Below are 112739 nucleotides of genomic sequence, written 5' to 3' on the forward strand. Positions count from 1 at the left end.
ATGGTGCCAGCACTGGGCACGGGACTCCTCCAGACCTGGAACCAGCGGCGCCGCGCACGCCGGTATGCCGGACCCTACGTCCTGCTGGAGCGGCTGGGGTCGGGCGCCGCGGCCACCGTCTGGCGAGCCCGGGGGCCTCACGGCGAAGCAGCCCTCAAGCTGTTCGACGCCGAGGCCATGAGCTACCCCGAGGTGCGCGACCGCTTCTTCCGCGAGGCACGTGCCGGCATGCAGATGGCCCACCCGAACCTGGTGCACATCCTGGAGGCAGGCACCCTCGAGGACGGCCGGGGTTTCCTCGCCATGCAGCTCGTGGACGGCCCTTCCCTGCGCTCGCACCTCGGAGCGCGTGGCACGCTCACGGCGGACGAGGTGCGCACCCTCGCGCGCGATGTGGCCTCCGCGCTCGCCGCCCTGCACGGCGCGGGCGTGGTGCACCGTGACGTGAAACCCGAGAACATCCTCCTCGGCTCGCGGGGGGCGGTGCTCACGGACCTCGGACTGGTGCGCAGCATCGTCTTCAAGACCGTCACCCGCCATGGGGCCGCGGTGGGGACGCTCGCGTACATGAGCCCCGAGCAGTGCGTGGGCCGGCCGGTGGATGGACGCAGTGACCTGTGGAGCCTCGGCGTGGTGCTCTACGAGCTGCTGTCCGGCCACAGGCCCTTCCTCGGCACACACGAGCTGGAGCTCGTCTACCGCATCCACAACACGACGCCCGCTCCCCTGCCCTCCAGCGTGCCCGAGGATCTGCGCACCCTCATCGGCCGCTGCCTGTCACGAGACATGGAGGAGCGCATCCAGCGCGCCGAGGAGCTGCTCGAGGCGCTGAACCGGAAGGAGGCGGCATGAGTGCCCCACCCCTCGTCGAGCAGGTGCGTGAAGCGCTGCGGGCCTTCGTGGAGCTCGAGTCCCTCACCAGCGCGGAAGCGGTGGACCGGGAGCGCCTGCGGGCCTGGGCCCTCAAGCACTTCGGAGCCCTGGTGCGAATCGAACAGGAGGCCTCGCGGCTGGCCGCGGCCCCACCGCCCCGGCCTCCACCACCGCCGGAGGAGTCGAGGAGCCCGGTGCTGCGCTCGCTGGAGCGCGTGTCGGCCGCGCCGCTGGGCACCTCGCTGGAGGTGGCGCTGGGCGCGCTGATGGAGCTCACCGGAGCGCGGCGGGGCTTCGTGGGCCTGCGCGGCAGAGGCGGAGCGCTGCGCTTCGCGGCCCACCAGGGCTTCACGGAGCTGCACCCCAGCGGTCCGGAAGGGCAGCTGTCCCGCACCATCCTCGACGCCGCCCTCGAGACGGGCAGTCCCCTGCTGCTCGAGGACGCCCGGGCCGATGCCCGCTTCGCCGAGGCCCCCAGCGTGATGGCGCTCGCCCTGCGCGCGGTGCTGGTGGTGCCGCTGGCGGGCCGCGCCGGACCTTTCGGAGTGCTGTACCTGGATCACCCGAGCACCGCGGGAGCCTTCGGCCCGGACGCCCGCGAGCGCGCCGAGGCCTTCGCGAGAGCCCTGGGCCCCCTGCTGGAGCGCGACGTAGCGCTCGCCCGTGCGCGAGAGAAGCGACGGGAACGCGGCGCGCGACTGCGTACGGGCCGCAAGCTCGAGGCGCTGGTGGGCGAGAGCGACGCGATGCTGGAGTTGCTGGAGCTGCTGGTGAAAGTGGCCCCCACCCACTCGCCCGTGCTCATCCTGGGCGAGACGGGAACGGGCAAGGAGCTGGTGGCGCGGGCACTGCATGAGCACTCGCGCCGGGCCTCCGGTCCCTTCGTGGCCATCAACTGCGGAGCCATCTCGCCGGGGCTGGTGGAGAGCGAGCTGTTCGGTCACGAGCGGGGAGCCTTCACCGGGGCCGAGCGGGCGCGACCCGGCAGCTTCGAGGCCGCGGACGGAGGCACCTTCTTCCTCGATGAAGTGGGCGAGCTGCCATTGCCCGTCCAGGTGAAGCTCCTGCGCCTGCTCGAGGGAGGCACCTTCATGCGGGTGGGCTCCACCGAGTCGCGCCGTGCCGACGTGCGACTCGTGGCCGCGACGCACAGGGATCTCCACGCCGAGGTACGTGCCGGGCGCTTCCGCGAGGATCTCCTCTTCCGCCTGGACGTGGTGAGGCTGGAGGTGCCACCGCTGCGAGAGCGCGAGGAGGACATCGGGCTCATCGCCGAGGCACTCATCCCCCACCTGGTCGCCGAGCAGGGCCTGCCCGTGCGAAGGCTGCACCCGGCCGCACTGGCCGCGCTGGAGTCCTGGTCCTGGCCGGGCAACGTGCGCGAGCTGCGCAACGTGCTCGAGCGCGCGGTGGTGCTGAGCGACTCGGAGCGCATTGGACTGGACGCGCTGCCTCCGGAGCTCGCCGGAACCCTGCGTCCGGCCTCCGCGCCCCGGGGCATCAAGGAGGCGGTCCGCGTCTATCGCCAGCGGCTGGTCCAACAGGCGCTCGACACCAGCGGCAGCCATGCCGAGGCGGCCCGCCGGCTGGGCGTCAACCCCAAGTACCTCTACAAGCTCATCAAGGACATCGAGTCCGAGGCCGCCGAGGACGAGGGTTGAATCCCCTCGAAAGAAGAGGCCCCGGGCGTGGCGGAGCATCCACCACCAGCCCGGGGCCCCGGCTCCAACAAACAGCGACTACTTGCCGCCGATGCTGAACAGCTCGGCGGAGGACTGGTTGGTGTTGCTGACGCCGGCGGTGGCCAGCACGCGGCCATCCTCGAGCAGCGTGGCCGTCTGACCGTAGCGATCCACGTTCAGGCTGCCCGCGGGGCACCAGGTCCCGGTCGCCGGGTCATACAGCTCGGCGGCCTTCAGGATGCCGGTGGCCTCGTGGTAACCGGCGGCCGCCAGCACGCGGCCGTTGGGCAGCAACGTGGCCGTGTGGTAGCGGCGCGGCGTGCCCATGCTGCCGGTGGCCTTCCAGGTGCCCGTGGCCGGGTCATACAGCTCCGCCGAGGAGCTGCTGGCGATATCCCAGCTCCCACCGCCCGCGACCAGCACCTTGCCATTGGGCAGCAGCGTGGCCGTGTGGAAGCGGCGCGGCGTGCCCAGACCGCCCACCGACGTCCAGGTGTTGCCCGCCGGGTCATACAGCTCCGCCGTGCTCAGGGTGTAGCTGGCGTCATCACTGCCACCCGCGACCAGCACCTTGCCGTTGGGCAGCAGCGTGGCCGTGTGGTCACGGCGGGCCGAGCCCATGTTGCCGATGAGCGAGAAGGTGCCCGTGGCCGGGTCGTACAGCTCCACCGAGGACAGCGCGACGCCAGAGGTGTCCTCGCCGCCCGTGATGAGCACCTTGCCGTTGGGCAGCAGCGTGGCCGCGTGGTGCGTGCGGAACACCACGAGGCTGCCAGTGGCCCTCCAGCTGCCCAGGGACGGGTAGTACAGCTCGGCGGTGGCGAGCGTGATGGGGCACTGCCCACCGCCCGTGATGAGCACTCGCCCGTCGGGCAACAGCGTCATCGTGTGGTAGCGGTGCGAGGCCAGCGTGTCACCGGTGCGAGTCCAGGTGCCCGTGGAGGCGTCATACAGCTCGGAAGTGGTGTTGAAGCCGCCGGCCACCAGCACGCGGCCGTCCTGCAGCAGCGCGGCCGTGTGCAGCATGCGAGGCAGCGCCAGGCTGCCGGTGTTCTCCCAGGTGCCCTTCACGCGGCAGACAGGAGCGCGGACGCCCGGAGCGTTGGAGCGGAAGTTGTTGAGCCCCGGAGTGAGCCAGTTGGTCGCCGGGTGCGCGGGGATGGTGCCGTCGTCGTTGACGTTGGTGATGGAGTAGGCGTGCTGGTTCCAGATGCCACGCGTGCCCACCCACTCGCCGGTGCTGTCGCCGAACACGCGGATGCCGTTGAAGCCCGGGGCCGAGTGGTTGTTCTCCACCACGATGATCTCCGCGCTGCCATCGGCGTCCACGTCCACGACGAGCGGCATCTCGTGCGTGGTGCCCGAGCTGTGACGGGTCTGCCAGAGCACCGCGCCCGAGACCCCATCGAGCACGCGCAGCCAGAGCTCGTCGGCGTAGATGACCTCGGGCCTGCCATCGCCCTCGAAGTCGAAGGTGGTGGAGGTCGTCTTGCCGGAGCTGTACTCCTGGATGGAGGTGGTCCACTTCACGGAGCCGTCGGCGGCGTAGACGGTGTAGTTCCAATCACCGGCGAGGCCGATCTCCAGCTGCCCATCGCCATCGAAGTCCGCGATGTTCGGCGGACCCCCATGGCCCCGCTGCGTGGGGAAGGGCTGCCCGGGGTCGGTGTAGTGGACGTCGCGGGTCCACAGCAGCTGGCAGTTGTCGTCGAGCAGGCTCACCTTGCCATAGCCCGCCACGACGATCTCGCCGGCCGCATCCTCATCGAAGTTGGCCACGCCCGCGAAGCCCTGGGGAATCTCCGTGTTGGCGCACTTGAGAGTGCCATCAGCTTTGTAGACGGAGCGGCCGTTGATGACCTCGAGCGTGCCGTCCTGGTCGATGTCCGCCGCGAACGAGATGGGGCCGGTGTACTGGGCCCCACCCATGCCATCCGAGCCCACCCACTTCAGCGCGCCGGTGTTGCTGTAGACGCGGTTGCCGTCGAGGATCTCCACCGTCCCGTCGCCCTCCAGGTCCGCCAGCGAGGGGCCACCCCACTCGTTGTAGTCATACGCGGCCGGAGCCGAGCGGAACTTGAAGGTGCCGTCGTTCTCGAAGCAGATGATGCCGCGGCCGTTCTCGGGGATGCCGCAGATCTCCACCTTGCCATCGCCATCGATGTCACCGGCGGCGATGCTGGCCGCGGGCTTCACCCGGTACGCTGGGTCCGCCACGGCCCACAGCTCGTGCCCATCCTTGCCGCTGACGGCCCGCAGCACGCCATTGCTGTTGCCGTCACCACCGTTGTTGTAGGTCTCGTTGTAGAAGTCGCCGTCGAAGGTGCTGAAGACGATGTCCGGGATGCGGTCCCCGTTCACGTCCACCACCACCGGCGTCATCATCACCTGCTTGTACGTCGGCAACACCGAGCTGCCCGTCCACGCCCACTTCAGCTCCGCCTTGAGACTGGTGCTCGCGGTGGGCGTCACCACCTGCTCGGACGTCTCGCGGATGGGCTCCTCGGCTCGCGGCGCCTGTGCTGCCGGCTCCTCGTTGCGCACGTCGCCGGACGTCTCGCGGATGGGCGCCGCGGCTCGCGGCGCCTGTGCTGCCGGATCCTCGGTGCGCACCTCACTGCAGGCCGCGAGCGCCAGCAGCGCCAGCGACACTCCCGTGCGACTCGAGCTCCAGCCCTTCACTCTCGTCTTCATGCGTGGTCCTCTCTCTTCGCCGGCCGCTCCTCGCCCCCCTCCGGACAGGCAGCCGGCCAATCCCATTAAAAAACGAGATGTATGCCTTTCCAAGCCAAAATATGGAAACAGCGCAAAAACACCGTGACGCCACACGGCACCAGACGCGGAGCGGAATCCGTGGGGCCGCGTGTGAGCCGCTTCACAGCGATGCACGACCGAGCGCCGTATAAGCCATGAGGTACGGCTGAATGTGTGTGCTGTTGTCATTCATGTCGCTCGCGCGGGGGTCGTCATGGAGAGCCAGGCATCAACGTGGAGTGCGGTGTCGTACGACTGGAAACACGATTGTGAGATGAGGTTGGTCCATGTCGGACCCCAGGACACGGCTCGCGGGTCTCTCTTGAACGGGACGCTGGAGGCCATCCGCTCGCTGGGTGGCGAGGACGTGGCGAGGCATTGCCGCGAGGCCAGCGGGCAGGAGCGGTTCGTGGACGTCTTCAGCTACTCCATCAGCATGCAGCTGCGGATGGTCTCCACGGCGATGCCGCTGCTGCTGACGCGGTGCGGCAGCTCCGAGCAGGTGCTGCGGCATTTCGGCCGGCACGCGGGCATGGACTTCCTGGCGTCGCCGGCGGGCAAGATGATGCTGACGCTGGCGCGGAAGGATCCGAAGCGGCTGATGAACAGCCTGCCGGCGGCCTACAAATCGTGGGTGAACTACGGAACGCAGTCGGTCGAGTGGACGGGACCGACGAGTGGCCGGCTCCTCCTCAAGCGCGAGTTCATGCCTCACGCGTTCCACTCGGGGCTGGTGGAACTGCTGCTCGAGATGGCGGGCGCGAACCGGGTGAGGGTGAACGGCCGGCAGACGGGGCGGCTCGACAGCCAGTGCGAGTTCTCCTGGGCGTGAGGCCGTGAAGGCGGAGCGCGTCCGGATGAACCGTGACAGACTCGAGGGATGAGTCTCATCACGCTGTCCATCCCCCTCTTCTTCCTGCTGATGGGAGTCGAGTGGCTGTGTGGGCGCCTCCAGGGCCGGCGCGTGTTCCGAGGCCCGGATGTCTTCGCGAACCTCGCACTGGGGGCGGCACAGACGGTCTTCGGCACGGTGGCCGTGGGGCTGCTCGCTGGCGCCTATGTGACCCTCTACCAGTACCGGCTGCTCGACATCTCCACCTCCTCGGCGCTGGCCTGGGTGGTGCTGATGCTCGGCGTCGACTTCTGTTACTACTGGTTCCACCGCGCCTCGCACCGCATGAACCTGACGTGGGCGGCACACGCGCCGCACCATCAGAGCGAGGACTACAACCTGGCCGTGGCGCTCCGGCAGGGGCCGGTGCAACCGCTCTTCTCGCGCGTCTTCTACCTGCCGCTCGCCTTCCTGGGCTTTCCGCCGGCCATGTTCGCCACGGCGGCGGCGCTCAACACGCTCTACCAGTTCTGGGTGCACACCGAGCTGATCGGCAGGCTCGGGCCTCTCGAGTGGGTGCTCGTCACGCCCTCGCACCACCGCGTGCACCATGCATGCAACGGCCGCTACCTGGACAAGAACCACGGCGGCATCCTGATCATCTGGGATCGACTGTTCGGCACGTTCGAACCCGAGGCGGAACGAGTCACCTACGGCACGGTCAAGCCGGTGCGCACGTTCAACCCGCTCTCGGCGGCGCTGGCTCCCTTTCGTGAGCTCGCGGCCCTGTCGTGGAAGACCCCGCGGCTGTGGAACAAGCTCGAGCTCTGGTTCAGGCCCCCCGAGTGGTACCCGCCGGGAGTGGACGCGCCGACGGCGGAGGTCGCGCCGGAGCGCCCCAGGTTCGACGTGCGCACCTCGCGCCGGGTGGCACTCTACGTGGGCACGGTGGGCGTGCTGACGTTGCTCGTCACGGTGCTGTTCCTGGTCCGGAGCTCCTCGCTGTCCCAGCCCGTACGGCTCGCGTTCGGGGGCTGGTTCATCCTCTCGATGGGGGGATTGGGCGGAGTGCTGGAAGGTAAACGCTGGGCACCGCTGGTGGAGGCGGTGAGGCTCGCGGCGGCACCGCTCGTCATCGTGGCGCTCTAGATTGACGGCCTGACGGCCCCGTCCATGGAGGGCGGCGTGCACATCATGGCCAGGATAGGAGAGCCCACTGTGGCGTTGAGGACCTACTCAGGAAGCTGTCATTGCGGTGCCGTCCGCTTCCAGGCGGACATCGATCTCAGCGAGGGCACCAACAAGTGCAATTGCTCCCATTGCACCAAGGCACGCACATGGTTCACGTTCGTGAAGCCCGAGCGCTTGCGCCTGATCGCCGGAGCTGATGCGCATACTGACTACCGGTGGACGCCCCCGGGCCGGCCCGGCCCCCTCCTGCACCACCAATTCTGCAAAACGTGCGGCGTCCGCACCTTCGGGTGGGGGGAGCACGAATCCATGGGAGGCAAGTTCTACTTCGTCGCCGTTGCGTCGCTTGACGACGTCGATCCTGACGAGCTCGCGGCGGCACCGATCAAATACGCCGATGGCCGGCATGATCGTTTCGATCAGCCGCCGAAGGACACTCGCCTGCTGTAGGACTTGAAAAGACAACGGCCGAGGCCACCGGAGGAGCGGTGACCTCGGCCAACCTCTCCCCGCCCCACGCGGAGAGAGGGCGCATCCATGAAGCTCAGGTGTGGTGGTGCAGGCTCTCCACCAGGTACGGATCGTGGCGGGGAATCAGCGGCACGGAGTCCATCGTCCGCGTGACCGTGAGTACGAACAGCGCCCCCAGACCCAGCAGTCCCGCCACGTCCCACACGCCGATGCCGGTGTACTCGGGCATGTTGGCCGGGGCGATCATCAGGTGCAGGTCCAGCCACCGGCCCGTCAGCATGATGCCGGCGACGAAGCACAGGTACGACGGGTTGCGCTTGGCCGGCTTCGGCAGCAGCAGCACGAAGGGCAGCGCCCAGTTGAGCACGACGTTGATGAAGAACGGCGCCCTCCAGCCGTGGTGCATCCGGTGGATGAAGTAGACGGTCTCCTCCGGGATGTTGGCGTACCAGATGAGCAGGAATTGCGAGAACCACAGGTAGGCCCACAGCGTGGCGAAGCCAAACATCAGCTTGCCCAGGTCGTGCAGATGGCTGGTGTTGAGCTCCTTCATCCGCCCCGAGCGCTGCATCACGATGACGGCCACGGTGATCGCGGCCACGCTCGACTCCAACATGCCCGCGATGTTGTAGAGCCCATAGATGGTGCTGAACCAGTGCGGCTCCAGGCTCATCAGCCAGTCGAAGCTGGCCAGGCAGAACGACAGCGCGAACAGCACCAGGAAGAGCGCGGAGGTGGCCACGTTGCGCCGCGTGGGCTCGGCCGAAGTCTCCGCGTCCTGGGCGAGCGAGTTCTTCCGCAACCGCCAGGTGAAGAAGATCCAGAGGCCCAGCATCAGCGCCATGCGGATGGCGAAGCCCGGAGCATTGAGGAAGGCGGCCTTCTGGTGCAGCAGGTGGTCCGCCTCCATCACCCCGGGACGGGCCCACAGATACAGCGAGGGCAGACCCGCGAGCACCAGGAGCAGGAACACCGAGCCCACCGGCACGTAGGAGGCGAAGGCCTCTGGGATGCGCTTGAAGACGGTGTACCAGCCCGCGTTGGCCACCGCGTTGAGCGCGAGGAACACCGCGCCGCCCAGCGCAAGTGTGAGGAAGAAGAAGCCGTTGGTCAGCAGACTGGAGAAGCCCCGGGTGGGCGCCAGGACCAGGCCCGAGCCCAACCCGAGCAGGCCGAGCGCCGCCACGGCCAGACTGGCTCGACGGAGTTGGGGACCAACGACGATTCCCGAGGAGCTCATGGCGTACCCTTTTGCGCGGTCCGCGCCGGAGACTGCAGCGACCGGATGTAGTGGACGATCTTCCAGCGGTCCTCCTGGGCCACCTGCGAGCCGTGGGCCGGCATCAGCCCCTGCCCGTGGGTGATGATGTGGAAGAGTTGGCCGTCGGCGAGGCCCTGGGCGTGCTCGGCCAGCAGGGAGGGAGGCCGGGGGAAGCGCGCGGCCACCAGCCCATCCCCGAGCCCGCCCGAGCCATGGCAGTGCGAGCAATAACGATTGAAGGCCACCTTCCCTCGCGCCAGCACCGGCTCGGAGGCCTCGAAGGGGTTCTTCAAATCCACGGCGGCGCGGGAGGCTTCCTGGGGACCCGGGCCGTAGTGCAGCGGCGAGTACCCCCGGGGGATGCTGCCCTGAGCAGGCGCCATCAGCGTCTTGCCGTCGCGCGTGTTGGGATTGGGCGCGAAGCTGTCGTACGGCACGGAACCGTACATGTCCGGCGCGTACTCAAGGTTGGGCTGGGACACGTCCCGCTCGCAGCCCAGCTGCGGGGCCGCGACGAGCACGCCGGTCACGACGAGGAGCCTTTTCACGACGCCACCTCCATCTGCTCCACCTCCAGCGCGCCGTGGCGCTGGAGCAACTCCTTCACCGTCGCATCCGACTCGTCCGCGCGCAGGGCCAGCACGAAGCGGTCATCCGTCGCTCGGGGTAGCGCCTCCCGCTTGCTGCCAGGGAAGCTCTTCGAGCGCACCAGGAAGGCCGCCACGGTGAAGAGGCCCGCGAACAGCACGGTGAGCTCGAAGGCCACGGGGATGAAGGCTGGAAAGGAATTGAAGGGCTTGCCGCCCACGTTGAGCGGCCAGCTCACCACGGATGTGTAGTACTCGAGCGACAGGGCCGACGTGGCACCCAGGAGCCCCGCCGCGAAGCACACCCAGGTGAGGCGCGAGGACTTCAACCCCATGGCCTCGTCCATGCCGTGGATCGCATACGGGGTGTAGACGTCGTGCACCGCGTACCCGGCCTCGCGGGCGGCCCGCGTGGCATCGAGGACGTGCTCCTCGCTGTCGAAATAGCTGAGCAGGACGGACTGGCTCATACGGGCATGTCCTTTCGCACCGCCACGGGCGCCAGGGCCGGAGCGGGCATGGGCACCGGCTCCCCGGCCGGGTGCTCGTGCGAAGTCTCGGAGCCGTGGGCCGGGTGATGGCCATGCGCCGGAGCGTGACTTCCGCGGGCAAAGGCCGCCACGCTCTTCACCTCGCCAATGGAGATGATGGGCAGCACCCGGGTGAACAGCAGGAACAGCGTGAAGAAGAGGCCGAAGGTGCCCACGAAGGTTCCCACCTCGACCACCGTGGGCGTGTACATGGACCAGCTCGAGGGCAGGAAGTCCCGGTGCAGCGACGTCACGATGATGACGAAGCGCTCGAACCACATGCCCACGTTGATGACCAGTGACAGCACGAAGATGGCCGCTGGCGACGTGCGCACCTTCTTGAACCAGAACAGGTGCGGCGACACCACGTTGCACGTCACCATCGTCCAGTACGCCCAGGCGTACGGGCCGAAAGCGCGGTTCATGAACGTGAACTTCTCGTACGGGTTGCCCGAGTACCAGGCGATGAAGAACTCCGTCCCGTAGGCCAGCGACACGATGCCACCCGTGACGATGATGACCTTCGTCATGTTCTCCAGGTGGCGCAGGGTGATCAGGTGCTGGAAGCCCAACACCTCGCGGGTGATGATCATCAGCGTCAGCACCATGGCGAAGCCGCTGAACACCGCGCCCGCGACGAAGTAGGGCGGGAAGATGGTGGTGTGCCAGCCAGGGATGACCGAGGTGGCGAAGTCGAACGACACGATGGTGTGCACGCTGAGCACCAGCGGCGTCGCCAGGCCCGCGAGCAACAGGTACACCGTCTCGTAACGGTGCCAGGTGCGCGAGGAGCCGTTCCACCCGAACGACAGCGCCTTGAAGATGGACTTCTTCAGGCCCTTCGCCCTGTCACGCACGGTGGCCAGATCGGGAATGAGGCCGAAGTACCAGAACACCGCCGAGATCGTGAAGTACGTGCTGATGGCGAACACGTCCCACAAGAGCGGCGAGCGGAAGTTCACCCACAGGGTGCCCCGGCTGTTGGGGTACGGCAGCACCCAGAAGGCGTTCCACGGCCGGCCCATGTGGATGACCGGGAAGATCGCCGCGCACATGACGGCGAAGAGTGTCATCGCCTCGGCGGCGCGGTTGATGCTCGTGCGCCACTTCTGCCGGAAGAGGAAGAGGATGGCCGAGATGAGCGTGCCGGCGTGGCCAATGCCCACCCAGAACACGAAGTTGGTGATGTCGAAGGCCCAGCCAATCGTCTTGTTGAGGCCCCACACGCCAATACCGGTGGCGACCTCGTAGGAGACCATCCCCACGCCCACCGCGAGCGTGGCCACCGCCAGGGCAAAGGCCACCCACCATTTGCCGGAGGGCTTGCGCTCCATGGGAGCGCAGATCTCCTCGGTGAGCTGGCCGAGGGTGCGCTCCTCACTGACGAGCGGCACCCGCAGGGGAGAAGTGTGCTGGTTGCTCATTCCACGCTCCCGTTTCCAGTGTTGCGAATCTTCGCGAGGTACGTCACGGCCGGTCCGATGTTCAGGTCTTCCAGCAGCCGGTAGGCGCGCCCGCTCCGGGCCAGCTTCGCCACGTCGCTGTTCGGGTCGTTCACGTCGCCGAAGTGGATGGCCTGGGCCGGGCAGCTCTGCTGGCAGGCGGTGCGAATGTCACCGTCACGCAGCTCGCGACCCTCGCGCTTCGCCACGGCCTTGCCCTCCTGGATGCGCTGCACGCACAGGGAGCACTTCTCCATCACGCCTCGCGTGCGCACCACCACGTCCGGGTTGAGCACCATGCGCTTGAGCGGCTCGGTGTGCTTGTAGTCGAACCAGTTGAAGCGGCGGACCTTCGTGGGGCAGTTGTTCGCGCAGTACCGCGTGCCCACGCAGCGGTTGTAGACCTGTTGGTTGAGGCCCTCGCTCGAGTGCACCGTGGCGAGCACCGGGCACACCGTCTCGCACGGGGCGTTCTCGCAGTGCTGGCACATCATCGGCTGGTGCACCACCCGGGGCGCGTCCGGCTCGCCCTCGTAGTAGCGGTCGATGCGCATCCAGTGCATCTCCCGCTGCCGGCGCGCCTCGTCCTCCCCCACGATGGGGATGTTGTTCTCCGCCTGGCAGGACACCACGCACGCCGAACAGCCCGTGCATGCGCTGAGGTCCACCGCCAACGCCCACCGGTGGCCCTTGTACTCGTGGCCGGACCAGATGGAGAGCGGGTGGCCACCGCCGTGTCCGCCCTCCTCTTCGTTGCCCGCGCGCGGGTTGGCGAGGAACGCCGCCAGCTCCGCCTCGCGCACGAGCGCGCGGCCCTCCATCGACGCGTGTGTCTGGGATAGGGCGAGCGGCTTGCGCCCGGGCGTCACCTGCAACCGCGCCCCGAGCGCGGAACGGCGCACCCTTCCGTTGGTAAAAGAGGCCAGGCCGAAGGCGTTCTCCCCCACTTCGTTCCCGAGATTCCCCACCTTCGTCCGGCCGTAACCCATCGCGAGGCCGAGCGCCCGCGGGTGCGTGCCCGGCTGTACCAGCGCCGGCACCGCGAGCGTCTTCCCTCCCGCGAGCACCTCCACCACCTGCCCGTCGCTGATGCCCAGCTTCGAGGCCGTGGAAGGCGCCACACAGAGGTAGTTGCCCCAGGTGGCCTTGGAGATCGGATCCGGCATCTCGTGCAGCCAGCCGTTGTTGGCCAGCGCGCCGTCTCTCAGGCCCACCTTTTGATACAAAACCAGTTCGAGCTCACCCGCCGCCGCGGCCGTGCCCGCCAGCACCGCCGCCACGCTCTCGGGGCGAAATGCGGGTGCCTCGGTGGCCGCCGGCTGCGGCAACACCACCACCACGCCCTGGCGCACCGCCTCGTCCCAGAAGGACTGGAAGCCCGTGGCCACGTTCGCTCGAGGGAAGACCTCGGCCTCCCAACGGGCGCGCAGGAAGTCGTAGTGCGACGACAGCTCCACCCCGGCCCACTTCAGCAGGGACTCCACCGCGCCGCGCGTGTCGTGCAGCGGGGACACCACAGGCTGACGCAGGCTCAGCACCCCGCGCCGGGGCTCGGCATCGCCCCAGGACTCCAGCGGGGTGTGGTCCGGCGCGTGGAAGCGCACCAGCGAGGCTGTCTCGTCGAGCCGATCGCTCGTGGCCACCGTCACCGCCACGTCCTTCAGCAGGCCCGCCAGCGCCTCGCCCTTCGGGTGTGCGTAGACCGGGTTGACGCCATGGAAGATGACGGCACCCACCTGCTTCGCCTCCATCTCGGTGAGCAGCTCGCCGACAGTCATCGCCCCCGCGTCCAGGGCAAGTCCTCCGGAGACGGAAACGGTGGTGCCCGCGTTGCCGAGCAGCTCGTTGGCCACGTTGGCCAGCACCTGCGCGGCCGGGTCGTCACCCCCACACACCACCAGGGCCTTCTCCTTCGCCGCCCACAGCTCACCCGCCAGCGTGTCCAGCACCTCGGCGGGCACCCGCGCCAGGGGCACCCCCACGAGTCCGTCCACGGCTCGGCCGGCCTTCTCCGCCAACCGATTCACCAGCCCCGCCAGCGCCGGCACCATGTCCGAGGGCGCCACTGGCACGCGCTTGTCGGCGCTCGCGCCCGTCAGGGACATCAGGGGCTCGAGCTGCCAGTGCCGCGCCATCTCCCGCTTGCCCGCCGCATCGCGGGCCGCGGTGTACTGGCGGGTAAAGGCCACCGGCGACACCCACGTGCCCAGGAAGTCCGCGCCGAAGCTGGCAATGACCTTCGCCTGGTCGAAGCGGTAGTCCGGCACCACGCGAGCGCCATGCGTGAGCCGATGCGCCTCGGCAATGGCCTCCAGCTCACCGGTGGCGTCGAAGCGCACCGTCCGCGCCGAGGGAAAGGCTGCCAGGAAGCGCGCCACGGCGGCCTCGGCGGTGGGCCCCAGCACCCACGGGAGGACGAGCCGGAGGGCCTTCCCCTCTCCCGCCACCTTCCGCAGTCCCTCGGACACCGCCTTGTCCAGGTCCGCCCACGAGGCCCGGGTACCACCGGCGGACGGCCAGCGGGAGCGACTGGCGTCATACAGAGACAGCACGGACGCCTGGCCCACGGCGCACACGCCGCCACGGGACACCGGGTGCTCCTCGTTGCCCTCCACCTTGATGGGGCGGCCGTCGCGCGTCTTCAGCAGCACGCCGCAGTTCGCGCTGCACGCGCCGCAGGTGGATGCGTACCAGAGCGCCAGGCCCGGGGTGAGCTCGTCCGGCTTCACCAGGAAGGGCACCGCCTTCTGCACCGGGGCGCGCTGACAGGCCACCATGGCCGCCGCGGCGCTCAGGCCCATCACCTTGAAGAAGTCACGGCGCGAACTCTGATCCGGCGCCTGGGCCGCCACTCCGACGGGGAGCTCCTCGGCGAACTCATCGCGGGAGCGCTCGAGCAGGGCCGGGTCTCCGGCTCGCGCGGCCAGGCTCTGCCAGTACTTGGGTGTCGTCTCGGACATGGTGCGCGTTCCTCAGCGGTGGCAGCCAGAGCAGTCGGTGGGAGGATTCAGGGTGCGAGGCGCCGGAGTGACGGGCGCGGTCGCCCTGGGCGTTCCCGATGCGGATGCCATCAGCACACCGGATGCCAACGGCGGCACGGGGGCCTGGGGTCGCGACTCCTGCGTCTGGCGGTGGCAGTCCAGACACCAACCCATGGTCATGGGCTCCACCTGCTCCAGCCGCACCATCTCCTGCACCGGGCCGTGGCACTTCTGGCACTCCAGCCCGGAGGTGACATGGCTCGCATGGTTGAAATACGCGTGGTCCGGCAACCGGTGCACCCTCACCCACTCGATGGGCTTGTTTGCCTTCACCGCCTCGGTGAGCTTCTGGATCTCCGGCGAGTCTGTCTTCACCTGGGTGTGGCAATTCATGCACACCCCCGCGTGGGGAATGCTCGCGTGACGGCTCTTCTCCGCGCCCACGTGGCAGTACTGGCAGTCGATCTCATAGTGGCCGGCGTGCACCGCGTGCGAGAACGCGATGGGCTGCTCGGGCATGTAGTTCTGGTTGTTGTTCACCGGCGTGGTGTCACAGCCGCCCATCGCGAGCGCGGCCAGCACACCGGAGAGCAGCGAGGCTCGGGTCGAGATGCTCATGGGGTGACAATCCCGCCTTGGCTGGCGGACTCCTCCCGGGAGGACACGAGGGTGGGCGTGGGCGCCGCCGAGGCCAGCCAGCGGGTGATGGGCCAGGCGAGCAGCAGCGCGAGCACGCCGAAGAGGTGCATGCGCACGGTGAGCGGCAGTTGGGCCACGAGTGTCGCGTCCGGCTGGAGCGTCACCAGCGAGCGCAGGTATGGCACCACCACGCTCACGTACCAGGCGGAGGCCCAGCGGTACGCCACGGCGATGTAGAGGCCGTTGAGCACTTCGGCCAGCAGCAGCACCTGGAAGGGCAGCCACGCGCGAGTGCCGGGCTCGCGGCTCGACAGCCGGCGGGAGATGCTCGCCGCCAGGCCCCAGGCCAGCATCATCCCGCCGATGAGCCCCACCGCCTCCAGGAAGAAGAGGCGCACGGGCGAGCGGATGAAGAGTTGCACCGCGTGCGGCAGGAGGAAACAGGCCGCATGCCAGAGCAGCATGATGAGGGCGCCCACCACCAGGGACACGGCGGCCGAGCCGGTGCCCTCGCGCGCCACCCAGCGCATCACCCAGGCGGAGACCCGCTCACGGTAGCGCAGCCAGGCTGGCACGCCCACGGCGAGGACCAGCACCACGTAGGGAAGGGAATCGTAGAGGAACGTGTCGCTCACGTGTTGCCTCGCTGTCTCAGTCCTTCGCGCGGCCTCGGCCGCCCAGGACGATGCCGATGAACCCCAGCGCGACGCCCAACCCCACGAAGCCCAGGTAGAAGAAGTCCCGGTCCTTGCGCGGCGGCGTGCCATCTCGCGAGACCTGCGCCAGGTACGCCTTGAGCGCGTACTGCTCCGCGTCCACCAGCGGCGCCTTCCCGTAGAGCTCCTTCATCAAGGGAAAGGCCATCTCCTTGAGCGCGGGCGTCATCTTCCGCTCGCCCAGCCGCGCGAAGGAGAAGGTCAGATCTCTCGCCAGCGTGCCGCCACCCACCACGCCGATGTCGCGCACGTTGTGGCAGCCGATGCAGGCCGGGCCGCCGTTGGCCAGCGCCACCCGTCCCTCGAAGAGTTGTCGGCCGAGCTCGATTTCCTCGGGCGAGGCGTCCGAGGCCAGTTTCGGCCCGGTGGCTCCCGGCTGACAGCTCCCCTTGTCGGCGCAATCCCGGAAGAAGGCGAACAGCCCCTTCCGCTCGTCGTCGGAGAGCTGCTGATCCGGCATCCGGACGCCGTTGAACTTCTTCAGGAGCCCGCTGACCACCGGGTCCCCGCTGTCGATCATCGCGCCCGGGCTCTTCAGGAACGTGGTGACCCAGGACTCCTCGCGGCGCGTCAGCACCCCCATCAGGTCCGGGCCCACCCGGTCGCCCTGCCCCACCGTGTGGCAGCTCGCGCAACGCTGGGAGAAGAGCTGCGCGCCCTCGGGCACCCCTTGCGCCGCCACAGGCAGCGAGACGAGCAACGCCAACATCGGCAGCGCGGCGACGGCCAGTGCTCGCATCCGGCGTCGGCCAGGGACGTGTGTACACATCGCGGCGTGCCCCTCCTCTTGGGTGCCCGGGCCCATCGCCCGGCTGGACGCGCCGCACTGCAACCACAAGGCCAGCGGCCGGGCGGGCTCCGCTTCGAGAGACGGAGTCCTCCTCGCGAAGTGTCAGGTGCGCAGCATTTGCGCCTCACGCACTCCAGGCACGCAGCATTTGCCGCGAGCCCCTGAACGGGGCCTCCGCGCGGCTTCTTGATTCAATCAGGCGGGAGCAACGGCCCGCCTGTCCGGCTCGAAGCGGATCGGCAGCCGGGCCGGGCCGAGCACGTGCAATGCCTTGCGCGGCGCCCATGGCTCGCTGCTCGCGAGCTCGAGGCCTTTCACCCGCTCCAGGAGATCCGACAGGGCAATCCGCGCCTCCAGCCGCGAGAGCGCCGCCCCCAGGCAGAAGTGGATGCCGTGTCCGAAGGCGATGTGCGGGTTGGGATCGCGCGCGATGTCGAAGCGCTCGGCGTCGCGGAACTGTCTGGGATCCCGGTTCGCGGAGCCGATCATCGCGAGGATGAAGTTCCTGGCGGGAATGACCTGGCCGTGCATCGAGACGTCGCGCTTCGTCTCACGGAACATCACCTGTCCCGGCGAGCGGTAGCGCAGGACCTCCTCGATCGCCGAAGGCAGGAGGTCCGGCTGCGCCCGAAGCCGTGCGAGCTGCTCCGGGTTCTCGATGAAGCACAGGATCGCGTTGTTGATCAGGTTCGTCGTCGTCTCGGTGGCCGCCGACAGGAGGAGCTGGAAGAAGCCGAGGATCTCCTCCTGGGTCAGCCGCTCGCCGTCCACCTCGGCCTCGACGAGCCGGGTCAGCAGATCATCCCTGGGCGCCGCCCGCCGCTGTTCGATCAACCCCGAGAGGAAGGCGCGCATCTCCTCCTTCACCACGGCGTGCTCCCTCACCGCTCGGGCCGCCGCCTCGCCCCCCGAGATGCTGTAGCTGAGGTTCACGATCACCTCGCTCCAGCGATTGAACCGCGGCCGGTCCTCGACGGGGATGCCGATCATCCCCGCGATCACCATCGTGGGCAGGGGGCCCGCGTAGTCCGCGACCAGGTCCATCTCCCCGCGCTCGAGTGTGGGGGCCAGGAGCTCGCGCGACAGTTCGCGGATGCGCGGCTCGAGGCCCGCGATGGCCCGCGGGGTGAAGGCCCGCATGATGATGGCGCGCAGCTTCGTGTGGCGCGGCGGGTCCAGGAAGACGAGCCAGTCGGGGGCCTTGCCGGTCGGGGGCGTCACGCTGGAGCTGAACGTGTCGTGATCGGTCAGCGCCCGCTTCACGCCCTCGTAGTCGAAGAGCATCCACATCCCGGGCCCCGGCGCCTGGAACACGGGAGCGCTGCTCCGCATGTGCTCGTACACGGGATAGGGATTGCGGCGCGTCTCATCGGAGAGAAAGTCCATCACGGCTCACGGCCTCCATCGTTCGGAATCGCGGGGAGCGGTGCCCTGCTGGGGCAGACCACCACCGCGAACACCGCGTCAACGCGGCTCGAACCAGACGGAGACCGGAGTGTTGGATGTGCGCCACACCGAGCCGCCGCCGATGAACGTCAGCGGCTCCAGGCGTTCGGCCAGCGCGGGCTCAGCCGCCAGCGCCGGTCATGCCCACCACGCTGCGGCTGATGGCCAGGATGCCACCGATGATGAGCAGGAGCGCCCCGCCCACGCCGATGAGCGGCAGCAGGTAGCCGGGGTTCGGCCGCTTCCGGTTCACCACCAGCAGCACGTGGGCCACCACCGCCGCCAGCACCATCATCGTCAGGTGACCCCAGAGCGCCGGGTAGAAGGGCCAACCCGAGCCCAGCAGGACGATCCCCAGGAGCACCTGCGTATCGAGGAGACCGGCGAAGCTGGAGCCGATGATGCGGACCGACTTGTCCACGGGCCGCCTGGTGGCGAGCCCGAAGGCGAAGTACGCGACGGCGATCAGCCCCATCAGGAGCACGAGGTAGCGCAGCCCGGAGTGGGCGTAGAAGAGCATTCTCATGGCCGCGCTTCCTAACGCTCCCCAGGCCGGGAGGCGAGCGTTTACGTCGGATCCGGCTTCGGCGTGGTGCGCGTGCTCGGGGGCAGCTCGGGGGCCGCGAGCAGTTCCGGCCCGGGCAGCTCGCCCGTGAGGCTCTTGAGGAAGGCCACGATGTCGTCCACCTCGGCGTCGGTGAAGCTCGTGCCGAGCTGGTGCTTCGCCATGAGCCGCACCGCCGTGGGCAGTTCCTTCACGGAGCCGTCATGGAACCAGGGGCCCGTCTTCTCCACGTTGCGCAGTGTGGGCACGCGGAACTTGTGCAGATCCTCCTCGTTCTTCGTCACATCGAAGCGGCCCTTGTCCTCGGTGGGGTACTCCTCGATGAGGCCCAGCTTCTGGAAGGACGTGCCGCCCACCGCCGGACCGTTGTGGCAGGTGGTGCAGCCCGCGCCGGCGAAGAGCTCCAGCCCGCGCCGCTCCTGCTCGCTGAGGGCCGACTCGTCGCCCCCGAGGAACTTGTCGAAGCGCGCCGTCGTCATGAGCTTGCGCTCGAACGCGGCGATGGAGCGCGCGGCGTTCGTCACGCTCACGGGCTTCTTCTCGCGGGGGAAGGACGCCTTGAAGGCCTTCACGTACTGCGGGATGGAGTTGAGCGTAGTCAGGACGCGCTTGTCGTCCGGCATGGCCATCTCCACCGGGTTCATCATCGGGCCCGCGGCCTGCTCCTCGAGCGTGGCGGCGCGGCCGTCCCAGAACTGGGCGATGTGGCCCGCGGCGTGGAAGACGGTGGGCGCGTTGCGGGTGCCCTTCTGGCCCTTGTGCCCCTCGGAGGTGGGCTTGTGGTCCACGCCGAAGGTGGCCAGGTCATGGCAGCTGTTGCAGGAGATGTCGTGGTTCTTCGACAGGCGCTTCTCGAAGAAGAGCATGCGCCCGAGCGCGATCCGCGCCGGGGAATCCACCGGCGTCTCGACCGCCTTCGCGGCCGCGGACGGGCGGAAGAAGGAGACGAGCTTCTCGTAGCTCATCCGGGGCTTCGGCGGCTCCGCGGCGGGAGCAGGAGCGGGCGTGGGCGCGGGGGCCGGAGTGGCCACGGCGGCCGGCTTGGGCTCGGGCGGCGGAGACTCCTTGCTGCACGAGGAAGAGAAGGCGCCCAGGGACACCAGTCCCACGCCGAGCCACAACCGATTCCGCATCATCTCTACCAACCTCCCACGAGGAACAGCTGCACTGAAGTGTTCCTACCATCACCGAGCCGCCCTTGGGGATGACTCCCCGCGTTCAGCGACAGGGCCAGGGTGGGGCGCATCCCTCCTGGGAGCCCTGCCCCGCCTTTCTGGGTGACAGGCGGCCGGGCGGCGGCCTCCCGCTGGAAGAAGAGCCGGTCGACGGCCCAGGACAGGCCCAGCCCGGTGGCCGTCCCCAGCACGTCCCAGGTCAGGTCCTTCACGGAGAAGAAGCTCCCACGCGCGGCGTCGTAGAGCTCCTTGGCCACCCCCGCCCCGAGCGCCACCCCCGCGCCCGTCAGCCACCGGGCCTCCGGGGCCTCGAAGAGGAGCGCCCCACCGGCATACCCCGCGCCGGCCAGGCCCGCGCTGACGCTGTAGTGCAGCGCCTTGTCCCGGCCGAACCAGTCGTCCCGGGAAGGAATCTCGGACACCTCGCCCCGGGCGGAGAGTGGCGCGAGCAACGACAGACACAGGGAAGTCAGGAGGCCTTCTCGGGTGGTCATGACGCTCCATGACACCACCGCGCGGGCTCCCCGTCAGCCCTCGTGGGATGTCCCGGGTGGGGCTGGGGAACCTGTCGCGTCGGTTTTCGAGACTCGGGGCCCGCTTGCACGTATGCTCGGGGTCCGTGACCCGACCCGGCGAATCCCTCTTCGACCTCCGCCAGCCCTCGTCCCGCCACCCTGGACTGGACGGGGCACGAGGATTGGCCGTGGTGGCGATGGTGCTGGGACACACGCTGGACGCCCTGCTCTCGCCGGAGCTGCGCGCCCACCCGTGGGTGCAGCGCTACTGGGAGCTGCGCGGCCTCACCGCTCCGCTCTTCCTGTTGGTGGCGGGCTTCGCGGTGGTGGCCGCGCTCGGCACCGCCCCGGGGACCGCGAGCCAGTCCTTCGGCCGCCGGGCGCGGCGGGCCCTGCTGCTCCTCTTCCTCGGCTACCTGTTGCACTGGCCGGGATGGGACACCGTCCACGCGCTCGGCTGGAGCGAGGAATTGCGCTCGCTCGTCTTCGCCTTCGACGCGCTGCAGAGCATCGGGGTGAGCCTGCTGGTGGGCGCGGCGGTGCTGGTGCTGGCGCGCGGCACCTGGACGCGGGCCGTGATGCTCGCCGCGCTGGCCGTGGGCATCCCCCTGGCGAGCACGTGGATGTGGAGCGCCTCCACCGACTGGTCCGTGGAGCTGCGGCAGGCGGTGGGCATGCCGGGCTCGCGCTTCCCGCTCTTCCCCTGGGCGGGTTTCTTCTTCGCCGGAGCGCTCGCGGCACACCTGCTGCGGCTGCTGCGATCCGGCTGGCCTCAGGGCCTGGCACTGGTGGCGCTCGGCTCGGGGCTGATGCTGCTCACGCACCTGCTGCCCGCGGACTGGGGCCCCACCAGCGCGTGGCTCGTGGCCTTCCGCGTGGGTCAGGGGTTCCTGGTGCTGGGCGCCGTCAACCTGGCGCCCCCGGTGTTCTCCCGGCTGCTGGCGCCCCTGGGCCGCACGTCGCTCTGGTTGTATGTGTTGCACCTCCCGGTGGTGTACGGCTGGGCCGGAACGCCGGGCCTCGCCGGGCGCCTGGGCCCCACCCTGGGACTGCTCCCCGCCTTGGGTGTGGGTGTGGCGCTGCTCGCGGTGTGCTACGCGCTCGCCCGCCTGGGAAAGCTGATCCGAGGGCGGCGCCATTCCGCGGATAGCGCGACGTGGCGCGCCCGTCCCGTGCCGATGAACGGCACCCCGATGCGCTCCGGCCAGCGCATCTGACTGACGCACCGCGTTTCCCTCCCTCCCCTTGGGACTGCTACTTTCCTGACAAGCTTCCGGCGCCCCCCCCACCTGGACCCGAAGGGTCTCCCTGCCGCGGAGCTCAGTGAAAGAACAGACTCATGAAACTCAACTCGCTCGTTCGTCCCCTGATCCTGGTCGCCGCCACCACGGGCGCCACGGCCTTCGCCCAGGCCGCGAAGCCCGCCGCTCCGGCCGCGCCGGCCACCGCCGCCCAGAAGGTCGTCATCGATCGCGCCCTGCTCAACGCGTTCAAGGTCCTGCCCACCCGCTTCGAGGACGCGAAGAACCCCATCACCGCCGAGAAGGTGGAGCTGGGACGGATGCTGTACTTCGACACCCGTCTGTCGAAGAACCAGGACGTGTCCTGCAACAGCTGCCATGACCTGAACAAGTATGGCGTGGACGGCAAGCCCACCTCGCCGGGCCACAAGAAGCAGCTCGGCGGCCGCAACTCGCCCACCGTGTACAACGCCGGTGGCCACATCCTTCAGTTCTGGGACGGCCGCGCCCCCAACCTCGAGGAGCAGGCCAAGGGCCCCATCCTCAACCCCGTCGAGATGGCGATGCCCAACGCCGAGCGCGTCGTGGAGACGGTGAAGTCCATCCCCGGCTACGTCACGTCCTTCCAGAAGGCCTTCCCGGGCGAGGCGGATCCGGTGACGTACGACAACCTGGCCAAGGCCATTGGCGCGTTCGAGCGCCAGCTCGTCACGCCCTCGCCCTTCGACAAGTACCTGGCCGGTGACGAGAACGCCCTCACCGAGGCGCAGAAGGCCGGCCTGAAGAAGTTCCTCGATCAGGGCTGCCAGACCTGCCACAACGGCCCCGCCATCGGCGGCTCGCTGCAGAAGCTGGGTCTCGTGGTACCCTTCCAGACGAAGGACCAGGGCCGCTTCGAGGTGACGAAGAACGAGGCGGACCGGATGATCTTCCGCGTCCCCACCCTGCGCAACGTGACGAAGACGGGCCCGTGGTTCCACGATGGCTCGGTGAAGGAGCTGCCCACGGCCGTGAAGCTGATGGCCCAGCACCAGTTCGGCAAGCAGATCAGCGACGACGACGCGAAGTCCATCGTTGTCTTCCTCGATGCGCTCACCGGCGAGCTGCCCAAGAGCTACATCGCCAAGCCGAAGCTGCCCGCCAGCGGCCCGAAGACGCCGAAGCCGGATCCGTCGTGACGTGAAGCACCGGCCCCCGCCCCGCGGCCATGGCTAGGACGCCATGCGCTCCCGGGAAGGGGGCTCGGTGGCCCGGCCCCGCTCATCCAGGGCACGGACCACCGCCTCGAGGGCCGCGATGCGCCGGCCGGCGCGTCCTCGGGCCCATGGTTCGGGAAGCCGAGAGCCCAGCTGCTCCGCCCCCTGCTCCACCCCGCCCGTCTTGTTCTTGAGCGCCCGCGCGCACGCCAGCCGCACGTTCACCGCCTCGGGCACCGGGAAGCCATCGCGCCGCAGCAGGTCCAACGCGAACGTCGTCCACACCGCGAGCTTGTCTCCTGGACGCAGGAAGGCCTGGAAACGCGCGAGGCCCGCCTCCAGCGGCTCACCCGACAGCAGCACCTCCTCGGGCAGCTCCACGTGCAGCGACGTGCTGCGGGCCATCGGCCGCCGGGGAGCGAGGATGGTCTCGAAGCGCTCGCCCGTGCTCGGGCGCATCGCCACCAGGTGCACCAGCTCCGAGGGAATGCCCATCTCCGAGGGATGCGCGTTGGCCTCGGCGTACAGGAGCACGAGGTGCTCGAAGTCCTCGGCGATGGAGCGCAGCTCCAACGGCGGCTGCCACGCGGACTTGTAGATGCGCCGGCGCGGCGGATCCGTCCGCTTCTCCTGACAGTCGAGCTGCGTGTCCACCATGTACTCGAAGGCGCGCAGCATGGTGTCGAAGCGCTCCTGCTCGCCCTCGAGCGCCCCGAGAACCTCCACCACCGCCTCGATGGTGGAGACGCAGTGCTCCTCCGGCTCCGCGCGGATGCGGTAGTTGCTGGGGCGGCGTGGGACGAAGCCGATGCGCGGCAGCCCCGCGAGCAGCGGGTTCGTCTTCACCAGCTTGCGCGCGAGGGGCCAGGTTCCGTCCACCACGATGAGCGTCTCGGGCGGCTGCTTCCTCGCCTCTTCCATGGGGATGGCCTCCTCGCCCGGGAAGAGGACGGCCACGCGCTCGGGACGGGCCGCGAGCTCCTCGAGCCGCGCATGGCCGGAGAAGTCCACGCCCACGTAGAGCTCGGAGTTGGGCAGGGACAGGTGGGCCATGCGGGCCGTACCGATGGCCACCCGCCGCTCACGGGGATGCTGGAGGAAGACGACCCGCGTGCGCGAGTCCACCCGGGGCACGCGCGCGCAGTAGCACGTGGACTCGGGACGCAGGCAGCGGAGACAGAGGGAACGCACCCCGCCGCTTTAGCGGTCTCACTGGGAGCCGGCAAGAACTGGCCGCACCGGGGTGGGAGATGAGGAGCCAAGGTGCCCGCTCGCCTGGGGGAAACCAGGGGAGCAGGGGCCGGTCCCTTCCCCTGGCACACGACCTCTCCCGTGCTAAGCCCACCACCAGCGCGGCCTCCCTCCTCGCCGCGCGCATAGGGAGCTTCATGAGCCAGGCAACCCTCTCTCAACAACCCCTCGCCTTCGACCTTCTCGACCCCCAGGCCGCCCGGAATCCGCATCCGCTCTACCATGCGCTCCGGGAGAAGCAGCCGGTCCACTGGAGCCCCCAGCTCCAGGGCTGGGTGCTCACCCGCCACGCCGACATCTCCCAGGCGCTGAAGGCGCCCCGGCTGGTGGCCGGGCCCATGACGATGCAGTTCGAGCGCATCCCCGAGGAAGAGCGCAAGCAGCTCACGCCGCTGCGCGACTCCGTCGCCATGTGGATGGGGCACACCACCCACGAGGGCCACCTCCGCTTCCAGGCGCTGCTCAAGCGCTACTTCACCCCGCGCACCGTGGAGGATTTCCGGCCGCGCATCCAGGCCCTCACCGACTCGTTGCTCGACGCCGCCGCGGCCAAGGGCACCATCGACCTGGTGCAGGAGCTCGCCATCCCCCTGCCCTCGATGGTCATCGCCGAGATGCTCGGCGTGCCGCTCACCGACGAGCACATGCTCCAGAAATGGTCCCGGGACCTGGCGGCCATCTTCAGCACTGCCGACGTGAAGCAGCTCCACCAGAGCCAGAAGAGCGTCACGGAGATGATGGACTACATGCGCGGGGTGCTCTCCAAGTATCGCCGCTCCCCGGACAGCGGAAACATCCTCGAGGTCTTCCTGCGCGCCCAGGACGAGGGCCTCGTCAGCGAGGAGGAGATCCTCGCCAACTGTGTGCTGCTCCTGTTCGCCGGCCACGAGACCACCGCGCGGCTCATCAGCCGGGGCATGGCGCTCCTGTTCGATCACCCGGAGCAGCTCGCGCTGCTGCGGCAGGATCCCTCGCTCATCCCCCAGGGCGTGGAGGAGATGCTGCGCTACGGTGACATCGCCGCCATGATCACCCGGCTCGCCACCGCGCAGGTGGAGCTCGACGGGAATGAGATCCAGCCCTACCAGATGGTGTACCTGATGCTCGCCGCGGCGAACCGGGATCCCGCGATCTTCCCCGAGCCGGACAAGTTCGACGTCACCCGCAAACCGGGCAAACACGTGGCGTTCGGGTATGGCTCGTTCTACTGCCTGGGCGCGGCGCTGGCCCGCCTGGAAGCCCACGTCTTCTTCGAGACGCTGCTGCGGCGCTTCCCCCAGGTGCGGCCCGCGAAGGGCACCACGGCCACGTGGCAGCAGCGCAGCCTCCTCACCGAGGATCTGATCACACTGCCGGTGGAGCTGTAGCCCACCACCGCCTCTGCCGCCGGGCTCGAACACGGGCCCGGTGCGGAGGTTTCCAGGCCCTCGGTACTGGCGGGAGTCGTGTACGCTCCCGTGTCCCATGGAAGCAGTGAGGGGTGGCATGCGATTGAGGAGTCTGGCGGTGGTGTTGCTCCTGAGCGGCTGTCAGCAGCAGTCCGCCCGGACCGAGCCAGGGAACGAGCAGGAGAGTCCGGCTGGCTCCGAGCAGGCCTCTGGCACGCAGCAGCCCTCCACTCCGGAAGCGCCCGAGGGGCGTCAGCCACCTCCCGCGGTGGAGATTCCCGACCAGAGCTGGTCAGCGCGCTCCGCCGATGGGAATGCGGAGGTCCGGCAGACCGCGTACAGGGACGGGAAGACGCCCCGGTGCACGAGCGTCGCGACGCTCTCGTCGCCGGAGGATGGACCGAGCGTGATGTGGAAGTGGGAGACCTGCATCGCGACGAGGGAGCAGCTCAAGTTCGTCTCTCCGGATGGGAAGCGGGTGCTCGTGATCGACCCGTTCCCGGCGGCCCTGCCGGGCAACTGGAAGGACGTGGAGGTGGCCACGCTCTACGAGCACGGCGTGCGCATGAAGGGCGCGAAGGCGGGAGCCCTCGTCGGCGCGCCGGTCGAGGTGCGGGAGCCCACGCCTCGCATCGCCTGGGTGAAGGGCCAGACAGGCATCGAAGGGGAGCCACCGCACTACACCTCCGACGGGAAGGCGGTCGAGTTCGAGACAGCGGACGGACATGCATTCCGCCTGGGCTTCGAGGGAGAGGGCTTTCCGGCCTCGTCCGAGGAGAAGCACGCCTTCGCCGCGACGGAGGGCATGTACCGGTACAAGGACGAGAAGGGGACGGAGCACTTCGTGGGCTCGCGCGGGGAGATTCCCGCCCGGTATCGCGCCCGGGCCGTGCCCGTGGAGGCCCAGGTGGGCGTGTTCACCATGAAAGGCCCTCTCGCTGGAGAGGAACCACCTCCTTCCGAGTCCAAGCCGGCCGACTCCAAGCCGAAGCCTCCATCTCCACCCGTTGCCGGTAAGGACGGAAAGGACCCGGGTCCCAAGAGCACGCTGGAGAAACCCGAGGTGCCCACGCCCGCCGAGCTCCTCGAGAGGGCCCGCGAGACCGCGAAGAAGGCCGAGGAGTCCCAACACAACAAGGAGAAGGCGTTGGACGAGGCGCAGCAGAACGAGAAGCACTGACTGCTACTCGTTGGACGTTCTGCAATCATCTCAAAGTCACGAGCTAGAAACGCCCGACCATGGACCTGGACGACATTTTCGAAGCCTTTCGCAGGACGGGCCGCAAAGGCGGCGTGGTGGCGTTCCTGCTCGGCGCCATCATCCTAGCCGGTGGCATTTCTCTCGCGCAGGACGCGAAGAAATCGTCGCGCCATTTCGACGGCGAGCTCGAGATCATCGCCGCGTTCTTCATCGTCGGCGGCGTAGCCACCGTGGGAGGACTGAAGCTCATCGTCGAGGGAGACAGCGCCCGGTACGAGCCGCCACCCGAGCGCGCGCAGCCGAGGGATCCACTCGACTCCGTCCCCCTGCCCTATGCGCTGTGCCTCCAGTGTCCACGGGTCGTGAAGAACTGGCACGTCACGACCTGCACCCAATGTGGAAGCGACCTGGTGAACATCCGGAGCGAGGAGGACGAGCAATGGGCCCGCGAGACGCTGGCGGCCCGAAATGGCAGGCCAGTGGCGCGTCCCGCCCCCCGGAAGGCCCCCAGAGCGCCACGGCGCACGAGATGACGGGGGATCCATCGTGAACCTCCTCCTCCTCCAGGACTCCGACTTCCTCCCGGACGGCACCGTCCAGATGACCGGCCGCCGCGCCCAGCACGCCCGCGAGGTGCTCCGCGCCGAGCCGGGAGAAACACTCCGCGTGGGCAGGCTGGGCGGGCTCGTGGGCACCGGCGAGGTACTGGAGAACACCCCGGGCCTCCTCCGCCTGCGCGTCTCCCTCACCGACCCGCCTCCGCCTCGCGCGGGCGTGGACCTGCTGCTCGCCATTCCCCGCCCCAAGGCCCTCAAGCGCGTGCTGCCCGCCGTGGCCCAGCTCGGCGTGGACCGCGTGGTGCTCGTCAACGCCGCCCGCGTGGAGAAGAGCTACTTCGACTCCAAGGTGCTGGCCCCGGACTTCGTCGAGGAGCTCCTCCACCAGGGCCTCGAGCAGGCCCGCGACACCCGGCTCCCCGAGGTGCTCGTCCGCGAGCGCTTCCGCCCCTTCGTCGAGGACGAGCTGGACACCGTCTTCGGCACCGGCGCCCTCCGGCTCCTCCCCCACCCGCCCGCGCAACAGCCGCTCACCCGGACAGGCGTTCATGACGCACCGCGTGTGGTGCTGGCCGTGGGCCCCGACGGTGGCTGGGTGCCCTTCGAGGCGGAGCTGCTGGAGGCCCACGGCTTCCGCCCCTTCTCCCTGGGCCCTCGGATCCTCCGGGTGGAGACGGCCGTCCCCGTCCTCCTCGGCCAGGTGGCATTGCTACGGGAGGACACTGCGCGCACGACCTAGCGCATCGTGCTTGAAGGCGCGCGGGGGGTTGTTCAAGAGTCGTCCCCCATGGCGAAGACGACCAAACCCAGAGCCCAAGCAACCGCCGCAGTGAACACGCCGCCGCAGGACGAGGCGCCCGAGCAGCAGCCCCTGGTGACTCCCGAGTCCGAGGCCAAGGCGAAGCCCGCCAGCCACGACACGGCGCCCCCGCCCGCGCTGCTCGACTTCATGATGACGGGGTGGAAGCCCCAGCTCGGGAAGCTGCCGCCGAAGCTGAAGTACGCGGAGTCCTTCGCGGCCCGCCGCAAGGCGCTCTCGAAGCTCTTCCCGGGCGAGACGCTCGTCATCCCCACCGGCCACGAGAAGGTGCGCGCCAACGACACCTACTACCGCTTCCGGCCGGGCACAGACTTCTACTACCTGACGGGCAACATGGAGCCCGACTGTGTGCTGGTGCTCCAGCCGAATCAGGGCGGTGGCCACACGGACATCCTCTTCGTGGAGCCGAACCCGGGCCGCAGTGACTCCACCTTCTTCACGGATCGCGTGAAGGGCGAGCTGTGGGTGGGCCCGCGGCTGGGCGTGAAGGAGAGCCAGGCGCGCTTCGGCGTGCACGAGGCTCGCGGCCTGCCCGAGCTGCAGACGTTCCTGGAGGGCCTGCGGGGCGCGGTGGTGGTGCCCACGCGCGTGCTGCGCGGCCACTCGGCGAAGGTGGACGGCGCGGTGCCCGAGCACGCCGAGCGCGACAAGCAGCTGGCCACAGCGCTGTCCGAGATGCGGCTGCTCAAGGACAAGCAGGAGGTGCGCGAGCTGGAGGCGGCCATCGACTCCACGCACCGGGGCTTCGAGGACGTCATCCGCCGGCTGAAGGCGGCCCGGAGCGAGCGTGAGGTGGAGGGCGTGTTCAACCTGCGGGCGCGCGTCGAGGGCAATGACGTGGGCTACGGCACCATCGCGGCGGCGGGCCACCACGCGTGCGTGCTGCACTGGACGCGCAATGACGGCGACCTCAAGAAGGGCGAGCTGCTGCTGCTGGACGCGGGCGTGGAGGGCAACAGCCTCTACACGGCGGACATCACGCGCACGCTGCCCATCTCCGGCCGGTTCTCCAAGGAGCAGCGGGAGATCTACGAGCTGGTACTGGAGGCGCAGGATAGAGCCATCGACGCGGTGAAGCCGGGCAACGACTTCATGGAGCCCAACCGGGTGGCGATGCGCGTGCTGGCCGAGGGCCTGTACGAGCTGGGCATCCTCAAGACGAAGCCAGAGGAGGCGCTGAAGGACGAGAACCAGTTCTACAAGCGCTACTCGCTGCACAACGTCAGCCACATGCTGGGCCTGGACGTGCATGACTGCGCGCAGGCGAGGCAGGAGGCGTACAAGTTCGGCAAGCTGAAGGCGGGCATGGTGCTGACGGTGGAGCCGGGCCTGTACTTCCAGAAGGACGATCTGACGGTGCCGGCGAAGTACCGGGGCATCGGCGTGCGCATCGAGGACGACGTCCTGGTGACGAAGACGGGCTGCCGCGTGCTGTCCGAGGACATCCCTCGCCAGACGAAGGACGTCGAGGAGTGGATGAAGCAGATCTGGAGCGAGAAGCGCTAACTCGACTCCGAGGGTGCTCGGGCTCTTCCGAGCACCCTCCCCTACTTCCGAGGCCCGGACGCCCGGTCGTAGCACCCGAGCAGCAGCCGTGCGCGTGAAGGCCCGGGTTGATGGCCCCACTGAACCACGGGCGTGCCCTGGAGATAGGACTGCATCTCCAGGACCTGCGCGCGTGACACGAGCCCCAGCCGCTTCAGGAGCTGGAGCGACTCGCAGTCCGCGCGCTCCTCGTCGGAATCACTCGCGGACATTCCGTGAGCGCACGCGTGGCCGAACCAGAAGAGCTGCACCGGTGAAGGCAGCCGCGCCAACAACGCGGGGTTGTACTCGACATGCGCCGGTACGCCGGGCCACGCGGGGAACCACAGCCCGACATCCGCGAGCGAGGTATTCGGCACGAAGGCCACCGGCACGCCCGAGGTGGACACACAGGACATGGGCACGCCCGCGATCCGGGGATGGTACGGAGTCGAGGGTTGGGCCCGCGCGAGCCCGGGCAGGCCCGCGAGCGCCGTGAGCAACAGCAAGAGGCAACGCGTCCTCATGGCTCCCGAGAGCCTCCGAGCTGATCCAGCTCCACGTTGAGCCGGGCCAACAGACGGGTGAGCTCCGCTCGATCCTGCTCCGGCCACGAGGCGAAGACGCGGCGCAGCGGCTGCATCCGGGCCAGGCGGGCCTTGGCGAGGCACTGCTCCCCTTGGGGCGTGACACGCAGCAGCGCCGAGCGGGCATCGCGCTCGTCCGCGATGGCCTCCACCAGCCCCACCTCCTCGAACCGTGCGAGGTGCCGGCTCGCCGTCGACTTGTCGATTCCGAATCGGCGGGCCACCTCCCCCACCCGCAGCGGCCCGTCATCCGACAGCCGCACGAGCAACGCGTAGGTCCACCGGCCCAGAGTGCCCTCGTCGTCCTCTTCCGTCCAGATTGACCGGAGCGCGCGCCGAACGAACACGCTCATCTCCCGCTCCAGGGCCGTGAGCGTCGTCTGCTCACGTGTCTGTTCCTGCCGCTCCGCTTTCCGATGCTTGTCCATGTCCCCTCTACCTTTTCAATGACGCAAGACGGAGGAGAAGTCCATGACACGGCAAGTCGTTGCACGGCGCAACGATCGGCAGTATGTCCCGCGCAACCAACCCGAGAGCAGCCCGGCACTGCCCCACCCTCTGATGGGAAGGAACCGGACCGCCCTGAGCTGGGACGAACAAGGAGGCGGTGGGCCATGTGTGGAATTGCTGGATGGGTGGACTTCGAGCGGGACCTGACGCAGGAGCGAGGCACGGCGCAAGCGATGACGGACACGATGCGCAACCGGGGACCCGACGCCGAGGGGCTGTGGTTGGCCCGGCACGTGGCGCTGGGCCATCGGCGGCTGTCCATCATCGACCTGGAGGGCGGACGGCAGCCGATGGTGGCCGAGGAGAATGGTGCACCGGTGGCGGTCATCATCTACACCGGCGAGGTCTACAACTTCCGGGAGCTGCGCTCGGAACTCCAGACGCTCGGGCACCGCTTCCGGACCCAGAGCGACACCGAGGTCGTGCTGCATGCCTGGCAGCAGTGGGGCACCGCCTTCACCGAGCGGCTCAATGGCATGTATGCCTTTGCCATCTGGGACGTGCGCAAGCAGGAGTTGTTGCTGGTGCGCGACCGGATGGGCATCAAGCCGCTGTACTACTACCCCACCCCTGCGGGCGTGCTGTTCGGCTCGGAGCCCAAGGCCATCCTGGCCAACCCGCTGGCCCGTGCGGAGATGGATGACGATGGGCTGCGCGAGGTGCTGTCCTTCAGCAAGACGCCGGGGCGAGCCGTCTTCCGTGGCATGAGGGAGCTGCGTCCCGGCCACGTGCTGACGGTGCGGCGCGGGAGCCTGCGGGAGCAGGCCTACTGGAAGCTCGAGTCCCGGCCCCACACGGATGACCTGAAGACCACGGTGCGCACCATCCGCGAGCTGCTCGAGGACATCGTCGCCCGCCAGCTCATCTCCGACGTGCCACTGTGCTCACTGCTGTCGGGCGGACTGGACTCCAGCGTCATCACCGCGCTGGCGCAAAACGCCCTGCGGGCCCAGGGAGCCGGACCCGTGCGCTCGTTCGCCGTGGACTTCGTCGGCAACGCCCAGCACTTCCAGCCCGATGAGATCCGCGGCACGCCCGACGCTCCTTTCGTGGCCGATGTGGCCCGGCACGTCGCCTCGCACCACACGGACATCGTCCTCTCCGCCAACGAGCTGGCGGACCCCACCGCACGCGAGGCCGTGCTGCGCGCCAGGGATCTACCCCAGGGACTCGGAGACATGGACACGTCGATGTACCTGCTCTTCCGCGCCATCCGCCAGCACTCCACGGTGGCGCTCTCCGGCGAGTCGGCGGACGAGGTCTTCGGCGGCTACTCGTGGTTCCACATCCCGGAAATCGTCTCCGCCAACACCTTCCCCTGGATAGCCATGACGCTCATGCGGAGCGGCGCCAGGGCGCGCACCGAGGCGTTCGCCCCGGACCTGCGCCAGCGGCTGGGCCTTGAGGACTACATCGCCTCGCGCTACCAGGAAGCGCTCGCCGAGGTGCCCCACCTGGAGGGCGAGTCGGGCCAGGAGCGGCGCATGCGCGAGATATTCTATCTGCACCTCACGCGCTGGCTGCAGATGCTGCTGGACCGCAAGGATCGCATGAGCATGGCCACCGCCCTGGAGGTGCGGGTGCCGTTCTGCGATCACCGCCTGGTGGAGTACCTGTTCAACACGCCCTGGTCGATGAAGACCTTCGACGGGCACGAGAAGAGCCTGCTGCGCGCGGCCACCGCCGACGTGCTGCCGCGCTCCGTGGTCGAGCGGCGCAAGAGCCCCTACCCCTCCACGCAGGACCCCGAGTACGCGAAGGCCCTGCGCCGCCAGCTCGCCGCGATCCTCGACAACAGCCGGGCCCCGGTGTTGCCCTTGCTCGACCGCACCCAGGTACGCGCGATGGCGGAGGACACCCAGAGCCCATCCACCCAGTTCTCCCGGGCCCCCCTGGAGCAGGTGCTGATCCTCAACGACTGGCTGACCCGGTACGAGGTCCGGCTCGTGAGCTGACGGGCTCCGCCGCGCCTGGGCTACCCCGCGTCCACTTTGAACTCGCGGGGGAGCGTCGAGTCATCGGGCGTCACGGTGAAGGACAGGCGGCCGATCTCCCGCCCGTCCTCGGTCTCCATGGAGACGCGCCAGTCCCCGACCCGGGGGTTCGTCACGTACGCGAACGTCCGGTAGCCCCGCTCCCGCCCGCCCTGCTCCAGGTAGAGGTCGTCGTACGCGTGGTACTCCGTCCAGCCCTTCTCCGGGTCCTCGTAGAACCAGCGGATGACGAGCCGGGTGCCCCGGTCTCCTTCCCGCTGGGGCTTGAAGCTCGCGGGCGCGAAGACACTGGCGAAGAAGTAGACCCTGTCCCCCGGGCGCGCCCGGAAGTCCTGGTCCCCGCGCTCCCACAGCTTCCACTCGGAGCGCTCGTGGAGCAGCCGGTAGTCCCGGCCCCGAGGGCCCTTCACCACCTCCACGCCGTGGTAGATGCCGCTGGACAGCATGGACAGGGGCACCGGGGGAATGGCCTTCAACAGGTACAGCCCGAGCAGCAGCACCTGGACGCCGAGTCCCGGCAGGGCCACGTGCCGCAGCGTGCGCCGCCTGTCTCCACTCCATCTGCGCACCAGCAGGGTGAGGATCAGGGTCGCCACGCAGGACAGACCCGCCGCGGCCATGAACAACGTCCCACTGTAGTAGCCGAGCAGCACCGGCAGCAGGTACGCGAAGTATGAGGTGACGCAGAAGCTGAAGAGCGCCACGCGCACCACCGGCCCCCGGGCGCGGAAGCGCGGCAGCTCGTTGGCCACCAGCAGCCCGAACACCCCGGAGAGGAACAGGAGCGCCGTCAGTCCGGAAGCGCTCTTGAAGTAGAAGAGCGTGTAGGGGCTCAGCAGGCCTCCGAGGAAGAAGTGCAGCGCGTCCTCGCGAAAGCGCCATACGCGGGCCAGCCAGCGCGGCGGCTCCTCGCGCCAGTTCCAGCGCAGCTCCACCCCCAGCAGCAGCGCCAGCACGCCCAGGAACACGCCCTGCTTGGTGAGCGCGAAGCGGTTGTCGATGCGCGGCAGCGTGGCGATGTCGAAGGCGAAGCTCGCGAAGAAGAAGATCGCCAGCTCCCACTTCGCGTGGCGGGAGCGGAAGTCCTTCACCCGCGCCCTCAGCGAGGGAGACTTCTCCGTCGGGACGCCGTCCTCGGGCGGAGGGGTGACGGCGGGCGGAGGAGTGACGGCGGGCGCCTCGGAGACGACGGCGGGCGCCTCGGAGACGACGCCGAGCGGACCCACGGGCTCCAGCGCCGGAGTCTCCAGCTCAGGAGTACCGGTCGTCTCTCCAGGGGTGCGCGGTGTTGCTGTAGCCACTTCGTTCCCAGAAGCCTGGCGAGTCATGCCGGAGGAACTCGATGCGGCGGATCCACTTCGCCCCCTTCCAGGCGTAGAGCTGGGGCGTGATCATCCGCACCGGGCCGCCGTGCTCGCGCGGCAGCTGCTGCCCATTGTACGTGTGCACCAGCAGCACGTCGTCCTTGAGGGCCTCCTCGAGCGCCAGGTTGGTGGTGTAGCCGTCGTAGGCGTGCGCGAGGATGAATCCCGCCTCGGGCAGCGGCCGGGCGAGCGCCGCCAGCGTGGACAGCTGCACCCCCACCCACCGCACATCCATCAGGCTCCAGCCGGTGACGCAGTGGAAGTCGCTGGTGTCCTCGTGCTGAGGCAGCGCCAGGAAGTCCTTCCAGCTCAGCGTGACGGGCTGCTCCACCGCGCCGTTGATGCGCAGCTCCCACTGCTCCAGCGACGGGTGCTCGAACTCCGCGCCCAGGTCCAGCACGGGCCACTTGCGCGTCTGTGTCTGCCCCGGCGGCAGCTTGGGCATGCCGTGCCGGTTGGGAGGACCACTGCCCTGGGGGCGCTCGTCACTCACGCCCGGCGTGCGAGCCATCTTCTCCAGGTAGCGCGCCCGCAGCTTCAGGCGCGCCTCGATGATTCGCTGCTGCTTGTCGTCCAGGGCGGACATGTCCGTCAGGCGGGCGTCTTGCCGGCGACCATGTCCGCCAGCTCGCCGCGCTCTTCCAGCTCCATGAGGATGTCCGAGCCCCCCACGAACTTCCCGTTGATGAACACCTGGGGAATCGTGGGCCAGTTCGTGTACTCCTTGATGCCCTGGCGAACCTCGGGATCGGCCAGCACGTCCACCGTGTGCACCTCGCCGTGCTGCTGCAGGATGTGCAGCGCCCGCGCGGAGAAGCCGCACTGCGGGAACAGCGCGTTGCCCTTCATGAAGAGCACGATCTTGTGGTTGCCCACTTCCTTGTCGAAACGCGACTTCAGCTCTGCATTCATCGTTCCACTACCTCGTCAGCGAGACCCGAGCTTCTTCCACTGCTCGGGCGAATAGGTCTTGAGCGCGAGCGCATGCAGCTCGCCAGTCTTCAGCCAGTCCTGGAGGGGCGCGTACACCATCTGGTGCTGCTCCACCATGGACTTTCCCGCGAAGGTGGGGCTCACCACGCGCGCCTCGAAGTGGTCTCCCGTCCCCGTGGTGTCGCGCACCTCCACCTCCGAGCCGGGCAGTGCGCCGAGAATCCGCTGGCGGATGGCATCCGTTGCGAGCATCAGTTCAGTCCCTTCCCCTTCAGGAGCATGGCCGGGTCCACGCCCATGCTCTTCAATGTGTTGTCCCAGAGCAGACTCGGATCCCCCTCGAGCACCGGCCGGGCGGACGCCTCGGCGTAGAGCCACGAGCCGGAGGACAGCTCACTCTCCAGCTGGTTGGGGCCCCAACCGGCATAGCCCAGACAGAAGCGCAGGTGCACGCCCGGGTCCTTGAGCAGGGGGCCGAGCGTGTCCAGGGTGAGGCTGAGGTAGAGGCCGGGCACCACCTCGTGCTTCTCCGTCGCACGCTCGTCGTCGTGGAGGACGAAGCCCCGGTGGTTCTCCACGGGCCCGCCCATGAAGACGGGCTGGTGGGTCCGCTCGGGGGCGATGGTGAGGGACTGGTTCTTGGCCAGGTCCCCCAGTGTCAAGGAGGCGCCCCGGTTGATGATCAGCCCCATGGAGCCGGACTCCCCATGCTCGAGCATGAGGACGACCGAGCGCCGGAAGTTCGAATCCGTCAGTTGTGGCGTGGCCACGAGGAGGCCGGGAGCGAGTGTCTGCACACTGGGAAGTCTCGGCGCTTCGCCCCTTGCGCGCAACCGATTCGTACCCGTACGGGGCCGGGTGTCGGACTTAGTGCCAGCTCGTGTGCCGGGACTGCAGCGCCTGGGCGAGCTTCTCCGGCGCGAGCGGCTTGCCGATGAACAGATCCGCCCCCAGCCCCTTGCACTTGCGCGCCATGGACGCATCGCTCATGGCGCTCACGCCGATGAGGACGGCCTGGGGGAACTTCTCGCGCAGGCGGGCCATGAGGTTGGTGCCGCTGCGCCCGGGCAGGAAGACGTCCACGATGGCCGCGTCCATGCGCTTGTTGCGCACGGCGAACTCGGCCTCCTCGGCGCTGCCCACGGGCAGTGGCGCGTAGCCCCACTGGGTGAGCAGCTCCACCAGCAGCTCGCGGTGGGCCGGGTCATCCTCGACGATGAGGACCGAGCGCTTGACCTGCTCCAGCTTCAGGTTGTCGTCGGCTCGAGTCCTGGAGCGGGCATGGCCCGTGGCGATGGGAAGCTCCTCGTTGACGATGGACATGGCAACCCTTGGGGTGAGAGGGGGGATTTGTGTGGTGGCAACGAACACACCCCTGCTCGGAATTCCACATTGGCAACGTCCCAGAGGGCGAACCGCCGCCTCCCTCAAGTGCGACGCGTCCCCGCCCCGAGCGCCTGGGAGGCCAGCGAGGCGCCGAGCACCAGCAGCACGAGCAGTCCCCAGGCGGGCAGCACCACGCGGGCCCCGCCCTCGTAGATGAGGGCCGCGTAGCTGGTGCCCAGGTAGCGGCCGAGCGACATGGGCTCCATGCGGGCGATGCCGAAGAAGCTGACGGTGGACTCGGTGAGGATGGCCGTGGGCAGGCGGCTGAGGAAGACGGCGAGCACGAAGGGGCGCAGCGCGGGCCAGAGGTGGACGCGCAGCAGGTGCCAGCGGCTGGCGCCGAGGGCGCGCGAGGCGGCGATGAACTCCTGGCCCTCGAGCGTGGCCAGGCGGTTGCGGAACATGCGCGCCGGGCCCGCCCAGCCCACCAGGGCCAGGGACACCACCATGAGCCCGAAGGGGCCCAGGCCGCCCGCGTGGCCCGCGTCCAGCATGGACTGACCGGCGAGCTGCAACACCATCACCACCAGCACGTCCGGCAGCGCGAAGACGGCGTCCACGGCGCGCAGCAGCCAGTGCTCCACCGCGCCGCCAGCGGCCCGAGCCCCCATGGCCACACCGAGCCCCAGGACGGTGGACAGCGCGCCGGCCGCCAGGCCGATGGCCAGGGAGACCCACAGGCCCCCGAAAGCCAGCTCGCACACCGTGCGATCAGGGTGGGTGGGGTCCATGCCCAGCGGACAGGTGCGGGCGAGCGCCTCGGGGAAGACGCGGCCGGCGAGCCAGCTCGCGAGGCCCAGGCCCACGAGCAGCACGAGCCCCACCCACGCCCGCGTGGGCACGCGGCGCGCGCTCATGTGCGGGCCTCCCGGGCGCGAGGGTCCACGAGGAGCCGCACGAGCTCCACCGCGAGCCCGACGACGACGAGCAGCGAGGCGAAGATGGTGGTGGCCACCACCACCACGGCCACCTGCTTCTGGAGCACGGCGAGGACGTAGAGCTGGCCGAAGTACGGCAGGCCGAAGACGCGCTCGGCGGCGAAGGAGCCGGCGAGCAGCGCGGTGGCCACGGGGCCCACGGCATCCAGGAGCGCGGGCAGCACGTTGGGCAGCACGTGGCGCCACAGGACGGAGCGCGGGGACAGGCCCTTGCCGAGCGCGGTGCGCACATAGTCGCGAGCCAGCTCCGTCTCGAGCGCGTCCGCCACCAGGGTGCCGAGGAAGATGCCAGGCCACACGGAGATGACGAACGCGGCGCACAGCTCGGGCAGCAGGTGCCCGCGCTCCACCACGGAGGGAGCGAGCAGCAGCGCGGGGATGAAGACGGGGGTACCAAAGGCCGCGGCGGGCAGCGCGTCCCCGAGCACGGAGAGGCGGCTGCGGCGCCACCGGGCCCGGAGCAGCGCGAAGGCCAGGGCCCACCCGAGCGCGAGCACCAGGGCCACCAGGCCCACGCCCACGCTGCCGGAGAGCTTCCACAGCAGCTCATCGCCGGTGATGCCCTGGGCGCTGGTGCCCAGCCGCTCGCCGCGGAAGAGCTTCTCCCACGGGCGGAGGAAGCCGAGCGGCTGTCCCAGGCCGAGGTCCCTCCGGTAGGACGCGAGCACCTCTGGAGCCACCTGGCGCTTGGCGTCGTCCGCGGTGGTCAGCGGCAGCGCGGCCATGAGGAAGTAGGAGGCGATGGCGACGATGGGCACGAGCACCAGTTGCCGGCCGATGCGGACGAGTGCGGGAGACATGGCTCAGCGCACCTCCGCCGGAGCCCCGCCCAGCCGCAGCTCGCGCAGGGAGAGGAAGTTGAAGGGGTCCACGTCCACGCCGTGCAGGGAGGCCCGCGCCCGGAAGTAGCGGTCCGGGTGGTACAGCGGCGCGATGACGGCCATCTCGTCGAGGAGCACCGCCTGGGCCTGGCTGTAGAGGGCGCGAGAGCGGGCCTCGTCGGGCTCGGCATCCGCCTCGTCCAGCAGCTTCTCGAAGCGGTCCATGGGCTCACCGCCCTTCTGCGTCTCCCAGCCCGACTGGTGGAGCCCGCTGCGCTCGAAGAGGGTGAAGAAGGTGTTGGGGTGCGCGTAGTCCGCGCCCAGGCGGCGCATGTAGAGGTCGTAGGCGCGCGGGCCCTCGGCGGTGCGGCGGGACAGCTCGGCGGTGAAGTCCGAGCGCGCATCCACCGTCACCTGCACGCCCACCTTGGCGAGCTGCGCGGCCAGGCGCTCGGCGATGGCCACCTCGGGCACGAAGGAGTCCCCCGCCCGGTAGACGAGCCGCAGTGGACGATCGAGGCCAGGGACACCCGCCAGCTCCGCGCGGGCCCGCTCGGGCTCGAAGTGGGGCAGGCGCGCGGCCTCCTCGGGCGTGGCGGCACCGGGCAGTTCGGGAGGGAGCAGGACGTTGCTGGGGCGCACGGCGGGCAGCAGGCCCTTCATCAGGGCCTCGCGATCGATGGCCCGGGCAATGGCTCGGCGCACCTCGGGACGGTCGAGCGGAGGACGCTCGGTGTTGAAGACGAGGAAGTAGGTGGAGAGGAGGGGCTCGCGCTGGAGGTCGTCCGGACGGCGGCCCTGGAGGGCGACGGCGCTGTCCACGAAGACGAAGTCCACCCGGCCGCGCTCGTAGAGGGCGGGGCCGATCTCGGACTTGAGGAGGGTGAGCACGGGCGCGGGATGCTCGCCGGGGCCGAGAGGCGGCGGGAAGGCGGAGTGCGGGTTGTAGACGAGCCGCACGCGCTCTCCGGCACGGTCCCAGCTCTCGACGCGGTACGGGCCGAGCGCCAGGGGATGGCCATCGCGAGGCCGGTCGAAGTAGTCGCGCACCTCTTCCTCGGACTTGCCGGCGAGGACGGCGGAGGGCGTGGGGAAGAACAGGTAGAAGTTGGCGAGGCGCGCGAGGAAGTAACTGCGAGGCCTGGCCAGGGTGACGCGCAGGGTGTGCGAATCGAGGGCCTCGACGCCGACGCGAGCGAGCGCTGCCTGAACCTCCTCGGAGGGCGCGCCCTTCTCCTGGAGGGCAAGCACCTCGTCGGCCCCAGCGAGGTCGGACATCTCCCCGCGCTCGCGGCCCAGGAGGGCACGGTGCCAGCCCATGACGAAGTCCTGGGCGGTGAGCTGGGTCACCCCATCGGACCAGCGCACGTCCTGGCGGAGGTGGAAGGTGTAGACCTCCCGGCCATCGGCGGTGCGGGAACGGTCCCAACGCTCGGCGAGCCCGGGCTGGACGGAGTGATCCGGCGCGAGCGAGGTGAGCCCACGCTGGGTGGCGAGCATGACGGGGTAGTTGGCCCAGCTATTGGGGTCGGAGTAGCTCCAGTCGAGCGTGGTGGGCATCGCGGGGACGATGACCTTGACGCCCGGGTCGGGCTGGAAGCCGCACCGACCACAGCCCCCGGCCACGAGGACCAGGACGAGCATCAAGGCGAGTCGGGACGAGCGCACGAGGGGAGCCACGGGGGCGGGTTGTACCGCGCTGGCGAGGCGGCGTGCGACCACCAGGCAAGGGAACACCCACCCTTCAGCCCACTCCCAGAGCGAAACATCACCTGGAGGTGCCTCCCAAAAACCAAGAATGGCTCACGTTTTGACTATCAATTCCCAGAGAGGAAAGGAGGGCGGCGAGCGTCCTTGAAACCCGGAAATCCCGTCGCTAGGGTGGCGGGCGGCGTGAAACCCCGCTCACGCGGATCGACAAGGAAGCCCCCCGATGAAAACCCGCCGTTCTTCCTCGATGCCACCGGCGCCCAAAAGCAACCCACCGGCGCCCAAGGCACCCCAGCGGAGCAACTCCACTTCCAATGTGAGCACCCCCAAGACCGGCGCGCCGGCGACCTCCAGCCCGCCGACGGTGACGGGGTCCTCGCAGAGCACGGGCAGCACCTCGAGCTTCAGCAGCAAGCCGAGTTCCTCCTCGAGCCACGTTCCCACGAACACCGAGCTCTCGCCGCGCCCCGCCTCGCCCAAGCCCGCGTCCGGCCAGCCGCCGAAGAGTGTTTCGTCGTCGCTGGATGACGAGATCAAGCAGAACCGGGCGAACCTCGCGAAGACCCAGCAGACCGGCGCGTCCCAGGGCGCCCAGGACGCTGGGGTCATCGCGAACGTGCGCCAGCGGATCAGCGAGCAATCGGACAAGTTCGAGCTCAAGTACACCGACAAGGAGCTGGGGGAGATCACGGACCTCGGCAAGAAGCTGGGCATGTCGGATCGTGAGGTCGAGAACCTGATCTACGCGGGCTCTCGCAACGCCAAGCGGATCGATGCCCCCGAGCTGAAGCAGCAGATGGAGAACTACGCCAACATCGTGACCAAGCGTGGTTATCCATATCGCTTCGAAAGCAAGGAGCAGTTCCAGGCGTTCAGCAAGGACCTGCTGCAGGGATTGAAGGCAAAGGGCTTTCCGAACAACGACGTGCGCATCCAGGGCTCGTCGCTGCGCAAGCCCACGGCCGGTGACGTCGATGTGTCCATCCTGGCGAACAAGAATGATTTCGCCAACGCGCTGATCAAGAACTACGACAACAAGCTGACGACGAAGGCGGACGGCAAGAAGATCAGCCTCCAGGGCAAGTCCTTCGACGAGCTGTCCGCGCTCGCTGACGACATCAAGAACAACAAGACGAAGTACAACTCCCAGGCGAGCACCTTCCAGAACGCCATCCACACCGGCATCATGCACTCGACGGGTACGGGCAACCGGGCCATCAAGGACGTGGTGAAGGACATGCAGAAGAACTACCCGGACCTGAACATCGAATCCCTCTCCCTGGTGCTCAAGGGTGGCAAGTTCGACGTTCCTCCCGACATGCACGTGAAGTAAAGGCCCGAGGACAATCGCCATGGACAAGATCGCACTCCACGGAAGTATCGGCTCTGGTGATCCCGAGGTCGTCTCGCGCTTGTTGGCCTCCTGGATGAAGACCGACAAGATGGACGTCCGGTTCCGGCTCCAGGGAGCCGAAATCAAATACCAGGACGACAAGACGGAGCTCTACAGCTACAACGCGGACGAGGATCCGGAGTACCTGCTCGAGGGCTACCTGTCCGGCTCCCTCGACGACGCCAACGCCTCCTTGAAGCGGCTGCTGCAGCTCTGCCAGAAGCAGGGCTTGGACTGCCGGTTCGAGTACGTCCAGGAGAACGAGGACGGCGAGGAGACGAGCGAGCAGTTCTTCGTCGAGTAGGCCGCACTCCCCCGCCCGGGCTCCCCTACGGGCCTGGGCGGGTTCATGGAAGCGCTCAGGGCTTCGGCGTCCCCTTCGAGAGCCGCGCGAGCAGGGCCGCCTTGAAGTCGTCCGGAACGCACTCCTCGGTTCGCACGTCGTGCAGCAGGGTCACGGTCTCATCCATCTGCTGGACGTACGCCCGGCAGCCAGCGCACCGCGCGAGGTGGGCGCGGTAGCCCAGTTGGTCCAGGACCGAGAGCGCCCCTTCCCGCGCATCCGTCACCGCTTCGACGAGTTGCCGACAGGTGATGATCATCCGCCACCTCGAGCCATTTCACGCTCCAGCGCCGCGCGGATGCGAGATCTACCGCGGTGCAGGAGCACGCGTTGATTGCCCTCGGAGATACCGAGCACGGCGCGCACCTCCTCGGAGCTCAGCCCCTCGACGTCGCGGAGCCCGACCACCGTCCGCTGACCGGCCGGCAGGGTCTCGAGCTCGCGCAGCACGAGCGCCCGAAGCTGCTTGCGCATCAAGTCACCTTCGGGGCCTTCGCCGCCCCAGGCCCGCGGAGGGTCGCTCCACCAGCCGAGGGCCGCGAAGCGTTGGGGCGGCACGGCCGGCTCGGGCGCGTCCGGCTCGGCGTCCAGCCAGGCCACCAGCTCGGTGCGTCCGCGCCGGACCATCTCCGTGCGGGTCCGATTGACGAGGATGCGCAGGATCCACGTCTTGAGCGAGGAGCGTGCCTCGAACTGAGCGAGCCCCGCCATGACCGCCACCCACGTCTCCTGGACGACGTCCTGCGCCTGCGCGGCGTCACCGAGCATCGAACGCGCCAGGCGGATCATGGACGGGTAGAGCTGCTCCACGAGCGAGCCCAACGCCTCGGCATCTCCGGCCTTGAGGCGCTCGACCCATGCCAGCTCGGGCTGGTTCATGGCCACGGCCTCAGGTGAGGAAGGGGCGTCCCGGTTGTGCAGGCTGCTCGTCATGAAGGGGGAAGACCTGGCGAACGATTTTCGTAAGCACCCGTGTAACGCCCGGGCACCTGCCGAGACTATTCGGCATGAAAAACCTACTCCAGACGGTTTCGCTCGCAGTGATGTTCTCCCTGGTGGGCTGCGCCTCGCTTCCGAATGTGCCAGCCCAGGAGGGCAGTGCCCAGACATCCGCCACCACGGGCCACGAGCTCGTCGCCGGAGCCCGGGGCACCCGACTCTTCCAACAATGGTGGCGGCCGGAGGGCCAGCCCCCTCGCGCGGTCGTGGTGGTGGTGCACGGCCTGAAGGATCATGGCAGCCGTTACGAGGAGCTGGCCCGACGGCTGGTGGCGAGGAACTTCGCCGTCTACGCCATGGATCTCCGAGGGCACGCTCACTCCGAAGGGCCCCGCGTCGACGTGGGAACATTCAACGATTACATCGAGGACCTCGACGCGGTGATCAAACGTGTCCGAGAGCGGGAGCCGGGCCTTCCCGTGTTCCTCTTCGGCCACAGCATGGGCGGGATGATCGTGACACGCTACACGCTGGAGCACCCCTCGGAGCTCGCGGGGCTCATCACCCACGCGCCGGCGTTGAAGGTCGACGTTCCCGGGATCCAGGTCGCCAGCATCAAGTTCGTGTCGGCGCTCAACCCGAACGCGGGCCTCTTCCAGCTCGACCTCGACGACTACTCGAGAGATCCCCAGGTGGTGAGCGCCGCCAAGGCGGATCCGCTCATCCACCAGCCCGCGGCCCCCGTCCACACGGCGCGCGAGCTGCTCCGGGCCATCGAGCGCACCAACGCGCAGATGGAAGACATCACCCTGCCCGTGCTCATGCTCCACGGCACCGCTGACAAGCTCACGTCCGCGGAGGGCTCGAAGGAGCTGTACCGCCGGGCCCGCTCCACCGACAAGACGCTGAAGCTCTACCCGGGGCTGTACCACGACCTCGTGCACGAGCCCGAGAAGGAGACGGTGCTCAACGACATCACGGCCTGGCTCGAGGCCCGGGCGCCCGGCGCGGCCGCCCTGGCGAAGTGAAGAAGGCAACGCCCTTATGGGAGCGCGTGGAGCTTGAACCAGCGCTCACCCTTCCACTTTCCGGTGCAGCGTCCGCCGGTCAATGCCCAGGACGCGCGCTGCGGCAGCCTTGTTTCCTCCGTGCGCCTCGATCACCCTCCGGATGTAGGCCCGCTCTATCTCCTCGAGAGGGACGCCCTTCTCCGCCCCAGTCATCAAGAGCGCCGCCACCTCGTCGTCCTTCTGAGGAAAGTCCAGGTCCTCGGGAAGCAGGGTGTCGTGCTCGCTCAGAGCGACAGCCCGCTCGATGAGGTTGGCGAGCTCACGAACGTTCCCAGGCCACGAGTAGCTCGCCAGCCGCTTCATGGCGGCGGCTGAAAGCCCGAGAACTTCACGTGAGTGACGGTCGTTGGCCCGGCTGAGGAACAGGTCCGCGAGCGGCACCACATCTTCGCGCCGCTCTCGGAGCGGCGGCACCTCGAGCCGAATGACGTTCAACCGGTAGTAGAGATCAGGCCGGAACTGCCCTTCCCTCAACAGGGTCTCGAGCGGCTGGTTGGTCGCGGCAATGACTCGGGCTCGCACGGCGACCTCGGCTGTAGCCCCCACGGACCGAACCCTCCCTGTTTCGAGCGCGTGGAGCAACTTCGCCTGGGTCTCCAGGGGGAGCTCACCGACCTCATCCAGGAACAGCGTCCCCTCTCCCGCCGAGACGAAGAGGCCCACCCGGTCTTCCCGCGCGTCCGTGAATGCTCCGCGCTTCACACCGAAGAGCTCACTCTCGATGAGGTTGGTGGGCAGCGCCGCGCAGTTGAGCTGGGTGAAGGGGGCGTCGCGCCTGGAACTGGTGTCGTGAATGAACCGCGCAAGGCAGCTCTTTCCCGTCCCCGTCTCGCCTGTCAGGAGAACGGTCGCATCGGACCTCGCCGCCCGGCGCGCGATGTCCAGCAGCTTTCGCATCGCCGGGCTTCTCGCGACGAGGTCTCCTGGAGACTCGGTGGGCAGCGCCGTGCGCAGGCGGACGATCTCACGGCGCATCTGGCGCTCGCGAAGGGCTCTCTCGATGGCCAGCAACAGCACTTCGATTTTGAACGGCTTCGTGACGAAGTCGCAGGCCCCGGCCTTCACGGCGGCAACGGCCGACTCGATGCTGCCGAACGCGGTGATGAAAAGGACGAGCTGGTTCGGCTTGACCTCGTGGATGGCCGTCAGCAGCTCCGTCCCGCGCATCTCCGGCATCTCGATGTCGGTGATGACCAGGTCGAATTCCTCGAGCCGGACCCGGGCAAGCGCCTCATGGGGCGAGGAAAGACCGACCGTCTCATAACCCTTCTCCTCCAGGCTCTCCCGGAGGAAGTCGACCACCCCCGGGTCGTCATCGAGGATGAGCAGCCTCCTGGCGGACGAACTCATACGGTGAGCTCCTTCGTCTCGTTGTTTCTCACGGGCAGGTGCACGGTAAACCGCGTTCCCTCGTCCTTGCGCGAGTCCACCGTCAGGATGCCCCCGTGCTCCGCGATGATGGACTTGACGACGGCGAGGCCGAGGCCCGTCCCACCGGCATCCCCCCAGGCGGTGAAGAAGGGCTCGAACATCCTGGCGAGCACCTCCTCCGTCATGCCAGTCCCCGTATCCTCGACCACGAGCGAGACGGAAGCTCGCTCCGCGCTGCTCCCGGGAGCCTGGAAGGAGGAGGGCGCGAGGGACAGCTTCACGCGCCCTCCTCGCGGAGTGGCTCGGAGCGCATTTCCAAGGAGATTGAGGATGACCTGCTGGATTTGATCTCCATCCGCTGGCACCCGGGGCAGCACCTCGGGAGCCTCGAACTCGAGCCGTACCCCTCTGCGGCGCGCATCCAGCTCGAGCAGCTCGAAGATGGCGCGCCCAGCGGTGCGGACATCGATCTCCTCGAACCGGGGCGGCTTCCGGCGCGCGAGATTGAGGAGCTGCTGAATGATGCGGGCGATCCGGTCCGATTGCTCGACGAGAATGTCCGCGTTGCGCCGCACTTCAGGAGTGATGTCCGGACGCCCCGCCAGCGCGCGGGCCCGCCCATTCAACACCTGAAGGGGTGAGCCGATCTCATGCGCCACCCCCGCGGCAAGCTGACCGATGGTGATGAGCTTGTCGACCCGCTGGAGCTCCGCGTTGAGTGCGCGCCGCGAGTCCTCCTCCTGGGCGAGGCGTCGCCGGACTTCCGCGAGCTCGCTGAGCATCTCGTTGAACTCGACGGCCACCTCCCCCACCTCATCCCTCCTGTTCACGCTGACACTCGCCTGCAGGTCCCCCCCGCGAACGGAGCGCATCGCCGTCACGAGGCTCGCGAGGGGCTGGCGGACATACAAATGGAAGAGCAGCCAGCCCACGGCGGCGATGCCCGCCACCAGGGTCAGGATGGACAGGAAGATGGCGAGCGCGGTCGTCGTCAGGTCGCGCCGTACATCATCGAGCGGCCGCACGAGCGCCAGCGCGCCCACCAGTGCGTTGTTGTCATCGCGCAGAGGAAGCACCGCGACCAGGTGCGAGAGGCCCGCGGGGCCTTCGAAGCGAACGACCGGCTCGCGTGACGCGAGGACCTCGGCGACCGCCCCCGAAAGCGCGGGGAGGCTCAGACTGCTGCTCCAGGAGCTGGCGCTCAGCCGCGCCTGCGCATCGAACACGAAGACATCGGTCGCCGGATCCTTGAACTCGAGAGAATCAAGGATTTCACGGATGTCCGCGGTCTGTCCGTCGCGGAGTGCGTTCTCGACCGCGACCTGAATGGCCGTGCCCAGCAGTTTGAACTCTTGATCGACCGAATGGCGAAGGTCTGCCTGCTCCTGCCGCATCTGGCGGTAGCCGTACGAGCCGAGGATGAGCGCCGTCGTCAGCGTCAGCCCCAACCAGAGCTTGGTGGCGATCCGCATGGCGGCGGACTGTGACAAAAATGTACATGCGGGTCAATTATGCCCGTACATCCGCTGCCGTGGATCTGGGAAACCTCCTCATTTCAATAGGTTACAAGTACCCAGGTCTGGACCGGGGATTGCTCAAACGTCGGTCCATGACGAAGAAGAACTTCCTCCTGACGGGCATCCTGGCGCTCGCCTGTGCGTGCTCGGGAACCGACGCGGCGACCTCCTCAGCACAGTCACAGCCGAGAGAGCGCCTCGTGGATGTCCTCCGCCTCGGCAGGCACCTGGGACTCCACCGCCCTCCGAAGACGCTCGGAAAAACACAGGCACGCGATCTGCCGTAGCCCCTGCCCCTTCATCCACTGGGAGCCTCTTCCTTGCGTCGCGTTCCTCCGCTGCTCGTCTCCTGCCTGCTGCTCGGGGCCGCCTCCGCCCCTGCCCAGCCCGTGCCGTCCTCCCCTGCTCCGGCTGCCCCGGCGCCCGCCGCTCTCTCCTTGGCCTCGCTGCCGGACGAGGACGGCGTGGCCGCGCTGCTGTGGGATCATTCGCCCGAGTTCGCCACCGCCCGGGCCCGTATGGCCTCCTCGCGCTCGGACCTGGTGCGGGCCGGACTGATGCCCAATCCCGAGCTGGATCTCGGCCTCAACACCGTTCCGCTGGGCCCCACCAACCCGCCGGGCCTCAACCGCTGGACGGAGGTGCCCAACTACGGCGTGGGCATCTCCGAGCAGTTCGAGCTGGGCAAGCGCGGCCCTCGCAAGGACTCGGCCCGCGCGGCCCTGGCCTCTACCGCGCTCGACGTGCAGGCCAGCCTGCGCACGCGCACCTATGATGTGCTGGAGCGCGCGGCCGAGGTCGCCACCGCCGAGGTGCGCCTGGCCGAGTTGGAGCAGCTGGCCGGGGATGCCTCGCGGCTGACGGAGCTGCAGCGCGCCCGTGCGCAGCGCGGTGAGACCGCGGGCCTGGACGCGGACCGCTCCGCACTGGAGGAGGCGCAGCTCCAGGGCCAGCTCGCCGAGGAGCGCAACCACCTGGCCGAGGCGCTGCTCTCGTGCTCGCAAACGGTGGGCCTCGCCTGCACGCCCTTCGGCAACCGGGAGGCGGCGTCCCAGTTCCTCGCCACGCGCCTGTCGCGTCCGCTCCCGGACGCCGACGTGCAACAGCGGCCGGACCTGCGCTCGCTCGAGGCGCAGCAGCGCAGTGCCCAATCCGCCTTGAAGCTCGCCCGGCGGCGCTGGATTCCGGACCCCACCCTGCGCGCCGGCTACCTGCGCGACCAATTCGTCGTCTCCGGCAACCAGCTGAACTCGCTGGGCTTCACGCTCACCGTCCCCCTGCCCCTCTTCGACCACGGCCAGGCAGACAGGTTGGCCGCGAGCACCACGGCCGAGGCCGCCGAGCGCGCCCGCCTCCAGCTCACCGCCCAGGCCGAGCGCGACATGGTCACCCTCTCCGCCCAGCGCCAGGCGGTGGAGGCCCGTCGCGAGCGAGTGCATACCCAGACGCTGCCGCAGGCCTCCAACCTGGTGCAGCGGCTCGAGGCGGCGGTGAAGGCCGGCGGGGCTTCGATGCTGGACCTGCTCTTCGCCCGCCGCACCTACGGCCAGTTCCTGATGGACGCCGCCGACCTGGACCTCGCCGCCTTCCGCCTCTCGGTGTCGATGGAGCGCGTGCGCGCCACCGGCCCCAAGGCCCCCACCGAGCTGAGCGAGCACTTCTGACGTTCTTTCCTTCTCTGGAGACCCCCTACCATGACTGATTCTTCCTCTCGTTTTCCCCGCCGCCCCCTCTGGTTCACCGCCGCGGGCCTCGGCCTGGGCGCCGCCGTCACCCTCGGACTGGTGCTCGGCCGCCCCACTCCCGCCGAGGCGGAGGGCACTGCCACCGTCGATCCCATCGTGAGGGATGAGAGCGTGCACCTGCCTCTGGATGGCCCGCAGTGGCAGTACATCGAGCTCGCGGTGGCCGCCGAGGCTCCGGCGCTCGCGCCACTGCCGGCCCCGGGCCGGGTAGACCTGGACGAGCACCGCACCTCCGCCGTGGGCTCGCCGTTGGCAGGCCGTGTGGATCAGGTGCGCGTGCGCATCGGAGACCGGGTGAAGGCGGGAGACCGGCTCTTCTCCGTGCGCTCGGGCGCCTACGCGGACCTGGACCGCGAGCTGAAGAGCACCGAGTCGGACGTGACGACCCGGCAGAAACTGGTGGATCGGCTGCGCGAGCTGGTGGGCCTGCAGGCCGCGCCGGAGAAGGATCTGCTGGCGGCCGAAGCCGAGCTGCGCCAGGCGAAGCTGGCCCTGGAGGCCGCCAAGGCCAAGCGCTCCAGCCTCTCCGTGTCCGCCGAGGGCGACAACCTCTTCTGGGTGACGGCGCCGCGCTCGGGCACGGTGGTGGACCAGAACGTGACGACGAGCCAGGAGGTGACGCCAGACCGGGACGCGCCACTCCTGCGCATCTCCGACCTGGGCGAGGTGGTGGTGCAAGCGGATGTGCAGGAGGCGGACGCTTCCGACCTGCAAGAGGGACAGGAGGTGACCGTCACCACCCAGGGAGGCTCGGTGAAGCGCCAGGGCAAGGTGGAGCGCGTCTCGGAGGTGGTGGACCCGCAGCGGCGCACCGTGGTGGTCCGCGTCCGGGTAGCCAACGAGGACCGGGCCCTGAGACCCAACGCCTTCGTCGAGGTAACGCCCGCGCCGCCAGCGGACGAGAAGCGGGTGCGCGTGCCCGCCGGCGCCGTCATCACCAACGGGGAGCGCTCGGTGGTGTTCGTGACACACGAGGCCGGCCGATTGGAGCGAGTGCCGGTGACGGTGGGCCGGCGCCGTGATGGCGAGGTGGAGGTGCGCGCCGGCCTGGACGTGGGCAGCCGCTACGTCGCTCGTGGCGCGCTCCTGCTGGAGAACACCATCGAACTGGCGGACTAGCAGCAGCCTGGAGACTCATTCATGTTCGACAAACTCGTAGACTTCTCACTCAAGAACCGGGCCGCGGTCCTCTTCTGCACGGTGCTGATCGCCATCTGGGGATGGGTGAGCTTCAAGGGCCTCACCGTGGAGGCCTTCCCGGACCCCACGGACACGCAGGTGCAGGTCATCACCCTCTTCCCCGGCCAGCCCTCGGAGGAGGTGGAGCGTCAGATTGGCCTGCCGCTGGAGCGCGCGCTCAACGGCACACCGGGCCTGAACCGGTTGCGCAACCTGTCGCTCTTCGGACTGTCCTTCGTCACCCTCACCTTCAATGACGGGGTGGACGGACAGGCGGCGCGCCAGCAGGTGCTGGAGCGGCTGCGCGACGCGGAGCTGCCCGATGGCATCACCCCGGAGCTGGGGCCCTACGCCACGCCCATCGGAGAGGTGTACCGCTACACGCTCAGCGGCGCGAAGGGCGACCCGATGAAGCTGCGCACCCTGCAGGACTGGGTGGTGCGCCCGATGATGCTGCGCGTGAACGGCGTGGCGGACGTGGTGTCCATCGGTGGCCTCTTGCGCGAGGTGCACGTGCAGCCGGACCCGGCGCGCCTGGCCTCCTTCGGCCTGACGCTGGACGACTTGGAGAAGGCCCTCCAGGGCGGCAGCAAGAACGCCTCGGGCGGAGTGCTGGAGCGCGGCGCCGAGCAGCTCGTCATCCGCAGCCAGGGCCTCTTCACCAACCTGGACGACATCCGCAACGTGCGCGTGGCCACGCATGACGGCACCCCCGTCTTCATCAAGAACGTGGCGGAGGTGACGGACGGTTGGGCCCCGCGCCAGGGCGTGGTGAGCCGCGGCACCAACTTCGACTCCGTGGAGGGCATCGTGCTGATGCGCCGCGGGGAGAACCCCTCCGATGTGCTCGCTCGCCTGCGCGACTCGGTGGGCGAAATCAACCACCGCCTGGAGCAGGACGGAGCCCGGGTAGAGCCCTTCTATGACCGCACGGACCTGGTGAACACCACCCTCAAGACGGTGGGCCACAACCTGCTCGAGGGCGGCATCGTGGTGACGCTCGTCCTCTTCATCTTCCTGTTGGACCTGAGGGCGGCGCTGGTGGTGGGCACGTTGATTCCCCTCTCGCTGCTCAGCTCGTTCATCTACCTGAAGATGCGAGGCATGTCCGCCAACCTGCTGTCGCTGGGCGCGGTGGACTTCGGCGTCATCGTGGACGGCGGCGTGGTCATCATCGAGAGCATCCTGATCAAGCTGGCGCTCGACCACGGGCATGGACACGGGGCGCCGCACAAGGAAGTGCCGGTGGAGGACCGCATCCGCCAGGCCACCTCCCAGGTGGTGCGGCCCACGGTATTCTCCATGCTCATCATCATCGCGGCCTACCTGCCCATCTTCATGCTGGAGCGGGTGGAGGGACGCATCTTCAGCCCCATGGCCAACACGGTGGTGGCGGCGCTCGTCGGCGCGCTCATCTTCTCGGTGACGCTGGTGCCGGTGCTGGCCTCGTTCGCCTACCGCAAGGGGACGAAGCACAAGGAGAGCCCGGTGCTGAAGCTGGCCGAGCGCGTCTACGGCCCCGTGCTGAAGTTCGCCCTGAAGAGGCCCGCGCTGGTGCTGAGCCTGGCCACGGCGGGCCTGTTGGTGGCGGGGGTGATGGTGCCTCGCCTGGGCAGCGAGTTCCTCCCCGCGCTCAACGAGGGCAGCATCTACATGACCTTCAGCCTGCCCTCCAACGTCTCCCTCACCGAGGGCCGCAAGCTGGTGCCGCGCATCACCCGCCTCATCGAGCAGGCCCCCCAGGTGGAGCAGGTGCTCTCCGCCCTGGGCCGCCCCGAGGACGGCACGGACGCCAAGCTGGCCAACAACCTGGAGTTCTTCGTCAAGCTCAAGCCGCCCCACGAGTGGCCCAAGGAGACGCCCACCCTCGAGGACGTGATGGACGCGCTCAAGAAGCCCATCGACGGCATCCCCGGCCTGGAGGTGAACTTCAGCCAGCCCATCGGGGACAACGTCAACGAGAGCATCTCCGGCCAGCAGGGCCAGATTGCCGTGAAGCTCTACGGGGACGACCTGGCGGCGCTGCAGGGGCTGGCGGAGAAGGTGAAGAACACCATCTCCCACGTGGAGGGCGTGGCGGACCTGGGCCTGGTGAAGAGCGCGGCGGTGCTGCAGGTGCAGGTGACGCCGGACCGGGTGGCGCTCGCGCGCTACGGCATGGACATGGGCGAGTTCCAGCACGTGCTGCAGACGGCGCTCAGCGGCCAGCCGGTGAGCGAGTTCTGGGAGGGTGAGCGGCGCTTCGACGTCGTCATGCGCCTGCCCTCCTCCAGCCGCGACGACGTGGAGAAGATCCGCAAGATGCGCGTGCCGGTGGACGGTGGGGTGACGGTGCCGCTCGAGGCGCTGGCCCAGGTGAGCAACGGACAGGGCCGCGCGTCCATCAACCGCGAGAACGGCCGGCGCTACATCGGCATCCGCATGAACGTGCGCGGACGCGACATGGGCTCGTTCGTGGAGGAGGCCCGCGTCAAGGTGGCCAATGAAGTGCCCCTGCCTCCGGGCGTGGGCATCGAGTGGGGCGGCGAGTTCGAGAGCAAGGAGCGCGCGATGCACCGGTTGCTGATGGTGGTGCCGGTGGCGCTCGTGCTGACGCTGCTGCTGCTGTTCAAGGCGTTCAACTCGTTTGGCCGCGCGGTCATCACGTTGATGAACGTGCCCTTCGCGCTGATGGGAGGCGTCTTCGGCCTGTTCCTCGCGGGCATGCCGCTGTCGGTGGCGGCGGCGGTGGGCTTCATCGCCCTGATAGGCCAGGCAGCGCTCAACGGCGTGCTGGTGATGTCGGCCATCGCCGAGCGGCGCGAGGCAGGCGAGCCGCTGGAGTCGGCCATCTTCCATGGTGCGATGGAGCGACTGCGGCCGGTGCTGATGACGGCGTCGCTGGCGGCACTGGGCCTGGTGCCCGCGTGCTTGAGCCGGGGCATCGGCTCGGAGACGCAGAAGCCACTGGCGGTGGTCATCGTGGCGGGCACCCTCTCGGCGTGTGCGCTGACGCTGGTGCTGCTGCCGGTGATGTTCAGGGTCTTCACGCAGCTCACCGAGCGGCTCGTGGGCAAGATGCCCGCGCGCCTGCTCAAGGTGGTACCGGCCGCGGAGAAGCTGAAGAAGACCGGCTCGTGAGCTCGTTGTAGCAGGCAACACCCCTCTCCCGTGTCGGGGAGAGGGTTGAGGTCGAGAGGGCGCATGCCGTGAGCGCCCACTCCCTCTGGGCGAGGACCGTGATGGGGTCTCAACCCCTCTCACCCCACCCCGGTCCTCACTCGTTATTTGGCCGCCTCCAGCGGCTCTCCCACACGGCACTCGGTGCTCGCGGGGCTCATCTACCGGCAAGACGCTGAAGCGAGGCCTCGGCACCCGGCGCGCCGCCCTGGCGAAGCGAGGAAGAAAAAACGGGCCCCAGGGTGATTTCCCTGGGGCCCGCGAATCACTTCACCGGTTCAACCCGTGTGACGCCTACGCCGGAGCGGAGGCGGCGGCCGAGGAGACCTCGGGAGCCTTCTGCGGCTCCGTCTTGCGGCCGAACTCCTCGGGCTTCTCGAGGACCAGGGCCTCGCGCAGCACGTCGTCCACGAACTCCACGGGGACGATGCGCAGCTGGGCGCGGATCTTCTTCGGGATGTCCTTCAGGTCCTTCTTGTTGGCCTTCGGGATGAGGACGATCTTGATGCCCGCGCGGTGGGCGGCGAGCGTCTTCTCCTTCAGGCCGCCGATGGGCAGCACCCGGCCACGCAGGGTGATCTCTCCCGTCATGGCCACGTCCTTGCGCACCGGAATCCGGGTGAGCGCGGACACGAGCGCGGTGCACATGGTGACACCGGCGGACGGACCGTCCTTCGGGATGGCGCCCTCGGGCAGGTGGACGTGGATGTCGTAGTTCTCGAACATCTTGCGGTCGATCCCGAACCGCTCGGCGCGCGAGCGCACGTACGACATGGCCGCCTGGGCCGACTCCTGCATCACCTCGCCCAGCTTGCCGGTGATGATGAGCTTGCCCTTGCCCGGCATCACGGTGGCCTCGGTGGTGAGAATCTCACCGCCCATCTCCGTCCAGGCCAGGCCCGTGACGATGCCCACCTGATCCTCGCGCTCGGCCACGCCGTAGCGGAAGCGCGGGGTGCCCAGGTACTTCATCGCCTGCTTGCGGTCGACCAGGATGTCCCGCTTGCCGTTCTTCAGGATGTCGCGGGCAATCTTGCGGAACACGCCGCCGATCTCACGCTCCAGCGAGCGCACGCCCGACTCACGCGTGTAGCGGTGGATGATGGTCCGCAGCGCGTCGTTGGTGATGTCCACCTTGAGGTCGGTGAGCCCGTTGGCCTCCTGCTCCTTGGGGATCAGGTAGCGCCGCGCGATGTTCAGCTTCTCCGGCTCGGTGTAGCCGGCGATGCGGATGACCTCCATGCGGTCCTGGAGAGGACCGGGGATGTTGTGCATCGTGTTCGCGGTGCAGATGAACATCACCTTCGACAGGTCGTAGTCGAGGTCGAGGTAGTGGTCGTTGAAGTTGTGGTTCTGCTCGGGGTCCAGCACCTCCAGCAGCGCCGCGCTCGGGTCGCCGCGGAAGTCGGTGGACATCTTGTCGATCTCATCGAGCAGGAAGACGGGGTTGTTGCTGCCCGCCTTCTTGAGCGACTGAATCAACTTGCCCGGCATCGCGCCGATGTACGTGCGCCGGTGGCCACGGATTTCGGCCTCGTCGCGCACGCCGCCCAGCGACAGCCGGACGAACTTGCGGCCGGTGGCCCGGGCGATGGAGCGCGCCAGCGACGTCTTGCCGACGCCCGGAGGCCCCACGAAGCAGAGCACGGGGCCCTTGAGCTTCTTCACCAGCTGCTGCACGGCCAGGTACTCGAGGATGCGCTCCTTGGGGCGCTTGAGACCGTAGTGGTCCTCGTTGAGCACCCGCTCGGCCTCGACGACGTCCAGGCGGTCCTGGGTCTCCTCGTACCAGGGCAGGCTGATGATCCAGTCGATGTAGTTGCGAACGACGGTGGCCTCGGCGCTCATCGGGCTCATCATCCGGAGCTTCTTGAGCTCCTTCTTGACCTTGAGCGTGGCCTCCTTGCTCATCCGCTTGTTCTTGAGCTTCTCCTCGATCTCCTGGATCTCGTTCTTGAACTCGTCGCGCTCGCCCAGCTCCTTCTGAATGGCCTGCATCTGCTCATTCAGGTAGTACTCCTTCTGGGTCTTCTCCATCTGCTTCTTGACGCGGGTGCGGATCTTCTTCTCCACCTGGAGGATCTCGATCTCACCCTGCATCAGCTCGTAGAGCTTCTCGAGCCGCTTGGCCGGGCTCTCCGTCTCGAGCAGCGCCTGCTTGTCATTCAGCTTGAGGGAGAGGTGCGCGACGATGGTGTCGGCGAGCCGCGCGGGGTCGTCGATGCTCGCCACCTGCATGAGCATCTCGGGCGGAATGCGCTTGTTGAGCTTGACGAAGGCCTCGAAGACCGAGTGCACGCTGCGCACGAGCGCCTCGAGCTCGACGGACTTCTCGCTCTGCTCCTCGACCTCCTCCACCTCGACCATGAAGAAGGCGTCGTTGGGCATGAACTTCTTCACCTTTGCCCGGCGCACGCCCTCCACGAGCACCTTCACGGTACCGTCCGGTAGCGGGAGGAGCTGGATGACATGCCCGATGGTGCCGAAGTGGAAGATGTCCTCCGGCGTCGGGTCATTCGTCTTGGCCTTCTTCTGGGCGGCCAGGAGGATGACGGCCTTGTCATCGGGGCCCTTGTGCGCCATCGCGTCCTTCAGCGCCGCAATGGACTTCTCCCGGCCGACGAACAGCGGGACCACCATGTGCGGGAACACGATGATGTCCCGCAGCGGAAGGAGCGGAACGGTGCTCCCACGCTTCTGGGCATCCCTCTTGTCGTCTCGTCCGAAGAACATGTATTCGCCACCTGCCTGCTTGCAACCCGTGGGAGCAAGCCCCTGGAATGTTGCCCGGCCGCACTGCGGGAGTGCGAACGGGTAAGACGGTCTCTATAACACGGCCCCTCCGGCGGCCGTTCCCCGTGTGAAAGATGGGGAACGTTGGCCTGCAAGCAAGGGAACACCTTGGGGCCATCGGGTGTCCGGCCGGTGCTTTAGCGGCCCCGGGATGCGCTCGCAGCGGATGCAATCACGTCCGCCTGGACGCCAAGCACCTCGAAAAGGAAGCTGTAGAGGTCCACGCTGGACTCGATGGCCTTGGCCACCTGGTCCGCCCCGCCGTGGCCTGCGTTGGCCTCCACCCTCAGGAAGGCGGGTGCGGCATGACCCGCGTTCTGCACGGCGGCCACGAACTTGCGGGCGTGCAGGGGATCGACCCGGTCGTCGTGGTCCGAGCCCATCATCAAGAGGGCCGGATAGCGCACGCCCGGCCTCACGCGGTGGTAGGGCGAGTAGGCGTGAAGCACGCGGAAGTCCTCGGGATTGTCGGCGGAGCCGTACTCGGGAACCCACGTCTTGCCACTGCCGAACAGGTGGTAGCGCACCATGTCCAACAAGGGCACCTGGCACACCACCGCGCCATACAACTCGGGGCGCTGGGTCATCGCGGCCCCCACCAGCAGGCCGCCGTTGCTGCCCCCGGAGATGGCGAGCCGGTCGGGCCGGGTATAGCCCTCGCGGACGAGGAAGTCGGCCGCCGCATGGAGGTCGTCGAAGACGTTCTGCTTGCGGTGCAGGCGCCCGGCCTCATGCCAGTCCTTCCCGTACTCCCCGCCCCCGCGCAGGTTGGCCACCACGTACACGCCCCCCGCGTCCAGCCACGGGTAGATGCTGGAGCGGAACGACGGCAGCAGGCTCACGTTGAAGCCGCCGTAGCCGTAGAGCAGCGTGGGGTTGCCGCCGTCCTTCTTCAGGTCCTTGCGGTGCACGAGGAAGAGGGGCACGCGCGTGCCGTCCCTGGAGCGGAAGAAGGCCTGTTCGACGGTGTAGCGCTCGGGATGGATGGGGAGCTCCACCCGGGCCCAGAGCGCCACCCGGCCGGTGGACACGGACGTCTTGTAGACCTGCGGCGGGGAGATGAAGGAGCTGAAGACGAACCAGGCCTCGTCGCGGTCTTCCAGGCCGTAGAGGTTGCTCGCCGCGCCTACGCCGGGCAGCGCCACGTCACGCACCGGCTGGCCCTCCAGCGTCACCAGGCGGACGCGGGTGGTGGCGTCCTTCAGGTACTCGAGCGCCAGGTGGCCACCCACGATGTTGATGGACTGAAGCGAGGCGGAGGGGTCCTCGGGGACAATCTCCTTCCAGGCCGGGCGCTCGGGCGCGTTGGGAGACACCTTGAAGACGCGCTGCAAGGGGGCGCCCTCCTCGGTGAGGACGTAAAACCAGTCCTGCCAGACGTCGACCGAGTACTTCGCGCCCTCGCCCTTCACCAGCAGGCGGAAGTCCCGCTCCCCCACCCGCTTCCACCAGACGTCGTTCTCGTTCCAGCCGCGGGAGATGTAGACGAAGAGGTACTTGCCGTCCCGGCTGACGCCTCCGTTGAGGAACGTCTTCGGGTCGCCAGTGCGCGGGTGCACCAGGGGGTCCGTCTTCGGGTCCGTGCCCAGCTGGTGCAGGCGCAGCTCGGTGTAGCCGGGCCGCTCGGCCACGGGGATGGACGGGTCCGTGGGCAGCCACGCGTAGTAGAAGGACTGATTGTCCGGCGTCCAGCTCGGGGAGGCATACTTGGCCCCCTCGATGACGTCCACCTCGCTCCACGTCCCGGAGTCCACGTCGAGCACGTGGAGGATGGCCTCGTCCGCCGCGTTGGGCTTGCGGGTGAAGGCCAGCTTCCTGCCGTCCCACGAGGGCGCCCACAGGCCGAGCGACACCGTGCCATCCGGGCTCCAGGTGTTGGGATCGATCAGCACGCGCTCCTCGCCCTGCTCGCCCTCGCGCCAGTAGAGGACGGCCTTCTCCTTGTCCTTGTGAGTGCGGACGTAGAAGTAGCGGTTGCCACGCACCGCGGGTGCGGACATGGACTCCACGTAGAAGAGCTCGGTGAAGCGCTGCCGCAGGGCGTCGCGGCCGGGGAAGCGCGAGAGGTGCTCACGGGTGAAGACGTCCTGGGTCTTCATCCACGCCTGCACCTCGGGGGAGCGCTCGTCCTCGAGCCACCGGAACGGGTCCGCCACCTCCACCCCGTGCAGGATGTCCACCACCGCCTCGACCCGTGTGGACGGGTAGTTCATCCGCTTCGTCTCCATGGATGGGAACGCAGATAAGGCGACGCCCCCGTCCGTCCCACGAAAAGTGCGGGACTGGCGGGGGCGTCCGTGTGCTTCAGGACCGGAGGCGGAGGGCTACGCGCTCTCCTTCTTGGGCTCCGTCTCCTTGTTGTCCTGGGAGTGGAGCACCACCGGCTCGCTCTTCTTGAGGATGACCTCCTCGGAGATGACGACCTCGCGAGCCGTCTTGCGCGAGGGCAGCTCGTACATCACGTCCAGCATCGAGCCCTCGAGGATGGAGCGCAGGCCGCGGGCGCCCGCCTTGCGGCGGATGGCCTCGGAGGCAATCGCCTTGAGCGCCCCGTCCGTGAACTTCAGCGAGATGCCGTCCAGCTCGAAGAGCTTCTTGTACTGCTTGGTCAGCGCGTTCTTCGGCTGGCTGAGGATGTTCACCAGCGCGGGCTCGTCCAGCTCCTCGAGCGCGGTGACGATGGGCAGACGGCCGATGAACTCCGGAATCATGCCGAACTTCAGCAGGTCCTCCGGCTCCACGTGCTTGAGCAGCTCGGTGAGGTTGCGCTGCTTCTTGGACTGGATGTCCGCGCCGAAGCCCAGGCTGCGCCCGCCGAGCCGCCGCTCGATGATCTGCTCGAGGCCGCCGAAGGCGCCGCCGCAGATGAAGAGGATGTTCGTCGTGTCCACCTGCAGGAACTCCTGCTGCGGGTGCTTGCGGCCCCCCTTGGGCGGCACGTTGGCGATGGTGCCCTCGATGATCTTCAGGAGCGCCTGCTGCACGCCCTCGCCCGACACGTCGCGGGTGATGGAGGGGTTCTCCGACTTGCGGGCGATCTTGTCGATCTCGTCGATGTAGACGATGCCGCGCTGGGCGCGCTCGATGTCGTGGTCGGCCGCCTGGAGCAGGTTGACGATGATGTTCTCGACGTCCTCACCCACGTAGCCGGCCTCGGTGAGGCAGGTAGCGTCCGCGATGGTGAAGGGCACGTTGAGGATGCGCGCGAGCGTCTGCGCCAGCAGCGTCTTGCCGCTGCCGGTGGGGCCGAGCAGAAGGATGTTGCTCTTCTGCAGCTCCACGTCGTCCATGGCCACCTTGGACTCGATGCGCTTGTAGTGGTTGTGCACGGCCACCGAGAGGGTCTTCTTGGCCCGCTCCTGGCCCACCACGTACTCGTCGAGGATGGCCTTGATCTCACTGGGCCGAGGAATCCTCAGCTTGGTGTCCTTGGTCTCCTCGCGGTCGATCTCCTCCGCGATGATGTCGTTGCACAGCCCGATGCACTCGTCGCAGATGTAGACCGTCGGTCCCGCGATGAGCTTCTTCACCTCTTTCTGCGACTTGCCGCAGAACGAACAGCAGAGGGACTGGTTGTCTCGCTTCTCCACGTTCTTACCCGCCATGTAAGCCCTCGCTGCAACTGCCTGGAGGTGCGCTCTCCACCGGCCCGCCCCCCCTGCCTTCCGCCAATCTAGTCAGCCCCCTTCCGGGGCGTCCACGCGCTTGCGGGGTACTTAACACCCCCCAACATCCAGCGCAGAAAACAGAAGCCGGAGACGCGGTGCAGCATTCCCGCGGCTCCGGCCTGAGTGCCCCTCGAGGGGGCGCGTCTACTTGCGCTCGCCCGGAGGTGACAGGACCTTCCGGGGAATCTGTACCTCGTCGATGATGCCGTAGGACTTCGCCTCGGCCGCGCCCATGAAGTAGTCGCGGTCCGTGTCCTTCTCCACACGCTCGATCGACTGACCGGTGTGCTTGACGATGAGCTCGTTGAGCTTGGCGCGCATCCGGAGGATTTCCTTGGCCTGGATCTCAATGTCCGTGGCCTGACCGCGCACCCCGCCCAGGGGCTGGTGAATCATGATGCGCGAGCTGGGCAGCGAGTAGCGCTTGCCCTTGGCGCCGGCCAGCAACAGGACGGCCCCCATGGAGGCCGCCTGCCCCACGCAGATGGTGGACACCTGGGGCTTCACGTACTGCATGGTGTCGTAGATGGCCAGGCCCGCCGTCACCGAACCACCGGGCGAGTTGATGTAGAGGTTGATGTCCTTGTCCGGGTCCTCGGACTCGAGGAACAGGAGCTGGGCGACGATGACGTTGGCGACGTCATCGTCGATCTCCGTTCCCAACATGACGATCCGGTCCTTCAGGAGCCGGCTGTAGATGTCGTACGAGCGCTCCCCTCGGTGGGTCTGCTCAATGACGTAGGGAACGGGCATGAAGGGCATGACAACCTCTCGAAGGGTCTAAGGAAGAACTCCTAGGAATACTTCGCCTGACCCTTCAGGAATTCAATCGTCTTTTCTTCACGGAGTCGGAGGCTCAACCCCTGCCGCTCCTCCGGGCCCTTGAAGTACTTGCGAACGACGGAGACAGCCTGGTTGGCCTCCTTGGCCAGCTCCTCGATCTTCTTCTCCATCTCCTCGTCGGAGGTCTGGATGTTCTCCTTCTGGGCAATGGCCTCGATGAGGAGCGCTCCCTTTACTTCCTTGGTGGCCTCCTCACGCAGGTCCTCGCGCAGCCGGGCGAAGTCCAGGTTGAGCTGGCGCGGGTCCATGCCCATGCGGGCCATGGCGCGCAGCCGGTTCTCCAGCATGTTGTCGATGGTGCGCTCCACCATGGAGCGGGGCACCTCGAAGGCGTTGCGCTCGATGAGGCCCTTGAGGAGGGCATCGCGCTCGTCACCCTGGGCCTTGTTGCGCTTGCCCGTCTCCAGGTCCGTGCGCACCTTGCCGCGCAGCTCCTCGAGCGTCTGGGCCTGGCCGGACTCCTTGGCGAAGTCGTCGTTGAGCTCGGGGACGACCTTCTTCTTCAGCCCCTTGAGGGTGAAGTGGAAGTGGGCCGTCTTGCCCTTCACGTCCTCGACCCGGTAGTCGGCCGGGAAGGCGTAGTCGAGCTCCTTGGCGTCGCCAACCTTGGTGCCCTCGAGGGCGGCCACGTTGGACTCCACCAGCTCGCCGGGGGCCAGCTCCACCGTCACGCCGTCCGCCTTGCTGCCGGGGAACTCCTTGCCCTCCACGGTGGCGGAGTAGTCCACGGTGGCGAAGTCACCAGCCTGGGCCACGTCACGACCCTCCACCGGCTCCAGCCGGGCCATGCTCTGGCGCAGCTGCTCCAGGCGGTCGTCCACCTCCTTGTCCTCGACCTTCGTCTCGGCACGGGTGAGCGGCAGGCCCTGGTAGTCCTTGGCCTCCACCTTGGGCTTCACCTCGACGCGGGCCTCGAAGGAGAAGGGGGCGTCGGTCTTGAGGCCGGAGTTGTTGGTCACCTGGGGCGGCGCCACGGCCTCCACCTTGTGCTCCCGCACGGCCTCCAACCAGGCGTTCTGCACCACGCGCTGGATGACCTCGTCCTCCACCTGCTCCCGGAAGCGCTGCTCGAGGATGCGGCGAGGCACCTTGCCCTGCCGGAAGCCGGGCAGCTTCACCTGCTTGCCGAGTGCGGCGTACGCGCGGGTGAGCTCGTCGGCCACGCGGGCGTTCTCGACCTCGATGGAGAGCTTCTTCTCGATGGGGGAGAGCTCCTCGACCTGGACCTTCATGGGATGCCTCGCTCGCGCCGGGCGCACGGTGGACGCCGGCGTGTCGAATGGGTGAAGAAGTGCAAATGTGGGACGTGCGCCTTTAGGAGATAGGTCCGGTCCGGTCAACGCGAAATGGCCGGATTGGGCGAGGAGGGACTCGAACCCTCACACCTTGCGGTACCAGATCCTAAGTCTGGCGCGTCTACCAGTTTCGCCACCCGCCCGGGCGCTGTGCGTGCGTTCTACTGGAAACAGGGGATCGGGCGCACGCGAATCCAGAGCCCCAAAAAGGCACCGGGGCTCTCTCATTTCTGAGAGAGCCCCGGCAGTGAGAGCGGAGGGAATCGAACCCACAACCTATGGATTAAGAGTCCATTGCTCTACCAATTGAGCTACGCTCCCGACTCTTGTGCGCCGCCGCGGTTCGTCACCGCGCGTCGACGGGGGCGGCTTGTATAGGGCCCCACCCCCCACGTCAAACTCTTTTTTTCAGGGCTCCTTCGCAACCGGTTCGCGGCCGCTCTGGCGAGCCCGTCTGCCCTCCGGCCGGGCCTGGACGTCCGTTCAGTAAAGGGGATGCCAACGCGCGCTGTCCGGGGTTGAATCGTCCCCGAGGTGCGGGCGGACGGAGGTCGTTCGCCCTTTTCGCAGGCGGAGAACAGAGCAGCGGCATGGAAGCACACAACAAGACGGAAACCGCGTCGGGCCCGTGGAACCCCGAGCGCGTGGAGCTCATCAAGCGGACCATCTGCCCCAAGGGCATCGGGGAGGACGAGTTCGCGCTCTTCATCGAGCAGTGCAAGCGCTCCGGGTTGGACCCGTTGCTGAAGGAGGCCTTCTGCGTGGCCCGCCGGCAGAACGCGGGCAACCGGGAGAGACCCAACTGGGTGACGCGCTACGAGTTCCAGCCCTCGGAGGCGGGGATGCTGGCGCGGGCGGAGCGCTTCCCGGACTTCAAGGGCATCCAGGCGAGTGCGGTGTACGCCGAGGATGACATCATCGTGGACCAGGGGAAGGGCGAGGTGGTGCACCGCTTCAACCCGGCCAAGCGCAAGGGCAGCCTGGTAGGGGCCTGGGCGCGCGTGGTGCGCGAGGGGAAGCTGCCGGTGGTGGTGTGGCTGGACTTCGCGGGCTACGTCCAGCAAACGCCGCTGTGGGCCAAGATTCCCACGACGATGATCGAGAAGTGCGCGCGCGTGGCGGCGCTGCGCAAGGCGTACCCCGAGGCCTTTGGCGGCCTGTACGTGCGCGAGGAGATGCCGGCCGAGGAGTTCGAGCCGCAGCCGGAGCCCGGCCCCCTCACGGGGCATGGTGGCTACGAGGTGCTCGGCGCGCGTCCTGGTCCGATGAAGGCGTCCTTCCCTCCCCTGCCCACGGCACCCCGTGAGGCGCGCGAGGAGAAGGAGCCCGCGGTGGCGCAGGCCCCGCAGGCCCCGGAGACGCCGCGGGAGACCGTGCGTGAACCGGAGCCGGCCGTGGAGTCCGTGAAGGCGCGGCCCTCGGCTCGGTCCGCGAAGGACGTGCGCGAGCCCGCGGCGAAGGAGACCGCACCGGCCGCCGAGCCGGCACCGGCTGCCGAAGCCCCGGCGAAGCTGAAGAGCTCGTCCGTGGTGGTGGCCTTCGGTCCGCACAAGGGCAAGACGGCCTCCGAGCTCAGCGACGAGGAGCTGGCCGAGACGATCGACCTGGCCCACGAGAAGCTGATGGAGCAGCCCAAGGCGAAGTGGGCCCGGGCGATGCGCGAGAACCTCGCGGCGCTCGAGACCGAGGCCGAGCTGCGCTGCCGCGTTCCCGCGGCGGACGACGCCAAGGCCTGAGCTGTCAGGAGAGGAAGAAGTCCCCGGCGTGGCGGCACCCTCGAAAGGGGGTGCTGCTGCGCGCCCGGAGGGACTTGAACCCCCAACCCTTGGCTTCGAAGGCCAATGCTCTATCCAGTTGAGCTACGGGCGCAGAAGAGAGGGGAATTCAGGTGGGCGGCCAACCGGGATCGAACCGGTAACCTCAGGAGTCACAGTCCTGCGCTCTAACCAGTTGAGCTATGGCCGCCGTCACGTCGAACAACCGTCCTGAAACGTGGCGGCTTCCCTACCGTGGAAACCGATACGGTTCAAGCTCTTTGTCACTGCGGAGGATTGGTACGCCAGGCGGGACTCGAACCCACGACCCCCGGCTTAGAAGGCCGATGCTCTATCCAGCTGAGCTACTGGCGCCCAGGGTCCTCCGTCTACTGCGGTACTGCGATATCGGGGCGAGAGGATTTGAACCTCCGACCCCCTGCGCCCAAGGCAGGTGCGCTACCAGGCTGCGCTACGCCCCGATAAAGGTCGGCATTGTTGAACCATCTCGAACGGACGCGCAAGGCAAACGTGTCTGACGCCTGCTCACCCACCGACAGGTGAGCCCCCCGCCAGGGCCAACAGATGGGGCCTCATTTTCCGGAAGGCAACGCCCCGATGAGAGATGCCCGCCTTCTCCTCCGACGTCAGCTCGGCCAGCGCCTTGCCCTGGGGCAGGACGAAGACCGGGTCGTAGCCGAAGCCGTGCGAGCCCCGGGGCTCATGGCCGATGCGTCCCTCGCAACGGCCCACCTCGATGATGGCGCGGCCCCTCCCCGGCAGCGCCAGGCAGAGCGCGCACACGAAGGCGGCGGTGCGCTCGTCGTCCGGGACGCCGGACAGCTCGCCGAGCAGCTTCTCGTAGCGGGCCTTGTCACTCCCCTCGGCGTAGCGCGCGGAATAGACCCCGGGCCGGCCGCCCAGTGCGTCCACGCACAGCCCCGAGTCGTCGGCCAGCGCCGGCAGCCCGGTGGCCTCGGCGTACTCGCGGGCCTTCTTCTCGGCGTTCCCCTCGAAGGTGTCCTGGTCCTCGACGGGCTCGGGAATGGGCGGGAGGTCGCTCAGGGAGACCACCTCCACCGCATCCCCCACGAGGCCGCGCAGCTCGCGCAGCTTGCCCGGGTTGGTGGTGGCGAAGAGCAGACGGGGCTTCATGGCTTCAACCCTCGAGCACCTTCTGCTGGGCCTCGGTGAGCTGGCGGATGGCGGCCAGTCCCGCGTCCAGCATTCCATCCAGCATCTTGCGGTCGAAGAGCTGGTGCTCGGCGGTGCCCTGCACCTCGACGATGCGGCCATCACCGGTGGCCACGAGGTTCAGGTCCACGTCGGCGGTGGAGTCCTCGTCGTAGTCGAGGTCCACCCGCACCTCGCCCTTCACCACGCCCACGGACACGGCGGCCAGCGGGGTCAGCTTGGGCATGCGCGGCATCACCCCGTCCTTGTGCAGCTTGCGCAGGGCGAGCACCAGGGCCACGTAGGCGCCGGTGATGGAGGCGGTGCGGGTGCCCCCGTCCGCCTGGAGGACGTCGCAGTCCAGGGTGAAGGTGCGGATGCCCAGGCCGGGCAGGTCCACCGCGGCGCGCATGGAGCGGCCGATGAGCCGCTGGATCTCGAGCGTGCGCCCGGTCTGCTTCCCCTTGGCGGCTTCACGCTGCGTACGGGTATGCGTGGAGCGAGGGAGCATGCCGTACTCGGCCGTCACCCAGCCGGAGCCCTTGCCCATCAGGTGCGGCGGGACCTTCTCTTCCACCGAGCAGGTGACGAGCACACGGGTGTGGCCGAACTCCACCTGGGTCGAGCCCTCGGCGTGACGGGTGATACCAGGGGTGAGAGTGACGGGGCGCAGGTCCAGCGCCCCACGGTTGAAGGACCGCATGGGAGGCTCCTCGGCAAAGAAAATGGGCCCGCCTCTCTAGCAGAGGAGGCCCCCCGCTGTCCGGCACGAGTCGCGTCCCGTGTCAGGGGGTGGCGGGAGCCGCCACCTTGGAGGGCTTGGGAGCGTCGCGTTTGCGAACCTCGGCCAGGAAGGCCCGCACCCCCTCGGTGATGGCGATGGCGAGCTTCTCCTGGTGCTCGGCCCGGCCCAGCCGGGCGCCCTCCTCCGGATGGGAGATGTAGCCCACCTCGATGAGGACGGCGGGCGCCTCGACACCGTTGAGGACATAGAAGGGCGCCTGGAGCACCCCCCGATCCGAGCCCCCCGTGGCGGCGATGAGCCGCTGATGGATGGCGTACGCCAGGCGCGAGGAGTCCTGATGCGCCTCCGTGCGCGCGAGGTCGTGGAGGATGAAGGCCAGCGTGGAGTCTCCCCGCGAGTCCTTCGCCGTGGGGGCCTCGGCGTTCTCTCGGTCCGCGGCCGCACGCGCGGTGGCGTTGGAGGCGTTGGCCGAGAGGAAGTACGTCTCGATGCCCTGAATGCGAGCGCGCGTGCGTTTGGTGGGCATCGCGTTGCAGTGGATGGACAGGAAGAGGTCCGGCCCGTGCTTGTTGGCGAACTCCACCCGCTCGGGCAGGGGCACCGACTGGTCCTCGTCGCGCGTCATCAGCACCTGCGCCCCGAGCTCCTTCTCCAGGTGCTCCCGCACCCGGCTGGCGACCTGGAGCGAGATGTCCTTCTCGAGCAGCCCCGTGGGGCTCGTCGCGCCCTCCTTGGCACCGCCGTGGCCCGGGTCCACCACGATGCGAGCGGGGCGCTCGGCCGCGAGCGCGGACAAGGGCAGGCAGAGGAAGACGAGGATGCCGAGGGGGCCGGTGAGACGAAGCATCATGCCGGCCCTGGATGCTACCGGAGGAGGAGCACCGCGGCGACTGGGCCCCGGCGCCCCACGCCTCCCAGGCCCACTATCCAACGACCTCGATGCCGGTGCGGCCCTCGCCCACCTCTCCGATGAGGGCCACATCCACCCCGGCCCGCTCCAGCGCCCGGTACGCCTTCGCCACGTCCCGCGCCGGCACCGAGGCCAGCAGGCCCCCGTTCGTCTGCGCGTCGGCGAGCACCCACTGGATGTCCTCGGGCAGCCCCTTGGGGAAGCGCACCTTCTTGGCCACGTGGGCCAGGTTCGACTTCGTCCCGCCCGGCACCACGCCCTGCTGCGCCAGCGCCGGCACCTCGGCGAGGATGGGGATGCGCTCCAGGTCCAGGAAGGCCTTGGCCTTGGCCCCCGTCATCATCTCCAGCAGGTGACCCAGCAGGCCGTAGCCCGTCACGTCCGTGAGGGCGTTCACCTTGAACTTCCCCGAGGCGAACACCTCTCCGGCCTTCTTGTTCAGCGCCGACATCAGCGCCACCACGCGCTCCGTCAGCTCCTCGGAGGCCACGCCGCGCTTGATGGCCGTGGTGGCGATGCCCGAGCCCAGGGGCTTCGTCAGCATCAGCACGTCCCCCGGCTTCGCCCCGGCGTTCGTCAGCACCTTCTTCGGGTGCACCTGGCCCGTCACCGCCAGGCCGTACTTCGGCTCGGGGTCCTGCACCGAGTGCCCACCCAGGATGGGGATGCCCGCCTCGTCCGCCTTCGCCTGGCCTCCCGCCAGAATCCGGGAGAGCTCGTCCAGCGGACGGTCCTTGGGGAAGCCCACCAGGTTGAGCGCGAACAGCGGCTTCGCGCCCATGGCGTAGATGTCCGACAGAGCGTTCGCCGCCGCGATGGCCCCGAACTGATACGGGTCGTCCACCACGGGCGGGAAGAAGTCCACCGTGCTCACCAGCGCCATCCCCGGCGCCACACGATACACGGCCGCGTCATCGTTGGTGTTGAAGCCCACCAGCGCCCTCGTGTCCTTCGCAGTCTTCAGTTGGCGCAGGACCTGCGCCAGGTCCGCGGCCCGGATCTTGGCCGCTCAACCCGCGCAATGTGACAACTCGGTCAGCCTGCGCGGCTTCTGCTCTTCGGACACGGTGAACCTCGAAACCCATGTGAATGGGAGTGGCCCCTCTCCGGAGGAAGAGGGGGGAACATCCGCGAGCGCTCAGCTGGCTCGCACGTACTCGCGCTTGATGAGCTGCAGCACTGCCTCGGCCGCCATCACGTCGTCCTGCTCCGAATGGTCCAACACCCCACCCAGCGACCCGTAGTTGTGCACCGCCTGCAGCACGTCCAGCAGCTCCGGCGTCAGCTCGCGCAGCGGCGCCGTCATCGGCTGGGCCAGCATCAGCTGCGTGCTCATCGCCGGCAGCTCCTTCTGGATGCGCTTGTACTCATCCAGCTGCCTCAGCGCGTCCATCAGCAGCGCCTCGGTGGACGAGTCCATCTCCACCATGAACTCCTGGGGATCCGCCGGCCGCAGCTCGAAGTCGCCCTGCTCCCAGGTGACGATGCGGTTGAAGCTCTTCTGCGGCCCCAGGTTGTGGTTCTCGTCGATGACCGCGTAGTACACGCGGCCCTGGCGCAGGTAGATCTTCCCCTCGTGGTCGTTGCTGACCACCAGCACGCCGTTCTTCTTCGACGTGTGGAAGAGCTGGAGCAGGTCCGGCAGCGGAATCTCCTCGATCTTCCCCGTCATGGACGAGGCCTTCGTCGAGGTGCGCGCCGCCTGCACCGCCACCTCCTCCAGCCGCTGCTTGGCGACGGCGTCGTCGACCTCGCCCGCGCCGGCCCCCTGCAGGATGAGCTTGAGGATGGAGGTGCCGATCAGGATGCGGTCCCCCTCCTTGAGCGTCGCCTGCTTCACCTTCTCGCCATTGACGAACGTGCCATTGGTCGAGCCCAGGTCCTCGATGGAGATCTGCCCGGCCCCGCTGACCACGATGCGCGCGTGCTTGCGCGAGACCATGTCCTCGACGAGCACCATGTCGAGCTCGCTCGAGCGGCCGATGACGATCTGCTTCTCCGCCTTCAGCGGGAACTCACCGCCCTGATATTTGCCGGAGATGAACTTGAGCGCGTAATTCTTGCCCGGCGTCGGAGTGCTCACGGTGCTGCGTCCTCGAGAATGAGTGTTGCCATGGCCCCTCGCATCCCTCCGCCCATTCCAACCCGACCCCAGTGCAGAGCCATCTGAGAATAGCGCAGAGCCTACATGAGACCGGGCGAAAAAAAGAATTCCTCGCCGTTACGGACCAACGAGAGCCGGCGCTGGCCCCGCTCGTCCACGGGCCGGGAGGGCACCTGTCCCTCCAGCCGCCACTGCTCGGTGGCCACCGCCTCGTCGCGCTCGAGCCGCAGGAACCACGCCTCCGCCCGGTAGCGGCGCCGCTGGAGGCTCATCACCCGCGCCAGCTCCTCCTCCCCTCCCCCACCGTCGGCCTCCGCGCCCGGCACGAGCAGCCCCGCCAGCGCCTCCCGGTCCCCCGCCTCCAACGCCCGGCGCCGGGACTCCAGCGCCCGCACCACCGCCGCTAGCCGGGGTGCGGCCAGCCCCTCCGGCATCCACTCGCGCCCGCGGCGGACGAAGGCAATCCGCTCCACCCCGAGCGAACTGACCTCGGTGCGGCCCAGCCGGCCACGGAAGTCCAGCGTGGCCCAGGCCACGGCGCGCTGCCCGCCCGGCTCCACGTTGACGGTGATGCGCGCGAAGTGGTGCGCCAGGGACGTGAGCGGCTCGCCCACTCCGGGCAGGACGAGCGACAGCCCGTCCCGCTCGGTGCCCTTGAGGTGCGTGATGATCTCCACCTCCGGCCCGGCCGCGACGCCCAACAGGCGAGGCACCAGCACCACCATGGCGGCCGCGGCGGCCAGCACGGCGATGAGCACCCCGCCCAGCCGGCTCCAGGCCTCGGAGCTCCTCACGAGCCCATCATCCTCCGGGCCCTCTCAGCGGCCGGCGTCCCCGGCAGGCGCTCGATGACCCGCTGCAGCGTCTGCTTCGCTTGCTCGGGCTCGTTGAGCTCCAGGTAGGCGGCATGCAGGTTGAACAGGGCGTCCGCCTCGAGCTCGGTGCCCGGGTAGTTCTTCAGCAGCCCCTCCAGCCGCTGCACCACGGCCTTCCAGCGCTTGCGCCTGGCGTAGAAGTTGGCCACGTACATCTCGTGCTCGGCCAGCCGCCGGCGCGTCTCCTCGAGCTTCTCCTTGGCCTCGGGGACGTACTGGGAGTTGGGGTACTGGCGGACAAAGTCGTTGAGCGACGCGAGCGCCGCCACCACCTCGGTCTGGTCCTTCTCCTTCGAGGGCGGCAGGAGGAAGAAGTCCGAGGGGATGTCCGCGAAGTGGGTGAGGGCCGCCCGGTACGCGGCGTAGTCCACCTTGGCGTGCGTGGGGTGGAGCTTGATGAAGGACTGGAACTTCTCGCGCGCCTCCGGGTAGTGCTCCTGGGCGAAGTCGAGGTCCGCCAGCTTCAGCTCGGCCTCATTGGCCACGTCGAGGTAGGGGTACTTGGTGCGGACGTGCTCGTAGTACCGCTCCGCCTGGAGGAAGTCCTTGCGCTCCAGGGCCTCGTCGCCCAGTTGGAGGTTGGTCTCCGCCGCGGAGGCGTAATCCGGCTCCCCGGCCTGGCCGGTGGAGAGGGCCGCACAGCCGGCGGCGTTGCACAGAAGGGCAGTCAGGCAGACAGCTCGAAGGAAACGCATGGGTAGGTAAGCAAGCTAATCGCCCGGACCCGAAGGTTCCAGCGTCGCGTCACCGAGTACCCGCTGGATGACGTCTGGGGAAAAGCCCCGGCTGAACAGGAGGCGGCCGGCCCGGGCCTTTTCCTTGGGCTCCAGTTCCCGGCCCAACAACCCCCGCCGCTCCAGCACCTGGCGCGCGGCAGCCTCCGCGTCGAACTCCACCGCACCGCTGGCCGCGGCCACCGCCTCGCTCGCCGCCTCGCGGCTCAGCCCATGGGCCTCCAGCCGCTGCTGCACCGCCTGGGGGCCGTACTTGCCCCGCCCGAGCAGCACCGCCGCCCGGTCCCGAGCGAAGCGCTCGTCGTCCAGGTAACCCCAGCCCTCCACCTTCCCCAGGGCGCTCCTGCACACCGGCTCGGAGAAGCCCTTGCGCTCGAGCGCCGTCTGCAGCTCGTGCCGGCTGCGGGCGCGAACGGCCAACAGTCGCAGGCACACGTCCGTCGCGCGCCTGACTTCCTCGGGGGTGTCGTCCTCGGAGTCCATCGCCTGCTCTCTAGCATGTGGTAACAGGCGCGGCATGCACCCCCTCATCTCCCGCTACCTCAGCCCCGAAGCCGCCCGCGAGACGCTCCAGAAGGAGAAGGACGGCGCGCCCCTCGAGCCCGAGGAGCGGTTCTTCGTCCAGACCGCCGCCGCCCACCCGGACAAGCGCAACGCCCTGCTGGGAGGCAAGGGCAAGCACCACCTCTCCTCGGATGCCGAGGCAGCGGTCGTCTTCCTGGCCGCCTACGCCGCCGCGCGAGCCATCGCCGAGGACCCCGCCCTCTCCGCCGCCACCGCCAAGGCCCGCGAGTCCCTCAAGGAGGAAGGCGCCACCGAGGACGAGACGGACGCCTTCATCGCCTCCATCCTGCTGGAGGAGGCCTTCGGCTACGAGGAGGAGGTGGAGGCCTTCGACAGCACCTACATCCAGGAGACGCTCGGCGAGGTGCCCGCGCTCGCCGCCCTCTCCCGCGAGCAGGTGGACGCCTTCCTCATCGGCTTCGAGAAGGCGGGTCGGGACGAGACGGAGCGGAATGTCCGCGCCCGCATCTCCCGGGCCCTGGTGAACACCGCCTGGGGCGAGGGGCCCACCCCCATCAACCCCGAGCACATGGAGGCGCTCTACGAGGCCGAGATCGCCGACAAGCCCGAGGCCGAGATGGAGGCCGGACTGCGCGCCACCGTGGAGTTCCTCCAGGTGCTGGCCAAGGAGGGGCTCATCGGCCCCCAGCGGCTCTCGCGCCTGCGGGCACAGCTCGGGGACGAGGAGGCTTAGGCGGGGACCTCATGCGGCGTCCTTCTCGGGTCCGGGGGGCTTGTCCTGCGTGCCCTCCGCCGAGGCCACCAGCGCGGCCAGCTCCTCGCCCGACATCACCTCCCGGGCGAGCAGCCGCGCAGCCCCTTCCCGAAGCAGATCGATGTTCTCGCTGAGCACGCGTGTCACCCTGGCGTGCTGCGAGTCCAGCAGGCCTCGGATCTCCTGGTCGATGCGCCGGGCCAGCTCCTCGCTGTAGTCGCCGCGCGAGCCCGGCACGCTCCCGTCGTACAGGGGCGAGCGCCGCTCCAGGTCGAACGTCACCGGGCCCAGCGAGTCGCTCATCCCGTACCCCTTCACCATGCTCCGGGCGATGTCCGTGGCCTTGAGCAGGTCGTCCTGTGCGCCCGTGGAGACCTCCCCGTACACCAGCTCCTCGGCCACCCGACCCCCCAGCAGCACGGCGATGCGCGCCTCCAGCTCGCCGCGCGTCATCAGGTAGCGGTCCTCCGTGGGCAGCTGCAGCGTGTACCCCAGCGCCCCGATTCCCCTCGGGATGATGGAGATCTTCTTCACCGACTGGCCCGAGGCGAGCAGGGTGCTCGCCAGCGCATGGCCCATCTCGTGGTGAGCCACGCGCTCGCGCTCCGCGTGGGACAGCACGCGGTTGCGCTTCTCCGGGCCCGCCACCACCCGCTCCACCGACTCCTCCAGCTCGGCGCGGCCCACCGTCTGCTTCTGCCGGCGCACCGCCAGCAGCACCGCCTCGTTGAGGATGTTGGCCAGGTCCGCGCCCACCGCCCCCACCGTCATCGCCGCCACGAACTCCAGGTCCTTCTCGTCCTCCAGCGGCACCTTGCGCGCGTGCACCTTCAGGATGGCCAACCGCCCCGCCCTATCCGGCCGGTCCACCAGCACGTGCCGGTCGAAGCGCCCGGCGCGCAGCAGCGCCGGATCCAGGATCTCCGCCCGGTTCGTCGCCGCCATCAGGATGACGCCCCCGCGCGGATCGAAGCCGTCCAGCTCCACCAGGAGCTGATTGAGCGTCTGCTCGCGCTCCTCATGGGAATTGGGCCCCGTGCCACGCACCTTTCCCAGGGCGTCCAGCTCGTCGATGAAGATGATGCACGGCGCCTTCTGCCGGGCCTGGGCGAACAGGTCGCGCACCCGCGCGGCGCCAACGCCCACGAACATCTCCACGAACTCCGAGCCGCTCATGCTGAAGAACGGCACGTCGGCCTCGCCCGCCACCGCTCGCGCCAGCAACGTCTTGCCCGTGCCCGGCGGGCCCACCAGGAGAATGCCCTTGGGCACCTTGCCGCCCATCCGCGAGAACCGGTCCGGCGAGCGCAGGAAGTCGATGACCTCCTGCAGCTCCGACTTCGCCTCGTCCACGCCCGCCACATCCGAGAAGCGCACGGGGATGGACTTCTCCACGTACACCTTCGCCTTGCTGCGCCCCACCGACAGGTAGCCACCGGGAGTCCCCGTCCCCGTCCCCGCCGACGGCGACAGCCGCATCACCAGGAAGACGAGCCCCAGCGGCAGCACGAAGAGGCCCAACTGGACCCACGGGTTGCCCGGCACCGTCCCCGTCACCTTCACCCCGTGCGCGACCAGCTCGCGCATCAGCTCCGGATCCTCCACCCGGATGACGACGAAGGGCTTCGGCTCACCGCCCGGCGGCTCGGGTGCCATCGTCCCGCTGATGCGATCAGCCGAGACGGTCACCTCCCGCACCTTCCCAGCCGTCAGCGCCTCACGAAACTCGGAGTACGAGAAGGAGGCGTGCTCCACGCGGTCCAGCAGCTGGTAGCCCAGCGCCAGGAGCACCATGAACAGCAACAGCTGCCACCATCGGCCGCGCTCCACGGAAGGCTTGGGGTTCATCATCGGGTTCTCGGTGCGGCCATTGAGCCACGAACCCGGCCCGGAGCAAACGGTGTTCCACCCACGGTGCCCCGCGCCTCCAGCGCCCCTGATTCAGGAGCCTGCAAGAGGTGCGGACGGGGCACCGGGCACCGCAAGGATTGCGGCGTGACGCCTAGAAGCGCTCGATCTGGAAGTCGTCGTCGCCAGCGGGAGCCTTCGGTGCCGCGGGCGCGGGCGCCGGTGCCGCGGGACGGGGAGCCGCCGCGCCCACCGTCGGAATCCCCGCGCGGGAGGTGGGGGGAGCGGCAGCGGGCACGCCCGGACGAGGCACGGAGGAAGGCGAACCGGGAACGCCCGGACGGGCCGCGGCGGGCGTGGGCGCCGGACGGGCCGGGGGCGCGGCGGGCGCGGGCTGCTGGCTCTGGCCGAAGCTGGCCGAGCCCGGAATGGGCTTGGCGCCGCCGCCCTCGAAGTTGTCCCACTTCGAGTCCGAGGTGGCGCTGATGCCGGAGAAGCGCAGCGCGAAGTCGTCCGGGTTGGTGGCCTGCCGGTGGGCCTCCTCGTAGGTGACGAGCCCCTGGCGCACCAGCGACATCAGCGACTGGTCGAAGGTCTGCATCCCGTACGTGTCGAAGCCCTGGGAGATGGCGTCGGGGATCTCCTTCGTCCGGTCCTTGTCCTCGATGAGCTCCTTCACGCGCGTGGTGCAGCGCAGCACCTCCACCGCGGCCACGCGGCCCTTGCCGTCCGCGCGCGGAATGAGGCGCTGGCTCACCACCGCCTTGAGCACGCTCGCCAGCTGGATGCGCACCTGCTTCTGCTGATACGGCGGGAAGGCCGACACGATGCGGTTGATGGTCTCCGTGGCGTCCAGCGTGTGCAGCGTGGACATCACCAGGTGGCCCGTCTCCGCCGCCGCGAGCGCCGTCTCGATGGTCTCGTGGTCACGCATTTCGCCCACGAGGATGACGTCCGGGTCCTGCCGCAGCGCGCTCTTGAGCGCCTGGGCAAACGACATCGTGTCCACGCCCACCTCGCGCTGGTTCACGATGGAGCGCTTGTCCCGGATGAGGAACTCGATCGGATCCTCAATGGTCATGATGTGGTTGGTCTCGGTGGCGTTGATGTGATCGATCATCGCCGCGAGCGTGGTGGACTTGCCCGAGCCCGTGGTGCCCGTCACGAGGATGAGGCCGCGCTCGTCCAGGCAGATCTTCTCCAGGATGGTCGGCAGCATCAGCTCCTTGATGGCCATCACCTTGGTGGGGATGACGCGCATCACCGCGCCAATGGTGCCGCGCTGCTGGAAGACGTTGACGCGGAAACGCCCCAACCCGGGAACGCCGTAGGCCAGGTCCACCTCGTTGCTCTGCTTGAACTTCTCCTTCTGGAACTCGTTCATGATGCCGAAGGCCATGCGCGCCACCTCCTCGGGAGGCAGCCGCTTGCCGTCCTTCAGCGGCACCAGCGAGCCGTCGACCCGGAACATGGGCGGCAGGCCCGCCTTGAGGTGGATGTCGGAGGCACCGCCGCGGAGCGCAATCTGGAGGATCTCGTTGAGTTCCATGGATGGTCCGGGATGGTAGCACGCCCAACCGGTTCGACGAGGGGGCCTGGGACGCGGCTCGAACGCCTGCTGTGTCCCGCAAAGCACAACGGCGGAGGCTCCCGAAGGAACCCCCGCCGTGCGTGTAACTCCAGCGAAACCGAGTGAAGCTGGATTAGCGCTTGGAGAACTGGAAGCGGCGACGCGCGCCCGGCTGGCCGTACTTCTTGCGCTCGACGGCGCGGGCATCACGGGTGAGGAAGCCGGCCTTCTTCAGCGCGGGGCGGAAGTCCGGGTTGTAGTTGCACAGCGCCCGGGACAGGCCGTGGCGGATGGCGCCCGCCTGACCGCTCAGGCCGCCGCCGCGCACGTTGACCTCGATGTCGATCTTCCCCTTCTGCTCCAGCACTTCCAGCGGCTGGTTGAGGATCATCTTCGACGTCTCACGGCCGAAGTACACGTTGATATCGCGGCCGTTGACAATCACAACGCCGGTGCCCGGGCGGATCCACACGCGCGCGGTGGCCTCCTTGCGGCGGCCGGTGCCATAAAAACCCTTCTCGGTGGCGGTAGCCATGTCGTCTCTTCTCTAAAAGGTGCGGAAAGTGTGGAAGGAGAGCTACGCCTCGACCTCGCGCGCCACCGGCTTCTGGGCGGCGTGCGGGTGCTGGTCACCGGCGTACACCTTGAGCTTGGTCATCATCTGGCGGCCGAGCGCGTTGCGCGGCAGCATGCGGCGCACCGCGTTGGCGATGATGTCCTCGGGGTGCCGCTGACGCAGCTTCTCGAGGTTGGTGATCTTCAGGGCGCCCGGGAAACCCGCACGCGGGTGCCGGTAGTACATCTTCGCCTGCTCCTTCTTGCCCGTCACGCGCACCTTGTCGGCGTTGATGACGATGACGTGGTCACCCGTGTCGATGGACGGGGTGTACATCGCCTTGTGCTTGCCCTTGAGCAGCGTGGCGATCTGGCTGGCCGCGCGGCCGAGCACCTTCCCGTTCACGTCGATGATGTGCCAGTCGCGCTTGATATCCGCCGGCTTCGCGCTGTAGGTCCTCTGCGACATTGTTTGAACTCCAAAAGGCATGGTAGGCGCCTGAGGCGCCTGTAGCCGTAGCAACCGCGGTTCCACCCCGTGAACTTCCAGGCTGGACCGGAAAGGCCGACCGTCTTAGAGGGGGGCGGGAGGCAAGTCAAGGTCGCACTGCGTTCAACGTGCCCCACCCGCCGTACCGGTCGGAGCAGGCCCCGGTCCCGCCGGCCCCCCCACAATCGTCCCGGCCGAGGGGGCCGCTCCCCCGCCTGCCCCCTGGGCGCCGGCCTGCGGGGCCTTGAAGCGCTCCTTGAGGTTGGCGAAGAAGTTCTTCTCCTGCGCGGTGGGAGGCCCCTTGCGCGGGGCGTCCAGGTCCTCCAGCTCCACCAGCTCCGGGGGGATGTCCTCCAGGAAGCGCGAGGGGGTGCGCGGCACCTCCTTCCCCCGCTTCACCCGCATGGCAGAGCGGGTGAGGTAGAGGACCTCCTTGGCCCGCGTAATCCCCACGTAGCAGAGCCGGCGCTCCTCCTCGAGGTTCTGCGCCTCGCCCTGCATGCCCTTGTGGGGCATCAGCTCCTCTTCCATTCCGATGAAGAAGACCACCCGGTACTCCAGGCCCTTGGAGGCATGGAGGGTCATCAGGGTGACGGCCTTGTGCGCTCCGGGCACCTCCTCCTCTTCCTGGCGCGTGTCCAGGCTGAGCCGGTTGAGGTACGTGAGGAGGCTGGCCTTGGGGCCCTCGCGCTTCTCGAAGGACTCCAGGGAGTTGATGACGTGGTCGATGGACTTGAGCTTCCGGTCCGCGCTCGCCTGCGAGGTGGTGAGCGACTTGGCGTCGTCCTTGTAGCCAATCTCCTCCAGCAGCTTGCGCGTCACCGCCGCGAGCTGCCCCTGCTCGTACGATTGCCGGTAGCGCTCCACGAGCTGGAGGAAGTCCTTCACCTTCTCGGCCGCGCCCTTGGGCAGATCCTCGTAGCGCTCGGCGCGCTCCATGGCGCCCCAGAGCGACACGCTGTCGCGCCGCGCGTGCGCCACCAACCGCTCCATGGTGACGTCGCCGATGCCTCGCGCCGGCACGTTGATGATGCGCAAGAGCGCCGTCTCGTCCCGCGGGTTGGCGATCAGCTTGAAGTAGGCGATGACGTCCTTCACCTCGCGCCGATCGAAGAACTCGCTGCCCGACACCACCTCGTAGCGGATGCCCTTCTCACGCAGCATCTCCTCGATGGGGTGGGCCTGGCCGTTGACGCGGTAGAGGACGGAGATCTCATCCGCGGGGATGCCTCCGGCCACGAGCTTGGAGACCTCGTGGGCCACGTACCGGGCCTCCTCCTCCTCGGTGGGGGCCGTCACCACCTTGATGCGCGGGCCCCCCTTGCGATCGCACCACATCCGCTTGGCCTTGCGCTCGGGGTTCTTCGCGATGACGGCGTTGGCCGCGTCCAGCACCACCTGGGTGGAGCGGTAGTTCTGCTCCAGCCGCACCTCCTTCGCCCCGGGGAAGAACCCGTCGAAGTTCAGGATGTTGCGCACCTCGGCGCCGCGCCAGCTGTAGATGCACTGGTCGTCGTCGCCCACCACGCACACGTTGCGCGTCTCGCCGCTGGCCAGCAGCTTCAGCAAGTCCAGCTGGGCCTGGTTCGTGTCCTGGAACTCGTCCACCAGGATGTAGCGGAAGCGCCGCGTGTACTTCTCCCTCAGGTCCTCGTGCTCGCGCAGCAGCCGGGACGGGAGGATGAGCAGATCATCGAAGTCCACCGAGCCCTGTGCCTTGAGGGCGAGCTGGTAGGCCTCGTAGACCATGTGGGCGATGAGATCGTAGTCGTCCCCCTTCCCCTCCCCGAGCGGCTCGGGCGTCTTGCCCGCGTTCTTCGCCTTGGAGATGAGGCCGAGCACCTTGCGGGGATCAAAGGTGCGGTCGTCGATGCGCCGCTCCCGCATGGCCCGCTTGATGATGGCCGCCTGATCGCCCTGGTCGGCGATGGAGAACTTCTTGGGCCAGCCCAGCCGGTAGATGTCCTCGCGGAGCATCTCCGCGCCAAAGGCATGGAAGGTGCACACCAGCACGTTCTGGGCGCGAGGCCCGGCCATGTGGACCAGGCGCTCCTTCATCTCCGTGGCGGCCTTGTTGGTGAAGGTGACGGCGAGGATGTTCCGGGCCAGCAGTCCACCCGGCCGCTGGTCGAGCAGGTGGACGATGCGGTTGGTGATGACGCGAGTCTTCCCGCTACCTGCGCCCGCCAGCACCAGGAGGGGGCCCTCGGTGGTGAGCACGGCTTCGCGCTGCGGGGGATTGAGCTTCGAGAGGTCCATTGCGCGCGGCCCGGGGATACCCTTTGATTCTCCCGTGCGCACCTATTCTTTTCCGCGGCGGCTCATTCTCCTCACGCTCGTCGCGAGCACCGCCTGCACCGGTGGTGGAAAGAAGACACCGGATGGCCCGGAGGTTGCCTCCGCGAACACTCCGGCGGCCTTCCCCTGCGCTCATTTCGAGGACTTGCGGCGCTTCCTCCCGGAGACGATGGAGGGACTGGTCCGCGCCCGGGACGGGGGCTCCACCGGCCGCTACGACGACGTGTCCATCAGCGAGGCCGAGCGCAGCTTCACCCACGGTGAGGACCGGGAAGTGAAGGTGCGCATCGTGGACACCACCCTGGGGCAGAAGCTGGGGCAGAGCATCCGCGCCGCGGCCGAACAGGGCCGGAGCCGGGCCCAGAATGATCCCACCGCCCCCATCTTCTGGAAGGACAAGCAGGCGGTGGGCTTCGTACGCTACGACGAGTCGACGCGGCAGGCCGAGGCCAGCCTGCTGGTGGGCGACCGGTACGTGGTAGCGGTAAGCAGCCGTGGCTACCCGGGCACCGTGGAGGTGCGCCGGGTGGCGCGTGACATCGATCTCGAGGGGCTGGCGCGGCTGGACCGGGCCCCGGGTGGTGCGGACCACCCATGAAAGGAGCATCCGTGGTGAAGGACAGAGGGTCGCGGGCGAACGTCCCCGAGGTGCTCGAGCAGGAGGCCCAGGCGCGCCGGGAAGTGGCCGCCATGGGCAAGCGCGAGTTCCTCGAGCAGTACCAGCGGCTCGCCAAGCTCTACACGGCGGACCCGGGCAACCCCGGCTCCTATGCGTGCGAGGGCTGTGAGCGGTGCGCCAACTGCATGTTCTGCCGCGACTGCGACAGCTGCTACCAGTGCACCCACTGCACCCGCTGCGAGCTGTGCAACAACTGCACGCACTGCGTGGACTGCAAGCAGTGCCACCAGTGCGCCTACTGCGTGCAGAGCGAGAACTGCACCGGCAGCGCCTACCTGGTGCTCTGCCGCAACATGTCCGACAGCAACTACTGCTTCGGCAGCGTGGGCCTCTCCAAGAAGGACTTCCACATCCTCAACGTCCCCTTCCCCCGCACCGAGTACTTCAAGCAGGTGAAGCGGCTACGCGAGGAGATGGGCGTCTGAGGCCCACCCCGCCGGGGGCGACTCCTCCGGCGGTTACAGAGCCCGGACGAAGAAGGCCTTGAGGTACTCGGTCTCCGGCAGGCCGCCGAGCACCGGGTGGTCCAGGCCCGCCCCCCGGCGCTCGAGAATCTGCACCGGCCGCTTCGCGTCCGCGGCGGCCGACAGCACCATCTCCTCGAAGGCCTCGCGCGACAGCTTGCCCGAGCACGAGCAGGTGACGAGCAGCCCCTCGGGACGCAGGCACTTGAGGGCGCGCAGGTTGAGCTCGTGGTAGGCGCGCAGGGCGGTGGACAGGCCCTCGCGCCGCTTGGCCAGGCCCGGAGGATCCACCACCACCGTGTCGAAGCGGCGACCGGACTCGGAGAAGCGGCGCAGCACGTCGAAGGCGTTGGCGTTCTCCACCGTGACGTTGGAGCGCCCGTTGCGCGCGGCGTTCGCCCGGGCGCGCTCGGAGGCTTTCGGGTCCTGCTCCACCGCCAGCACCGAGTCGCAGCTGCGGCCGAGCGCCAGCGCGAAGCCCCCGTGGTAGCTGAAGAGGTCCAACGCCTCGCCCCGGGCGAGCTCTCCCGCGCGCAGGTGGTTGTCCACCTGGTCCAGGAAGGCGCCCGTCTTCATGTCGCCCAGCAGGTCCACCTCGAAGAGGTTCTCCCCCTCGTGGTAGGCGAAGCGGGCCTCGCCCTGGCCGTGCAGCAGCCGCACCTCGCGGGACAGGCTCTCGAAGTCGCGGCCGGAGGCATCGTCGCGGCACACCACGTGGGTGGCCCCGGTGAGCTCGGCCAGGGTGCGCGCCACCCACTCCTTGCGCACGTCCATGCCCTCGGAGAGCGTCTGCAGCGTGAGGCCCGCGCCGTAGCGGTCCACGAAGAGGCCGGGCAACAGGTCCGCCTCGCCGTGCACCAGCCGCAGGCCGTCGCGGTGGCGCAGTGGCGCGCGGCGCGCCAGGGCCAGCTCCAGCCGGTGGCGAAGAAAAGCCTCGTCCACCTTCTCCTCGGCGGGGCCCTTGCGCGTCAGCAGCCGCAGCGCCAGCGGCGAGCGCTGCGCATAGAAGGCCTGGCCCACGGGGTTGCCCTGCGGATCCACCACCGACACCACGGCGCCGCGCTCCTGCGTCTCGGGCGGCTCCACCAGCTCGGTGCGGTACAGCCAGGGGTGACCCCGGCGCAGGGCCTTGGCGCCCTTGAGGCTCACCCGGGCGGTGGGAAGGGTTGATGAACGGGCCATGGCCTCTTGTGTCACTCCAGACCGCGGGCTGCCAACTCCTGATCGTCCTCGCCCCGCAGATGCCCCACCTCGTGGAGTAGCGTCACTTTTATCTGCTCCCTCAGCTCCTCCCGGGAGCGCACCGCGCGAGCGAGGTTGAGACGGTAGAGGGCTACCGAGCGGCAGGGCGTCTCCGTCCCATCACAGGGCTCGCCCAGCGGCGGGCCGCGGAACAGGCCGAGGATGGAGGGAGACAGGGGTGGCTCGCCGGAGAGCAGGTCCGCGTCCGCGGGCAGCTCCTCGGCGCGCACCGGCACCCCCGTGAGATCCTTGCGCATGTCCTCGGAGAGGGCCGCCACGGCACGGGCCACCTCCTCGCGGAACTCGACCTCGGTGGGCGTGGGCGGTACCGGAAAGTCCTCCGGCGCGAGGGCACGTGCCTTGTCGAAGTGCGTCTGCGCCTGCTTCCACTTCCCCTCGCGCTCCAGCAGCAGGCCGAGGTGGTAGTGCGCATGCGCCCCGCGCTCCAAATCGTTCACCAGGCCGGAGAAGGCCGCCCGGGCCTCGGCGAAGCGGCACAGCTCAAAGAGGGCCAGGGCCTTCTCGTAGGCGGCCTCGTGGTTGTTCGGCTCGCGTGCCAGGACGAGCTGCGCGCGCTGGAGCGCCTCGCTGGCCTGCCCCAGGTCGTTGAGCGCCATGGCGGACACCAGGGCGAAGCGGGGCAGCTGCTCCGGCGACACGTGGGCCTGGGAGAGCCCGCGCTCGGCGTAGAGGGCGCCCAGCTCGTCATACTCGCGGCTGGAGGGCAGCTGCACGGCGTAGAGGTGCGCCGCGCCCAGCAGTGCGTCCGGGTGGCCGGGGTCGATGGCCAGCGCCCGGGCATAGGCCACCTGCGCCTCCGCGGTGCGGTTGAGGGCGGCCAGCGCCTCGCCACGCGCCGCATGGGCCGCGGCCGAGTCTGGCTCCAGGGCGGAGGCCTGGGCGGCGCAGGAGAGAGCCTCCGGGAACTTGCCGTCATCCAGGTAGTCCAGCGCCGCGTCGAGCGGAGTGGCCCCCTCCGCCCGGCACGTGGGAATCGGCTCGGGGACGGGAGCCGCGACGGGCATGGGCGCCGAAGCCACCGCGGGAGTGCCCGCGTCGGGCACGGCCGGAGTGGACGAAGGGCACGTCCGCTGGCAGGCGCCGAGAAGGAGGAGACAGAGGGCGAACGGACCGCGCCGGGACATGGGGAGACGCAGGCTACGGCATCGCTCGCACCTCGGGAAGGTATCAGCTGCCTGCCTGCCCGCCCTGCGATGGAGTCCCCCTGAAAACGACGAGGCCCGTCACCGCCGCATGGCGAGGACGGGCCCCGGAGTGAAAACTCAACCCCTTCCTACATCTCGGACGGGATGCAGGACTGCTTGCCGTCCGCCTGGTCGTGGCGGCAGGCGTGCAGGTTGCGCGACACGGGCAGCTCGTAGATGTACTGCAGCACGTCCGAGTTGGCCGACACCTGCGTCTGGCTGGCCTTCTCGCGGTTGGGGCCGGGCTCCACGAAGACGGTGCTGTACTTCACCTGGCCCGTCTTCGACACCTGGATGGACGTGGCCACGTCGGGCGGAGGCGCGAGCACCTCGCGCTCCTGGTAGCGCGCGAACACGGTCTTGTCGGAGAAGCCCGCCGCGCAGCTGGGCGCGCCGGTGACGAAGTCCGCCTGGAAGAGGCGGGCCTTGCTCGTGTAGGAGCCGGAGCATGCTGCGGAACCCTTGTTGGGGCCCGAGCTCACGGGGACCGAGTACATGGAGTTCCACATCGTGCAGCTCGCCAGCACCGCCGAGCCGCTGGCCGTCTTGTGCTCCATCCCGTCGTACTCGTAGAACCAGCCGTAGCCATTCGAGGTGGCCACCGGCTTCGTCGACTTGCACGTCGAGCTGCCGGACACGCACGAGCAGACCCCGTCGGCCTTGCAGGTGACATCCGTCACGTTGATGAGGTCACCCGTGCCACCCGTGCCCCCGGTATCCGTCAGCCGCCGGTTGTCGAACTGAGCGGCCAGGTTGGAGGAGACCTTGCCCGGGTTCTCGTCGAAGGTCCGGCTCTCGGCGCCGCCGTAGGCCCAGATGCCGAAGAAGCGGTTCTTGCCGACGGTGGTGCTCGAGGACGCGGGCTGCTTGACGGCCAGATCCGACATGTAGAGCGTGTTGGACGGGTCCTTCACGCGGCAGTCGAAGACGTTCAACGCGTACTGGCCACACTCCACACTGGTGCGGGCGAAGTCGTAGTTGGTCGTGCTCCCGTTGGAGGCATTGGGGCAGTACAGCGTCTCGCGCTTGTCGAACGTGGCCTTGATGAAGGACGTGCTGCCCTGCGAGCCGCAGTAGTTGAACGAGGACGGCGTATCGGCCCACGGAGTGTATTGCGTCCCCTTGTAGAGGCCGTTGTCGCCCCACGTGTTGGCCATCACCTGGTAGTCCGAGGTGCCGCGCGTCACCTTGTAGCTGACCGACGTCGAGTCACACCCGAGCTTGGAGCACGCCTGCAGGTTGTCGAAGCGGCAGGTGCCAACGCCTTCGTCCAGCAGCGAGTAGCGGTTGCCCGTGCCCACGAAGGCGCGCAGGGCCTTGGTGTCCGACTGCAGCGCCACCGAGGACAGGTAGAAGATGGGCGAGCGCTTGTTGATGTTCTCGTCAGCGGAGGAGGCCACGTCCTGCCGGTCCATCGAGAAGGCGCGCGCGCCGCTCCAGTTGCTCACCAGCCCCGTGCTGCCGATGACGCCCGGCTCGAAGAAGCGCAGCGTCCAGAGCTGGCCGCCCAGGTCGCCCACCATCGCGGTGTCGAAGAAGCCGTCCATCCGCGGCTGGTTGTTGGCGCCGTAGTCCACCATGGCCACCGGGGCCACGATGCCGTACTTGAGGAACTCGCGCGGCTTGTCCCCATCGCCCGTGGTCTTCCCCGCCGGCGAGTACTCCCACTTCCACAGCAGGTTGTCGCGGCGGCCGTCCACCTTGCCGTTCCACACGTCCACCATGTAGATGCCACGGCCCTTCTCGCCGCCAGGAGACCAGCCACCGGAGAGCATCGTCACCCAGCGCTCGGCGGACGGGTTGCCCGGATGCCGCTCCAACCCCGTCGTCGAGGCCATCAGGATGGGCCCGATGGGAGGCGACTTGGGGCTGAGGCTGAAGAGCGTCTTGCCGAAGCGCAGCGCCTCGTCCGTGCACGGCTGCGGGAACATCCAGCGGAAGCCCGGAGCCTGCGCCGCCGGCTTCGACGCCGTGTCCCAGCGCAAGTCCAGGGCGAAGTAGTGCGTACCACCGCGGCCCTCGGCCACCACGGCCACCGTGTGGTACTCGCTCTCGGACTTCTTGCCGTCACCGTTCTCGTCCACCCAGATGTCGCGGATCATGACGTCGCCGTCGACGTAGTAGGCGTGGCCCTGCAGCATGTCCTGCAAGCGCGGCAGCAGGTCCGACGGAATGAAGGCCCACTTCTCCGCGCCCGAGCCCGGCTTGTACTGGACGTTGCACGACGCGTCCTCCTCGCCCGTCCCGTCGCTGAAGGCGTGCAGCATGCCGTCGTTGGCGCCCACGAGGATCAGACGCTCACGCAGCCGCTGCCGGTAGTGGTAGCCGTCGTAGGCATCCCCCGTCTTCGTCCCCGACCCCGACTTGCAGCTCGCGGGATAGGTGGCCGAGTCCAGCGGCGTAGCCGGCACGCCGAGCTGCTCCGTGTTGGCGTAGAGCGTCCGCACGCACTGGGTGCTGATCCCCAGGTCACACAGGAACTTGTCCACCGGCGGGGTCACCACCGCGGGCGACGAGTGGAAGATGTCGCCCAGCACGGACGGCCGAGTGGCGGAGCGGATGCCATCCCCGTCCTCGTCGAACAGATCCTGCCCGCGCACGTACTGGATGATCAGCGCCGCGCACAGCCGATCGAAGTCGGACTGGGTCGTCGGGGTGGTGGCCACCACGCCCGCCTGCACGGTGTTCATCATCTCCGCGGCCTTCGTGACGGTGACGCCCATCTTGTCCAGGATGAGTCCCGGCAGGTAGGTCGTCCCAGAGCCGCTGGGGCACAGCGGAGCCCCGCTCACGGACAGGTACTGCTTGAGCTCATCGAGATTGGCGAGCTTGACCTCGACGAGCGCGTCATCCTGGTTGATGAGCCCGTCCTTGTTGCCGCCCTTCGTCCGGCCGTTGTCCGTCACGGTGTAGATGGTGCGGCTGAGGTGCCCGAGCGCCAGGAGCTTCGCACTCGCCTCCCAGTATTCATTGGCCACACCGCCGAACGCCGTCTCCGACGTGGGGGTGCTGAAAGCCGTCACCTTGCGGAACTCGCCGTCCTTGTTCTCCGCGACGACGCTCCCATCCTTGTCGACCAGGTAGACGTCGTCCTTGTCCTTGTCGCCGTTCTTGTCCTGATCCAGGACGAACTCGTTGAACTGCTCGAAGCGGAAGAGCTTGCCCGACCAGCCCTTGTTGCGCGCGGGCATCATGCGCGGGATGACCGCCATCTGCGACGTGCTCTGCGACTGCATGCTGTTGAGCGCCGCCGAGGAGAAGGCGGTGTTGCGGGCGTTGATGTTGTCGAGAATCTTGAGGATGGCCTGCTTGAGCTCGCTGGTGCTGCGGGCCGGGAAGAACTTGCCTCCGCCCAACCGCGCCGTCTCCGACAGCAGCCGGCTGGACGTCACGTCCTCGGAGAAGCCGATGGTGTAGGTGGCCACGCTCTGCGTGCCATCCTTGTCGGCGCGCAGGTCGTGCTCCCACAGGAACTTGGCCACCTTGTGCAGAGAGCTGGTGGTGTTGCAGCCGACGCACTCCGTCGTGTCGTTGGTGATGCCGGAAGGCAGGGTGATGACCTTGCCCTCGTCATAGGGCTCGCCGTCCGTCAGCAGGATGATGGCGTTGAAGCCGCACTCGAAGCAGATGCCGTCCGAGTTGTTGTAGGCGTTGTTGTTCGACGGCTTCGGGGCGCTGCTGCCGAAGTAGGTGGTGAAGGGCGTGGGAGAGGTCTTGGACTGGAAGTAGAAGCCCGCCGCGTAGAGCGCGTCCGAGAGCGGGGTGTTGCACGCATCCCAGGCCAGCCCATTGCCGTTACCGCCATGGTTGGTGAGGGTGTTGAGGACGCTGTTGCGGTTGTTCTCCACCGAGCTGTTGTCCAGCGGGTAGGACTTGTCGCACGTGGGCCCGAAGGGCTGCGAGATGCAGAGACACTGGGCACCGATGGTGCTGTTGGACTTCTTGCCCCAGCACCCCTGCGCGTTGGCGGTCTGGTACGCCATCACCCCGAAGCGAACCTCCTTCAGGTCGCGGATGACGTCGGCCAGCACCTTGACGGCGCCCGAGTCGCGCGGCGCGTAGAAGTTGAGGAAGTTGCCCTTCACCCGCCGGGTCGAGTTGCTCTGGACATAGTAGCCCTTGGTGTCGAGGCACTGCTGGCAGAGCGTCTTGTCCGAGTTCGAGTTGGAGACGCCCTTGCACGCATCGGTCACGGTCGTCCACGAGCTGCCGCTCGGGGTACCGCCGAAGTCGTAGCCGTACCCGGACGAGGGCGCGTCATAATACTTGGCGCTGGCGAACCAGTCGTCGGACTGGGCATTGAGCCCCGTCCACAGCCGCGGGTACTGCTCGTCCTTGTTGTAGCCCAGGCTGTCGAAGAACGTGTGGGAGCACCCCTTGTCGGCGGGCCACGTCGTCGGCCAGGCATGCATCGAGCTGGAGGTGTCGATGATGAAGAGGATGTTGGGGGGGCCGCTCGTGCGGGAGAAGAACTTCTCGTCTCCACCCTGGGCCGGGTTCATCAGCGAATCCAGCCGGGACGTGGTCGGCAGACAGCAGGCCGCCTGATCAATGGCGACCGCCGTATCCGCCCGGAGCACCACCACCAGCAGGGCAACGAAGAACAACGTCAGCTTGCGGAACATGGCGGCTTCCCTCACAGGCCGTAACGGAAGAGGAACTCGACCTCGGACTGACGGCCCTTGATGGCCGGGTTACCCGTGGGTTCCTCGCAATTGACCACCACCCGGTAGTACTGCCCTTGCAGGTTGGCGGAACTCGGAGCGGTGTTGGCCAGGTCTCGCGCCTGGCGACCCGCGGCGCCCATCGTCTCCGCGCTCACGACCGTCACCGTCTTGTCCGGCCCCAGGTCGTAGTGGCCGGTCATCATCCGCGAGCGGGCGTTGGGATCCGGATCGTCGATGAGCTTCGTATCCAGCTGCGTGAGCGTCAGCGGGCCGCTCGTCTGGAACAGCGACAGACGCGACAGCAGGTGGCGGCGCGCGGCCTCCGCACAGGAGCTGACGCGCTCCCCGCGCAGCTTCTCCACGGACGCCTCGCGGTTGCGGTTGGTGAACTGGATGGCTCCACCCACCAGTAGCATCAACACGGCGATGGCGATGAGAGTGAGCATCAGGGCGTTGCCTCGAGGGGCCCTGGTCCTGGGCTTCATCATGATGGGTCAGCCTCCCGACACGATATCAGTGGGATCAGTGCCCACCTCAGGAATGAAGGCGGAGCGCGACATCATGTTCGGCACGCGCACCGTCGTGGTCATGTTGGTCCGATAGAAACCGTCCGCCGCTGCTTTCTCGGCGGAGTCTTCCAGGTTCTCGCGCGCGAAGGCGCGGCGCCCGCTGGGTTCGGCGCGGGTCGAGCGCACGGTGATGCTCACGCGCACGGCACGGATGTTCCCGGGGTGCCGGTTGTAGCGAGCAGCATCCTCGTAATCCATGCCATACATGGGCGCTGGGGTGACCGTCGGGTCGGGGGTACGCTCCGTGCTCACGCTGCCCACGTCACCCAGCACCCAGTTGGCCGGCGAGGAACCACCGTCTATGGCCGGAAGCGCGGCGAAGGGGCTGCTCGGTGACGGGCGGTTCATCACGTAGGCCACCTGGAACGACTCCACGTCCGCAGCCAGCGGAACGGCGGTGGACAGGTCCAGCGTGTCGATCCCCGGGAAGGCCATCAGGAACGGACGGCCGCCCAGGTCCATGATGCGGATGCGCAACTCGTGCAGCATCATGACGTAGGGCGCCGAGCCCCCCGTCTGGGTCAGACACCCCGCGTCCGCGGCCACGGAGGACAGACTCGCGTCCACATCGAGGTTGGAGGTCTTCTTCTCGTCCTTCTTCACGCCCCCCGAGCGAGCCTTCATCACCAGGTAGTCCCGCCCCCCCATGCACGCGATGATGAAGCGCCGGCCCTCGGGAAAGTCCACGCCGAAGGCATCGCCGCCCGTCAACACCAGGCCCTGGGCCGTGTCATAGGTCCCCCGGCGCAGCCACGAGGGATCCCGGTAGCGGAAGGCCAGGTCATCCGTCACGGACTTGGGAACACCGGTGCCGAAATTCAGGGCGTAGTTGGACTTGGTGCCCGTGGGCAGCTGGCTGACGTTGAAGTCGAATGCGAAGCGGGGATCCACCCCATAGCCTGCCATGCGCAGCCGCCGCTCGATGAAGGACGTCGCCGTGCGCGCCCCTTCCACCGCCACCTTGATGCGCGACTCGGTCTGATAGGAGCCCTGCACCGCCAGCACCGTGAATGCCACGGCGAAGAGGATGATGCTGGTGACGGCCGTGCCCACCAGGAGCTCGACCAGGGTGAAGCCGTGCGGTGCGTGAGTCCGGGGGGATTTCGAGGGGGGCATTGAGGACGGCTCAGATCTGGACGTTGGTCGCGTTGCCAAATGGGCTCGAATCGTAGAACCCCACGTACTGTCGGAAGAAGCGGCGCCGACCCAGCTCGTTCCACGACACCACGACCGCGACCTCGTCGATCGGCACGTTGGAGACCTCGTCCAACCGCGTCACCCAGACGAGCACGCGGCGGAAGCGCTTCGAGTCCTCGTCCGAGTAGCCGGGAAGCAGCTTGTTGGCCGACTGCGCGCCGGTCTCGAAGGCATCGAGGTCGAAGATGCACCGCACGGTCCACGGCTCACCCGAGCCGGGCGTCAGCGTCTCCAGCCCTCCGGCGAGCGCTTTCACGTCATTGCCCGGATTGCAGGCCGCGCCCGTGAGCATCCCAGCCGCTCCCCCTGACGAGCCGAGCACCCGGTCCCGGCCCAGGGAGTCCAGCGCCACGCGCACCTGCGAGGCGATGCCAGAGGCCCGGCTGGCCTGGTTGGCCATCGAGTTCTGCCGGCTGGCCACCATGATTCCCTGGAACACCCCCATCAGGCCGATGAGGAGCACCACGGAAGCCACCATTCCTTCGATGAGCGAGACTCCGCGCGGAGCGGCACCCATACGGCGGATACGGCGTCGGGAAGAGAAGTCCACGGCAGATCCTCCGGTGCACATCAGGGAGAGAAGGCCGCCACGTAGCCCGAGGGGCCAGAAATGGCGAACAGGTACTGGTTCTTGCGGTCCAGGCTGCTGAAGGCCAGGGCCTGGTTGGCCACGGCGATGTACTGGCCCTGCCCGTCCACGAACCGGGCGCTCCCGTCCGGGTTGAAGACGATGGCGCCACGCAGGGGCGTCCCCGAGCAGAAGCCACAGGTCTGCACGTTCAGCGTCGAGAAGGGCTGGCTGTAGCGGCCCGCGACTCCCGGGGTCGCCGCCTCGAAGCGCACCTGCTTGCTGTAATCCTCGAGGAAGTACACCGACGGCACCCCCACCGCGCTCTTCAGCGGCAGGGCGAAGAGGCCGGCCGGTGCGCGCACGAAGTCGTTCTTCGTGTCCTCGACCATGAGGAACGCCCCCTGGCCCGTCGTCCCCGTCGGCGCCTTGCGGCTGGCGGTCGTGTACAGGACGATCCAGATCGGATAGCCGCGCGACACCGCCTCCGAACGCGCCAGCGTCAGCGTTCCCTGCAGATCGAACGCGGCATTCTGCAGCGCCCCACGCTTGCCCACCGAGTCGTACGCCACCATCGACAGCGCCGTCAGCACGCCGATGATGGCCACCACCACCATCACCTCGATCAGGGTGAAGCCACCGTCGCGCCGTTCCCGCTTCGCTGGATTTGCGTGGTTGCTCATTCCGCCGACTCTATAGGGGTGGTCAAGGTACCCGGTTTTACACGAAAAGCAAATTATTTCCAGGACATAGGACGTCGACGCCCAACACCGTTCTGGAAGAGAAGGATCCCTCAACGCCCCGAGCAGAAGCAAACCCCTCCACGCCTCGCGCCGGTCCGGGCCCGTCCATGGCTCCCCCGGCGGGAAAGTCACAGGAAAACCCGTGTACGTCCATTATCGGGCAAGGCGGCGCCAGGTTGCCTGCAGCCCCGAAGAGCGCAGGATCAGGAAGACGCAACATCTTCCGCTTCACCTGGAAAACTTGAACGAGCCCGATCACGAACGGGACGACAAGCAAACGGCAGGCCGTCTGCCAACCCCCTGAAATAATGAGTGTCCAGGGGTGCTCACCGCACGTGTTGCGGACTGAAGCCTCGCAAAGTTTGCGAGGCTCGCAAAATGTAGTGCCTCGGGATTACCCGGACAGCTCGGACAGAATCTCCAGGAAGGCGGAGCGGGCGCGGGGGAGCTCACCGGCCTTGAAGGTGATGGCGGCGACCACGGGGTGCCCGCCACCGCCGTAGCGCGAGGCGATGGAGGCCAGGTCGTGCCGCCGCTCTTGGGGACGCCACGGGTTGGAGCCGAGCGAGACCTTGGCGCGCGAGGGGCCCTGCCCCACCCAGAGGGTGTAGCGAGCCTCGGGGTAGAGCGCGTAGGCGATGAACTTGTTGAGGCTGTCGACGCCCTCGTCCGCGAGATCGAAGGAGACGACGCCCCTGTCGTAGCGGGCCTTGGCACGCACCAGGTCGATGTGGCGCCGGTGACGCTCGAGCAGCGGCGCGAGGGGCTCGGCAATGAGCGGCGAGGCGGCCAGGGATGCGAGCGATTCGGTCTGCATCCGCTCGATGACCTGGGGGATGAGCGACGGATCCTTGTTGGCCTCGAGCACCGTCATGATGCGCAGGGCGGGCTCCTCCAGCGCCACGGCCATCTCTGGGTTGGGGAAGAGCGCGCCGTCGATGATCTCCGCCCAGTGGAGCAGGTCCGCCATGGGCGAGGAGTCCCAGCCGAAGCGCTCGCGCACCACGTCCGCGAGGTAGCACGTGCAACTCTTGCGGTGCGGATCATGGAACTTGTGGCCGCTGGTGTCGGCGCGGAAATGGGCCTCGTCGCCGGGCTGCTGGAAGGCGGAGACGTGGTGGTCGAACCACCAGGAGAGCCGCGCGTCCTGGCTGTAGCGGAAGTCGACGATGATGTTCTCGTCGCCGGTGAAGACGGCCGGATCGATGGGCGCGCCCCCTGCCTGATGGGACAGCCCCCGGTAGCTGAAGCGGGCATCCGGGCGGACACGCTCACGGTAGAAGCGGGTGAAGACCGCCGCGCTCGCAGCCCCGTCGAAGCAGTTGTCGTGGAAGAGCACCTGGACGTTCATGGGATGGCCTTACCTGACTCCCGTGTCAGATGTGTACGAAAAGACTCAACGAAACGAGCCACTCCCCCTGGAAGAGTGAACGAAACTTGGAATCCCGCCCCAGGGTCAGAGGTCCATGTTCACTGCAACTCCTTGAATTTCCATAGGGGGCGGGCAGACGAGCCCCTGGCACGCCGCGTGCAAAACAATTCAGGTTGCATCAGTCCATCAACCCACGCGGTGCGGGTGGGAGGACACCATGGCCAAGACGGCGACACGCAAGCGCGGTTCGATCCAACGGCAGGGGCGGCGCGTCATGCCGGCGCCGCGGCGGGCCACCCAGCGGAAAGCGGCCGGGGCGCTGCTCACGGTGGGAGAGCTCATCGCGGCGGCGTATGACACGGCCGGAGGAGAGAACCTCGAGGTGCAGAAGCTGGTCACCTCGCCGCAGATGACCCGAGCCCTGGGACGGCGCATCGTCCTGGTGGGCTGAGCCTCCCCCTCCCCTCCCCGGGAAGGTGGTGAGCCCGTGCGGAAGCCCCTCAGGGCACGTCCGTGACGGAGAGGTACTGCTTGTCGGTGGGCTCGCCCGAGAGCAGCTTCGCGAAGTCCTCGGCGTTGTTGGGGTGCACCAGGAAGGTCCCCGCGGGCGTCTCCATGCGCACCGGCGAACCGCTACCTCCCGCCAGGGCCAGCAGAACGAGCGTGGCATGGAGCTTCATCCGAGTCCTCCCTCACATCCAGAGCAACCCGCGGCGCGGGAAACGGGGGCGCCTGCGTACGTCGCTCTGGCCCGGGAGGCAAGTCCCCGCCCCCGGTCATGTGTCCACATGAGAACGCCCGCGCCCCATGGCTTCCGGGACGCGGGCGCCAGCCCCTACCGTGCTCGGAGGAGGACTACCGCGGCTGCCAGCGCGGGCGGTGATCGTCGCCCCGGTTGCTGGGGACGTTGCTGCCGCTCCAGGTGTGGGTGATGACGTCGCCCACCTTGAGCGAGGCCGCGTCCGTGGCCTCCGGGTTGATCTTCTGCACCTTCAGCTTCCTGCCGGAGACGTAGGCGATGAAGTGCCCGTCCGGAGAGAACGACGGGAGGGTCGCCTCGGATACGAGTTCCAGCTCGTCCCCCTGCGGAGCGCCGCTGGCGTCGATGCGCCGCACGAAGATGACGTTGCCCTGCTTGCCGCCGCAGTTGTCCCCACCCGTGCAGAGGGTGGCGTCACCCGCGACCGGCTTGAAGTAGTAGACCCGGACGTAGGCGACGTGCGTGCCTCCCGGAGCCCAGGTGTGGTTGGCGATGTACGACTTGAGCTGGCCAGGGGGGACCGTGACATCCGCGCTGGTGGCGCTCGCGACGGGCTTGGGAGCCGGCGTCCCCGTGTCCGCGGGATTGAGGGTGAAGAGCTCCGTGAGCGGCGTGGACACACCGCTGATCATGTCCGTCTTGCCCCCTCCATCCAGGTAGAGCAGGACGCCATTGGCCTCGTTGTGCAGCGGCTGCTCGCTGGAGGCGGGCGCGCCACTCACCGGGCTTTCAGCCCCATCGATCACCTTGGTCTTCAACCCGATGCTGTTCACGCTGTAGACGAAGCTGTTGCCGTCCGCCGCCCACGAGGGGAAGACGCCCTCGGAGGTGGCATCCTGGACGGTGCCTCCCGTGCCAGCGATGACCTTGATGCCCGAGACGACGTCGTGGCCTCCGGAGCTCGTCGTCGTGCACCAGGCGATCCGCGTGGAGGGCTCCCACTCCATGTAGCGGAAGTCGAGGGTGTTGCCGGCATTGGCGCCGGTGGTGAGGGGAGTCGTCTGCCCCGCCGTGAGCGGGAGGTTGCGCGTGACGAGCGTCACGGCGTTGCCGGTATCCTCCTCCACGAAGGCCACCGCGGTGCCGTCCTTGTTCCAGCGCGGGAACCGGCTCTGGCCCGTGGCGCTCTCACTGAGCTTTGTCGTCGTGGTGGTACCGGTGGGCGGCTCGGAGCCGGGATTCTTGTAGCGCACCACCACCGCATCGGTCGCGCCACCCGACGCGGCCTCCGTCGTCAGCACGATCTGGAGCGGCTGGCACTTCCTGGCGCCACCCGAGTCCTCGCAGAACAGGCCCTCCATGCAGTTCGCGTTGGCGGTGCAGTCACCGCCCTCGACCACGGTCATGTCTCCGGCATCCGTCTGCGTCCCGGCGTCCGTCTGCGTCCCGGCGTCCGTGCCCGCATCCGTCTGCGTCCCGGCGTCCGTGCCCACCTCCTCGGACGGCGGCGCGGGACTCTGGGCCTCGCACTTGTTGTCAACGCAGGCCCACTCCTTGCCCTCGCCCGGGTCTCCCTTCGAGTTACGACAATCGAACCGATCCACACACGCATCAGAAGAACAACCTGTCGCCACCACCATCCACGCGCCCACGAGCGCACCAAGGACAACACGCTTCGTCATATGGCTCCTCCGAAACCCGACGCGTGCGTATAGGTTCGCTCCTGCTCCCCGGGAGGCTGGGCCGGGCACTCACACCGCCTCCGCTGTCTCGGGCTGAACGACGGACGAACAAAGCGCCACCGGACCTTTCCGATGATTGACACCCACTGCCATCTCGACGCATCGCGTTTCGATCCGGATCGCGACGACGTGCTCGCCCGCGCCTGGGCCGCCGGACTGCACGGCATCCTCGTCCCCGGCGTGGGTCCGGAGAACTGGGAGCCCCTGCTGGCCCTATCCCGCGCCGAACCACGCATCCAGGTGGGGCTCGGCATCCATCCGCAGCTGCTCCCGGACCTGCCTCCCGAACAGGATGAAGCGCACCTCGAGCGTCTGGACGCGCTCCTGTCCCAGGGAGGCGCCATCGCCGTGGGCGAGTGCGGGTTGGACGGGCCCTCCGCCGAGGGCGCCCCCATGGAGCGGCAGGTGGCGGTGCTGCGCCGGCACCTGGAGCTCGCGCGCAAGCACGGCCTGCCCGTGCTCATGCACTGCTACCGCGCCCACCCCGCCCTCATCGAGCTCTTCAAACAGGTGCCCCTGCCCGAGGCCGGCGTGCTCATGCACAGCTACGGCGGGGGAGCGGAGCTGGCGCGCTTCTACATCCAGAAGGGCTGCCACTTCTCCTTCGCGGGCCCCGTCAGCTGGGCCGAGGCGCGCAAGCCCCTGGACGCCCTGCGCGTCATCCCTCCCGACCGGTTGATGGCCGAGACGGATGCCCCGGACCAGGCTCCCACGCCCTACCGCGGGCAGCGCTCGGAGCCCGGCTACCTGCCCCACGTCATCGAGGGCATGGCCCGGGCCCTCGGAGAGCCCGTGGAGGTGCTCGCCCAGCGGACGACCGAGAACGCCCGCCGGCTGTTCCGGGAAGCCTTTCCCGTGGCTTCGCGGTAGGGATGCCGTCGCGTTATAGAGGCAACCCATGAATCCGCAGCCCACCCCTCCCGAGACCACCTCCACCGACCCTGGCACCTCCGCCCCCTCGGAGCCCAAGCCCTTCAAGCTGCACCGGCGCTTCGATCGCACCGGCCGCCTGCTCGGTGACTCGGCCATGGAGCGGCTGTCCCGGGCCCGCGTCATCGTGTTCGGGCTGGGAGGCGTGGGCAGCTATGCCGCCGAGGGTCTCGTGCGCAGCGGCATCGGCCACCTCACCCTGGTGGACTTCGACACCGTGTGCGTCACCAACGCCAACCGGCAGCTCCATGCCACCGCCAAGACGGTGGGCAAGCCCAAGGCGGAGCTGATGGCGCTGCGCTGCAAGGAGATCAACCCCGACGTCAACGTGGAGGGCCTGCGCGAGTTCTACCGCGACGAGATGGCTGATCAGCTGCTCGCCCCGGGCAGCTATGACTACGTGGTGGACGCCATCGACAACGTGAAGGCGAAGCTGCACCTGCTCCACCGCTGCGTCAGCCTGGGCATCCCCGTGGTGAGCTCCATGGGCGCCGCGGCCCGCCTGGACCCCACCGCCATCCGCGTGGAGGACCTGTGCGAGACGCACATGGACCCCTTCGCCAAGGACATCCGCAAGCTGCTCAAGCGCAAGTACGAGGTGAACACAGACCGGCCCACCGGCATCACCGCCGTGTACTCCATCGAGCAGCGCCGCCAGCCCGTGTCCCTGCGCTACGACGCCGACGACGGCTTCACCTGCGTGTGCCCCAACGACAACGACTTCCACTCGTGCGAGCACCGCAACCAGATCGACGGCAGCGTGGCCTTCGTCACCTCCGTGTTCGGCATGAACGCAGCGGGCGTCGTCGTGCGGCGCCTCTCGCTGGGACGGTAGGCCTCCCTCAGGCCACCTTCGCCGCCGCCGCCTCGCGTCCACAGGGGCGGCGGAAGGCACAGCGGGTGCACGAGGACAGTTCTTCCGTCTGTGGGAAGGCGGACTCGCCCTTCGGCGTGTTGGTGGCCGGGTCCGTCAGCAGCTCGCGCATCCGCGCCACGCTCTGCGTGAAGCGGCCCTTGAAGCCCTCCACCGCGTTGGCGTCCACCTGCACCTGCTGCTCCACCCCGTCGTTCAGGTACACCAGCGACGCGCGCACCTTCTCCAGCGGCAGCCGGTAGCGCTGCGACACGTAGAGCGCGTAGCCCAGCACCTGCTCGTCGTACCCGTCTCGCGCCTTCCCCGTCTTCCAGTCCACCACCACCGGCGAGCCGTCCGCGTCCACGTAGGCGAAGTCGGGAATCGCGAACACCTTCACCCCGTCCAGCGTGAAGGTAGAGAAGTCCGCCCCCGCGTCCACCTCCAGCCACTGCGCGGGCTTCAGCCCCTGCGCCAGCGCCGGCCAGCGCGAGCTGAAGAACCACGTCAGCGCCGAGCGCACCGTCTCCCAGTTCTGCTTCCAGGCCTCGTCCGTCACCGGCTCTTCGTACTCGTGCTCCACCAGGCCGGAGAACGTCTTGCGGTACTTCTGCGTCCAGTACCCCTTGCCGCGCGAGTACCGGAAGTCGTCCTGCATCAGCTTGCGCGCCCGCGCCTCCACCTTCGCTGGCTCCACCGCGCGCCCCGCCCTCCAGTCCAGCAGCGAGTCCTTGATGGCGTCATGCACCACGCTGCCCGCCCAGGCGTAGCGGTTGCCCAGCTTCTTGAGCACGTACAGCTCGCGCACGTCCTTCGGCGCGCCCGACTCCCAGCCGCCCCAGGAGCGGTAGTAGTAGTAGTAGTAGGCCCTCAGGCATTCCTGGAGCTTCTCGTGACGGCTCTTGGACCAGGAGAAGTCGTTGGTGAAAGACGTGCGCCGCATGGGAGGTGGCGCATCCTAGACGGGGGCTCGCTCCACTAGAAGGGGGACAGGCGAGCAGGCACACCCCGGCAGGTCCTTTTCCGGCTCGGACGAGCGGCTATGGTGCGCGCCGCCATGGCATCCAGAGACTTCCAGGAAAAGGTGGTGCTCATCACCGGCGCCTCCAGTGGCATCGGCCGCGCGGCGGCGAAGGCCTACGCCGCTCGAGGAGCCCACATCGTGCTCGCCGCGCGTCGAGAGCCCCAGTTGCAGGACGCGGCGCGTGAGGTGGAAGCACTCGGTGTGCGCGCTCTCCCCGTGCGCTGCGACATCACGCGCGAGGAGGACGTGACGCGGCTCGTGCGCGAGACGGAGGCCGCGTTCGGCGGACTGGACATCCTCGTCAACAACGCGGGGCTCGGACTCTACGGGCCCGTCGCGGGCTTCAGCGAGGCGCAGTTGCGCCAGGTCTTCGAGATCAACTTCTTCGGCCTCGTGCGCGTCACCCGCGCCGCCCTTCCCCTGTTGCGCAAGCGCGCGCCCGGCTCGCAGGTCATCAATGTGAGCTCCGTGCTCGGACACCGGGGCCTGCCGCTGCTCGGCGGCTATGGCTCCTCCAAGGCCGCGGTGAACCTCCTCACCGAGTCCCTGCGTGCCGAGCTCGCCTCCGAGGGCATCTCCGTGCTGCTCGTCTCCCCGGGCCTCACCGAGACCGAGTTCCGCGACGCCCGCCTCAACGCCGAGGGCTGGGCGCAGGACTCCATCCCCTTGAACGCGATGAGCTCCGAGGCCGTGGCCTCCGCCATGGTGCGTGCCAGCCGCCGCAAGCGCCGGGAGACCGTGCTCACCCTGCCCGGACGCGTCATGGTGATCGCCAACCGGTGGGTCCCCAGCCTCTTCGATCGCGTGGCGCGCCGCATCGCGAATCCCGCCAAGACGCCATGAGCCCCTCGCGCAAGCGCAAGGAGCCCTCCGCCCCCCAGGCCCTCGTCGAGCCCGGGCTCCGCGAGTCGCTCCGCTCACAACTGCTCGAGTGGTACGACCGGCAGAAGCGGGATCTGCCCTGGCGCCGCACGCGCGACCCGTACGCCATCTGGCTCAGCGAGGTGATGCTGCAGCAGACCCAGGTGACCACCGTCATCCCCTACTGGGAGCGATTCCTCCAGCGCTTCCCCACGGTGGAGGCCCTGGCCAGCGCGCCACTGCCGGACGTGCTCGCCGCATGGCGGGGGCTCGGCTACTACTCGCGAGCGCGCAACCTGCACCGCGCCGCCCAGGAGGTGGTGGCCCGCTTCGGCGGCAAGCTGCCCTCCACCGCCGCCGAGCTGCTCACCCTGCCCGGCTTCGGCCGCTACACCTCGGGGGCCGTGGCCTCCATCGCCTTTGGCGAGCCCGCGCCGCTGGTGGATGGCAACGTGGCCCGCGTCCTCTCCCGCCTCTTCGAGGTGGAGGGCGCCCCAGGAGACCGCGCCCGCGAGGCGAAGCTCTGGGCGCTCGCCACCGAGCTCGTCCACGGCGAGCGGCCCGGCGACTTCAACCAGGCCCTCATGGAGCACGGGGCCACCGTGTGCCGTCCGGAGAACCCGCTGTGTCTGCTGTGCCCCGTGCGCGAGGGGTGTCTCGCGTACCGCCACGGCCGTGTGGACGAGCTGCCCCCGGCCAAGGTGCGCGCCGCCCCCAAGCGGATGACGCTCGCCGTGGCCGTCTGGGCCCACGCGGGCCGGCTGCTGCTCGCGCGCCGCGCGGAGAAGGGCCTCTTCGGCGGCCTGTGGGAACTACCCGCCGCCGAGGTGGATGACGACACGCCCGACACGGAGTCCGCCACCCGGCTGACTCGAGCGCTCGGCGCGGACGTCTCCGTGCGGGAGCACCTCGGTACCGTGCGCCGACAGCTCACCCACCGCGCCCTCGCGCTCCGGCTCCTGCGCGTGACGGGACGCCAGCACCCCACCCACGCTCCCGCCTTCCGCGAGCTGCGCTGGTGCACCCCCGACGAGGCCTCCTCGCTCGGCATGAGCACCGCCATGCACAAGGCCCTCGAGGCCGCTGTCGCAGCGGGAGCACTCCGGGAATAGGCACTGTCCGGAATCGGACAAGCGCCGCGCCAACATGTCGCTCCGACAACGCTGCGTCACGGAGGCGATTTCCCCCTACCGGGTGCGTGCTGATGCTTCGGGCCGCAGTCACCCCCCTCGCCAACTGAAGGAGCCCCCGCATGGCACGTACGCACGCCAAGACGTCCCACCACTCGCCGTCCCAGCAGGTGCCGGAGACCTCGGCGCGCAGTGGTGTGCCCTCCCACCGCAATGGCCCCACCCATGAGCAGATCGCCCGGCGCGCCTATGAGCTCTTCCTCTCGCGCGGCGCGAGTCACGGCCGTCACGAGGACGATTGGATCCAGGCCGAGCGCGAGCTGAGGCTCGGCCGCTGAGGTGTCAGCTGGCGTACGGTGGCCGGAGCGAGGGCGGCTCGGCCACCAGCGCCTCCCGGAGCCGCCGCTGTGCCCCCTTGAGCTGCTCGAGGATGCGCTCGGCGTCCACCACGGTGCGCATCGCCAGGCCGCACGCCGGCGTCAGCAGCACCTGTGAGCCCACCCGCGAGAACGAGTGCCCCGGTGGCAGCGCCGCCTTGAACGACACCTCCACCGCGTCCACCAGCTCGCCCACCTCGTACGAGGAGGCCAGGTCCGTGGGGATGATGCCCAGGCTCAGCGTCGCCCCCGACTCCAGGAAGCGAGCGAACGCGCCCGATTCCTCCAGCACCGCGTCGAGCGACAACCGCACGTCCAGCGACAGCATGTCCAGGCCCGCGTCCAGCAGGCTCGCCCAGTCCGTGTTGCCGCAGCAGTGCACGCCCACCAGTGCACCCTCGCGCTGCAGTGCCACCACCAGCAGCCGCAGCTCCTGCATGGCCAGCAGGTGCCTCGGGTTGGAGCGCTCGTAGGCGTACAGGCCCGGCTCGTCCAAGTAGAAGAGGGGTGTCGTCCCCGCCCGGCGCAACGCCTTCACCATCGCCAGCGAGCGCGCCAGCAGCAGCCGGAACATCGCCTCGTCCAACCCCGGCACGTCCAGCGCCGCGAGCCCATCGTTCGTGCGTGCCACCGAGCGCACCGTGAAGGGCCCCGCCAGCTGAGCCTTGGCGAAGGCCAGCTTCCGGTTCTCCACCTCCCACAGGAACGGCCGCCACGCCCGGCAACCCTCCAGCGACGGCTCGAAGGCCTCCAGCGCGCCCGAGGCGAGCGCCACCTCCAGCCGCGTCTCGAAGTCCCCGCGTGCCCGGCCCCACGCCTCCAGGTCCACCGTGCACATGCCCTCGTCGTCCCACCGCAGGCCCGGCAACCCCTCGAGCGCCTGCGGAATCATGAACTCCGAAGGCCGCCCCCCCGGCAACTGGGGCAGGAAGGGAATGTCCAGCGCGAGCGCGGCCTGGAGGCCCATCTCGAGCTGGGTGTGCGGAAGGCTCCCGATGCCGGTGGTGGCGCAGGTGGGCAGCAACTGGATGGCACGGCGGATGTTCGGCGCGCTCATGGTTCTCCCACTCTAACCCGCGACCCTCATTCCAGCCCCCATCGCCGCACGGCCCGGGCCATCGAGCCACCGCTCCACGGTGGAGAGGAACTCGTCCGGAATCTCCATCATCGGCGTGTGGCCGACCCCGGGGTACTCCACATACGTCCAGTCCGGCCGCACCCGGGCCAGCTCACGGGAGTTGGCCACTGGCACCAGCCGATCCTCGCTGCCCTGGACGAGCAGCGTGGGCACCCGGATTCCCAGCTCCATCGCTCGGAACGACTTCTTGCGCAGCAGCATCATCACCAGCGAGCGCGCCGCCTGGACGAACGCGTCATGGGCCCAGGGCATCCGCTCGTGCCGTTCGCGGGCGAACTCCACGTGTGCCCGGACCAGTTCCTCCGGGAAGCGGCTCAGGTCCCGGCAGCACAGCTTGAGCATGCCGCGTGCCAGCTTCTCGGGCGGATGCCGGGCCGCACGCCGCTTCACATAGAATTCACCCACGCCCGGAATCGCATAGAGGGCGAACAACACGAGCACATCCAGCTCCATCCGGGTGCCCTCGGCGCTCGGCTGCGCCGGGTCCACCAGCACCAGCCCGGACACCCGCTGGGGCGCGCGCGCCGCCTGCATCACGGAGAGGGCCCCGCCCATGGAGTTGCCCATCAAGAGGACGGGCTCGGAGGGGCTCACGGCCTGGAGGAAGCGGTCCAGCAGCACCTGGTTGGCGTGGACGCTCGCCGAGCGCCCGGCCAGCGGCGTCAGCCCGAAGCCCGCGAGATCCAGCGCCAGCACCCGGGCACGCCGGGCCAGCTTCTGCCCCACCATCATCCAGTTGTGGTGCGAGCCGCCCAGCCCGTGCACGAGCACCATCGTCGGCCCGGAGCCTCCGAAGTCCATGTAGTGAACAGGGCCGTCGAGCTCCAGCGTGCGGGTGATCATGGCCCCTCCTACCATGTTCCAAAACCGAAGGGGCCACCCGGCGGACGGCGCTGGACGCTGTCCGGAAGTCAGATAGCTTGCGCGCCCATGCTCGAGCTGCCCCCCCTGCCGCCCTCGCTGGAAGCCTGGCGCGAGCGCGTCGAGGCCGTCGTCGCCCCCTGCATCCTCTTCACCCCTCGAGACGAGGAGGATCCCACCCTCCCCGGGTGCCGCTACGGAGGGCACCCCCTCGTCCCACCGGGGACGGAGTGGCCCCACTCCCCCCAGGGCCCGCTCCACTTCGTGGGCCAGCTCGATTTCGCCGAGCTGGCCGCCTGCCGCGGCAAGGCCCTGCCGGAGCTGCCCAGGGATGGCGTCCTCGCCCTCTTCTATGATGTGCGGGAGCAGCACTGGGGGTTCGACCCCAAGGACAGCGCCTGGTGGAAGCTCCTCTGGACGCCGCGGAGCGCCGAGGCGGTGCCGCTCGCACCTCCGGCGGAACTGGAGGAGGCGGGCCTGGCCTTCGACCTTCCCCTGCGGCTGCAACCCCGGCTCGGCCTGTCCCTGCCCGGCCCCGAAGACCGCCGTACCCCCCCGCCCACGGAGGAATGGGGCCGGGACCAGGGGGATGACTACACGGTGCTGCGTGAGCGCCTCACGGGCGGCGAGCATACCCACCAGGTAGGGGGCCACCCCTGGTGGATCCAGAATGACGCGCGCCTGGAGGCCCAGCTCGTCAGCCACGGCCTGTACTGCGGCGATTCGCGCGGCTACAGCTCCCCCAAGGCCCGGAAGCTGGAGTCCGGGGCCTCCGAGTGGAACCTGCTATGGCAGGTCGCCTCGGACGACGCCTCCGGTTTCATGTGGGGAGACCTGGGCAACCTCTACCTGCTGATCCGGGACCAGGACCTCCGGGCCCGCCGGTTCGACCAGGCCTGGCTGGGCCTCCAGTGTGGGTAGAGCCCGGCCGGGCAGGCGGGCCGTCCTCCATCCGACAGGGCCCCCTCCCACCGGATTGGTAGCCAGTCCCTGGCTGCCATCTCGGACCCGGTGTAGGTTCGCACCCGTGCAATCGCAGAGTGGGCGGATTTCGAGGTGCTTTTACGCCCTTCTCGAACCCCGCTAAGCTGGAGCCGCCGCCGCGAGGCCCCCCTACATGAGTCCAGACGAAATCAAGAGCATCACCAAGAAGATCTTCTCCGCGTACCAGCTCAACGCGACGCTCGGCTCTGCGCCCATGGTGATCGCGTTCACCACGCTGCTCGGGCTCAAGGACGCGCAGGAGACGAGGATGGCCATCATCCTCGCGGGTGTCCTCACGGTCGTGCTGCTGCCGCCGCCCATCCTGTTCGCGCGGCGCGCCCTCCAGAAGGCCTACGAGACGAATGATCCCGAGACCCGGCTGCGGCACCTGCTCAAGATGCCCCGGCTGCTCGAGCTCCAGAACCTCAGCGTGCTGACGCTCTTCGCCGGCCTCTACGTGTCCGTGCTCGTCATCATGTACGGCAAGAGCTTCTCGGCCATCCCCCTGTCGCTGCTGATGATGTTCCTGGTGAGCGAGCTGATGTGGATCCAGGTGCGGCTCTCCATCGAGAGCTTCCTGCGTCCGTATGCGCTCAAGGAGTTCCACCGCATCCAGGCCCCCAACATCAAGGGCCGGGGCATCCTCTGGCCGCGCCAGGAGTGGTTCCTCCCCTACGCGTTCGGCATGTTCATCGCCACCACGGTGGTCTACATGCTGATCATCATCTACAAGCGCGCGGAGCTGATGCTCCCCACGATCGTCAAGGATCTCCAGGCGCTGCCCTCCAACCAGATCGAGGGCTACCTGGCCAGCAGCGTGGGTTCGATCGCGGGCAGCCTGGTGCTGCCGCTGGTGCTCGTGGGGCTCTACATCTTCCTCAACGCCGCCATCTCCGCGTGGCGCGTGGCCCGCCACCAGGTGGAGGGCGCGCGCTCCGTACAGGACTCCATCGAGGCGCTGGTGTCCGGTACGCCCAAGCTGCCGGCCTGGGTGAGCACCGATGAGATCGGCGACCTGGCCCAGGCCACGAGCAAGGCCTTCGAGCGGCTGCGGGCGCTGTCGCTGGCGCTCAAGGAGTCGGCGCGCAGCCTGGGCAGCTCGGCCCAGGAGCTGGGTGAGTCCACCACCAAGCAGACCGAGGTCCTCTCCCGCCAGGCCGCCGCGCTCCAGGAGACGCAGGTCACCGCCCAGGAAATCAAGGAGACCTCCACCCTGGCCTTCCAGAAGGCCGAGAACGTCCTCAAGGAGACCGAGCGCGCCGACGCCATCAGCCGCTCGGGCGAGGAGGCCATCGAGCAGAGCCTCAACGGCCTGGAGAGCATCCGCCAGCAGGTGATGGAGATGGCCCGGCGCATCAAGGATCTGGACAGCCGGACCCGGCAGATCGGCAACATCACCACCACGGTGAAGGACCTGGCCGACCAGTCCAACATGCTCGCGCTCAACGCCGCCATCGAGGCCGTGCGCTCGGGCGAGCACGGCAAGGGCTTCGCGGTGGTTGCTCGCGAAATCCGCATGCTGGCCGACCAGTCCATCAAGGCCACGCGCAACGTGCGCGAGCTGCTCCAGGACATCAGCACCGCCATCCGGACCACGGTGGAGATCACCGAGCGCGGCTCGGCGAAGATCGACGGCAGCTTGAAGCAGGTGCGTGAGTTCGGCGACAACATCCGCCAGCTGTCGGGCATCGTCCGGGAGAACGCCTCGTCGGTGCGGCAGATCTCCGCCGCGGTTGCCCAGCAGAACGCGGGCATCAGTCAGATCTTCCAGGCCGTCAACGAGCTGTCCACGATGATGGACCAGACGATGCAGCGGCTGCGCTCGTCCGAGGACGCGATGAACGTCGTCCAGGGCGTGGTCGACCGGGTCACCGGCTTCGTGGGCGAGTACGACTGGAAGGACGAGCAGACCTCCCTGGCCGCGGGCCTGGCGTCGTCGCGGCAGGCGCCCCGGCTCGAGGAGTAGGCCTCCACCACCCCCGCAAGCACACGGGCCCCTCCCCTCCAGGGCTGAACCTGGAGCGAAGGGGCCCGTCGTGTTTCCGGCCTCAGGCGCTGGTCTGCTTCTGCTTGCGCAGATCCAACATCAGCATGGCGCCCAGCTCGAAGATCGTGTCGACGCGCTCCATGCGGTAGAGCTCCTTGGAGATCCAGCACTTCACCTTGGTCTCCAGCCGCTCGAAGGGGCGGTAGTTGTGGAGCATCCACTTGAAGGCCCGCTCGAGCGCCGGAGCGATGCCCGCGTGGGTGAAGCCGTTGCGCTCCAGGAAGCCGAGCATCAGCACGGCGTAGGACGTCTCCGTCATGTTCGAGACGCCGTCCGTGCTCCAGCCCCCATCCGGCTCCTGCGCCACGAGCACCGCGTCCAGCGCATGGCGCAGCTCGTGCTCGTGCTGCGAGCCGGTGAGCGCGATGGCCGAGTGCAGGGTGGTGTACAGCCAGGAGCGGTTCCACTTGTCGACGGACCAGCGGCCATCCGGCTCCTGGCGCTCGAGGAGGTAGCGCTGGTAGGGCGCCACGTCCTTCTTGAGCAGCATCAGGGCGTGGATGCAGCGGGCCGTCAGCGTCGGGGAAGAGTGCATCTCACCCGGGTAGGCGACGAAGTGGTCCTCCTTCTGGAACCGCTCCAGGATGGCCGGGTCGACCTCCATGTTGAAGGCGTGCATGAGGGCGATCACCGCGCTCGTGTCGTCGCCATCGTGCAGGTAGAAGTCGCTCATGCCGATGCCCTTGGGACCCAGGGCCCGGGTCAGGTCCTTCATCACCGGGGCCACCACGGACTCCAGCTGGGGATGCTTGAGGACATCCGCCACGAGCAGGCCGTAGAGGGCGAAGCACTGCTCGAAGTAGTTGTGCGGCGCGCCGACCGGCACGAGCCCCGGAATGCCCGTCTCGGTCGCGAGGGAGGTCTTCCTCACGTACTCGCGTCCACGCTCGGCGCATTTCTGCAGCGCCGCCTGCTCCGGGCTGCCCTCCTGCAGCCGCGCGCATTTGGCCTCGGCGGCCTTCACCCAGGCCGCGGTCGCCGACGGGCTGTGGCCGATGCTGCCCGCGCCATCCATCAGCACCGGGTTGGGCTCGGTCCCGAAGGTCTCCCAGACGTGGAACCAGGGGACGCCCGGAATCACGGGCAGGGTCGCGATGATCTTCCGCTTGCGCTCTCCGAGCTCGATGAGCTTCGCGTAGGGCCTGCGGGGGAACTCCACGTCCGTGGGGCCCAGGGCGTCGAGCAGGCTGGGAAGGATGATCTCCCCGGCCACGGGCAGGTCGTCCTTGTTCATCTTCGCCCAGTTGGTGGCCTGCTTGCGCAGGAAGTGCAGGCCGGCGTTGATGGCGTCCTTCGTCGCCTGGCGGCGGCCGTGCTGCTGCAGGACCAGGATGGCGGCCAGGGTGGGAATGTCCCGGTGCAGCGGCATGACGGGATCGCCCCAGCCCCCATCGCCGTACTGCCGCGACAGCAGCCAGTCCACCACGGGCCACGGCGTCTCTCCCTGGGGGAGGAACCGCAAGACCTGCGACGTGTCGTAGATGGACGGGCTCATCAACCCGCCGTTCTTGCCCGTGACCGCGAGCAGCGAGTGCAACTCCGCCACCAAGACATCCTGGATTCGTTTCATTGGGAGGAAGGCACCTTTCGGGGAGAGGGTGGGGGATGGCGCATCAGCCGGAGCGCTCGGGCGCATCGGGTTCCGCGTGGTGGAACTCGCGCTGCAGGTAGAAACCCAGGGCGAAGTAGCCCATGGTGACCAACGCCTGCCCCCACGCCTGGAGGGGGCCGGGCAACTGCTTCACGACACCTTGGAGGGTCTCGAGGTGCTGCCCGCATCGCTCGACGGCCACCCGCTCGGCCTCCGCCTCGGGCATCCCCCCCGCCATCAACAGGATGAGGCTGTTGAACTTTCCCTCGGCCCGCTCGCGCTCCAGGCCGCGCACGTCGTTGATCCACCGGCCGGCCAGCGCGTTCTCCGAGAGTGCCCGCTCGATGAGCGGCTCCTGGAGGGGCTCGCCCGGGAAGTCGGGCCCGAACACGACGAGCACCGCGCTGAAGTACATGGTCCCGCCGCTGCTGTACTGCGTCACGGACAGGTATTCATCCAGAGGAGGCGCACCGCCGTGCACCGGGTAGTGGCGCTTGTCCCGCAGCTCCTTGGCGTGGGCCTCGCACATGCGCCGGAAGTGCTCCCGCCAGAGCGGCAGGAAGCGCGCCCCCGAGGCCTTCTGAAGCTCCCGCGTGACGTCCTGGATGGCGGCACCGAGGGAGCTGGCCGGATCGCTGCCCGTCCACGCATGGGACTCGGGGCGCGCCGCCGTCTCCACGAAGCGCTCGAGCGCCTGGAAGATGTCGGCATCCGCGTACGTGCCGATCTCCCCATCGGCGATGTCATCCACGGCGAAGACGAGCAGCCCCACCTGGGAGAGGAGCAGGAGCAGGGCGGCCGAGGCCTCCGGGAAGGGCAGGATGCACGCCATGGCGGTGGACTTGAGCCGCGAGGCGGCCATCACCGGGAAGCGCTCGCGCCAGGCCCTCAGCGCGGGAAGGATTTCCGCGACCCGGGCCTGGACCCGCGCCATCTGCTCCGGCGGGACGCTCTGGCGCTGCACCTCCGCGTACTGGTTGCGAAGCTCCCGAACGACTCCGAAATGCTTGCCTTCCGGGTTACGCGTGCTCATGGGCAGAGGGGCTCCAGGGCCTTGGTGGCGAACGACTCACCACCAGTAAAACTGGAGTTCTACCATGATTGCGCAATCAACTGTATCCCCCCTGACCCACCTCCGGGTAACAGGTGACTCACCGGGCGGGCGTGAGACCCCTTTTCACCCACCCGCCCCTACACCGAGGAGGGCTTCCCGAGAACCGCTCAGGTCACCGCGAAGTAGTGGGCCTGGGGGTGGTGGAAGACGAGCGCGGACACGCTGGCCTCGGGCTCCATCATGCAGCCGTCGGTGAGCTGCACGCCGATGTCCTCCGGCCGCAGCGCCTGGAAGAGCAGCGTCTGGTCCTCCAGGCGGGGGCACGCCGGGTAGCCGAAGGAGTAGCGCTTGCCCTGGTACTCGGCGCGGAAGCGCTCCAGCATCGTCAGGTCCGGCCGATCCGGGAAGCCCCACATGCTGCGCAGCTGCGAGTGCAGCATCTCCGCGTAGGCCTCGGCCGTCTCCAGCGCGAGCGCCTGCACCGCGTGCATCTTCAGGAACTCGCCCCTGGCCTTGTACTCCTCGCTCAGCTCGCGGATGCCCTGCCCGGCCGTCACCACGAACATGGCCAGGTTGTCGCGCGGCTCGCCCTTGTCCAGCGGCGCCACGAAGTCCGACAGGCACAGCCCGCCCGGCTTGTCCTGACGCGGCAGCTCGAACACCACGCTCGGCCGGCCCGTCTCCCCGTCGAAGAGGTGGAGACGGTTGCCGTCACTGCCCGCCTTGAAGAACTGGAACACGGCCTTGGCCTGCATGCGCCCGCCGCGCAGGAAGCCCTTGATGGACTCCACGTGCTCCTTGAGCGCGAGCGCCTTGCGGCCCTCCTCCGTCTTCGCCAGCTCCGCCTCGGCGGGCGTGCCCAGCGCGCGAGACGCCGTGCGCAGACCCAGGTGCCGTCCGTACAGCATCACCGGGTTCACGAAGCGCCAGATGGAGTCCAGCGGCGTGTTCGTCAGCACATGCCGCGTGTAGTCCGGCGCCGGCGGCACCTGCTCCAGGATGGACACCTCCGGGCTGCGCGTCACCGTCACCGGAGCGCTGGCCTTGGGCCTGTCCTTGTCCTGCTGCGCCAGCTTCGTGCGGCGATCGGCCAGGTCCCCCTTGAGCTTCTCGTGCGCCGCCGGGTCGACGATCTGCTTGGCCAGCTCCAGGCCGCTCATCGCGTCCTGCGCGTACGCCACCGTGCCCTCGTACGCCGGAGCGATGTTGCGGTCCACGAAGTTGCGGCTCAGCGCCGCGCCGCCCACCAGGATGGGCACGTCCACGCCCTGGCGCTTGAGGTCCTCCGCCGTGGCCACCATCTGGTGCGCGCTCTTCACCAGCAGGCCGCTCAGGCCGACGATGTCCGGCGTGTGCTCGCGCACCGCGCGCACGAGCTGCTCGGGCGGAACCTTGATGCCCAGGTTCACCACCTGGAAGCCGTTGTTGGCGAGGATGATCTCCACCAGGTTCTTCCCGATGTCGTGCACATCTCCCTTCACCGTGGCGAGCACGATCTTCCCGCGAGAGGCCGCCTGGGCCTTGCTCATCCGCGGCTCCAGGTGGCTCACCGCCGCCTTCATCGCCTCGGCGCTCTGGAGCACCTCGGCGACGATGAGCTCGTTGGCCCCGAAGAGCCGGCCCACCTCGTCCATGCCCTTCATCAGCGGGCCGTTGATGATGTCCAGCGGCGCGTACTTCTCCATCGCCAGGTCCAGGTCCGCCTGCAGGCCGTCGCGGCTGCCCTCGATGATGTAGCGCTGCAGCCGCTCCTCCAGCGGCAGCGTGCTCACGTCCGCCTTCTTCGGCTTGCGCTCGCGGAAGTGCGCGGCGAAGGGCGCCACGGGGTCCGTGCCCCGGTTGTAGAGCAGATCCTCGGAGAGCTGGCGCTCCTCGGCGGGCAGCGATGGGTAGCGCTCCAGCTTCTCCGAGTTGACGAGCGCCATGTCCAGGCCAGCCTGGACGCAGTGGTAGAGGAACACCGAGTTGAGCACCTCGCGGCCCGCGGTGGGCAGGCCGAAGGACACGTTGGAGATGCCCAGCACCGTCTTGCACTGGGGGAAGCGCTGTTTGATGAGGCGCACGCCCTCGATGGTCTCCACCGCGCTGCCCGTGTACTGCGCATCGCCCGAGGCGCACGGGAACACGAGCGGATCGAAGTACAGGTCCTCCGCCTTCATCCCATACTTGCCAGTGAGCAGCTCGAAGGAGCGCTCGGCCACCTCCAGCTTGCGCTGGCGCGTGACGGCCATGCCTTTCTCGTCGATGCACCCCACCACCAGCGCCGCGCCGAACTCGCGCGCCAGGGGCACCACCTTCTCGAAGCGCTCCTCGCCATCCTCCAGGTTCACCGAGTTGATGATGGCCTTGCCCTGCGAGTACGTGAGCGCCATCGCGATGACGCGCTCGTCCGTGGAGTCGATCATCAAGGGCACGCGCACCTTCTTGACGACCACTTCTAGGAAGCGGCGCATGTCCTCGAGCTCGTCCCGGTCCGGGTTGGCCAGGCAGATGTCGATGACCTGCGCCCCCCGCTTCACCTGGGCCCGGGCGACCTCCGAGGCGTCCTCGAGCTGCCCGGCGACGATGAGCTCCTTGAACTTCTTGCTGCCGATGACGTTGGTGCGCTCGCCGACGATGACCGGGCGCTCCTCGTCCCGCACCTCCAGGAAGTCCACCCCGGACAGCGTCGAGCGCGCCGGCGGCACGTTGCGGCGCGGCGTGAGGCCCTTCACCGCCTCGGCGAGGGCGCGCACGTGGCCCGTGTGCGTGCCACAACACCCGCCCACCACGTTGAGCCAGCCCTGCTCACAGAAGCGGCGCAGCGAGCGCGCCAGCATCTCCGGCGTCTCCAGGTAGTGCCCGTTCTCGTCCGGCAGGCCCGCGTTGGGCACGCACGACACCGCGAAGGGGCTCATGGCCGCCAGCGAGCGGATGTGGTCCGTCATGAACTCGGGGCCCGTGGCGCAGTTGAGGCCCAGGTACAGCAGCTCCACGTGCTCCAGCGACGCCGCCAGCGCCTCCACGGACTGGCCCGCCAGCATGGTGCCCATGGGCTCGATGGTGCCGGACACCGCCACCGGCAGCTTCCACCCCAGCTTGCGGAAGGCCCGCTCGCACCCGAGCAGCGCCGCCTTCACGTTGCGCGTGTCCTGGCACGTCTCCACCAGCAGGTAGTCCGAGCCCCCCAGCGCGAGCCCCTCCACCTGCACGGCGAAGTTGTCCACCAGCTCCTCGAAGGTGATGCCTCCCGTCACGCTGATGGCCTTCGTGGTGGGGCCGATGGAGCCCGCCACCCAGCGCATCCGCCCATCCCGCGCCTCGGCGGCCTCGGCGGCGTTGCGCGCCAGCTTCGACGCCGCGATGTTGATCTCCAGCGCCTTGTGCGAGAGGCCGAACTCGCCCAACACCAGCGGCGTGCCGCCGAAGCTGTCCGTCTCCGTCACGTCTGCGTTCGAGGCGAAGTACTCCGCGTGGATGCTCTCGATGACGTCCGGCCGCGTGAGCACGAGGTGCTCGTTGCAGCCCTCGTACTCGGCCCCGCCGAAGTCCGCTGCCTTGAGGTTCTTGGCCTGCAGCAGCGTGCCCATGGCGCCATCCAGCACCAGCACGCGCTCACGCAGGGCGGCCCGCAGGGCCTCCACGCGGCGGCCGTTCACACCCGGCGGGGGAGGAAGGGAAGCGGGAAGATGGCTGCTCATGTCCGTTTGACTCCGGTCAGGAGGAAGACGCGGAAGGGGCTCGCCCCCTCGCGTGCATGCGTTTCGCGCGTGAGCGAGCCGAAGCCCACCTCGCGCAGGGTGTTCTCGAGCGCCTCCGGCGCGAAGCCGAGGTGCCGGTGGCCCAACCGCTCCAGCACCCACCGCTCGTCGTGAGGCATCAGCTCCAACAGCACCAGCTTGCCCCCGGGCTTGAGGATGCGCGCCGCCTCGGCCAGCACCGCGGGCGGGGACTCCACGTGGTGGAGGCTCTGGGAGATGACCACCAGGTCCCGCTCGCCCGCCGGCAGCGACAGCCGGTGCAGGTCCTCGCGCAGGAAGGTGATGTTGGTGCGGCCCTCGCGGGCGGCGCGCTCGCGGGCCTGCGCCAATGCGGCCTCGCTCTGGTCGATGGCCCACACCCGCGACGCCCACCGCGCCATGGCCAGCGAGAGCACACCCGTGCCGCATCCAAAGTCCGCCACATCCAGCGCCGGCAGCAGCGAGGCCAGCGCCCCCGCCCACAGGAACCAGGACTGTCCCGGCTCCAACAGCCGCTCATTGAGCGCCTGCCGGTCCTCACGCTGCCGCAGTAGATCCTGCAGCCGGGCCAGGTCCCCTTCCTCGTCCTCTGCCTCGCGGGCCAGGCGGACGAGCGGCCAGCGCGAGTCCGTCTGATCCACCGCCAACGAGTAGTAGGTGAAGCCCGCCTGCCGCTCCTCGCGGATGAGCTCCAGCCCCTTGAGCTTGCCCAGGTGGTGCGACACCGAGGACTGCGCCACCCCCACCAGGGACACCAGCTCCGACACGTTCAGCGGCGCCCGCGCCACCAGACGCAGGATGCGCAGCCGAGTCGGGTCACCCAGGGCCCTGAAGGATTGGGACAGCTCTTTCATATCTCCGAATCAACATATATCGATGCATCCTGGAAGACCAGGGAAGCCCGACCGGGCGACGCAGCGCGTTGCCATGTGGGGAACGGTCGTCTAGAGACAGGTCCATGCCCGCTCCATCCCTGCGCCAGCTTCTCGAAGGCAAACGTTTCGGACTCGTTCTCTCCGCCGGGTACTTCGGCTTCTACGGACACGCCGGCTTCCTCAAGGGCCTGGCGGCCACGGGACTGAAGCCCTCGGCGTACGCCGGGACGAGCGCGGGAGGCCTGGTCGCCGCGTATGCGGCCGCGGGAGCGAGCGTGCACGCCATCGAGGAGCTGGTGCTCAAGCAGACGCGCGACAACTTCTGGGACCCGGACCCCATTGGCGCGGTGCTCAACGCCCTGCCGCGCGAGGGCCACGGGGCCACTGGCCTGCTCAAGGGCGAGCGCTTCCGCAAGCTGCTGGAGCAGACGCTGCCGGTGAGCACCTTCGAGGAGCTGCCGCACCCGCTGCTGCTGGCGAGCGCCAACCTCACGCAGGGGACACACGAGGTCTTCACCTCGGGCGAGCTGGCGCCGAGGGTGCACGCCACGTGCGCCTACCCGGGCCTGTTCCGCGCGGTGCGGCTGGGGAGGGACCTGTACTGGGACGGAGGGCTGGTGGACAAGGCGCCCGCGCTGTCGATGCGGGAGAGCCGCTTTGGCCAGGAGCTGGACGCCATCCTCGTGCACTACCTGCCGAGCCGCACGCGCAAGATGCTGGGCGGGCCCATGGCGTACGCACAGGGGATTGCCGCGGGCTCGGCGGCGCTGCGGCACGACCACTTCCGGCTGCAACTGTCGCTGCTGAAGGAGCGCGGCTTCCCCGTCTACGTGGTGGTGTCCAACCTGCCGCCCGTGTCCCCGTCGCAGATGGAGCGCGGCTTCGATGCGCTGCACCAGGCGAAGCTGAGCGCCGAGCGCGCCATGGCGCGGCCTCCCGTGCCTTTCGAGGTGGCGTGAGTCAATGAATCAACAATGCTGCCGATGGTGTCGGAGGAGCCTGACGACGCTGGCGGTGCGCATGCTCGTGGGGTGAGCGTGCGCGGCAGTGGGTCAGCGCTGTTTCCTGGCCCTGCGCTCCCGTATCTCCTTGATTCGCTCGCGGATCTCGAGGTCTCTGGGGGTGGGCGGGTGCTTGGGGATCTCCGACTCCGGCAGCTCCTGGAACTCACAGGTGAACATCCCGGGCAGGTGCTTGTGGATATCACCGATTTCAAGAGTTGAGCCATACAACTCCAGGACGTCTCCCTGAGGTGGAAACTTATCCATCTGACTGGGCCAGATGCAGAGGTTGGTTTCCCGCTCGAGCCTGTCCCAGAGCTCGGCCAAAGCCTTCCATGCTTCTGCGGCGCGGGAACGGTCGTAGGGGCGCAAGGTGAGCTTGCCGCTGATGGACACGATGAAGGGGGGGTTGGGATCGAAATCCGAGATATCCTTCCCACAATTCGTGCACTGTGTCGGGCTCGTGGAGTAGTGCCCGCAATACTCGCAGAAGAACTGCTCGTCGCTCATGGCGCCTCCAGAAGAGAGGGCGCGGCTTTGCCGTATCGTTTCAGCAGTTCTTGATATGTCATGCGCTCCATCCACCGGCTCGGTGGGAGCCTGCGCGGTACGCGAGCCGGACGCACCGCACCGCTCACAGCCCGCGAGCGCCAGAAGGGCCACCAAGAAGGTGAGGCGTATCCTGAAACGGTCGGAAATGAGCATCAGGAACTCTCTCCAACGCAGGCAGCATCACGCACTCGTCCCTGCAGTTCCAGCAGACGGCCCTTGGGAAGAACGGGCTGAGTGTTGTGCTGCCTCGGCGGGTCGAGCAGGGCGTTCAGCGCCCGTAGCGGCGGTGGTCCACCATCAGGCAGCGGTCCTGCACCACCTTGATGCCGGCCTCGGCCAGCCGCCGGGCCGCCGCGTCGTTGCGGATGCCCGACTGGAACCACACCACCTTGGGCTTCTTGGCCAGGATGTCCTCCACGTGCTGGTCGATGTCCTGCGGCCGGCGGAACACGTCCACCAGATCGATGTCCCCGGGGATGTCCACCAGCCGCCGGAACACCGGCTTGCCGAGGATGTGCGTCACGTCCGGGTAGTAGACGGGCACCGGCACCACGTCCACCCCCGCCTGCGCCAGGTACTCCGGCACGTAGAAGGCCGGCTGGCCCTCGTGCTGCTCCGTCTTGATGCCCAGCACCGCCACGCGCTTGCTGCCCTGCACCACCGCGCGGATGCCCGCCTCGTCCTGGATGAGGTTCTGCTCGTAGCTCATCGTTGCTCCTCCTCGGGCGCCTGCACCGACTCCAGCGCCGACTGCGTCGCCCACGTCCACGTCTCTCCGTCCAATGTCGCCCGCAGGGTGAACCCTCGCCGCACCGGGAGGAAGCGGATCCTGCCGAGCAACTGTTCTCCCTCACACTCAACCCCGGGCGCCAGCTCCGGGTTCCCCGCCTGGCGCAGCGCCTCGCGTACCGCCTCGGGCGCGTCCTCTCCCGGCGCCCCCAGGCAGCGCAGCGTGAACACCATCGCCTCGCCGTACTCGGTCGTCACCGTGCCGGTGAAGGTGCGCTCCAGCAGGTACGCCACCTCGCGCCCGCCCAGCGGCACCGTGCCCACCACGTAGAGGTGCTGTCCCT

Annotated in this window: 99 protein-coding genes and 6 tRNA genes (2 of these 105 running past the window's edge); 32 read left to right on the top strand and 73 right to left on the bottom strand. The window is 68.6% G+C overall.

Annotated elements, in window-relative coordinates:
- Window positions 1–852, top strand: the 3' portion of a protein-coding gene (locus DAT35_RS43075) for a serine/threonine-protein kinase (RefSeq protein WP_158502123.1). It extends 2484 nt beyond the left edge of the window; the window shows 852 of its 3336 coding nt (coding positions 2485–3336); its start codon lies beyond the left edge, outside the window; the stop codon is at window positions 850–852.
- The gene (locus tag DAT35_RS43080) at window positions 849–2534 is read left to right on the top strand and encodes a sigma-54-dependent Fis family transcriptional regulator (protein ID WP_108075147.1); all 1686 of its coding nucleotides are present in this window, start codon (window positions 849–851) and stop codon (window positions 2532–2534) included. The genes DAT35_RS43075 and DAT35_RS43080 overlap by 4 nt, the downstream gene beginning before the upstream one ends.
- A 78-nt stretch (window positions 2535–2612) precedes the next feature.
- Here DAT35_RS43080 and DAT35_RS61380 read toward each other — a convergent pair whose 3' ends face one another.
- Window positions 2613–5249, bottom strand: a complete 2637-nt coding sequence (locus DAT35_RS61380) for a kelch repeat-containing protein (RefSeq protein WP_233262048.1) — start codon at window positions 5247–5249, stop codon at window positions 2613–2615.
- A 334-nt stretch (window positions 5250–5583) separates the two neighbouring features.
- Here DAT35_RS61380 and DAT35_RS43095 point away from each other — a divergent pair, with 334 nt between their 5' ends.
- From DAT35_RS43095 to DAT35_RS43105, 3 genes are read left to right on the top strand one after another with little or no spacing between them, the layout of a single operon-like run.
- Entirely contained in the window at window positions 5584–6141 is a 558-nt protein-coding gene (locus tag DAT35_RS43095; RefSeq protein ID WP_158502124.1) for a TIGR02265 family protein, read from the top strand.
- A gap of 48 nt (window positions 6142–6189) precedes the next feature.
- Window positions 6190–7290 (top strand): sterol desaturase family protein, encoded by a 1101-nt coding sequence (locus DAT35_RS43100; protein ID WP_108075149.1) that lies wholly within the window; start codon window positions 6190–6192, stop codon window positions 7288–7290.
- A 45-nt stretch (window positions 7291–7335) separates the two neighbouring features.
- Entirely contained in the window at window positions 7336–7782 is a 447-nt protein-coding gene (locus DAT35_RS43105; protein WP_108075292.1) for a GFA family protein, read from the top strand.
- Window positions 7783–7876: 94 nt separating this feature from the next.
- Here DAT35_RS43105 and DAT35_RS43110 read toward each other — a convergent pair whose 3' ends face one another.
- The 12 genes from DAT35_RS43110 to DAT35_RS60195 all read right to left on the bottom strand — a co-directional run bounded on the left by DAT35_RS43110 (window position 7877) and on the right by DAT35_RS60195 (window position 20429).
- Complete coding sequence (locus tag DAT35_RS43110; RefSeq protein WP_108075150.1) at window positions 7877–9043, bottom strand: hypothetical protein; 1167 nt, start codon at window positions 9041–9043, stop codon at window positions 7877–7879.
- On the bottom strand, window positions 9040–9612 hold the full coding sequence (locus DAT35_RS43115) for a cytochrome c (RefSeq protein ID WP_233262049.1): 573 nt from the start codon (window positions 9610–9612) through the stop codon (window positions 9040–9042). The genes DAT35_RS43110 and DAT35_RS43115 overlap by 4 nt, the downstream gene beginning before the upstream one ends.
- A complete protein-coding gene (locus tag DAT35_RS43120) occupies window positions 9609–10121 on the bottom strand; it encodes a DUF3341 domain-containing protein (protein ID WP_108075151.1) in 513 nt (170 codons plus the stop codon). Before DAT35_RS43120 ends, DAT35_RS43115 begins: the two co-directional genes overlap by 4 nt.
- Entirely contained in the window at window positions 10118–11605 is a 1488-nt protein-coding gene (gene nrfD, locus DAT35_RS43125; protein WP_108075152.1) for an NrfD/PsrC family molybdoenzyme membrane anchor subunit, read from the bottom strand. The genes DAT35_RS43120 and nrfD overlap by 4 nt, the downstream gene beginning before the upstream one ends.
- A complete protein-coding gene (locus DAT35_RS43130) occupies window positions 11602–14583 on the bottom strand; it encodes a TAT-variant-translocated molybdopterin oxidoreductase (protein WP_108075153.1) in 2982 nt (993 codons plus the stop codon). The genes nrfD and DAT35_RS43130 overlap by 4 nt, the downstream gene beginning before the upstream one ends.
- Before the next feature lie 12 nt (window positions 14584–14595).
- Entirely contained in the window at window positions 14596–15222 is a 627-nt protein-coding gene (locus DAT35_RS43135) for a cytochrome c3 family protein (protein ID WP_108075154.1), read from the bottom strand.
- Window positions 15219–15878, bottom strand: a complete 660-nt coding sequence (locus tag DAT35_RS43140) for a respiratory nitrate reductase subunit gamma (RefSeq protein WP_158502125.1) — start codon at window positions 15876–15878, stop codon at window positions 15219–15221. Before DAT35_RS43140 ends, DAT35_RS43135 begins: the two co-directional genes overlap by 4 nt.
- 16 nt (window positions 15879–15894) lie before the next feature.
- A complete protein-coding gene (locus DAT35_RS43145) occupies window positions 15895–16728 on the bottom strand; it encodes a c-type cytochrome (protein WP_199243169.1) in 834 nt (277 codons plus the stop codon).
- 216 nt (window positions 16729–16944) lie between these two features.
- Entirely contained in the window at window positions 16945–18135 is a 1191-nt protein-coding gene (locus DAT35_RS43150; RefSeq protein WP_108075156.1) for a cytochrome P450, read from the bottom strand.
- Between the two features lie 181 nt (window positions 18136–18316).
- Window positions 18317–18721, bottom strand: coding sequence for a hypothetical protein (locus tag DAT35_RS43155; RefSeq protein WP_108075157.1), 405 nt, complete (start codon window positions 18719–18721; stop codon window positions 18317–18319).
- A 41-nt stretch (window positions 18722–18762) separates the two neighbouring features.
- Window positions 18763–19896, bottom strand: coding sequence for a cytochrome-c peroxidase (locus DAT35_RS43160; protein WP_108075158.1), 1134 nt, complete (start codon window positions 19894–19896; stop codon window positions 18763–18765).
- Between the two features lie 2 nt (window positions 19897–19898).
- Window positions 19899–20429, bottom strand: a complete 531-nt coding sequence (locus DAT35_RS60195) for a hypothetical protein (protein ID WP_199243170.1) — start codon at window positions 20427–20429, stop codon at window positions 19899–19901.
- Window positions 20430–20554: 125 nt separating this feature from the next.
- Between DAT35_RS60195 and DAT35_RS43170 the strand changes: the two genes are divergently transcribed.
- Complete coding sequence (locus DAT35_RS43170; protein WP_233262050.1) at window positions 20555–21667, top strand: acyltransferase; 1113 nt, start codon at window positions 20555–20557, stop codon at window positions 21665–21667.
- A gap of 122 nt (window positions 21668–21789) precedes the next feature.
- Window positions 21790–22869: a cytochrome-c peroxidase gene (locus DAT35_RS43175; RefSeq protein WP_108075160.1), complete on the top strand. Its 1080-nt coding sequence runs from the start codon at window positions 21790–21792 to the stop codon at window positions 22867–22869.
- Between the two features lie 33 nt (window positions 22870–22902).
- Here the strand turns inward: DAT35_RS43175 and DAT35_RS43180 are convergent, their stop codons facing one another.
- The gene (locus tag DAT35_RS43180) at window positions 22903–24078 is read right to left on the bottom strand and encodes a tRNA-uridine aminocarboxypropyltransferase (protein ID WP_108075161.1); all 1176 of its coding nucleotides are present in this window, start codon (window positions 24076–24078) and stop codon (window positions 22903–22905) included.
- A gap of 197 nt (window positions 24079–24275) precedes the next feature.
- On the opposite strand from DAT35_RS43180, the gene DAT35_RS43185 reads away from it, so the two are divergent.
- The 5 genes from DAT35_RS43185 (at window position 24276) to DAT35_RS43205 (ending at window position 29610) form a co-directional block, all read left to right on the top strand.
- Entirely contained in the window at window positions 24276–25505 is a 1230-nt protein-coding gene (locus DAT35_RS43185) for a cytochrome P450 (RefSeq protein ID WP_108075162.1), read from the top strand.
- 118 nt (window positions 25506–25623) lie between these two features.
- Window positions 25624–26706: a hypothetical protein gene (locus DAT35_RS43190; protein ID WP_146210117.1), complete on the top strand. Its 1083-nt coding sequence runs from the start codon at window positions 25624–25626 to the stop codon at window positions 26704–26706.
- A gap of 59 nt (window positions 26707–26765) precedes the next feature.
- The gene (locus tag DAT35_RS43195; RefSeq protein ID WP_108075164.1) at window positions 26766–27260 is read left to right on the top strand and encodes a C-type lectin domain-containing protein; all 495 of its coding nucleotides are present in this window, start codon (window positions 26766–26768) and stop codon (window positions 27258–27260) included.
- Between the two features lie 13 nt (window positions 27261–27273).
- Complete coding sequence (locus DAT35_RS43200; protein WP_108075165.1) at window positions 27274–28023, top strand: 16S rRNA (uracil(1498)-N(3))-methyltransferase; 750 nt, start codon at window positions 27274–27276, stop codon at window positions 28021–28023.
- 48 nt (window positions 28024–28071) lie between these two features.
- Window positions 28072–29610: an aminopeptidase P family protein gene (locus tag DAT35_RS43205; protein ID WP_108075166.1), complete on the top strand. Its 1539-nt coding sequence runs from the start codon at window positions 28072–28074 to the stop codon at window positions 29608–29610.
- A 41-nt stretch (window positions 29611–29651) separates the two neighbouring features.
- Here the strand turns inward: DAT35_RS43205 and DAT35_RS43210 are convergent, their stop codons facing one another.
- Both DAT35_RS43210 and DAT35_RS43215 read right to left on the bottom strand, forming a co-directional pair.
- A complete protein-coding gene (locus DAT35_RS43210; protein WP_108075167.1) occupies window positions 29652–30155 on the bottom strand; it encodes a hypothetical protein in 504 nt (167 codons plus the stop codon).
- On the bottom strand, window positions 30152–30643 hold the full coding sequence (locus DAT35_RS43215; RefSeq protein ID WP_108075168.1) for a MarR family winged helix-turn-helix transcriptional regulator: 492 nt from the start codon (window positions 30641–30643) through the stop codon (window positions 30152–30154). The genes DAT35_RS43210 and DAT35_RS43215 overlap by 4 nt, the downstream gene beginning before the upstream one ends.
- A 186-nt stretch (window positions 30644–30829) precedes the next feature.
- Here DAT35_RS43215 and asnB point away from each other — a divergent pair, with 186 nt between their 5' ends.
- Window positions 30830–32680, top strand: coding sequence for an asparagine synthase (glutamine-hydrolyzing) (gene asnB, locus DAT35_RS43220; RefSeq protein WP_108075169.1), 1851 nt, complete (start codon window positions 30830–30832; stop codon window positions 32678–32680).
- Between the two features lie 20 nt (window positions 32681–32700).
- Here asnB and DAT35_RS43225 read toward each other — a convergent pair whose 3' ends face one another.
- The 9 genes from DAT35_RS43225 to DAT35_RS43265 form a co-directional block, all read right to left on the bottom strand.
- Window positions 32701–34020: a DUF2914 domain-containing protein gene (locus DAT35_RS43225; RefSeq protein WP_233262051.1), complete on the bottom strand. Its 1320-nt coding sequence runs from the start codon at window positions 34018–34020 to the stop codon at window positions 32701–32703.
- Complete coding sequence (locus DAT35_RS43230) at window positions 33971–34669, bottom strand: sulfite oxidase-like oxidoreductase (protein WP_108075171.1); 699 nt, start codon at window positions 34667–34669, stop codon at window positions 33971–33973. Before DAT35_RS43230 ends, DAT35_RS43225 begins: the two co-directional genes overlap by 50 nt.
- Before the next feature lie 5 nt (window positions 34670–34674).
- Window positions 34675–34995, bottom strand: coding sequence for a Grx4 family monothiol glutaredoxin (gene grxD, locus DAT35_RS43235; protein WP_108075172.1), 321 nt, complete (start codon window positions 34993–34995; stop codon window positions 34675–34677).
- Window positions 34996–35010: 15 nt separating this feature from the next.
- Window positions 35011–35268 carry a BolA family protein gene (locus tag DAT35_RS43240; RefSeq protein WP_108075173.1) on the bottom strand — a complete coding sequence of 86 codons (258 nt, stop codon included), beginning with the start codon at window positions 35266–35268 and terminating at the stop codon, window positions 35011–35013.
- A complete protein-coding gene (locus DAT35_RS43245; protein ID WP_108075174.1) occupies window positions 35268–35813 on the bottom strand; it encodes a YqgE/AlgH family protein in 546 nt (181 codons plus the stop codon). Before DAT35_RS43245 ends, DAT35_RS43240 begins: the two co-directional genes overlap by 1 nt.
- Before the next feature lie 70 nt (window positions 35814–35883).
- Complete coding sequence (locus DAT35_RS43250; protein WP_108075175.1) at window positions 35884–36339, bottom strand: response regulator; 456 nt, start codon at window positions 36337–36339, stop codon at window positions 35884–35886.
- Window positions 36340–36443: 104 nt separating this feature from the next.
- Entirely contained in the window at window positions 36444–37259 is an 816-nt protein-coding gene (locus DAT35_RS43255) for an ABC transporter permease subunit (protein ID WP_108075176.1), read from the bottom strand.
- Window positions 37256–38140 (bottom strand): ABC transporter permease, encoded by an 885-nt coding sequence (locus tag DAT35_RS43260; RefSeq protein WP_108075177.1) that lies wholly within the window; start codon window positions 38138–38140, stop codon window positions 37256–37258. The genes DAT35_RS43255 and DAT35_RS43260 overlap by 4 nt, the downstream gene beginning before the upstream one ends.
- 3 nt (window positions 38141–38143) lie before the next feature.
- Window positions 38144–39805, bottom strand: a complete 1662-nt coding sequence (locus DAT35_RS43265; RefSeq protein ID WP_108075295.1) for a peptide ABC transporter substrate-binding protein — start codon at window positions 39803–39805, stop codon at window positions 38144–38146.
- Between the two features lie 382 nt (window positions 39806–40187).
- Between DAT35_RS43265 and DAT35_RS43270 the strand changes: the two genes are divergently transcribed.
- Window positions 40188–41204, top strand: a complete 1017-nt coding sequence (locus DAT35_RS43270; protein ID WP_146210118.1) for a hypothetical protein — start codon at window positions 40188–40190, stop codon at window positions 41202–41204.
- Window positions 41205–41223: 19 nt separating this feature from the next.
- A complete protein-coding gene (locus DAT35_RS43275) occupies window positions 41224–41568 on the top strand; it encodes a hypothetical protein (RefSeq protein WP_108075179.1) in 345 nt (114 codons plus the stop codon).
- Window positions 41569–41623: 55 nt separating this feature from the next.
- On the opposite strand, the gene DAT35_RS43280 is transcribed toward DAT35_RS43275, so the two are convergent.
- On the bottom strand, window positions 41624–41866 hold the full coding sequence (locus tag DAT35_RS43280; protein ID WP_108075180.1) for an anti-sigma factor: 243 nt from the start codon (window positions 41864–41866) through the stop codon (window positions 41624–41626).
- A complete protein-coding gene (locus tag DAT35_RS43285; protein ID WP_158502126.1) occupies window positions 41863–42486 on the bottom strand; it encodes an RNA polymerase sigma factor in 624 nt (207 codons plus the stop codon). The genes DAT35_RS43280 and DAT35_RS43285 overlap by 4 nt, the downstream gene beginning before the upstream one ends.
- 128 nt (window positions 42487–42614) lie before the next feature.
- On the opposite strand from DAT35_RS43285, the gene DAT35_RS43290 reads away from it, so the two are divergent.
- Complete coding sequence (locus tag DAT35_RS43290; RefSeq protein WP_108075182.1) at window positions 42615–43574, top strand: alpha/beta hydrolase; 960 nt, start codon at window positions 42615–42617, stop codon at window positions 43572–43574.
- Between the two features lie 45 nt (window positions 43575–43619).
- Here DAT35_RS43290 and DAT35_RS43295 read toward each other — a convergent pair whose 3' ends face one another.
- On the bottom strand, window positions 43620–44966 hold the full coding sequence (locus tag DAT35_RS43295) for a sigma-54 dependent transcriptional regulator (protein ID WP_108075183.1): 1347 nt from the start codon (window positions 44964–44966) through the stop codon (window positions 43620–43622).
- On the bottom strand, window positions 44963–46459 hold the full coding sequence (locus DAT35_RS43300) for an ATP-binding protein (RefSeq protein ID WP_108075184.1): 1497 nt from the start codon (window positions 46457–46459) through the stop codon (window positions 44963–44965). Before DAT35_RS43300 ends, DAT35_RS43295 begins: the two co-directional genes overlap by 4 nt.
- 365 nt (window positions 46460–46824) lie before the next feature.
- On the opposite strand from DAT35_RS43300, the gene DAT35_RS43305 reads away from it, so the two are divergent.
- Genes DAT35_RS43305 through DAT35_RS43315 form a run of 3 tightly spaced genes read left to right on the top strand, consistent with a single transcriptional unit; the run spans window position 46825 to window position 52548 of the window.
- Entirely contained in the window at window positions 46825–48168 is a 1344-nt protein-coding gene (locus DAT35_RS43305; RefSeq protein WP_108075185.1) for a TolC family protein, read from the top strand.
- Between the two features lie 30 nt (window positions 48169–48198).
- A complete protein-coding gene (locus tag DAT35_RS43310; protein WP_108075186.1) occupies window positions 48199–49368 on the top strand; it encodes an efflux RND transporter periplasmic adaptor subunit in 1170 nt (389 codons plus the stop codon).
- 21 nt (window positions 49369–49389) lie between these two features.
- A complete protein-coding gene (locus DAT35_RS43315) occupies window positions 49390–52548 on the top strand; it encodes an efflux RND transporter permease subunit (RefSeq protein WP_108075187.1) in 3159 nt (1052 codons plus the stop codon).
- A 333-nt stretch (window positions 52549–52881) separates the two neighbouring features.
- Here DAT35_RS43315 and lon read toward each other — a convergent pair whose 3' ends face one another.
- The 7 genes from lon to DAT35_RS43350 all read right to left on the bottom strand — a co-directional run bounded on the left by lon (window position 52882) and on the right by DAT35_RS43350 (window position 61507).
- Window positions 52882–55320 carry an endopeptidase La gene (gene lon / locus DAT35_RS43320; protein ID WP_108075188.1) on the bottom strand — a complete coding sequence of 813 codons (2439 nt, stop codon included), beginning with the start codon at window positions 55318–55320 and terminating at the stop codon, window positions 52882–52884.
- A gap of 197 nt (window positions 55321–55517) precedes the next feature.
- Window positions 55518–57593 carry a prolyl oligopeptidase family protein gene (locus tag DAT35_RS43325; RefSeq protein ID WP_108075189.1) on the bottom strand — a complete coding sequence of 692 codons (2076 nt, stop codon included), beginning with the start codon at window positions 57591–57593 and terminating at the stop codon, window positions 55518–55520.
- Window positions 57594–57704: 111 nt separating this feature from the next.
- Entirely contained in the window at window positions 57705–58985 is a 1281-nt protein-coding gene (clpX, locus tag DAT35_RS43330) for an ATP-dependent Clp protease ATP-binding subunit ClpX (RefSeq protein ID WP_108075190.1), read from the bottom strand.
- Window positions 58986–59192: 207 nt separating this feature from the next.
- Window positions 59193–59810 (bottom strand): ATP-dependent Clp endopeptidase proteolytic subunit ClpP, encoded by a 618-nt coding sequence (clpP, locus tag DAT35_RS43335; protein ID WP_108075191.1) that lies wholly within the window; start codon window positions 59808–59810, stop codon window positions 59193–59195.
- 32 nt (window positions 59811–59842) lie between these two features.
- Window positions 59843–61123, bottom strand: coding sequence for a trigger factor (tig, locus tag DAT35_RS43340; RefSeq protein ID WP_108075192.1), 1281 nt, complete (start codon window positions 61121–61123; stop codon window positions 59843–59845).
- 124 nt (window positions 61124–61247) lie between these two features.
- Window positions 61248–61329: transfer RNA gene (locus DAT35_RS43345), tRNA-Leu, on the bottom strand.
- Between the two features lie 105 nt (window positions 61330–61434).
- A tRNA-Lys gene (locus DAT35_RS43350) sits at window positions 61435–61507 on the bottom strand.
- Window positions 61508–61776: 269 nt separating this feature from the next.
- Here DAT35_RS43350 and bet point away from each other — a divergent pair.
- The gene (gene bet, locus DAT35_RS43355; protein ID WP_108075193.1) at window positions 61777–62922 is read left to right on the top strand and encodes a phage recombination protein Bet; all 1146 of its coding nucleotides are present in this window, start codon (window positions 61777–61779) and stop codon (window positions 62920–62922) included.
- A gap of 59 nt (window positions 62923–62981) precedes the next feature.
- Here the strand turns inward: bet and DAT35_RS43360 are convergent.
- From DAT35_RS43360 to DAT35_RS43415, 12 genes are all read right to left on the bottom strand, one after another.
- Window positions 62982–63055: transfer RNA gene (locus DAT35_RS43360), tRNA-Arg, on the bottom strand.
- Between the two features lie 22 nt (window positions 63056–63077).
- Window positions 63078–63151, bottom strand: a tRNA-His gene (locus DAT35_RS43365).
- A gap of 87 nt (window positions 63152–63238) precedes the next feature.
- Window positions 63239–63315 (bottom strand) — tRNA-Arg (locus DAT35_RS43370).
- Between the two features lie 33 nt (window positions 63316–63348).
- A tRNA-Pro gene (locus DAT35_RS43375) sits at window positions 63349–63422 on the bottom strand.
- Window positions 63423–63486: 64 nt separating this feature from the next.
- Window positions 63487–64095 (bottom strand): RdgB/HAM1 family non-canonical purine NTP pyrophosphatase, encoded by a 609-nt coding sequence (gene rdgB, locus DAT35_RS43380; RefSeq protein WP_108075194.1) that lies wholly within the window; start codon window positions 64093–64095, stop codon window positions 63487–63489.
- A gap of 4 nt (window positions 64096–64099) precedes the next feature.
- Entirely contained in the window at window positions 64100–64816 is a 717-nt protein-coding gene (gene rph, locus DAT35_RS43385) for a ribonuclease PH (RefSeq protein WP_108075195.1), read from the bottom strand.
- A gap of 82 nt (window positions 64817–64898) precedes the next feature.
- On the bottom strand, window positions 64899–65708 hold the full coding sequence (locus DAT35_RS43390) for an N-acetylmuramoyl-L-alanine amidase (protein WP_108075196.1): 810 nt from the start codon (window positions 65706–65708) through the stop codon (window positions 64899–64901).
- A gap of 73 nt (window positions 65709–65781) precedes the next feature.
- Window positions 65782–66834: a selenide, water dikinase SelD gene (gene selD / locus DAT35_RS43395; RefSeq protein WP_199243171.1), complete on the bottom strand. Its 1053-nt coding sequence runs from the start codon at window positions 66832–66834 to the stop codon at window positions 65782–65784.
- A gap of 72 nt (window positions 66835–66906) precedes the next feature.
- Window positions 66907–67851 carry a DUF4388 domain-containing protein gene (locus DAT35_RS43400; protein WP_108075198.1) on the bottom strand — a complete coding sequence of 315 codons (945 nt, stop codon included), beginning with the start codon at window positions 67849–67851 and terminating at the stop codon, window positions 66907–66909.
- Between the two features lie 101 nt (window positions 67852–67952).
- Window positions 67953–68666, bottom strand: a complete 714-nt coding sequence (locus DAT35_RS43405; protein ID WP_108075199.1) for a hypothetical protein — start codon at window positions 68664–68666, stop codon at window positions 67953–67955.
- Complete coding sequence (locus DAT35_RS43410) at window positions 68663–69442, bottom strand: outer membrane protein assembly factor BamD (RefSeq protein ID WP_108075200.1); 780 nt, start codon at window positions 69440–69442, stop codon at window positions 68663–68665. The genes DAT35_RS43405 and DAT35_RS43410 overlap by 4 nt, the downstream gene beginning before the upstream one ends.
- 15 nt (window positions 69443–69457) lie before the next feature.
- On the bottom strand, window positions 69458–69964 hold the full coding sequence (locus DAT35_RS43415) for a regulatory protein RecX (RefSeq protein WP_108075201.1): 507 nt from the start codon (window positions 69962–69964) through the stop codon (window positions 69458–69460).
- Between the two features lie 34 nt (window positions 69965–69998).
- On the opposite strand from DAT35_RS43415, the gene DAT35_RS43420 reads away from it, so the two are divergent.
- Complete coding sequence (locus DAT35_RS43420) at window positions 69999–70739, top strand: hypothetical protein (RefSeq protein WP_108075202.1); 741 nt, start codon at window positions 69999–70001, stop codon at window positions 70737–70739.
- A 9-nt stretch (window positions 70740–70748) separates the two neighbouring features.
- On the opposite strand, the gene ftsH is transcribed toward DAT35_RS43420, so the two are convergent.
- The 5 genes from ftsH to DAT35_RS43445 all read right to left on the bottom strand — a co-directional run bounded on the left by ftsH (window position 70749) and on the right by DAT35_RS43445 (window position 77482).
- Window positions 70749–72611, bottom strand: a complete 1863-nt coding sequence (gene ftsH / locus DAT35_RS43425; RefSeq protein WP_233262052.1) for an ATP-dependent zinc metalloprotease FtsH — start codon at window positions 72609–72611, stop codon at window positions 70749–70751.
- A gap of 151 nt (window positions 72612–72762) precedes the next feature.
- Window positions 72763–74157 carry a type IV pilus twitching motility protein PilT gene (locus tag DAT35_RS43430; protein ID WP_108075203.1) on the bottom strand — a complete coding sequence of 465 codons (1395 nt, stop codon included), beginning with the start codon at window positions 74155–74157 and terminating at the stop codon, window positions 72763–72765.
- 154 nt (window positions 74158–74311) lie between these two features.
- On the bottom strand, window positions 74312–74713 hold the full coding sequence (rpsI, locus tag DAT35_RS43435) for a 30S ribosomal protein S9 (RefSeq protein ID WP_108075204.1): 402 nt from the start codon (window positions 74711–74713) through the stop codon (window positions 74312–74314).
- A gap of 42 nt (window positions 74714–74755) precedes the next feature.
- Window positions 74756–75202 carry a 50S ribosomal protein L13 gene (rplM, locus tag DAT35_RS43440; RefSeq protein WP_108075205.1) on the bottom strand — a complete coding sequence of 149 codons (447 nt, stop codon included), beginning with the start codon at window positions 75200–75202 and terminating at the stop codon, window positions 74756–74758.
- Between the two features lie 144 nt (window positions 75203–75346).
- The gene (locus DAT35_RS43445; protein ID WP_108075206.1) at window positions 75347–77482 is read right to left on the bottom strand and encodes an ATP-dependent helicase; all 2136 of its coding nucleotides are present in this window, start codon (window positions 77480–77482) and stop codon (window positions 75347–75349) included.
- A gap of 34 nt (window positions 77483–77516) precedes the next feature.
- On the opposite strand from DAT35_RS43445, the gene DAT35_RS43450 reads away from it, so the two are divergent.
- Both DAT35_RS43450 and DAT35_RS43455 read left to right on the top strand, forming a co-directional pair.
- Window positions 77517–78119: a hypothetical protein gene (locus tag DAT35_RS43450; protein ID WP_233262053.1), complete on the top strand. Its 603-nt coding sequence runs from the start codon at window positions 77517–77519 to the stop codon at window positions 78117–78119.
- A complete protein-coding gene (locus DAT35_RS43455; RefSeq protein WP_199243172.1) occupies window positions 78116–78625 on the top strand; it encodes a caib/baif family protein in 510 nt (169 codons plus the stop codon). The genes DAT35_RS43450 and DAT35_RS43455 overlap by 4 nt, the downstream gene beginning before the upstream one ends.
- A gap of 33 nt (window positions 78626–78658) precedes the next feature.
- On the opposite strand, the gene DAT35_RS43460 is transcribed toward DAT35_RS43455, so the two are convergent.
- The 8 genes from DAT35_RS43460 to DAT35_RS43495 form a co-directional block, all read right to left on the bottom strand.
- The gene (locus DAT35_RS43460; protein ID WP_108075208.1) at window positions 78659–79846 is read right to left on the bottom strand and encodes a class I SAM-dependent rRNA methyltransferase; all 1188 of its coding nucleotides are present in this window, start codon (window positions 79844–79846) and stop codon (window positions 78659–78661) included.
- An 11-nt stretch (window positions 79847–79857) separates the two neighbouring features.
- Complete coding sequence (locus DAT35_RS43465) at window positions 79858–81051, bottom strand: metallopeptidase family protein (protein ID WP_108075209.1); 1194 nt, start codon at window positions 81049–81051, stop codon at window positions 79858–79860.
- Window positions 81052–81200: 149 nt separating this feature from the next.
- The gene (locus tag DAT35_RS43470; RefSeq protein ID WP_108075210.1) at window positions 81201–85736 is read right to left on the bottom strand and encodes a pilus assembly protein; all 4536 of its coding nucleotides are present in this window, start codon (window positions 85734–85736) and stop codon (window positions 81201–81203) included.
- 11 nt (window positions 85737–85747) lie between these two features.
- A complete protein-coding gene (locus DAT35_RS43475) occupies window positions 85748–86266 on the bottom strand; it encodes a hypothetical protein (RefSeq protein WP_146210120.1) in 519 nt (172 codons plus the stop codon).
- A 6-nt stretch (window positions 86267–86272) separates the two neighbouring features.
- Window positions 86273–87463, bottom strand: a complete 1191-nt coding sequence (locus DAT35_RS43480) for a PilW family protein (protein ID WP_108075212.1) — start codon at window positions 87461–87463, stop codon at window positions 86273–86275.
- A gap of 10 nt (window positions 87464–87473) precedes the next feature.
- Window positions 87474–88094, bottom strand: coding sequence for a prepilin cleavage protein (locus tag DAT35_RS43485; protein WP_146210121.1), 621 nt, complete (start codon window positions 88092–88094; stop codon window positions 87474–87476).
- A 20-nt stretch (window positions 88095–88114) separates the two neighbouring features.
- Window positions 88115–88795, bottom strand: coding sequence for a GspH/FimT family pseudopilin (locus DAT35_RS43490; protein WP_108075214.1), 681 nt, complete (start codon window positions 88793–88795; stop codon window positions 88115–88117).
- A 454-nt stretch (window positions 88796–89249) separates the two neighbouring features.
- Complete coding sequence (locus DAT35_RS43495) at window positions 89250–90206, bottom strand: bifunctional oligoribonuclease/PAP phosphatase NrnA (RefSeq protein WP_108075215.1); 957 nt, start codon at window positions 90204–90206, stop codon at window positions 89250–89252.
- A gap of 238 nt (window positions 90207–90444) precedes the next feature.
- On the opposite strand from DAT35_RS43495, the gene DAT35_RS43500 reads away from it, so the two are divergent.
- Complete coding sequence (locus tag DAT35_RS43500) at window positions 90445–90678, top strand: hypothetical protein (protein ID WP_108075216.1); 234 nt, start codon at window positions 90445–90447, stop codon at window positions 90676–90678.
- A gap of 49 nt (window positions 90679–90727) precedes the next feature.
- On the opposite strand, the gene DAT35_RS43505 is transcribed toward DAT35_RS43500, so the two are convergent.
- Window positions 90728–90907: a hypothetical protein gene (locus DAT35_RS43505; RefSeq protein WP_108075217.1), complete on the bottom strand. Its 180-nt coding sequence runs from the start codon at window positions 90905–90907 to the stop codon at window positions 90728–90730.
- A 175-nt stretch (window positions 90908–91082) separates the two neighbouring features.
- Window positions 91083–92609 (bottom strand): PD40 domain-containing protein, encoded by a 1527-nt coding sequence (locus DAT35_RS43510; RefSeq protein WP_108075218.1) that lies wholly within the window; start codon window positions 92607–92609, stop codon window positions 91083–91085.
- A gap of 132 nt (window positions 92610–92741) precedes the next feature.
- On the opposite strand from DAT35_RS43510, the gene DAT35_RS43515 reads away from it, so the two are divergent.
- Window positions 92742–93539 carry a TatD family hydrolase gene (locus DAT35_RS43515; protein WP_108075219.1) on the top strand — a complete coding sequence of 266 codons (798 nt, stop codon included), beginning with the start codon at window positions 92742–92744 and terminating at the stop codon, window positions 93537–93539.
- Between the two features lie 28 nt (window positions 93540–93567).
- Window positions 93568–94434, top strand: coding sequence for a ThiF family adenylyltransferase (locus DAT35_RS43520; protein WP_108075220.1), 867 nt, complete (start codon window positions 93568–93570; stop codon window positions 94432–94434).
- Window positions 94435–94441: 7 nt separating this feature from the next.
- Here the strand turns inward: DAT35_RS43520 and DAT35_RS43525 are convergent, their stop codons facing one another.
- Window positions 94442–95395 (bottom strand): PD-(D/E)XK nuclease family protein, encoded by a 954-nt coding sequence (locus DAT35_RS43525; protein ID WP_108075221.1) that lies wholly within the window; start codon window positions 95393–95395, stop codon window positions 94442–94444.
- 114 nt (window positions 95396–95509) lie between these two features.
- Between DAT35_RS43525 and DAT35_RS43530 the strand changes: the two genes are divergently transcribed.
- From DAT35_RS43530 to DAT35_RS43540, 3 genes are all read left to right on the top strand, one after another.
- The gene (locus tag DAT35_RS43530) at window positions 95510–96319 is read left to right on the top strand and encodes an SDR family oxidoreductase (protein ID WP_233262054.1); all 810 of its coding nucleotides are present in this window, start codon (window positions 95510–95512) and stop codon (window positions 96317–96319) included.
- The gene (gene mutY, locus DAT35_RS43535) at window positions 96316–97449 is read left to right on the top strand and encodes an A/G-specific adenine glycosylase (protein ID WP_108075223.1); all 1134 of its coding nucleotides are present in this window, start codon (window positions 96316–96318) and stop codon (window positions 97447–97449) included. The genes DAT35_RS43530 and mutY overlap by 4 nt, the downstream gene beginning before the upstream one ends.
- Window positions 97450–97589: 140 nt before the next feature.
- Window positions 97590–97805 (top strand): DUF2934 domain-containing protein, encoded by a 216-nt coding sequence (locus tag DAT35_RS43540; RefSeq protein ID WP_108075224.1) that lies wholly within the window; start codon window positions 97590–97592, stop codon window positions 97803–97805.
- A gap of 4 nt (window positions 97806–97809) precedes the next feature.
- On the opposite strand, the gene DAT35_RS43545 is transcribed toward DAT35_RS43540, so the two are convergent.
- Both DAT35_RS43545 and DAT35_RS43550 read right to left on the bottom strand, forming a co-directional pair.
- Window positions 97810–98901 (bottom strand): hypothetical protein, encoded by a 1092-nt coding sequence (locus DAT35_RS43545; protein ID WP_108075225.1) that lies wholly within the window; start codon window positions 98899–98901, stop codon window positions 97810–97812.
- Window positions 98902–98913: 12 nt separating this feature from the next.
- Window positions 98914–99825 carry an alpha/beta fold hydrolase gene (locus DAT35_RS43550; RefSeq protein WP_158502127.1) on the bottom strand — a complete coding sequence of 304 codons (912 nt, stop codon included), beginning with the start codon at window positions 99823–99825 and terminating at the stop codon, window positions 98914–98916.
- An 87-nt stretch (window positions 99826–99912) separates the two neighbouring features.
- On the opposite strand from DAT35_RS43550, the gene DAT35_RS43555 reads away from it, so the two are divergent.
- Window positions 99913–100764: a YwqG family protein gene (locus DAT35_RS43555; protein ID WP_108075227.1), complete on the top strand. Its 852-nt coding sequence runs from the start codon at window positions 99913–99915 to the stop codon at window positions 100762–100764.
- A gap of 196 nt (window positions 100765–100960) precedes the next feature.
- Window positions 100961–102793 carry a methyl-accepting chemotaxis protein gene (locus DAT35_RS43565; protein ID WP_158502128.1) on the top strand — a complete coding sequence of 611 codons (1833 nt, stop codon included), beginning with the start codon at window positions 100961–100963 and terminating at the stop codon, window positions 102791–102793.
- A gap of 82 nt (window positions 102794–102875) precedes the next feature.
- Here the strand turns inward: DAT35_RS43565 and DAT35_RS43570 are convergent, their stop codons facing one another.
- The 4 genes from DAT35_RS43570 to DAT35_RS43585 all read right to left on the bottom strand — a co-directional run bounded on the left by DAT35_RS43570 (window position 102876) and on the right by DAT35_RS43585 (window position 110092).
- The gene (locus tag DAT35_RS43570) at window positions 102876–104444 is read right to left on the bottom strand and encodes a hypothetical protein (RefSeq protein ID WP_158502129.1); all 1569 of its coding nucleotides are present in this window, start codon (window positions 104442–104444) and stop codon (window positions 102876–102878) included.
- A 43-nt stretch (window positions 104445–104487) separates the two neighbouring features.
- Window positions 104488–105498, bottom strand: coding sequence for a terpene synthase family protein (locus DAT35_RS43575; protein WP_108075231.1), 1011 nt, complete (start codon window positions 105496–105498; stop codon window positions 104488–104490).
- 188 nt (window positions 105499–105686) lie between these two features.
- Window positions 105687–109199 (bottom strand): methionine synthase, encoded by a 3513-nt coding sequence (gene metH, locus DAT35_RS43580; RefSeq protein ID WP_108075232.1) that lies wholly within the window; start codon window positions 109197–109199, stop codon window positions 105687–105689.
- Window positions 109196–110092 carry a metalloregulator ArsR/SmtB family transcription factor gene (locus DAT35_RS43585; RefSeq protein WP_108075233.1) on the bottom strand — a complete coding sequence of 299 codons (897 nt, stop codon included), beginning with the start codon at window positions 110090–110092 and terminating at the stop codon, window positions 109196–109198. Before DAT35_RS43585 ends, metH begins: the two co-directional genes overlap by 4 nt.
- A gap of 104 nt (window positions 110093–110196) precedes the next feature.
- Here DAT35_RS43585 and DAT35_RS43590 point away from each other — a divergent pair, with 104 nt between their 5' ends.
- Window positions 110197–111072 carry a patatin-like phospholipase family protein gene (locus DAT35_RS43590; RefSeq protein WP_108075234.1) on the top strand — a complete coding sequence of 292 codons (876 nt, stop codon included), beginning with the start codon at window positions 110197–110199 and terminating at the stop codon, window positions 111070–111072.
- A 93-nt stretch (window positions 111073–111165) separates the two neighbouring features.
- Here DAT35_RS43590 and DAT35_RS43595 read toward each other — a convergent pair whose 3' ends face one another.
- The 3 genes from DAT35_RS43595 to DAT35_RS43605 form a co-directional block, all read right to left on the bottom strand.
- The gene (locus tag DAT35_RS43595) at window positions 111166–111624 is read right to left on the bottom strand and encodes a hypothetical protein (RefSeq protein WP_108075235.1); all 459 of its coding nucleotides are present in this window, start codon (window positions 111622–111624) and stop codon (window positions 111166–111168) included.
- 310 nt (window positions 111625–111934) lie between these two features.
- Complete coding sequence (locus tag DAT35_RS43600) at window positions 111935–112375, bottom strand: CoA-binding protein (RefSeq protein ID WP_108075236.1); 441 nt, start codon at window positions 112373–112375, stop codon at window positions 111935–111937.
- A protein-coding gene (locus DAT35_RS43605) for a hypothetical protein (RefSeq protein ID WP_108075237.1) crosses the window boundary here: on the bottom strand, window positions 112372–112739 show its final stretch. Its footprint extends 538 nt past the window's final position; the window shows 368 of its 906 coding nt (coding positions 539–906); its start codon lies beyond the right edge, outside the window; its stop codon occupies window positions 112372–112374. The genes DAT35_RS43600 and DAT35_RS43605 overlap by 4 nt, the downstream gene beginning before the upstream one ends.

The organism is Vitiosangium sp. GDMCC 1.1324 (assembly GCF_003044305.1).
GTDB lineage: Bacteria > Myxococcota > Myxococcia > Myxococcales > Myxococcaceae > Archangium.

What these genes read in the sequence shown, in the direction of transcription:
- DAT35_RS43310 (WP_108075186.1), top strand. Translation starts at nt 48,199, where the DNA reads ATGACTGATTCTTCCTCTCGTTTTCCCCGCCGCCCCCTCTGGTTCACC.
- DAT35_RS43480 (WP_108075212.1), bottom strand. Translation starts at nt 87,463, where the DNA reads ATGCCCCCCTCGAAATCCCCCCGGACTCACGCACCGCACGGCTTCACC.
- DAT35_RS43120 (WP_108075151.1), bottom strand. Translation starts at nt 10,121, where the DNA reads ATGAGCCAGTCCGTCCTGCTCAGCTATTTCGACAGCGAGGAGCACGTC.
- DAT35_RS43520 (WP_108075220.1), top strand. Translation starts at nt 93,568, where the DNA reads ATGAATCCGCAGCCCACCCCTCCCGAGACCACCTCCACCGACCCTGGC.
- DAT35_RS43595 (WP_108075235.1), bottom strand. Translation starts at nt 111,624, where the DNA reads ATGAGCGACGAGCAGTTCTTCTGCGAGTATTGCGGGCACTACTCCACG.
- DAT35_RS43505 (WP_108075217.1), bottom strand. Translation starts at nt 90,907, where the DNA reads ATGAAGCTCCATGCCACGCTCGTTCTGCTGGCCCTGGCGGGAGGTAGC.
- DAT35_RS43555 (WP_108075227.1), top strand. Translation starts at nt 99,913, where the DNA reads ATGCTCGAGCTGCCCCCCCTGCCGCCCTCGCTGGAAGCCTGGCGCGAG.
- DAT35_RS43230 (WP_108075171.1), bottom strand. Translation starts at nt 34,669, where the DNA reads ATGTCCGCCCTGGACGACAAGCAGCAGCGAATCATCGAGGCGCGCCTG.
- DAT35_RS43255 (WP_108075176.1), bottom strand. Translation starts at nt 37,259, where the DNA reads ATGAGCGCGCGCCGCGTGCCCACGCGGGCGTGGGTGGGGCTCGTGCTG.
- DAT35_RS43160 (WP_108075158.1), bottom strand. Translation starts at nt 19,896, where the DNA reads ATGATGCGGAATCGGTTGTGGCTCGGCGTGGGACTGGTGTCCCTGGGC.
- DAT35_RS43280 (WP_108075180.1), bottom strand. Translation starts at nt 41,866, where the DNA reads ATGATCATCACCTGTCGGCAACTCGTCGAAGCGGTGACGGATGCGCGG.
- tig (WP_108075192.1), bottom strand. Translation starts at nt 61,123, where the DNA reads ATGAAGGTCCAGGTCGAGGAGCTCTCCCCCATCGAGAAGAAGCTCTCC.
- DAT35_RS43285 (WP_158502126.1), bottom strand. Translation starts at nt 42,486, where the DNA reads ATGAACCAGCCCGAGCTGGCATGGGTCGAGCGCCTCAAGGCCGGAGAT.
- DAT35_RS43295 (WP_108075183.1), bottom strand. Translation starts at nt 44,966, where the DNA reads ATGAGTTCGTCCGCCAGGAGGCTGCTCATCCTCGATGACGACCCGGGG.
- DAT35_RS43460 (WP_108075208.1), bottom strand. Translation starts at nt 79,846, where the DNA reads ATGGCCCGTTCATCAACCCTTCCCACCGCCCGGGTGAGCCTCAAGGGC.
- DAT35_RS43250 (WP_108075175.1), bottom strand. Translation starts at nt 36,339, where the DNA reads ATGTCCATCGTCAACGAGGAGCTTCCCATCGCCACGGGCCATGCCCGC.
- metH (WP_108075232.1), bottom strand. Translation starts at nt 109,199, where the DNA reads ATGAGCAGCCATCTTCCCGCTTCCCTTCCTCCCCCGCCGGGTGTGAAC.
- nrfD (WP_108075152.1), bottom strand. Translation starts at nt 11,605, where the DNA reads ATGAGCAACCAGCACACTTCTCCCCTGCGGGTGCCGCTCGTCAGTGAG.
- DAT35_RS43080 (WP_108075147.1), top strand. Translation starts at nt 849, where the DNA reads ATGAGTGCCCCACCCCTCGTCGAGCAGGTGCGTGAAGCGCTGCGGGCC.
- bet (WP_108075193.1), top strand. Translation starts at nt 61,777, where the DNA reads ATGGAAGCACACAACAAGACGGAAACCGCGTCGGGCCCGTGGAACCCC.
- DAT35_RS43215 (WP_108075168.1), bottom strand. Translation starts at nt 30,643, where the DNA reads ATGGACAAGCATCGGAAAGCGGAGCGGCAGGAACAGACACGTGAGCAG.
- grxD (WP_108075172.1), bottom strand. Translation starts at nt 34,995, where the DNA reads ATGAATGCAGAGCTGAAGTCGCGTTTCGACAAGGAAGTGGGCAACCAC.
- DAT35_RS43390 (WP_108075196.1), bottom strand. Translation starts at nt 65,708, where the DNA reads ATGATGCTTCGTCTCACCGGCCCCCTCGGCATCCTCGTCTTCCTCTGC.
- DAT35_RS43240 (WP_108075173.1), bottom strand. Translation starts at nt 35,268, where the DNA reads ATGCTCGCAACGGATGCCATCCGCCAGCGGATTCTCGGCGCACTGCCC.
- DAT35_RS43185 (WP_108075162.1), top strand. Translation starts at nt 24,276, where the DNA reads ATGAGCCAGGCAACCCTCTCTCAACAACCCCTCGCCTTCGACCTTCTC.
- DAT35_RS43445 (WP_108075206.1), bottom strand. Translation starts at nt 77,482, where the DNA reads ATGGACCTCTCGAAGCTCAATCCCCCGCAGCGCGAAGCCGTGCTCACC.
- DAT35_RS43210 (WP_108075167.1), bottom strand. Translation starts at nt 30,155, where the DNA reads ATGAGGACGCGTTGCCTCTTGCTGTTGCTCACGGCGCTCGCGGGCCTG.
- DAT35_RS43110 (WP_108075150.1), bottom strand. Translation starts at nt 9,043, where the DNA reads ATGAGCTCCTCGGGAATCGTCGTTGGTCCCCAACTCCGTCGAGCCAGT.
- DAT35_RS43420 (WP_108075202.1), top strand. Translation starts at nt 69,999, where the DNA reads ATGCACCCCCTCATCTCCCGCTACCTCAGCCCCGAAGCCGCCCGCGAG.
- DAT35_RS43100 (WP_108075149.1), top strand. Translation starts at nt 6,190, where the DNA reads ATGAGTCTCATCACGCTGTCCATCCCCCTCTTCTTCCTGCTGATGGGA.
- DAT35_RS43475 (WP_146210120.1), bottom strand. Translation starts at nt 86,266, where the DNA reads ATGATGAAGCCCAGGACCAGGGCCCCTCGAGGCAACGCCCTGATGCTC.
- DAT35_RS43500 (WP_108075216.1), top strand. Translation starts at nt 90,445, where the DNA reads ATGGCCAAGACGGCGACACGCAAGCGCGGTTCGATCCAACGGCAGGGG.
- DAT35_RS43195 (WP_108075164.1), top strand. Translation starts at nt 26,766, where the DNA reads ATGGACCTGGACGACATTTTCGAAGCCTTTCGCAGGACGGGCCGCAAA.
- rph (WP_108075195.1), bottom strand. Translation starts at nt 64,816, where the DNA reads ATGCGGTCCTTCAACCGTGGGGCGCTGGACCTGCGCCCCGTCACTCTC.
- DAT35_RS43545 (WP_108075225.1), bottom strand. Translation starts at nt 98,901, where the DNA reads ATGAGCGCGCCGAACATCCGCCGTGCCATCCAGTTGCTGCCCACCTGC.
- DAT35_RS43105 (WP_108075292.1), top strand. Translation starts at nt 7,336, where the DNA reads ATGGCCAGGATAGGAGAGCCCACTGTGGCGTTGAGGACCTACTCAGGA.
- ftsH (WP_233262052.1), bottom strand. Translation starts at nt 72,611, where the DNA reads ATGATGAACCCCAAGCCTTCCGTGGAGCGCGGCCGATGGTGGCAGCTG.
- DAT35_RS43550 (WP_158502127.1), bottom strand. Translation starts at nt 99,825, where the DNA reads ATGATCACCCGCACGCTGGAGCTCGACGGCCCTGTTCACTACATGGAC.
- clpP (WP_108075191.1), bottom strand. Translation starts at nt 59,810, where the DNA reads ATGCCCTTCATGCCCGTTCCCTACGTCATTGAGCAGACCCACCGAGGG.
- DAT35_RS43155 (WP_108075157.1), bottom strand. Translation starts at nt 18,721, where the DNA reads ATGAGAATGCTCTTCTACGCCCACTCCGGGCTGCGCTACCTCGTGCTC.
- DAT35_RS43590 (WP_108075234.1), top strand. Translation starts at nt 110,197, where the DNA reads ATGCCCGCTCCATCCCTGCGCCAGCTTCTCGAAGGCAAACGTTTCGGA.
- DAT35_RS43415 (WP_108075201.1), bottom strand. Translation starts at nt 69,964, where the DNA reads ATGGACTCCGAGGACGACACCCCCGAGGAAGTCAGGCGCGCGACGGAC.
- DAT35_RS43260 (WP_108075177.1), bottom strand. Translation starts at nt 38,140, where the DNA reads ATGTCTCCCGCACTCGTCCGCATCGGCCGGCAACTGGTGCTCGTGCCC.
- DAT35_RS43525 (WP_108075221.1), bottom strand. Translation starts at nt 95,395, where the DNA reads ATGCGGCGCACGTCTTTCACCAACGACTTCTCCTGGTCCAAGAGCCGT.
- DAT35_RS43430 (WP_108075203.1), bottom strand. Translation starts at nt 74,157, where the DNA reads ATGGAACTCAACGAGATCCTCCAGATTGCGCTCCGCGGCGGTGCCTCC.
- DAT35_RS43540 (WP_108075224.1), top strand. Translation starts at nt 97,590, where the DNA reads ATGGCACGTACGCACGCCAAGACGTCCCACCACTCGCCGTCCCAGCAG.
- DAT35_RS43265 (WP_108075295.1), bottom strand. Translation starts at nt 39,805, where the DNA reads ATGCTCGTCCTGGTCCTCGTGGCCGGGGGCTGTGGTCGGTGCGGCTTC.
- DAT35_RS43510 (WP_108075218.1), bottom strand. Translation starts at nt 92,609, where the DNA reads ATGACGAAGCGTGTTGTCCTTGGTGCGCTCGTGGGCGCGTGGATGGTG.
- DAT35_RS43205 (WP_108075166.1), top strand. Translation starts at nt 28,072, where the DNA reads ATGGCGAAGACGACCAAACCCAGAGCCCAAGCAACCGCCGCAGTGAAC.
- DAT35_RS43470 (WP_108075210.1), bottom strand. Translation starts at nt 85,736, where the DNA reads ATGTTCCGCAAGCTGACGTTGTTCTTCGTTGCCCTGCTGGTGGTGGTG.
- DAT35_RS43135 (WP_108075154.1), bottom strand. Translation starts at nt 15,222, where the DNA reads ATGAGCATCTCGACCCGAGCCTCGCTGCTCTCCGGTGTGCTGGCCGCG.
- rplM (WP_108075205.1), bottom strand. Translation starts at nt 75,202, where the DNA reads ATGTCGCAGAGGACCTACAGCGCGAAGCCGGCGGATATCAAGCGCGAC.
- DAT35_RS43095 (WP_158502124.1), top strand. Translation starts at nt 5,584, where the DNA reads ATGAGGTTGGTCCATGTCGGACCCCAGGACACGGCTCGCGGGTCTCTC.
- DAT35_RS43325 (WP_108075189.1), bottom strand. Translation starts at nt 57,593, where the DNA reads ATGAACTACCCGTCCACACGGGTCGAGGCGGTGGTGGACATCCTGCAC.
- DAT35_RS43150 (WP_108075156.1), bottom strand. Translation starts at nt 18,135, where the DNA reads ATGGACTTTCTCTCCGATGAGACGCGCCGCAATCCCTATCCCGTGTAC.
- DAT35_RS43490 (WP_108075214.1), bottom strand. Translation starts at nt 88,795, where the DNA reads ATGAGCAACCACGCAAATCCAGCGAAGCGGGAACGGCGCGACGGTGGC.
- clpX (WP_108075190.1), bottom strand. Translation starts at nt 58,985, where the DNA reads ATGGCGGGTAAGAACGTGGAGAAGCGAGACAACCAGTCCCTCTGCTGT.
- DAT35_RS43565 (WP_158502128.1), top strand. Translation starts at nt 100,961, where the DNA reads ATGAGTCCAGACGAAATCAAGAGCATCACCAAGAAGATCTTCTCCGCG.
- DAT35_RS43600 (WP_108075236.1), bottom strand. Translation starts at nt 112,375, where the DNA reads ATGAGCTACGAGCAGAACCTCATCCAGGACGAGGCGGGCATCCGCGCG.
- DAT35_RS43455 (WP_199243172.1), top strand. Translation starts at nt 78,116, where the DNA reads ATGAAAGGAGCATCCGTGGTGAAGGACAGAGGGTCGCGGGCGAACGTC.
- DAT35_RS43145 (WP_199243169.1), bottom strand. Translation starts at nt 16,728, where the DNA reads ATGTGTACACACGTCCCTGGCCGACGCCGGATGCGAGCACTGGCCGTC.
- DAT35_RS43465 (WP_108075209.1), bottom strand. Translation starts at nt 81,051, where the DNA reads ATGTCCCGGCGCGGTCCGTTCGCCCTCTGTCTCCTCCTTCTCGGCGCC.
- DAT35_RS43300 (WP_108075184.1), bottom strand. Translation starts at nt 46,459, where the DNA reads ATGCGGATCGCCACCAAGCTCTGGTTGGGGCTGACGCTGACGACGGCG.
- rpsI (WP_108075204.1), bottom strand. Translation starts at nt 74,713, where the DNA reads ATGGCTACCGCCACCGAGAAGGGTTTTTATGGCACCGGCCGCCGCAAG.
- mutY (WP_108075223.1), top strand. Translation starts at nt 96,316, where the DNA reads ATGAGCCCCTCGCGCAAGCGCAAGGAGCCCTCCGCCCCCCAGGCCCTC.
- DAT35_RS43575 (WP_108075231.1), bottom strand. Translation starts at nt 105,498, where the DNA reads ATGAGCACGCGTAACCCGGAAGGCAAGCATTTCGGAGTCGTTCGGGAG.
- DAT35_RS43315 (WP_108075187.1), top strand. Translation starts at nt 49,390, where the DNA reads ATGTTCGACAAACTCGTAGACTTCTCACTCAAGAACCGGGCCGCGGTC.
- rdgB (WP_108075194.1), bottom strand. Translation starts at nt 64,095, where the DNA reads ATGAAGCCCCGTCTGCTCTTCGCCACCACCAACCCGGGCAAGCTGCGC.
- DAT35_RS43530 (WP_233262054.1), top strand. Translation starts at nt 95,510, where the DNA reads ATGGCATCCAGAGACTTCCAGGAAAAGGTGGTGCTCATCACCGGCGCC.
- DAT35_RS43495 (WP_108075215.1), bottom strand. Translation starts at nt 90,206, where the DNA reads ATGAACGTCCAGGTGCTCTTCCACGACAACTGCTTCGACGGGGCTGCG.
- DAT35_RS60195 (WP_199243170.1), bottom strand. Translation starts at nt 20,429, where the DNA reads ATGACCACCCGAGAAGGCCTCCTGACTTCCCTGTGTCTGTCGTTGCTC.
- DAT35_RS43275 (WP_108075179.1), top strand. Translation starts at nt 41,224, where the DNA reads ATGGACAAGATCGCACTCCACGGAAGTATCGGCTCTGGTGATCCCGAG.
- DAT35_RS61380 (WP_233262048.1), bottom strand. Translation starts at nt 5,249, where the DNA reads ATGAAGACGAGAGTGAAGGGCTGGAGCTCGAGTCGCACGGGAGTGTCG.
- asnB (WP_108075169.1), top strand. Translation starts at nt 30,830, where the DNA reads ATGTGTGGAATTGCTGGATGGGTGGACTTCGAGCGGGACCTGACGCAG.
- DAT35_RS43130 (WP_108075153.1), bottom strand. Translation starts at nt 14,583, where the DNA reads ATGTCCGAGACGACACCCAAGTACTGGCAGAGCCTGGCCGCGCGAGCC.
- DAT35_RS43410 (WP_108075200.1), bottom strand. Translation starts at nt 69,442, where the DNA reads ATGCGTTTCCTTCGAGCTGTCTGCCTGACTGCCCTTCTGTGCAACGCC.
- DAT35_RS43515 (WP_108075219.1), top strand. Translation starts at nt 92,742, where the DNA reads ATGATTGACACCCACTGCCATCTCGACGCATCGCGTTTCGATCCGGAT.
- DAT35_RS43570 (WP_158502129.1), bottom strand. Translation starts at nt 104,444, where the DNA reads ATGAAACGAATCCAGGATGTCTTGGTGGCGGAGTTGCACTCGCTGCTC.
- DAT35_RS43190 (WP_146210117.1), top strand. Translation starts at nt 25,624, where the DNA reads ATGCGATTGAGGAGTCTGGCGGTGGTGTTGCTCCTGAGCGGCTGTCAG.
- DAT35_RS43290 (WP_108075182.1), top strand. Translation starts at nt 42,615, where the DNA reads ATGAAAAACCTACTCCAGACGGTTTCGCTCGCAGTGATGTTCTCCCTG.
- DAT35_RS43585 (WP_108075233.1), bottom strand. Translation starts at nt 110,092, where the DNA reads ATGAAAGAGCTGTCCCAATCCTTCAGGGCCCTGGGTGACCCGACTCGG.
- lon (WP_108075188.1), bottom strand. Translation starts at nt 55,320, where the DNA reads ATGTTCTTCGGACGAGACGACAAGAGGGATGCCCAGAAGCGTGGGAGC.
- DAT35_RS43175 (WP_108075160.1), top strand. Translation starts at nt 21,790, where the DNA reads ATGAAACTCAACTCGCTCGTTCGTCCCCTGATCCTGGTCGCCGCCACC.